This window comes from Bradyrhizobium sp. RDI18, assembly GCF_043203335.1.
GTDB lineage: Bacteria > Pseudomonadota > Alphaproteobacteria > Rhizobiales > Xanthobacteraceae > Bradyrhizobium > Bradyrhizobium retamae.
On sequence record NZ_JBICRN010000008.1, the window covers coordinates 5177085 to 5290143 of the forward strand.

Consider the following 113059-nt stretch of genomic DNA (forward strand, 5'->3'; position numbering starts at 1 on the left):
GCCAGCGTGTCCTTGAGGCTTTCGCCGCCAGGCGGCGGCACGTCATAGGAGCGGCGCCAGATCAAGACCTGCTCCTCACCCCATTTCTTGCGGGCGTCATCCTTGTTGAGTCCCGAGAGGTCGCCGTAGTCGCGTTCGTTGAGCGCCAGATCGCATTTGGTCGGCAATCCGGTCTGGCCGATCTCGGCCAACGCCAGGTCGAGCGTGCGCTGCGCCCGCTTCAGCACCGAGGTAAAGGCGACATCGAACGTCAGTCCCTGCGCCTTCAGCTTGCGGCCGGCCTCTTTCGCTTCCGATACACCGAGTTCGGAGAGGTCGGGATCCTTCCAGCCGGTGAACAGGTTCTTCAAATTCCAGTCGCTCTGGCCGTGCCGCACGAGCACGAGAAGACGATCGCTCATTCCAAGATTCCGTTTTTCGATGGTTAGAAGTCGGCGAGCCCCAGCACGTCGGTCATCGTATAGAAGCCGGGCGCCTTGCCGCGCGCCCACAGCGCCGCCTTGATCGCGCCCTGCGCAAACATGGTCCGGTCCTCGGCGCGGTGGGTCAGTTCGATCCGCTCCATCGGACCTGCGAAGATCACGGAGTGATCGCCGGTGACGGTGCCGCCGCGAAGCGAAGCGAAGCCGATATCGCCGGGTCGGCGGGCGCCGGTATGGCCGTCGCGGCCGCGCGCGGAGCGGGCGTGCAGGTCGACGCCGCGGCCGGCGGCAGCAGCTTCACCAAGCAGGAAGGCCGTGCCCGAGGGCGCGTCGATCTTGGCCTTGTGGTGCATCTCGACGATTTCGATGTCAAAACTTTCGTCGAGCGACTGCGCGACACGCTTGACCAGCGCGGCGAGCAGATTGACGCCAAGGCTCATATTGCCGGACTGCACCACCACCGCACGCGAGGTGACGCTCTTGATGACCGCCATGTCTGATACTGACAGGCCGGTGGTTCCGACGATGTGAATCAGGCCGCGTTCGGCGGCGATCGCGACATTGGCGATGGTGGCGGCGGGCACGGTGAAGTCCAGAATGCCGTCGGCATTGGCGGACAATGTCCAGAGGTCCGCCGACAATTCGACCCCATTGGCCGGCAGGCCGGCGAGCACGCCGGCATCCTTGCCCAGAAGTTCCGAGCCCGGCGCTTCCAGCGCGCCGGTCAGCACCGCACCCGGCGTTTCCGAAATGACGCGCACCAGCGCGCGGCCCATCCGGCCGCCGGCCCCCGCTACGATCAATCGCATATCGGCCATGGCTTTTACCTCTGCACGCCCTATAGCGGGATGAGGCTGTTCCGGCAACCAATCAGGCGCTTTTGCGGCTTCCGCCGGCGGCCAAGCGATCCGGCCGGGCGGAGGCAAGAGGGCAATCAGGGTGGCGATCCTGCCCTGCCCTGTTCGATCCTGCCATGATTGGGATCGGTCGGCGTCGTGTCCGCCGGCTCAAACCAGATGCCCCGAACACCGGTTGCTCTAGAGGGTAAGTTCCAGCTTCCTCTCCAGAACCATCCGGCCGTCGCGCTCCACGACATATGTGGCCTTGTAGGTGCCGCGCTCCCAGCCCGTCGCCGGACGCTTCCTGCCGGTGAACAGCATGAATTGCGCCTTGTTGCTCTCAAGTTGCGCGGCTCGATTTTCGGCGATGGCCTTTCCGGTCGGATCTTCGATGACGAGCCGTTGCGCGTCGCCCGCCTTCAGGCCAATGACGCGAACGAAGGCGACAATTGCCGCCGCGCTGGCCGACGGCTTTTTCCATGCCCGCGCTTCCATCCTCGACAAGCTCCATCGTCACCGGACCGTTCGCGAAGCCGGCATTCAGAATGGTTCGCTCCTGATAGGCAAGTTGCGCGTGAAGTGCCGGATGCCACAGCAGTTCGCCGCCCCCGCAGGAGCCGGAATTGGCACCATATGCGAAGGGATCTACGACCGCTCCCTTATGCCTGACCGTGAAATGCAGATGAGGATATTCGGTCAGCCCCGAGAGACCGACCCGGCCAAGCGGCTGCCCAACTTTGACTGCCTCTCCGGGCTTTACCAGGAGGCTGCCGTGAGCCATGTGACAATATTGGGTTTCCCAATGTTCCGGGTGTTCGATCACAACGCCGTTGCCACATTCGACGTCGCGAACAGCTTCGGGCGCAGACTTGCCAACGGCGCCGTCTGGCGCGCCGTCTCGCGTGCGAAGCACGCGGCCACTTGCGGAAGCCAACACTTCCACGCCGGCCTTTTGCGACGCCAGCGACGGCAAGCGAAAGTCCGTCCCGTTGTGGCGGTCATACGTCAGGGTGCCGCATTTATAGTCTCGGGCCGACCCCGACGGATCGACATCCGTGTAATTCTGGATGTAGCAGGTCCGGCCAGGTTCGCACGCGATTGGCATGCTCAATTGAATGCTCTCGGCGATCGCATTGGAAGAAACGCCCAGTGCCGCGGCGATGGCAAAGGCTCGATAAGAAGTCACACAGCGCATGAAGTCCTGGACCATCGCAAAAGCTGGCGCATCAGTTCGCAGGCCGCTTATCAGCCGCACAAAGCAACCGGCAATCCGGTGACATCGGCGCGACGGCCTTTTTCGCGCCTGCCGGCCCCGAATGGGGACTGCGTAAGATGATAGAGCAGAAAGAACTCGGCCTGTCGATTGATCCCCAACTTGAGCATGATGCGCTTGGTGTAGGTCCTTACAGTCGCCTCGGTCAATCGAAGGTCGGCGCCGATATCACGTGGACACTGGAATTGAAGAATCCGGGCGATGATCTCTCTCTTCGGCCCAGTTCAAGCCGAAGGCGGTTGCAATACGGTGTGCCCCCAGCACTTCATCGAATTGCGGCACGATGACCAATGCTTTCCCCACGTCGCAATGTGTTGGCGCGGCCCCGATCTTGGCGAAGGCAAACTGCTGACGCTCCGTAGAGAGAGGCACAGTTGTGTTCAGCCAAACCTGACCGAGCCTGGGAATCAACGCCTCGCGGACTGCCACCCTCAAACGCTCGGTTACCAATCTGCTGGACCCTGCGAGCCGGTCACCATCCACCCTGAGCAGTTCGCCCTTTGCAGATAGCGCTCGACCACAGCGATTGACCTCGTGAACATGCAGGCCTTCGTCCACGATGAACGCAGGGAATGCCAGGTTTTCCAGCCAGATTTCTGCGTCCGGATATCGATTGGGTGAACGCTGCACTAGGGAATGAGCCGTCCCCCAAACCGTACGCACGGCACGCGCGAGACACGGAATTTCGGCCCGAACGAGCGCAGCCTGCCGCCATCCCGCGACAAACACCACGGTCGATCTGTCGCGAGAGGCAAATCTGCCGATGATGGAATGACCGTTTGTTCCTGGCTCGGAGCCGATCAGTTTCCGCACAAACGAGGTGCGTGCGTTGACAGGTTCGAGAAGGGCGCAATCTGCTCCGGCGCCCTTGCGGGCAATTCGGGCGACGGTCATGGTGCATGAGGGATCGATTGCGGCGTGTCCGATCCGGACCTCTTTAAGCTCCGATCCGGTGTGAGACATGGCCGCGACGTAGCAACGGTTGCACTCGAAAAGTTCGGCAACAGCCTTGCCGAAATGCTCCATCGCACTCTGGTCTGGGCCTTGCTCCGCGGGGCCCCCTATCTGAGGATCTTCGGCGTACTGAAGAGGCTCGCCGCGCTCAGCGTCATTGAAGCGAAATCCACCCTGCCTGGAGGGTAGTGTTTTGCCATTCTCATGCACGGGCGCCTCCCGCAACAAGATGCCGTCGAACTCATGCCGACGGCTTAGTGCTCCTTAAACGCGCGGTTGATACGCAGTTCCATTGGCTGCAGTAAATATTCCGCAAAGGTTCTTTCTCCCGTCTCGATAAATATCTCAACGGGCATTCCCGGCAGTAGCGAAGAGAAATACGAGGCGGTCGGTGCGTTGATGTCAAGTTCCAGTTCCGCCATGTAAGACGTGACGCCACTCTTGGCGTCGGTCAGTGCGTCTGCCGCTACAGCGACAACCTTTCCGTCGAGCATGGGCCGACGACGGATATTCAATGCGTGAACCCGCACACGCGCGATCTGCCCGGCATAGACCTCTTCCCGATCCATTGGTTTCAATGCTGCCTCGATGACAAGCCGGTCCTCCGTCGGAACAATTTCGAGGAACGTTTCGCGGGGTGCAAGCACGGCTCTAAGGTCCCGGCTGTTGAGGCCCACGATCTTTCCGCTCTCGGGGGCACGCAATTCAGACCGGCCAAGTTGATCGCGCAGAGCGGCAATTCGATGTCGGAGGTCACCGATCTCCTCGCTCGCCGCATGACGCTGCTTCGCGATTTCCTGATTCTGGTTGAAGCCCAACTGTCGGCGCCTGTCCTCAAGTTCCGCCATTTTGCCTCGCTTCTCCGCAACCGACGCTGCGTTGCGGTCAATCTGTCCGCTCGACTCGGCCTCGGCTCGTTTCAAGGCTAACAGGCGTGGCTTTCGGGCGAGGCCCTTTGTAAGGAGGTAGCTTGTGTCAGCTATCTCCTCTCGTAACAGCGCAAGTTGCTGCTCGACACCCTTGGTGCTGCTTTCGAGGCCTCGGATAGAGTCCGTCAACTGCAGCATCTGCTGATCGATCATTTTGCGTTCATTCTCGATTGCGGCCAGTCGTGCAGCAAACTCGCCCTCCTGGGTTTGCATGGCACTGCGCGCGGACGGATGGCTCGCGCTTCTCTTCAGTTCGTCGGGAAAGCTGATCGCTTTCGCGCGGGCCTCTTCCGCCGCCAGCCGCGCCTCCATCGCCAGAACCGCAAAGTATTTTGTCTCAAGCGAGCCGAGGGCTGCTTCGATCTGGGTGGTATCGAGCCGGGCGATGAGTTGGCCGGCCTTGACCTGATCGTTCTCCCTGACGTGAACTGACTTTACTATTCCTCCCTCAAGATGCTGGACTGCCTTGCGCTTCGAATGAACCTTTATGACACCTTGTGCAACAACCGCGCCACGAAGCGGAACTGTCATGGCCCACACGCCGAAGCAGCAAAATTGCAGAACCAGCAGCACGCATCCCCATCCAATAATCCGCCGCATATCGGATCGTGGTCGTTCCTTGCGGGAAACGGCGACTGCACGATCTCGACCTCCTTCCGTCATCGAGCGGTCCTCCCCATGGCCAATTTCTGAGATTCCGTACCTTGCCGGACGACATGCGGCTTCGCGACGGGGGTGACAGGCAGGCGAAGGACTTCAGCAGGCGATCCGAAAGCGAGCTGCACTCCGTCCCTCAGAAAGAGCACCGCGTCTGCGATGGTCAATAGTCGGGGCCGATGGGTGACTATTACCAGTGTCGCGCCGCGCGCTTTCGCCCGCTCGATGGCGGAGCACAGCGCCTGCTCACCCTCCGGATCGAGATTGGCATTCGGCTCATCCAGCAGGATCAATTTGCGATCGCCAAAGAAGGCACGGGCAAGACCGATACGCTGGCGCTGACCGCCGGAAAGCTTGTTGCCGTCGCGTCCTATTTCGGTCTGGTAGCCGGCTGACAAAGACAGAATCATCTCATGCGCCTGCGCGAGCGTGGCCGCGGCAACGATGTCCTCGTCACGCGCATGCTCGTCAAAGCCGGCGATAGCTTCGGCCACCGTCCCGCCCAGAAGCTGCACGTCCTGAGGAAGATAGCCGACAAACTGCCCAAGCTGGTCGGGGTCCCAGTTCTGCAGGGCTGCGTCGTCCAGCCGGATGGTGCCGCCACTCGGTCGTTCCAACCCCGCCATCAGGCGCAGCAAGGTCGATTTTCCGGCGCCGGTCGGCCCGATCACGACGATGATCCCGGAAGGCGGGCATTCGAAATTTATGCCTGCGAGTATCGGGCGCGGCGTCGTAGGTATCCGATATGACACCCGCTCGACTGCAATTCTGCCGGACGGTGACGGAAGCAGCGTACGTTTCTCGCGAACAAGAACCGGCGCTGCGGCCGTCTGAACTTGCTTCCAGGCCTCGTGCGCGGAAGTAAGGGCGCGCCGCGCCGAGATCAGACCTTCCATCGGCTGCAGCGTACGGGCGATCAGGATCGAACTCGCAATCAGACTGCCCGCCAGCACCTCGCTCTGGAGCACGAGCCAGGCGCCTGCGCCGATCGCGGCAACCTGCAAAGTCGTTCTTACCATGCGCGCCGCGGCGCCGATCGCATAAACGCGCTCGCTGGCTCGAACCACGGGGGACAAGGCCTGGTTGTTGAGGTCCATGAATTCGCGGATGGCACCTCTGGTCCAGCCCATCGCACGCACCAGAGCGGAATGCCGGACAATTCCGTCAAGTGTAATCTGGGTCTTCTGCGCGGCCTGGGACGCCTGCGCGATTTCGCTGCGCGCGATCCAGCGGCTCACGATGCCCATGGTGAGGAGGATCGCCGTTCCGACCAGCGCAATCAGACCGTACCAGGGGTGCAGAAAGAACAGGATGAAAATAAACGCAGGAAGAAAGGGAGCATCGAGCAGCGATGCAATCGTTGCGCTGGATAGGAACGTCCTCAGCTCGCGCACCTTTGCAAGATCTTGCACCCTGCTGTCACCCCGATTGGTGGCATCAACGATCATGCTTTCAAGCACGATGGGAGCGAGGTAGCGCTCAAATCCAACCGCAAAGCGACTGAGCAGCCGGCTGCGCAGGGTGTCGAACGCGGCGCTGAAAACAAGAGCAATTGCGGCGATGATGGTGAGGCCGACAAGGGTTTCAACGCTACCGCTGCTGATGACCCGATCGAACACTTCAACGGCGTAGAAGGGAACGACAAGGAGAAGTATGTTCAAGGACACGCTAAAGGCCACGACCCACACGAATGCGGATCGTCCCGGAATCAATCCAAGCAGCGATCGTGCAACGGGCGCTGGGATCTCACGACGGATACGCGAATACATGACTGGCCGGCACTGCTACTGACTGACGTATTGCAGAGGCAGGAGCGGGGCGGCCCGGCGGCCGCCCCGCTGAAGTCGTGGAGTTAAACAACCTCGATGGCCTCGTAACCCGCGGCGTTGTTGATGTCTTCGATCGACTCGAATGGCGTCGCGCCACCCGAAACGTCGGTGAGCGTGATGGTGCCGAAGCCGAAATCGAGCACCGTGTTCGTGCCGTCGTCATCGACCGAGACCACGACGGTGGCCGGATCAAGCGCATCGACGTGAACTTGATCGCCATCAGCAAAGCTCAGATCGGTGACTTCATCGTCGCCGAATTCGGCCCCGGTGCCGTCACCGAAATTGTGGTCATCGGTGCCTGCACCGCCTGTCAGCATATCGTTGCCGGCGCCACCGTCGAGGACATCGCCGCCATTGCCGCCGTCCAACTCATCGTCGCCCGCGCCGCCGTTGAGGGTGTCGTCGCCGGCGTTACCGGAGAGTATATCGTCTCCCTCTCCGCCATTGAGCTCATCGACATCGGCACCGCCAACAAGCATGTCATCTCCGGCGTCGCCGTCCAACGTATCGTCGCCCGCTCCGCCGCTGAGCTCGTCCGCGCCTTCGCCGCCGGACATCGTGTCGTTGCCAGCACCACCGGTCATGGTGTCGTCGCCATCGTCGCCGGACATGGTATCGTCGCCGCCGCCGCCGGCCATGTCGTCCGCGTCGTCGCCGCCGCTCATCGTGTCGTTGCCGCCTTGGCCGCTGAGCGTATCGTTGCCGGCACCGCCGTTCAGCGTGTCGTCATCGGCCCCGCCATCCAGCGTGTCGTTCCCGAGACCGCCATTCAGCGTGTCCATGCCCGCATTGCCGTTCAGGGTATCGTCACCGACCCCGCCGTTGAGCGTGTCATCGCCCCCGTTGCCCGACAGGTCGTCATCGCCGGCGCCGCCGTTGATGGTGTCATTATCGGCACCGCCGGCGATCGTATCGTTGCCGGCATTGCCGTTCAACGTATCCATACCGGCTCCGCCATCGATATCGTCGTCGCCCGCGCCGCCATTGACGGTGTCATCGCCTTCACCGCCGAGGATCGTATCGATGCCGGCGTTGCCGTTCAAAATGTCGTTGCCGGCTCCGCCATCAATATCGTCATCGCCCGCACCGCCACTGACGGTGTCATCGCCTTCACCGCCGGCGATCGTATCGTTGCCGGCATTGCCGTTCAACGTATCCATACCGGCTCCGCCATCGATATCGTCATCGCCTGCGCCGCCAGTGACGAGGTCATCGCCTTCCAGTCCGGTGATCGTATCGTTGCCGGCCAAGCCGCTGATCTCATCGGGATCTGGCGTGCCAACCAATGTGTCGTCGCCTGGTGTTCCGGGGATAATTGCCATGCTTTCTACTCCTTGCGCCCGAGCGTTCGCGATGCGGGTCGGCTCGCGGCCCGTCATGCACTAGCGATTTTGTGTTGGCTCGATTTCCATCACGCGATGTGGATTTCGACGGCGGCAACTTGGACGAAGGCGGGGCGGCGTCACAATCCCCATATGGGGACAAAAGAAATGTCTGATAGCGGACGTTTGGCCCGCAGACCCCGCGTTCGCTGTTGGAATGACGATCAGCTATTTGCTATTTTCGACTTGGGCCGCTCGGCCAAGCACGATCGGAAACATTCGCACATATTTCTTGATGAGATGGGGTCCCGCGAAGCGGCGCGGAAACAGACGCTTCTACGGGACCTCGCACCTTTGCGGAGGCCCTGAGGGGCATAGATGTCGTGCGTAAGAATAGCGCTCAGGGCTGCGGGCCGTCATAGCCCTCGATGACGATGAGGTCCGCGATCGAGTGCGGCTGACGGACCTTGATGTTGGCCTGGTATTCCGGCGAATTGTAGCAGGCCAGCGCTTTCTCATAGCTGTCGAATTCGATCACCACGTTGCGCGAGCGGCATTGGCCTTCGACCGCGGTGAACTGGCCGCCGCGCACGATGAAGCGCCCGCCGAATTTCTGGAAGATGGCCGGATTGGCCGCCATATACGGCTTGTAGCCCTCGTCATTGTGAACGTCGACGCGTCCGATCCAGTACCCTTTGGCCATCTCAATCTATCTCCTTCTCGTTGTTACGTGATCGCCTGCTTGATTTCCGCCTGAATGGCATCCGCAGCAAGCCTGGGATCGGCGGCTTCCGTGATGGGACGTCCGACCACCAGATAGTCGGCCCCCGCGGCAATCGCCCGCGTCGGCGTCATGATGCGCTTCTGGTCGCCGGTCGCAGTGCCTGCGGGGCGGATACCCGGCGTCACCAGATGCATCTGGTGGCCGACGATCTTGCGCAACGCGGCCGCCTCTTCCGGCGAGCTGACGAGGCCGTCGACGCCGAGCACCTGCGCTTGCTGGGCGCGTGCTTCCACCAGGTCGGAGACGTTGAGACGATAGCCGGCGGCATGCAGGTCCCCATCGTCATAAGAAGTCAGCACGGTGACAGCGAGAATTTTCAGACCCGAGCCTTGGCGCGCCTCGACCGCGGCCTTCATGGTCTGCGGATAGGCGTGCACGGTGAGGAAGGTCGCACCGAGTTTGGCGACGCTCTCCACGCCGCGCGCCACCGTATTGCCGATGTCGTGCAGCTTGAGATCGATAAAAACCTTCTTGCCTGACTTCGCCAGTTGCTGCGCCAGCGGCAGGCCGCCGGCATATGCGAGCTGATAGCCGATCTTGTAGAAGCTCACGCTGTCGCCGAGCCGCGCGATCAACGCTTCCGCCTCGGTCACTCCGGGCAGGTCGAGCGCAACGATCAGCCGATCCTTCGGCGCGATACTGGCTGGCTGCATGTCACCTCACATCATGCGTTGGGAAACGTCGATCAACTGCCGCACCAGCGCTTTCAGCCCCTCGGCATCAGCGGCATTCTTCAGGCGATCCATCTCATCATAGGCATCGTCGGCGAACGCCAGCGCGAACTGGTTCGGTATCACGGTTGCATGACACGCCGTCAGGATCAGCCGCAGCGCGGCCAGCGCGCGGGCGCCACCGAGCCGGTTGCCGGAGGCTGACGCAATCGCAAACACCCGATCGCGAAACACCTGGCCGCGGGTCTCGTGCGCGTCCTGCACCCGGCTGACCCAGTCGATGGTGTTTTTCACCAGCGCCGGCACTGAGGAATTGTATTCCGGCGTCACGATCAGCACGCCATGATGGGCTGCCATCATCCGCTTCAGGTTGACCGCGTGTTTCGGCACGCCAGATTTAGCCTGCAGGTCGCCGTCATAGATCGGCAGCGGGAAATCAACCAGCGAGATGCGGGTGACTTCGGCGCCGGCTTGTGCCAGTTCGTGCACGGCCACCGCCGCCAGCCTCGCATTGAGCGAGCCGGTGCGGAGCGATCCCGGGATCACGAGGATTTTCAGCGCGGACATTTCTTAGAAATCGCATTCGGGGCTAACCGTCCGCGCGACAGCGGACGGCTCAGCCCTTGCGATACACCCAGACCCGCGCGGGCGGAAGGTTCATCCAGATCCGCTCGGAGGCCTCTGTGGACACGCCCGGCAGCGATTTCGGAATCGGCGGTGCCACCGAATAGGTGAACTGCACGAAGGGCGCGCCCGGCGCCAGCGCCAGGAAGGCGTCGCGGATCAGCTTCAGGCGGGTCAGCATCGGTTTTGTCACCAGCGGCAGGCCGGAGATCACGGCAGACGCCGGCGCATCCAGCGCATCTCCGAGCGAAGCGCGAAGCGTGTAGGCATCGCCCTGTACGACCTTGGCCTGAGGATAGCGATCGCGCAGCAGGGCGCAGAAGCCCGGATTATATTCGACCAGCACGAGCCGCTTCTGATCTACGCCATGTTCGATCAGCGCGTTGGTGATCGCGCCGGTCCCGGGCCCAAGTTCGACGACCGGCCCTTCGGAATCGACATCGACATATTGCGCCATGGTGCGGGCGAGCACCTTGCTCGACGGCATCACCGCGCCCATGTGCAGCGGCTTTTCAATCCATGAACGAAGGAAGCGCACCTCGTCGTCGAGACGAGGCTTCTTCAACGCACGCACGGACGATTGCAAAGGCATGTCGCTACCAGGCGGGACCCGCTGACGGGCGGGAATGTCAAAAAACAGTCATGAACACGTATAGGTCGACGGGGATATGGTCAAGCCAAACGGTAATGCGCCAGACGCGCCAAAGTGCCCGCGACCCGGCGATAACACCCTGTGCAAGCTGAATGAATCATGACTGCCGGGCGACAACGGCGCTCGCCCGGGCGACGTGCATGCGGTTCAGGAGCCCGCGCGGCTGCCGAAGAAGTCCTTGACCTTGGTGAAGAAGCCCAACGCCTCCGGCTGGGTTGCCCCGGAGGACAGCTTTTCGAACTCGGCGAGCAGTTCCTGCTGCTTCTTGGTCAGATTCTGCGGCGTTTCGACCATGACCTGGACATACATGTCGCCGGTCTGGCGCGAGCGGAGCACCGGCATGCCCTTTGATGCAATGCGGAAACGGCGGCCGGACTGCGTTCCAGCCGGCACCTTCACCTTGGTCTTGCCCTTGTCGATGGTGGGCACCTCGAATTCGCCGCCGAGCGCGGCCGCGACCATCGAGATCGGAACCCGGCAGTGCAAATCGGCGCCGTCGCGCTGGAAGAATTCGTGGGTGGCCAGCGACAAGAAAATGTAGAGGTCGCCGGGTGGGCCGCCGCGGACACCGGCCTCGCCTTCGCCGGCCAGCCGGATACGCGTGCCGTCTTCGACGCCCGGCGGAATGTTGACCGACAACGTCCGGTCGCGCGTCACCGTCCCGTGCCCGAGCAATTCGGGCAGGCGTCCTCGATCATCTGACCGCGGCCCTGACAGCCGGGGCAGGTCCGCTCCAGCGTGAAGAAGCCCTGAGCCTGACGGACGCGGCCGGCGCCGCCGCACATCGCGCAGGTCTTCGGCTTGGTGCCGGCCTTGGCGCCGGTGCCCGAACAGGGCTCGCAGGTGACCGAGACCGGAATTTCGATCTGCGCGGTCTTGCCGAGGTAGGCTTCCTCGAGCGTGATTTCCATGTTGTAGCGCAGATCGGCGCCGCGCTCTCGTCCGCCGCCGCGCCCGCGCTGCCCGGCCATGCCGAACAGGTCCTCGAAAATATCTGAAAACGACGAGGCGAAGCCGGCGCCGAAGCCAGGACCGCCGCCGCCCATGCCCTGCTCGAACGCGGCGTGGCCGTAGCGGTCATAGGCGGCGCGCTTGTCGCCGTCTTTCAGGACTTCGTAGGCCTCGTTGATTTCCTTGAATTTCATTTCGCTGGCGGCATCACCTGGATTCCTGTCCGGATGCCATTTCATCGCGAGCTTGCGGAAGGCCGACTTGAGCTTGGATTCGTCCGCGTTCCGCTCGACTTCCAGGGTTTCGTAATAGCAGCGCTTGGTGGACATCAGTCAAACCCGCCCGAAATTCGTCTTCATGCCGAAAGCACCTTCAATCGAAGATGCCGCGATCGGCTTAAAGAAAAATGACCCCCACCCATCGAACGCGAGCCGTGCGCTCTTTTGGATGAGGGTCATGATCGAAAGCCCGCTTATGCTGACTTCTTGTTGTTCTTGTCGTCGTCGACCTCGGTGAACTCCGCGTCGACCACGTCATCCTTGGCAGCATCCCGCTTGGCGTCCGCCTCGGCCTGCTGCTTGTACATGGCCTCGCCGAGCTTCATCGAAGCCTGCGCCAGCGTGTTGGTCTTGGCCTTGATGGCCTCGGCGTCGTCGCCCTTCAACGCTTCCTTCAAATCGCTGACGGCGTCCTCGATGGCGCGGCGCTCTGAGTCTTCCACCTTCGAACCGTGCTCGGCCAGCGCCTTCTCGGTGGAATGCACCAGCGCGTCGGCATGGTTCTTGGCGTCGACCGCCTCGCGTCGCTTCTTGTCCTCGGCCGCGTTGGCCTCGGCATCCTTGACCATCTTCTGGATGTCGGCTTCGGAGAGGCCGCCCGATGCCTGAATCCGGATCTGCTGCTCCTTGCCGGTCGCCTTGTCCCTGGCCGAGACATTGACGATGCCGTTGGCGTCGATATCGAAGGTGACCTCGATCTGCGGCATGCCGCGCGGCGCCGGCGGAATGCCCATCAGGTCGAACTGGCCGAGCACCTTGTTGTCGGCCGCCATTTCACGCTCGCCCTGGAAGACGCGGATGGTGACGGCATTCTGGTTGTCCTCGGCGGTCGAGAACACCTGGCTCTTCTTGGTCGGGATCGTGGTGTTGCGGTCGATGATGCGGGTGAACACGCCACCCAGCGTCTCGATGCCGAGCGACAGCGGCGTCACGTCGAGCAGCAGCACGTCCTTGACGTCGCCCTGCAGCACGCCCGCTTGAATGGCCGCACCGATGGCGACGACTTCGTCCGGGTTGACGCCCTTGTGCGGCTCCTTGCCGAACAACTGCTTCACGACCTCCTGGACCTTCGGCATGCGGGTCATGCCGCCGACCAGCACCACTTCGCCGATTTCGGCGGCGGTGAGCCCTGCGTCCTTCAGCGCCTTGCGGCAGGGCTCGATGGTCTTCTGAACGAGATCGTCGACGAGAGCCTCGAACTTGGCGCGCGTCAGCTTCATCGTCAGATGCTTCGGCCCGGTCTGGTCGGCCGTGATGAACGGCAGGTTGATTTCGGTCTGCGTCGTCGACGACAGCTCGATCTTGGCCTTTTCAGCCGCCTCCTTCAGGCGCTGCAGGGCGAGCTTGTCGTTGCGCAGGTTGATACCCTGCTCCTTCTGGAATTCGTCGGCGAGATAGCCGACCAGGCGCATGTCGAAATCTTCACCGCCGAGGAAGGTATCGCCGTTGGTCGACTTCACCTCGAACACGCCGTCGCCGATTTCGAGAATCGAGACGTCGAAGGTGCCGCCGCCGAGGTCGTACACCGCGATGGTGCCGGATTTCGATTTGTCGAGACCGTAGGCGAGCGCTGCGGCCGTCGGCTCGTTGATGATGCGCAGCACTTCTAGACCAGCGATCTTGCCGGCATCCTTGGTGGCCTGACGCTGCGCGTCGTTGAAGTAGGCGGGAACCGTGATGACGGCCTGCTCGACCTTCTGGCCGAGATGGGCTTCCGCGGTCTCCTTCATCTTCTGCAGGATGAAGGCGGAGACCTGCGAGGGCGAATAGGTCTTGCCGTCGGCCTCGACCCAGGCGTCGCCGTTCGATGCCTTGACGATCTTGTAGGGAACGAGCTTCTTGTCCTTCTCGACCATCGGGTCGTCATAGCGGCGGCCAATCAGGCGCTTCACCGCAAAGAACGTCCGCTCGGGATTGGTCACCGCCTGGCGCTTGGCAGGCTGGCCGACGAGGCGCTCGCCGTCATCGGTGACGGCAACGATCGAAGGCGTGGTGCGCATGCCCTCCGCGTTCTCGATGACTTTTGCAGTCTTGCCATCCATTACGGCGACACACGAATTCGTGGTGCCGAGATCGATCCCAATGACCTTTCCCATGGTCCTCATATCCTTCTTTTTGCGGCAGGTTGGCTGGGCCCTGGACGGCGCACCTAACCGAACCCCCAACGTTCAAATACTCGCGATATTGCGACGGTGAGCCTCATATAGGAGGGGGGGTTGTGCCTGCAAGGACCGAGCGCAAGCTTAGGGCCTGAAAAGGCTGGCGTTTGAAAGATTGTGCCGTCCAGGGCCGGGCCTCTGTGCCGCGATCGGTGTTAAGAAATCGGCAACTCCTTTATCGCTCACACCCCGAAGCGTTGCACAGCGATACGGCAGCATCCTCACGGCGTGGACCGGCCACCGGTTGAGGGGACGCGGTATTTGGCCGCTGGAAGCGCCCAAAAAAGAGCTCGGAGACCGGGCAGAATGCCGCGAAATAGGAGCGAGGCGGGGGAACGGACGCCCGCCCTGCCCTGTTGCAGGGACACCAAAACCGCTAAAAGCGGGCCGAACGGAACGACCCAGTCGCGCCCTGAGGCCCAGATTCCACCAGCTCCACCGTCCGATCTTTGAACGGCCTCCATGCAAACCCGGTAGACCCTCCATGAAGCTACTTAGATATTTTGCTGCGGTTGCCCTCCTCGTTGCCGCCACCTCCTCCGCGTTCGCCGCGGACCCAGTTTTCCCGCCGGGCGCCAGGGTCGGCATGACGCCGCTGGTCGGCCTCAACAAGGCCAGGGCGTTCACGGGATTCGAGACCGAAGACCAGGGCGTCAAGGTCCTGGTCGCCGACCTGCCCGCCGAGGCTTATGGCGAGGTCGCCAACGCCTTCAAAGCCAATCCCGGCGGCACTGGCGGCATCAAGCCGGAGAGCATCGAGACCAAGGCGGGGCTCGCCTACTACACCGCCGAAAACGCCAAGGACGGCGCCACCAACGTGCGCCGTTATTCCATGATCCTGCCCGGCCCTACCTTCTCCGGCTACGTCGCCGTGCAGGTGCCGGAGAACGCCTCGAAGATCTACACCGACGATGCCGTGCGCCAGATGTTCGCGTCTGCTGTGATCCGCGTTGAGGTTCCTGTCGAGGAACAGCTCGGGATGATGCCGTTCAAGATCGGCGAGCCTCGAGCTTCAAGAACGTCCGTACGCTGGCGCCAGGCGCCGCCCTCATTCTCTCCGACAGCGACGAAAAGAAAGGTTTCGAGGTCGCCCCCTTCATGATCATCGGCCTGATCGGCTCGACGGCCGCGTCGCCTGACGATCGCGGCCGCTTTGCCCAGCAGATCGCGACCACCATTCCCGGCGTACGCGACGGGCGTATCACGATGTCCGAGCCGGTCCGCATCGATGGCCAGCCCGGCTACGAGACGCGGATCGACGCCATCAGCGGCAAGGACAATACGCCGGTGACGATCGTGCAATGGCTGCGGTTCGGCTCCCAGACCTCGATGCGCATCATCGGCTCTTCGCCGCGCGATGATTGGACCAAGGCCTTTCCACGCTTCCGCGCCGTGCGCGACGGAATCCGGCCGCGAGCCTGATCGCGAACTCGAAAAAGCACGCGCCCTGATATTCAGGACGCGCTGAAATTTCGGGCTTTCGTTCGTACACCAGTGGAACTAGCCTTCCCCTGTCGGGGTTCACGACAGGGGAGACGCGCTATGCTTTCTCGTAGGCTGGTTCTGACGGGCTTTGGCGCGGCATCCGTCCTCGCCCTCGTTCCAACGACGCCATGGGCTGCACCAATGAAACCCGACGACGCCTCCGCGCTCCTCGTCATCGACGTACAAAATTGCTTCCTTCCCGGCGGCACCCTCGCGGTCAAGGATGGCGACCAGGTCGTTCCCGTCATCAACCGCATCGCCAAGGGCTTTGCCAACGTGGTGCTGACGCGGGACTGGCACACCGCAGGCCATGTTTCGTTCGCGACATCGCATTCCGGCAAGAAGCCGTTCGAGACGGTCGATCTTCCCTACGGCAAGCAGGTGCTGTGGCCGGATCACTGCGTGCAGGGGACCGAGGGCGCATCGCTGTCGAAGGACCTCGCAATCCCGCACGCCGGTCTCGTCATCCGCAAGGGTTTCAACAAGAACGTCGACAGCTATTCGGCATTCACCGAGGCCGACGGCAAGACCACGACGGGGCTGGCCGCCTACCTGAAGGCGCGCAAGGTGAAGCGGGTTTTCCTCGCCGGCCTCGCGACCGACTTCTGCGTGGCATGGAGCGCGCTGGATGCGCGCAAGGCAGGTTTCGAGACTTACGTGATCGAGGACGCCTGCCGCGGCATCGACACCCAGGGCTCGCTCGCAAAAGCCTGGGCCGACATGACCAAGGCCGGCGTCAAGCGCATTCAGTCGAGCGATATCGCAGCCTAGTGCGTTCGTCTTGCCCGGTTCAGGGGTTTGGGATGTCAGGTCCAGCGGCTCCACTCGCGTTCGAGATGATCCGTCGTGCGCCATCGCAGCGCATGACAGGCCTGATCGCCGGCATGACGGGCTATCGCGAAACCGCGCCCGGCCGGTTTTTCCAGCGCGAAGCCGCAGGTCTGGTAGTCCCGCTGATCATCAGCTTCGGCACACCGTTCCTGATCGCCCTCGGACGCGATCCTGACGCCGATGATCGGCAGCCGAGTTTCGGCGCCGGGCTTTATGCCGGTCCGGTTCATATCGAATCCGATGGCGGCGCCGAATGCGTGCAGGTGGATTTCACGCCGCTCGGCGCCTATCGCTTCTTTGGCGGGGCCGTCGCCGATCTCACCGCGCGCATGGTCGACATTGGCGACGTACTGGGGCCTGAGGGACCGCACCTGCGCGAGCGGCTTGGCGCGATATCCTGCTGGCAGGACCGCTTCGATCTGGTCGAGGATTTTGTTGCAGGGCGTGCCAGCCATCGGCCTTCGCCCGAGATCGCATTCGCCTATGGACGGCTCGCACGCAGCGCGGGCAGCGTGCGCATCACTGCGCTTGCAAGAGAGATCGGCTGGAGCCGCAAGCACTTGGTCGATCGCTTCCGAGCAGAAATTGGTCTGGCACCAAAGCCGGTCGCACGCATGATGCGCTTTCATGAAGCGTGTCGGCTGGCGCGGACGGGAGCGGGAAGCGGCTGGGCCTCCATTGCGGCTGAAAGCGGATATTCGGACCAGGCGCATCTTGGCCGCGAATTCGCCGATCTTGCCGGCGAGACACCGACGGCCTGGGCCCGGCGGCTGACGCTGATCGACAGCCGCCTGACGCGGCCGCTAGACGCAGTGGACGCCTAGGCGGTCAGGTAACAAATCTTCAAGCCGACGCACCGCGCCTTGCGATATTGGCGAGGTAACGCAATGCGAGGAGTTGCCCGTGACCAGTCCAAGCAAAAGCGAAGCGCCGCGCCTTTATCCGACGATGCGCTGCCGGGATGCCGAAGCGATGATCCGCTGGCTCAAGGAGGTCGTTGGTTTTACCGAACGCGCCGTCTACCGGAACGGCGGCACCATCCATCACGCCGAGCTTGCATTTGGGCCCTCGATCCTGATGCTCGGCCAGAGCAGGGAGGACGAATACGGCAAGCTCGTCGGCGATATCGGCGGCCGTCGCACGGATGCGCTGTATGTCGCGGTCGACGATCCCGACGCGCTGTATGCCAAAGTGAAGGCCGCCGGCGGCAAGATCGAAATGGAACTGCGCGACACCGACTATGGCAGCCGCGACTTCGCGTGCCGCGACCCGGAAGGCAATCTCTGGAGTTTTGGGACCTACAGGCCGAGGGCGGACGAGAGGCCGCTGTAAGCATAGGCCCGCGTCAACCGCCTTCGGTGATACTCCGTAGACCCTCATCCCTGCGCGAGCGCAATTGCGCTCGTCGCTGGAGGAACGGGCCTGCGCGCGTCTCGAAGGATGAAGGCCGCGCCTCCGCAGCGGGGCCTTCATGGTTCGAAACGGCGCTTGCGCGCCTATTTACGCCGCGCTGTTCGGCTCATTGTTGGCGGCCGGCGCGGCCTTGGCGCCGCCCTTCGACACGCCGACCAGCGCCGGGCGCAGTATGCGTTCGCCGATCATGAAGCCGGCCTGCACGACCTGAACCACCGTCCCTGCGGGAACGGACGGATCGGGCACTTCGTACATCGCCTGCTGGAAATTGGGATCGAATTTCTCGCCCGACGGATCGAACTTCTTGACGCCGTTCTTCTCCAGCGTGTTCAGCAGCGAGCGCTCGGTCAGCTCGACGCCTTCGATGAAAGCCTTCAGCGCCGGATCGGCGGTGGCCTTGGTCTCGGCCGGCATGGCATCGAGGGCGCGCTGCAGATTGTCGGCGATTTCGAGAATGTCGCGGGCGAAGCCGGTGATGCCATAGGCGCGCGCGTCGGCGACTTCCTTGGCGGTGCGCTTGCGCAAATTTTCCATCTCCGCCAGCGTGCGCAGCATCTTGTCGCGCGCTTCCGCCGCTTCCTTCGTCAACGCCTCGACCGATCCTTCCTCGGGATCGTCGGGCATGATGTAGGGTTTTGAGACCACGGGCTCGCCGGTCTGGTTGGCGGGTTGTGCCCCGTCGTCACTCGGCCGGTTGGGATCGGTCATAAGACTGCCTTCTCAAAAAACGGTTCTGGTTGGATGGGGATTTGCTGAGCGGGATATCGTGCTTTAGGGGCCGAAAATCAAGCGCAACCAGCCAGGATCGGGGTCGATTCGTGGCGGATCAGCCGCCCAGCATCCGGCTGACAATGCGGGCGGCGTAATCCACCGTCGGAATCACCCGTGCATAGTTCAGCCGTGTCGGCCCGATCACGCCGAGAACCCCGACGATGCGGCCCGAGGCGTCGCCATAGGGTGCGATGATGGTCGAGGAACCGGACAGCGAGAACAATTTGTTCTCCGATCCGATGAAGATCCGCACGCCTTCGGCGCGCTCGGCCCGGCCCAACAGGTCGATCACGCCGCGCTTGGTCTCGAGATCGTCGAACAGCGACTTGACGCGTTCGAGATCTTCCAGCGCGTGCAAATCTTCCAGCAGGTTAGCATGCCCGCGCACGATCAATTGCCGGTCTTCGTTTTCGCCGCCCGACCAGCTCGCAATGCCGGCCTCGATCACCTTCTGCGTCAGTTGGTCGAGCTCGATGCGGCTCTGCGCCATCGCGGTTTCGAGTTCGAGCCGCGCTTCGGCGAGCGTACGGCCGCGAATCCGCGCATTGAGAAAATTGCTCGCTTCGGTCAGTGCCGAGGAAGGCACGCCGGGCGGCAGCGTCAGCACGCGGTTTTCGACCTGGCCGTCTTCGCCGACCAGCACGACCAGCGCGCGCTCCGGCTCCAGCCGCACGAACTCGATGTGTTTGAGCCGCGAATTGGATTTGGCGGTCAGCACCACCGCAGCCGCACGGGTCAGGCCGGACAGCCGCGTCAGCGCCTCGCCGAGCGCCGCCTCGACCGACTGCGCCCGGCCGACGGAGGCAAGCTGGTTCTGGATCGATTCCCGTTCCGGCTCGGTGAGGTCACCGACCTGCATCAGGGCGTCGACAAAGAAGCGCAGGCCGAGTTCAGTGGGCAGGCGACCGGCCGAGGTATGCGGCGCGTAGATCAGGCCGAGCGCTTCGAGGTCCGACATCACGTTACGGACGGAAGCCGGCGACAGCGGCACCGCGATCAAGCGGGATATGTTGCGCGAACCGACGGGGTCGCCGGTCGCGAGATAACTCTCGACGATTTGACGAAAAATGTCGCGCGAGCGCTCGTTGAGCTGGGCGAGCCCCGCATGCGGCGCGATCAGGCCAATCGGATCGTGGTGGGCCACTGCTAACTCCCTGATACCCCTAATTTGTCGATCCGGCGGGCCGATGACAAGCGCCGCTTTCACCATGGCGTTTTCGAGCGAAGCATGCCCTCGGACTTGATCCGGGGGTAGATGCCGGCTCGCGTAAAGAAAGCGCGTCAAAACAAGAAGGTAGAGGTTCGGTTCTGATCGATTCAGAACCGAACTCTAGCCCGAAACAAGGCAAAAACCCTTGCCGCTGCCCGCTCCCCCTCCTACAAGCACCGCGAACGAACTTTCGCTCGATTTTTGGAAGGATTCCCCATGCGGCCGAGCCGCCGTGCGCCCGATCAGTTGCGCCCCGTGTCGCTGGAACGCGGCGTGGTCAAATATGCCGAAGGTTCCTGCATGGTGAAGTTCGGCGACACCCACGTGCTGGTCACGGCCACGCTGGAAGAGCGGCTGCCGCCCTGGTTGAAGGGCCAAGGCCGCGGCTGGGTCACCGCCGAATACGGCATGCTGCCGCGCGCCACATTGGAGCGTACCCGCCGCGAGGCCGCCGCCGGCAAGCAGGGCGGGCGCACCGTCGAGATCCAGCGGCTGATCGGCCGCTCCTTGCGCGCCGCCGTCGACCTCGAAGCGCTTGGCGAGCGCCAGATCACGGTCGATTGCGACGTGATCCAGGCCGATGGCGGCACCCGCACGGCCTCGATCACCGGCGCCTGGGTGGCGCTGGCCGACTGCATCGGTTGGATGAAGAACCGCAACATGCTGAAAGCCAACGTGCTGCGCGACAATGTCGCCGCAATCTCCTGCGGCATCTATCAGGGCACGCCGGTGCTCGACCTCGACTATGCCGAGGATTCCGAGGCCGAGACCGACGCCAATTTCGTCATGACCGGCGACGGCCGCATCATCGAGGTGCAGGGCACCGCCGAGAAGACACCGTTTTCGCAAGACGAGTTCCTGGCGCTGATGGAACTGGCGCGCAAGGGTGTCGCGCGTCTGGTGGACTTGCAGAAGCTGGCTGTGGCGTAGTCTGATCGCACATGCACCGTCAGATCACCGGCCGGCTCGTGATCGCGACCCACAATCCCGGCAAGCTCGCCGAGATGCAGGAATTGCTCGCGCCGCACGGCGTCGAGGCGGTTTCCGCAGGCGAGCTGGGTCTCGGTGAGCCCGAGGAAACCGGCCAGACGTTTCGGGCCAATGCCGCGATCAAGGCGATCGCGGCGGCGAAAGCCGCGCAATTGCCGGCCTTTGCCGATGATTCCGGTCTCGTCGTCGATGCGCTCGACGGCGCGCCCGGAATCTATTCGGCGCGCTGGGCCGGCAATGGCAAGGATTTCATGGCGGCGATGACTAGAGTCGAGCGCCTGTTGCAGGAGCGCGGCGCGACCACGCCCGACAAGCGAAGTGCGCATTTCGTCTCGGCCCTGTGCGTCGCTTGGCCCGATGGCCACCTCGAAGAGGTCGAGGCCCGCGCCGATGGAACCCTGGTCTGGCCGCCGCGCGGCACCGCCGGTTTTGGCTATGATCCGGTATTCCTGCCCGACGGGCACACGCGGACCTTTGGCGAGATGACTTCCATCGAAAAGCACGGCCTGCCGCCGCGCGGGCTTGGCCTGTCGCACCGGGCACGGGCCTTCGTCAAACTGGCGGAGATCTGCCTTGGCTAGTCGCGAGCGACCCCGCCCCAAAGATGCCTTCGGCGTCTACGTGCACTGGCCGTTCTGCCTGTCGAAATGCCCCTATTGCGATTTCAACAGCCACGTCCGCCACGCACCGATCGACGAGAAACGTTTTGCGCGCGCGTTTGCGCGTGAGATCGAAACCACGGCGGCGCGCGCGCCGGGGCGGACCGTCACATCGATCTTTCTCGGCGGCGGCACGCCTTCCTTGATGCAGCCGCAGACTGTCGGCGCGATTTTGGATGCGATCGGAAAGCACTGGGGGGTCGCCGGCAATGTCGAGGTCACGCTCGAAGCCAATCCGACCAGCGTAGAAGCGACGCGGTTTCGCGGCTATCGCGCAGCCGGCGTCAACCGCGTCTCGCTTGGCGTGCAGGCGCTCGACGACGCCTCGCTGAAAGCGCTCGGACGGCTGCATACCGCGCGCGAGGCGCTCGATGCGGTAGCGATCGCGCGCACCGCGTTCGATCGCTATTCATTCGACCTGATCTACGCCCGCCCCGACCAGACCCCGCGGATGTGGGCGGATGAACTGAAGCTCGCAATCTCCGAAGCCGCCGAGCATCTCTCGCTCTATCAGCTCACCATCGAGGAAGGCACGCCGTTCTTCGGCCTGCATGCGGCGGGCAAACTCAAGACGCCGGACGAGGCGGTGGCGCGTGCGCTGTACGACGTGACGCAGGAAGTCTGCGCGCATCATGGCTTGCCGGCCTACGAGATTTCCAATCACGCGCGCGAAGGCGCGGAGTGCCAGCACAACCTCGTCTACTGGCGCGGCGAGGAATATGCCGGCATCGGTCCCGGCGCGCATGGCCGTCTCGACATCGACGGCGCGCGACACGCGACCGCGACCGAGAAGCGCCCGGAGGCCTGGCTGATGCGCGTCGAAGCCAACGGCCACGGCGTCGTCACCGACGACCACCTCAATAGCGAAGAGCGCGCCGACGAATTTTTGCTGATGGGATTACGGCTCGCCGAAGGCATCGATCCCGAACGTTATGCGGCGCTATCCGGCCGCGCGCTCGATCCGAACCGGATCGCCATCTTGCGCAACGAAGGCGCGATATCCGTCGACTCCGACGGAAGATTGCGCGTGACGAAGGACGGTTTTCCGGTGCTGGACGCAGTGGTGGCGGATCTCGCCGCCTAGCCGTCGTTCCTGCGAACGCAGGAACCTATACACCGCGGCCCGCGCAAAGGGCACGAGAGGCGACGCCGTTTTTTCAGCATCAGCAATAGTGGCTATAGGCCCCTGCGCAGGGGCGACGAAAGATCACGCCCCAAAACTCTTCGGCGATCCGGCAACCGGCGCGCTGCCGCCGCTTGCGACCTTCATCACCGCAAGCCCGCGCTCGTTGGTGCCGTCGGAGCGGAATCGAAACAGCCCGTCGATGCCGGCAAAGCCCGACGGATTGGTCAGCGTCTCCGGCGCAAAGCGTTGGCCGCCCTGCTGTTTCGACAGCGCAGCAACCAGCGCGACGGCATCATAAGCGAGCGTTGCGGTGCGCACGGGGTCCGCGCCGTATTTGGTGCGGTAGCGGCCGGAGAAGGCGCGGAAGCCCGACGGATCCGGCGCAGCATAAAGCCCGCCCTGCAGCGTCGCGCTGGCATAGACGCGCGGATTGTCCCAGAGCCCGGTGCCGAGCAACTGGATATTGCGCAGATTGGCGCCCGCCGCGGTCAGGGCATCCGCCGCCGCCACGACGGATTCGCCGTCGTCGGCGATGAACAGCGCGTCAGCCGAGCCGAGCGATTGCGCCACCGTCCGCGCCGCCCCGGCGCGATCGGCGGTGTATTTTTCGAAGGCGACGATGCGCCCCTTGCGGCCAACCGCCTGCTTGAACGCCGCTTCCACCACATTGCCATAGGCATTGTCCGGCAACAGCGCCGCGAACGATCGCTTTCCGATGCCGGCCGAATAATCGACGATCCGGTTGACGTCCGATTCGGGCAGGAAGCTCAGCAGATAAACACCGCGTCCGGCGATGCTGGAATCGGTCGAGAACGCGATCACCGGAATGCTCCGCGCGCGTGTCAGTTGCGCGGTCGCCGGCACCGAGGCCGCAAACAGCGGGCCCAGAACGATTTCCACGCCTTCTCCGAGCGCCTCCTGGGTAACCTGCTGGGCGCCCTGCGGATTGCCGCCGTCGTCCTTGATCAGAAGCTGAATGTTCGGGTTCTGGAATTCCGCCAGCGCCATCTCGGCCGCGTTCTTCATCGATTGCGCGGCGACGCCGGCATTGCCGGCGGCCGAAAGCGGCAGGATCAGGCCGACCTTGACCTGCCCGGTGCCGACCGCGAGCGGCTGTTGCTGCGGGCCTGGCGGCCCGTCGGGCGCTGACGGGCCAAACGGGTTGGAAATCTGACCGCCGCCGGAGCAGGCACTGAGCAGCGGCGCTCCTAGAATAAGTCCGACCGCCGTCCGCCGGGTCGGGCCTGACGGCCGCAAATCCGGGGATCCAAGCTTGCGATTGAACGGGCCTTCCATTCTGTCTCTTCTCTTGACCGACCGCCGTCGGCCAGGATTCCGGCCTTCTGGGCCGAGGCACCTGAACCGCTACTGAACCCAATTGGGATTCTGCATATTGTCGAGGATTAGTTAACCAAAACAAAAGGATTAACACCCCGCCGCGCATTGTCTTCCCGCGGGGAACTCCACCCTTGCCGCCATCCCGCCAGATATGGCGCTTGCCCCAAGACCCCTCTAGATTGCCGTCATGTGCGCCAAACCCAGTTCAAACTACGGCTCCGATACCGAACCGGGTTCGGCCAACAGAACATTTTTGATTGGCGGCCACCTTCTAAATGCCCCGAAGCCGGTTCCCGGCCTCTATCTGGTGGCAACCCCGATCGGCAATCTCGGCGACATCACTTTGCGCGCGCTGGAGACCTTGGCCGGCGTCGACATCATCGCCTGCGAGGACACCCGCATCACCCGCCGCCTGATCGAGCGCTATGCGATCTCGGCGGAACTCAAGCCATATCATGAGCACAACGCAGCGACGGCGCGGCCGAAAATCCTGGAGCGGCTGGCGCAGGGCGCTTCCATTGCGCTGGTATCGGACGCCGGCACGCCCCTGATATCCGACCCCGGCTTCAAGCTGGTGCGCGAGGTCTCTGCCGCCGGCCATGCCGTAATCGCGGTGCCCGGCGCGTCCTCGGTGCTGACGGCGCTTTCGGTCGCAGCACTCCCGACCGACCGGTTTTACTTCGAGGGATTTTTGCCGTCCAGGCAAGTCTCGCGGAGGACGCGGCTGGCCGATTTGGCAAGGATCGATGCCACGCTGGTGATGTTCGAATCCGGCAACCGCGTGCAGGAAACGCTCGCCGACCTCGCCGAGATGATGGCCGGTCGCGACGCCGCGATCTGCCGCGAACTCACAAAGCTGCACGAGGACATCAAGCGCGCGCCCATCGCCGAACTGGCAAGGACGGCCGACACGCTGGAAACCCGCGGCGAGTTCGTGCTCGTGATCGGCCCGCCGCGCAAGGACGCCGATGTCATGACCCAGCATGACCTCGACGATTTGCTGCGATCGTCGCTGGCGCGCGAAAGCGTCAAGGACAGCGTCGCGCACGCCGTCGAGCTTTCGGGCCGCCCGCGCCGCGAAGTCTATGCCCGCGCGCTGGAGCTCGCCAAGGAAGTCAGGGGCGACGATGGCGAAGACTGACGGCACCACGCCGCCTGACGCGACCACGAAACTCGCTGCGCCCGAGCGGGTCGCGGCGTTTCGCACCGGGCTTTCCGGGGAAAGCCGCGCCGCAGCCTATCTGATGGCAAAGGGCTACCGCATTCTCGCAAAGCGCTTCCGCACCCCCTATGGCGAGATCGACCTGGTGGCGAGGAAGCGCAGCTTGATTGCCTTCATCGAGGTCAAGGCCCGGGCCAGCCTCGATGATGCCGCCTATGCCGTCACGCCGCGCCAGCAGGCCCGCATCATCGACGCCGCCCAAGCCTGGCTGATGGCGCATCCCGAGCATGCCGAATTCGAGCTCCGTTTTGACGCTGTCCTGATTGCGCCCCGGCGTCTGCCACGCCATCTGTTAGCGGCATTCGACGCCAGCGTTTAAGATCCCCTCCAGAGACCCGGACCTCACTCATGAAACTGAATGTCGCCGTCCAGATGGACCCCATCGCGCGTATCAACATCCGCGGCGATTCGACCTTTGCCCTGATGCTGGAAGCGCAAAAGCGCGGCCACAGCCTTTCCTATTTCACGCCGGACCAGCTTTCGCTGCGCGGCGAGGAGCTGGTGGCGCCGGTGCAGCACCTCACCGTGCGCGACGAGGTCGGCGATCACTTTACGTTGGGAGAGCCGAAGCGCGAGCCGCTCGAAGCCTTCGACGTCATCCTGTTGCGGCAGGAGCCGCCATTCGATATCGCCTACATCACCTCGACGCATTTGCTGGAACGAATCCATCCCAGGACGCTGGTCGTCAACGATCCCGCCAGCGTGCGCAACGCGCCGGAAAAGATGTTCGTGCTGAACTTTCCGCAGCTAATGCCGCCGACGCTGATCTCGCGCGACCTCGATGAAATCAATTCGTTCCGCGATGAGCATGGCGCGGTCGTCATGAAGCCGCTGCACGGCCATGGCGGTGCCGCCGTGTTTCGCGTCATGCCGCAGGACATGAATTTCGGCTCGCTGTTCGACATGTTTTCCGTCACCTTCAGGGAGCCCTGGGTGATCCAGCGCTTCCTCCCCGAGGTCAAACACGGCGACAAGCGCATCATCCTGGTCGACGGCAAGTTCGCCGGTGCCGTCAACCGCGTGCCGGCCCCCGACGACCTCCGCTCCAACATGGTGCGCGGCGGCGCAGCGCAGGCGACCGACCTTACCCCGCGCGAGCGCGAGATTTGCGACACGCTGGGCCCGGACTTGCGCGAACGCGGCCTGCTGTTCGTCGGCATCGATGTGATCGACGGCAACCTCACCGAGATCAACGTGACCTGCCCCACGGGCATCCGCGCGATCCAGCGTCTCAACGGCCCGGATGTCGCGGCAAAAATCTGGGATACCATCGAGAAGAAGCGCACCGGGAAATAATTTCCCCCTCGCGCGAGCAACATTCGCAGCGGATGAATTGCGCGCCTCCCGCCGGCGATTGGAACCGAGGAGGAGAGCCACGGCACCGTTCTGCTACGCCGCCGGGAGTGGCCCGCTGGATTGCAGGACGCTATCGCCATGTGATCCCATATTCTATTCTACCATCATGCGGCCATTCTTTGGGCAAGACTGCACGGAGCGCTGCCGGATGCTCGGCCGGCCAGCTTCGGATGACATTGGACGGAAAGGAAACGCCAATGAACTCCACACCGAAAGAAACTGAACCCCACGATGCCCTGAGCGCGCGCGCCGATGAGAGGCTCGCGCAGGCCCACGAACAGATGAAACGCGCGGATGAGCAACTCGCGCGTTTGACTGAACAGGTTGCAAAAATGGAGCGCGATACTGCGCATCCGCCATCGTCGCTACCTGCCCCGCAGTCACCGGAAAAAAGGCCGGCGCTCCGCACCCTAGCCGCCTTGCCCCTGGCAGCGTGCATCATTGTCGCTGCGCTGGTTTTGCAGTCGTCCTATAGTGGCGGAGCCAAGCAGGTTGTCGCTTGGTGGGCGCCGCAGCCCGTTTCAACGCCATCATTGCCACCGGAAGATCCGCCATCGCCCGCGCAGCCTGCTCCATCTACCGTTGAGGTGGCCGCGGCGGAGGCAGCATCACCACTGCAAGTATCGCCACCGCAAGTATCGCCACCGCAAGCACCGACCTTGGCTCAGGGCGCACCGCCGCAAGGCGCCTCGCCGCCAACGACCGCCGCGCCCCCCGAACAGACACAGTTGCTGCAAAGGATCGCGCGCGACCTCGCGAACCTGGAGCGAACCATCGAACAGCTCAAGGCGAACCAGCAACAAATGGCCAGCGACAATTCAAAAGCCATTACGGAGCTCAAGGCGAGCCAGGAAGAGATGAAACGCACGCTCGCGAAGGTTTCCGAGCAGAACCCGCCCAAGGCATCTCCGCCTCCGACGCGGCCGGATCCGACCTTCCGCAAGCCCGAACGGTCGCCGCCGCAAGCAAGATCGCGGCCTCGATACCCAAGGGAGTGGATGTACGACGACTACGATTGGTAGCCGTCGATGCTGATCTTTCGAAATCTGTCCTGCAACATTGCTGCGACGCGATGCGGTGCGCCATCGTCATTTTCGCATCTCTGTCGTGCCTCCTCATCCCACTTGCCAATGTCGGGAAGCGGGAGCAGCCTGCAGGCACGGATGACTTCGTCCGGGCACGTACTGCAATCAATAAAATTAGTGGAGGAAGACGCATGACCACGAATCTTTCGCGACGGTCTTTGCTTGCGCTCGGCGCCGGGTTCGGCGCGACAACGATGCTCGGCGGCAGCGCTCTGGCCAAGGCGCCAAAACTCGGCACGCAGACGCCCTACTGGCACCGCTTCATGCTCGGCGACGCCGAAGTCACCGTCGTCTCGGACGGCCCGCTGCCGCTCGGCGATCCCTCCGGCACGTTTACCGGCGTGCCGAAGGAGGAAGTGAAGAAGATGCTGTCCGACAACTTCCTCAATCCTGATAACGTCGTGCTCGAACAGAACTCGCCGATCGTGAACACCGGCGACAAGTTGATCCTGTTCGATACCGGCATGGGCACGTCAAAAGCGTTTGGTACGACCACCGGCCAGCAGCAGAAGAACATGATGGCGGCCGGCATCAAGCCTGGAGACATCGACGCCGTGGTGTGCTCGCATGCCCATATCGATCACATCGGCGGCCTGGTCGGCGCCGACGACAAGCCGCTATTCCCGAACGCGCAGGTCTACATCGCCCAGAGCGATTTCGATTTCTGGACCGATGAAGGCAAGCTCGGCAGTCCGTTGAAGGATTTTATCATCCACGCCCGCAAGAACCTGATCCCGGTGCGCGACCGCATCGTCTTCATCAAGGACAACCAGGAATTCCTGCCCGGCGTCACCGCGCTCGCAGCGCCCGGCCACACCGTCGGCCACACCATCTTCATGGTCAGTTCGAAGGGCAAATCCTTCTGCTTCCTCGGCGACCTCTCGCATCACGCGGTGCTGCTGTTGGAGAAGCCACGGATGGAATTCGCCTACGACAGCGACCCAAAGCAGGCGGCCGCCTCGCGGGTGAAGATGCTGGACATGCTCGCCGCCCAGAAGATCCCGGTTATGTCCTATCACTTCGCCTGGCCCGGCTACGGCCACGTCGCCAGGAACGGCGATGGTTTTAGGTATTATCCCGAGCCGATGAACATGCAGCTCTGAGTCGGGAAGCATTCTCCGGGGCGGCGGGTCCGCCCCGGAAAGTCGCCCAGCCAGCACGCGGCGGCGATTGCGGCGGGAAGCTGAATTGAGCTCCCCCGCGTACCTTAGGAACCATCGCGCTTCGCCGAAATTGGTCTTCTTCAGCGCTTGGCAGCCAGTTTGGAGGCCGGCAAATGACCAAGGATATGGTAGCTATCGGAGCCGGAATGCTCGTCGTCTGCCTCGCTGCGTGGAGCGTCCGGGGTAACCCCGAGAATGAGAGCCCTGCAAAGACAGAGGCGGTGCGCGTTCTCGCCGACGATCCGGCGCTGAGGCTTGTCTCTGAGCACAGCCCATACATGCGAACGGAGCGCTAGCGCGGGTCGAAACGTCGACAATCGGTTGAGCACCGGTATGTCGATGCAGGATGTGCGCTGACAGGCCCTAGGCGCACAATGTTCCCCAAATGTTCTTGACTTGCTCTTCGGTTCCCCGCTACCTTCGATTGCGTCGCGGGGGGCAGCATGGTTGCGCGGGTATCTACTGTAGCTTTTGAGGGGATCGAGGCCCGCGCGGTCGACGTGCAGGTGCAGGTCGCGCCTGGGCTGCCGGCGTTTGCGATTGTGGGGTTGCCCGACAAGGCGGTGTCGGAGGCGCGCGAGCGGGTGCGCTCGGCGCTGATCGCCTCGGGGCTGGCCCTGCCGGCGCGGCGGATCATCGTCAATCTCGCGCCGGCCGATCTGCCGAAGGAAGGCAGCCATTACGATCTGCCGATCGCGCTCGGCCTGATGGCGGCGATCGGCGCGATCCCGCCGGATGCGCTCAACGGCTTTACTGTGCTCGGCGAACTCGGGCTCGATGGCTCGATTGCGCCCGTTGCAGGCGTGCTGCCGGCCGCGATCGGCGCGAACGCGCGCGAGGAAGGACTGATCTGTCCTGCGGCGTGCGGCTCCGAAGCGGCCTGGGCGAGCCCGGACATCCAGATCATCGCGGCCAAATCGCTGATCCAGATCGCCAATCATTTTAAAGGCACGCAGGTGCTGTCGCGGCCGCAGCCGAAAGTGCACGAGCCGGAAGCGACGCATCTGGACTTACGCGATATCAAGGGCCAGGAGAGCGCCAAGCGTGCGCTGGAGATCGCGGCGGCCGGCGGACATCATTTGCTGATGATCGGCTCGCCCGGTGCGGGCAAGTCGATCCTGGCGGCGCGGCTGCCTTCGATCCTGCCGCCGCTGTCGCCATCCGAACTTTTGGAAGTGTCGATGATCGCCTCCGTCGCCGGCGAAATCCGCGACGGCGCACTGACGGCGCGGCGGCCGTTCCGCGCACCGCATCATTCCGCCAGCATGGCTGCGCTGACCGGCGGCGGCCTGCGCGCAAAACCTGGCGAGATTTCGCTGGCGCATCAGGGCGTGCTGTTCCTCGACGAACTGCCCGAGTTCGATCCGCGCGTGCTCGACTCGCTGCGCCAGCCGCTGGAGAACGGCGAGGTCTCGGTGTCCCGCGCCAACCACCGCGTCACCTACCCCGCGCGCTTCATGCTGGTTGCGGCGATGAATCCCTGCCGTTGTGGCCAGGCCTATGATCCCGGCTATTCCTGCAGGCGCGCACCGGTCGACCGCTGCACCGCGGATTACCAGATGCGCATCTCCGGCCCGCTGATGGATCGCATCGACCTGCGGATCGAGGTGCCGGCGGTCACCGCCGCCGACCTGATCCTGCCGCCGCCTTCCGAAGGCGCAGCCGAAGTCGCAGCCCGCGTCGCCGCGGCGCGCGACATCCAGCTCGCGCGCTATGCAGCGGCCGGCATGCCGCATATCCGCACCAATGCCGAAGCGCCGGCTTCGCTGCTGGAAACGATCGCGCAGCCGGATGCACAAGGCCAAAAACTTTTACGCGACGCCGCCGAAACCATGAAGCTGACTGCGCGCGGCTACCACCGCGTACTGCGCGTCGCGCGCACGCTCGCCGACCTCGATCGTGCGGAAAAGATCGGCCGGCTGCATCTGGCCGAAGCACTGTCCTATCGTGCGCTGGCGGAGGATTTGCGAAGGGCGGCGTAGTGCATCGCCCCGCATTTCTCGGGCCAGTTGTCCCGACTGCCACGTCCCGCACGACTGGACCGACAAGATCGCGCGCAAGATGCAGGCCTCGAAGGAGGTCTGGGGCAAGATCTTCGGCACTATCGACACCAGGCAGAAGTTTTTGGATCACCGGCTCGAGCCCGCCAAGCACGAATGGGCGAGACTGAAGGCGAGTGATTCCCTGGAATGTCGCAACTGCCATTTCGCCGTCGCGATGGATTTCACCAAGCAGACGCGGCGGGCTGCGGACATCCACGGCAAATTTCCCGTCACCGGCGAGAAGACCTGTATCGATTGCCATAAAGGCATCGCGCACGAATTGCCCGACATGACCGGCATCAAGCCGAGCTGGAGAGCACCGCCGGAGTTGAGGGACCGTCAGAGGTTTCGGGCAATCCGCGGGACGAACTTGCACGGTACCTCGCCGTCACCGTAGCCGAACAATAACGTGCGGCCGGGCACAGCCGACGTGATAATCTCGACATCGCTAAGTTGGCGCCGGTCGACTGATTTGCCGCGCGCGCAGGCAAAAGTTCAATGCGCGGCTGCGACCCATCGGCACGACGGGCAAATCACTTCTGATTTTCCGAAATCGTGTCAAGCCCGGCAATCAAAAATATTTCGCTTAACTTGTCACGCAAATCAGATGCATAACTCCGCCCGTCTCACCCGATGGAGGGGCGCTCGCGATCGTCACGAACGTGCGGTGAGATGCGATGGACGCTGATGGCGCGCGAGACGTACGCGCCGGAAGCGTACGGCGAAGTCGTGTGGTTCGGGCGCCGCGGTGCTGGCGTTAAGTTGGCGGGAAGTGTCCCGCCGGCGACGGAGGCAATAAAGCCGTTCTCCGGGAAGAGCACGAAGTAAGCCGTAAAGCCATTGCGCAGGGAAGGCCGGGATGCTCCCGCTGTACCTGTATGCTCGTGTGCATTTTCTTTATGCGCAAGCAGCACACGAGACCGCGGGTGCGGCGCGCACCCGGTCTTCCCTGCGCCCTCTATTTGGAGAGGGCGGAAGTGAATAGCAAACCTCGGGCGCAATGCGTCGCGAGATCGCCGACCCACACTCAATTGTCACCGCCCGGCTTGACCGGTTGAATCCGCCCAGTATTCCAGAGGCAGCAGTGATTGAACCGAGAAGCCGCGGCGTACTGGATCCCCCGCTGGAGCCTGTCATCGGGCTCGCCGAAGGCGAGACCCGGTGGCGGGGAACGACAGTGGTGTGTGCGGCGCACATCGTCATCGCTGGCGTACGAAATCCCCTCGCCTCACGGATGCTGCCGCCAGAAAGGACAACCCGCGTCAACACTGCGGTAACTAGTTTCCTTTACGCTCTGCCAACCATAAGTCCCATGTCGCGGACTTATGGTGAGCGAGTAGCGTGTCATGTTGCGTTTGAAGATTCTGGCCTCGGTGATTCCGCTGGCAATTATCGCCCTGTTCGCGCGCGACGAATTTTTGGCCGGTCCGCGGCCGTGCATCGAAATATCAGGCACCTCCGTCCAGATCGCCGCCCTCTCCTGGCAGGCGCACCGGCACGTCAGCTTCACCAGCGATCCTGGCCGCGCGACGGTGCGGGTCCAGATTACCGACAACGCGGAAGCTGCCGACTTCACCGTGATCGACGATATCGATACGGCCGAAGCCGGCGCCTGCGCGAGCAACACGCCACCGCTTCTGGTCGCGATCTCCCGCAATCCCTCAGGCTCCGATCCCGTGATCTATCTTTCCAGGGATGGACCGGCCGACCACCGCATCTTCGCGTCCTCGAAGAGCTTTTCGATGCTCGATGCCGCCGCCCTGATCGTCGGCGCCCGCGGCGAGCACCATCGGGTCCAGGCGGCCGCGCTTTAACACTTCATTCACCCTGTTCTCATCGCGGTGGCTACGCGCTGGGAGCCTCAAGCACTTTGCAACATCGGCGACGCATCGTCTTTCCGCGAGAGGCGGCGAAGCAGGCCGGTTCAATTCAAGCAGCAAGCTCAGGGTAATTGGCGATGGGACGGACTTTCCGGATCAAACTTCGCTTTCGCCGCTTCGGCCGCCGTCATCCCTGGCTTACCTTCGCGCTGCGCTCCTTCATGATCTTCTCGGTCGTGTTCGGCGGAGCCTTTGGCTTCATCACCGGAGCCAAGACGGAAAACTCCGGCTATGATCCGCACTCTTTTGCGATCGGCGCCGCCTTCCTGTTCGCCATAGCCTGCGTCGCGCTCGCCACCTTCAGCGTTCGGCTTCGCTTGCTGCGCAAGAAGATGCGCAAGGTCGCGCTGCATAATGAAGCGTTGGCCGACCGGAACTGGGAATTGCAGGAGGCCGAGCAGCGTACCCGCCGGCTGTTCGAATCGCAGGGCGATCTGATCGTTCTGCGCGACGGCGAGGGCCGCATCACCTACGCCAACGACGCCTATTGCGAGCTGGCGCAAATGCCGCGCGACGCACTGATCGGCAGCCGCTTCGCGCTTACCGTTCTCGAGCAGGGCGACACCGCGCTCGAACCGAGCGGCACCCGCGTTCACGACCAGCGGATCAAGGGACCGCTCGGCCCGCGCTGGATCGCATGGCGCGAAGGGTTCGTCCGCAACGACGCCGGAGAGCGAGCGGAGATGCAAAGCGTCGGCCGCGACGTTACCGATCGCACCGAGAGCGAACGCGCGCTGACCGAGGCCCGCGACCAGGCGGACGCGGCAAGCCGCGCCAAGTCGCGCTTCCTTGCGATGGCGAGCCACGAGATCCGCACGCCGCTCAACGGCATCATCGGCATGAGCGGCCTGTTGATGGATACGCCGCTGACGCCGGAACAGGCGACCTATGTCAAGGCGGTGAAGACCTCCGGCGACGCGCTGCTCTCGCTGATCGAGGAACTGCTGGATTATTCGAAGATCGAGGCCGGCAAGATCGACCTCGAACATCGTCCGTTCGCCTTGTCGGGCCTGATCGAGGACATCACCGAATTGCTCGCGCCGCGCGCGGAGGCCAAGAAGATCGAGGTGGCCGCCTATGTCGACGAGCGGCTGCCGACGCACGTGATCGGCGACGCAGCTCGCTTGAGGCAGGTGCTGCTCAATCTCGCCGGCAATGCGATAAAATTCACCTCCGCCGGCGGGGTCGCGCTGATCGTGGAGCCCGGCATCTGGCCCAATGAAATCAGTTTCCTGGTGCGCGATACCGGCATCGGCATCGCCCCCGACGCACGCGAGCGGATCTTTCGCGAGTTCGAGCAGGCCGACAACAAGATCGCCCGCAGCTACGGCGGCACTGGTCTCGGCTTGAGCATCTCCGACCGTATCGTCAAGCGCATGGGCGGCCGCATCGCGCTGGAAAGCACGCCGGGCACGGGTTCGACATTCGAAGTGTCGCTCCCCCTTGCCGCCGCGGGCGGCGAACAAATCTCCTTTGCGGCGCCGGATCTTTCCGGCCACTCGATCATGCTGGTCTCCCCCGCGAGCATCGAGGCCTCGCTGACCGCGCGACGGCTGCAGCGCTGGGGCGGGCAGACCTGCATGGTATCCGACGCCAACGTCGCAGAGGCCCTGTTGCCCGAGCGCGCCTGGCACGCCGTCCTGATCGATCACGCGCTGGGGGTTGCCGAAATCGAACGGCTCGGCGAAGCCGCGCGCCTTCATGCCACCCAGCGCATCGTGATGTTTACGCCGGCAACGCGGCACGAAATGCAACCATCGGCCACGTCCGCCCTCACCGGCTATCTGGTCAAACCGCTGCGCGCAGCCTCGCTCGCGGCGCGCATGACGGCCGCGCCGGAAGTGGCCGCGCCGAGCCTGGATCCGGCCATCGACCCGAGCGAGACGCCGGCTGCGCCGTCGGCCAAGGGCTTGTCGATCCTGGTCGCCGAGGACAACCAGATCAATGCGCTGTTGATCCGATCGCTGCTCGGCCGGCTCGGCCATCACGCCGTCATCAGCACCGACGGCCCCGAGGCGCTGGAGTCCTGGCTCTCGGCGAAATCCGCGGGCAGCCCCTACGATCTCGTCCTGATGGACATCCAGATGCCGCAGCTCAACGGCATCGAAACCACCAAGCGGATTCGTACCCTCGAATCCGGCGAGCCGGGTAGCCGGACGCCGATCCTCGCGCTCACCGCCAACACGCTGGTGGAAGATCGCTACGCCTGCTTCGAAGCCGGCATGGACGGATTCTTGATCAAGCCGCTCGACCGCGAAAAACTCGCCGAGGCGCTCGCTGGGCTGGTCGCGTCACAGCACATTGCGGCGTGAGATCGAAACGAACTCGACGTCGTCCCTGCGAACGCAGGGACCCATAACCACAGGACTTGGTGATAGCAAAAGTCGTCTACCCACCTGCCCAAAGAAAAGCCGCGGCGTATGGGTCCCTGCGTTCGCAGGGACGACAGCAATCACAACCGCCGCAGCGCCACCGTCTCCACGAGATGATCGGCGCGTTTTTTCAGGATCAGCGTCGCGCGCGGACGGGTCGGCAAAATATTGTCCTCGAGATTGGCGAGGTTGGTACGCTCCCAGATCGCGATCGCGGTCGCGGTCGCCTCCTCGTCGGAGAGCACCGCGTAGCGATGGAAGTACGATTTGGGATCGTGGAACGCGGTGTCCCTGAGCGCCAGGAAGCGCCGCACATACCATTCGCGCAGCACCGGCTCCTCGGCGTCGATATAGACGGAGAAGTCGAAGAAGTCCGACACCACGGGCACTGCCTTGCCGTCGCGCGGCAGTCGGCCGGTCTGCAGCACGTTGACGCCCTCGACGATCAGAATGTCCGGGCGATCGACCTCGATCCACTCGTTCGGCACGATGTCGTAGACCAGATGCGAGTAGACCGGCGCGCGCACCGGCCGGCGCCCGGCTTTGATGTCGGAAAGAAACGCCAGCAGCATCGGCAGATCATAGCTCTCGGGAAATCCCTTCTTCTGCATCAGCCCCTGCCGCTCGAGCACGGCATTGGGAAACAGGAAACCGTCGGTCGTCACCAGGTCGACCTTGGGCCGCGGCGACCAGCGCGCCAGCAGCGCCTGCAGCACGCGCGCAGTGGTCGATTTGCCGGCGGCGACCGAGCCGGCGACGCCGATGATGTAGGGGACCTTGCGGTCGCGGATAGCGAGAAACTGGCGCTGCGCCCGGAAGAGCCGATCGGTCGCATCGACATAGATCGACAACAGTCGCGACAGCGGCAGGTAGATGTCTTCGACTTCCTGCAGGTCGAGGCGGTCATGCATCGAGCGCAGCCGCTCGAATTCGCCCGGCTCCAGCGTCATCGGCGTGTCGTCGCGCAACCGCGCCCACTGTTCGCGCGTGAAGATCCGGTAGGGATTGTATTGCTGTTCCGGGGTGCGGATATCCATGAGCTGCCCTCTCGGTCAGTCGCGCTTGCGCGACGCCTTCTCCTCAAGCCCGGACATCGAGGTCCGCTGCGCCAGCGCGGCTTCGACGTCCTCCAGCTTCACGCCACGCGACTTCAACAACACCAGCAGATGAAACAGCAGGTCAGCGCTTTCGGCAATCAGGTGGCTGCGGTCGTTCTCGACCGCCGCGATCACGGTCTCGACCGCTTCCTCGCCCAGCTTCTTGGCGCAGTGCTCCGCCCCCTGTCGAGCAATTTGCGGGTGTAGGACGCCTCTCCTCCCGATGCGGCCCGTGCATCGATGGTGGCGGCCAGATCATGGATCGTGAAACGCGACATCAACCGAACTCAACACTCGCGCCCGCCCCAAGGCCGGGTCGCTGTCCCTATGCAGGGCTTAGCACTTTTGTGACAGGGAGTCGTCAGGGATCGAGCCGCATCGGCAGCCCGGCGCGCGCCATGTGCTCCTTGGCTTGGCGTATGGTAAATTCGCCGAAGTGGAATATCGAGGCCGCCAGCACTGCGGTGGCGTGACCCTGGCGGATGCCGTCGACGAGGTGGTCGAGATTACCGACGCCGCCGGAGGCGATGACCGGTACGGGGACACTGTCGGCGATGGCCTGCGTCAGCGGCAGGTCGAAGCCTTGGCGGGTGCCGTCGCGATCCATCGAGGTCAACAGGATCTCGCCGGCGCCCAGCGAGACCACTTCCTGCGCGTATTCGATGGCGTCGATCCCGGTGGAGTTGCGCCCGCCATGGGTAAAAATCTCCCAGCGGTCCGAGCCGCCGCCGCGCTTGACCCGCTTGGCGTCGATCGCCACCACGATACACTGCTCGCCGAATTTTTCCGCCGCCTGCTTGACGAACTCGCGGTTAGCGACGGCGGCCGAGTTGATCGAGACCTTGTCGGCGCCGAAGCGCAGCAGCGTTTTGATATCCTCGATGGTCCGGACCCCGCCGCCGACCGTCAGCGGCATGAAGCAGGCTTCCGCCGTGCGCCGCACGACATCGAGCATGATGCCACGGTTTTCGTGGGTGGCGGTGATGTCGAGGAAGCACAATTCGTCGGCGCCGGCCGCGTCATATGCAATCGCCGCCTCGACAGGATCGCCGGCGTCGCGCAGGTCGACGAAGTTGACGCCCTTGACCACGCGGCCGTCCTTGACGTCGAGACAGGGGATGACGCGGACCTTGAACATCACAAAACTCCCAAAGCGTTTTCACGCGAAGCGGGCACCGGTTCGCGTGAAGAAAACGCGTCAAAATAAAAAGGTAGAGCCATGGTCCTGACCATGGCTCTACGCCGCGGCGCGCGCGTTGCGGATCAGCGTCAAAGCGGCGGCGGGATCCAGCCGCCCATCGTAGAGCGCGCGGCCGACAATGGCGCCGGCGAGCTTTTTGGCGCGCGGCTCGAGCAGCGCCTTGACGTCCTCGATGGAAGCGAACCCGCCGGATGCGATCACGGGAATGGAAATACGTTCTCCGAGCGCAATCGTGGCATCGAGGTTGAGGCCCTTCAACAGGCCGTCGCGCGCGATGTCGGTGAAAATGATGGCAGCGACACCGGCATCCTCGAAACGTTGCGCGATTTCGAGCGCGGTCACCTGCGAGGTCTCGGCCCAGCCTTCCACCGCAACCTTGCCGTCGCGCGCGTCGAGTCCGACCGCGACGCGGCCGGGGAATTTTTTCGCCGCGCCCTTCACCAGTTCCGGATCGCGCACCGCCGCCGTGCCGATGATGACCCGCGCGATGCCCTTGTCGAGCCAGGCTTCCACGGTCTTGAGATCGCGGATGCCGCCGCCGAGCTGCACCGGCATGGTGACCGCTTTGAGCATCGCCTCGACCGCCAGCGCGTTCATCGGCTTGCCGGCAAAGGCACCGTCGAGATCGACGACGTGGAGATATTCAAACCCTTGCTCGGCAAAAGCGCGCGCCTGCGCCGCCGGATCGAGGTTGAACACGGTCGCGCGCGCCATGTCGCCCTGCTCGAGGCGCACGCATTGGCCGTTTTTCAGGTCGACGGCAGGAAAGAGGATCACGGCTTCCACTTCAAAAAGTTCGAGATCAGGGCCAGGCCGAAACGTTGGCTCTTCTCGGGGTGAAACTGCGTGCCGATGGCGGTGTCTCGGCCTACGATCGCGGTCACCGGCCCGCCGTAGTCGGCACGCGCCAGCACATCGGCCTCATTGGAGGCGTTGAGGTGATAGGAGTGCACGAAATAGGCATGGCGGCCCTTCGGCCCGAGCGGCAACCGCTCCAGCACCGGGTGCTCGCGGATAGGATCGAGCGTGTTCCAGCCCATGTGCGGAATTTTGAGATTTTCCTCGCGCGGGGAAATCTTCTCGACGTCGCCCTCGATCCAGTTGAAGCCGTCGGTCGTGACGTGCTCCTTGCCGCGCGTCGCCATCAACTGCATGCCGACGCAAATGCCGAAGAACGGCCGGGCCTTGGCGCGCACCGCTTCGGTCATCGCTTCCAGCATGCCGTCCACGGCGTCGAGACCACGGCGGCAGTCGGCGAAGGCGCCGACGCCGGGCAGCACGATGCGATCGGCGCGGTACACGGTATCGGGATCGCGCGTCACCATGACCTTCTGCGGATCTTCCATGCTCCGCGAGGCGCGCTCAAAGGCCTTTGCCGCCGAGTGAAGATTGCCCGAGCCGTAATCGATGATCGCGACGGTCATCGTGGCCCTCCCGGCTCCGGAAACAAGCCGATGATTCCGCCTTGCGGCAACGGCGGCGGCGGTTTGGAGAACGACTGGCCCGGAATGTTGCGGGTTGGCGGCGGTGCGCCGCGATCGACCGACCGTTGGTCGTTGATCAGCCCGCGCTGCCGGCCGGTCCAGCGTTCGAAGAAGCGGTGTTCGGCAGCTTCCTCGTCGTCAGCAACCACGATATCGAGCTGGCGCCATTTGCGCCGCGACAGCGTCCAGCGCCGCAGACTGGCCGCTTCGAGGCCCATCAGGATGGCGAGCAGGACATCAACAGCGAAGATCGTACCGCGGCTGGCGCCCAGCGCCGACATCCCGAACTGCACGGCTGTCATCAGAACAATCCAGCCGATCAGCGCCAGCCACAGCCGATGCCACAATAGCCAGATCACGCTCGCGACCGCAGCCCAGAAATGGAAGCCGTCACGGACAAACACGAACTTGTCGGTCGCCGGAAGATCGGCGCCATTGGCTATGGGAGCATGCACTGTGTAGACCGGCATCGAACCTCTCCGCCGCGAACGAAAACGAGAACAGGCAATCAGCCGCCGAGCTGACCCTTGGTGGAAGGCACCTCGCCCGCCGCGCGCGGATCGATCGCAACCGCGGCACGAAGCGCCCTCGCCAGACCCTTGAAACAGGATTCGGCGATATGATGGCTGTTCTCGCCATATAAGGTCTCGACGTGCAAAGTCACGCCGGCGTTGATGGTGAAGGCGTTGAACCATTCGCGCACCAGCTCGGTATCGAACTGACCGACCTTGTCGCGCGGAAAGTCGACCTTGAACACCAGCACCGGCCGGCCCGAAATGTCGATCACGACGCGCGACAGCGTTTCGTCCATCGGCATGTGGATCGAGGCATAGCGGGTGATGCCGGCCATGGTGCCGAGCGCCTGCTTGACGGCCTGGCCCAGCGCGATGCCGACGTCCTCGGTGGTGTGGTGGTGGTCGACATGCAGATCGCCATCCGCCTTGACCGTGATGTCGATCCGGGAATGCCGGGCCAAGAGATCGAGCATATGGTCGAAAAAGCCGATGCCGGTCGAAACCTTGGACACGCCCGTGCCATCGAGGTTCACCGCGACCTCGATGTCGGTTTCCTTGGTCTTGCGCTTGATGGACGCTGTGCGCATGAAAACTGCTTCCCTTGGGCCGCTTGGGGCCGAAAACGCGGCCCTTTTAACAGGCGGATACCACCTTCGCTACTGCGGGATGACGTTTGAAGGGCTGAACTTCGGCCCATGGTGACCGGATTCGGGGGTGAAACGGCGCGATTGTAACCCCTCCCCTCACCCCCTAAATCTGACTGGAAAGAGGGCGATCCATGCAAGCATCTGAAAACAACCTGCCGATCTGGCACGGCACCACGATTTTGACGGTCCGCAAGGGCGGCAAGGTGGTAATCGGCGGCGACGGTCAGGTCTCGATCGGCCAGACCGTCATCAAGGCCAACGCCAGAAAGGTCCGGAAAGTCGGCAAGGGCGACGTGATTGGCGGTTTTGCCGGGGCGACCGCCGATGCCTTCACCCTGTTCGAGCGGCTGGAGAGCAAACTTGAGCAATATCCGGGGCAATTGACCCGCGCGGCGGTCGAACTGGCCAAGGACTGGCGGACCGACCGCTATCTGCGCCGGCTGGAAGCGATGATGATCGTCGCCGACAAGGACGTCTCGCTAGTCCTGACCGGCACCGGCGACGTGCTGGAGCCGGAAGCCGGCGTGATGGCGATCGGCTCCGGCGGCAATTATGCCCTGGCGGCCGCCCGGGCGCTTGTCGATACCGACAAGGACGCCGAAACCATCGTGCGCCGGGCGCTCGATATCGCTGCCGACATCTGCGTTTACACCAACCGGAACGTCACGATCGAAACGCTCTGAGGGGAGCCGCCGGTCATGGCGCCGGAATATGTCTTCCGCCCGATGGCTGTGGCCGACCTGCCGTTGATCCGGCAGTGGCTCGCGCGACCGCATGTGCGCGAATGGTGGGGCAACCCCTCTGAACAATATGAACTGGTCAGCGGCGATCTCGATGAACCGGCGATGGATCAGTTCATCGTGTCGGCGGGAAGTAACGATTTCGGCTACCTGCAGTGCTACGACCTGACGGCGTGGAATTCAGGCTTTGGCGAACATCCGCGCGGCACCCGCGGTATCGACCTCTTCATCGGCGAGCCGGACCTGATCGGGCGCGGCCATGGTTCGGCGCTCATCAGGGCCTTCGTCGAGGACCGGTTGAAGCGCGGCGCGCCGCGCATTGTGACCGATCCAGATCCGGCCAATACGCGGGCCGTACGTGCCTACGAGAAGGCGGGCTTTGAAAAAGTCGGTATGGTCGATACACCTGATGGCCCCGCTCTATTGATGGTCCGCAACGCATGACTTCCACCAACAGTATCGAGAAAGCTCCAGTCACGCTTTCGGGCCGACACTGGATATTAATTGCAGCCGGCATCCTCGCGACGCAAGCTGCGATCCTGTATGGGATGGGACGCCTGCCGATCTGCGCCTGCGGTTACGTCAAGCTCTGGCACGGCGTCGTGCAGAGTTCGGAAAACTCCCAGCACATCGCCGACTGGTATTCGCTATCGCATATCCTGCACGGCTTCCTGTTCTACGGCGCGGCCTTCCTCGCGTTTCCGCGCCTGGCCTGGCAGGGCCGCCTGATACTCGCCATCCTGGTCGAAGGCGGTTGGGAACTGGTCGAGAATTCCGACTGGATCATCAATCGCTACCGCGCCGGCACGATCTCGCTGGATTATTTCGGCGATACCATCATCAATTCGATTTCCGATATGCTCTTCATGATCGGTGGCTTCCTGCTGGCGAGGAAACTTCCCGTGGCAGTCACCATCGCTCTTGCGATGTTGTTCGAGCTGGTGATGACGCTCCACATTCGCGACAATCTGACGCTCAACATTATCATGCTGATTCACCCCTTCGAGGCGATCAAGCTGTGGCAGGGTGGCCCGCCGATCATTTAGCGGCCTCGTGCACCGCTTGCTCTCGCAACACTGGACACCTACCTAGGACCCATGACCGACTTCTCTCCCCGTGAAATCGTCTCCGAACTCGACCGCTTCATCGTCGGCCAGGCCGACGCCAAGCGCGCGGTATCGATCGCGCTGCGCAATCGCTGGCGACGGCTGAAGCTCACCGGCTCGCTTCGCGAAGAAGTGCTGCCGAAAAACATCCTGATGATCGGGCCGACCGGCGTCGGCAAGACCGAGATCGCGCGGCGGCTGGCAAAGCTCGCCGGCGCCCCCTTCATCAAGGTCGAGGCCACGAAATTCACCGAGGTCGGCTATGTCGGGCGCGACGTCGAGCAGATCATCCGCGATCTCGTCGAGGTCGCGATCGTGCAGGTGCGCGAGCGCAAGCGCAAGGATGTGCAGGCCCGCGCGCAACTTGCCGCCGAGGAGCGCGTGCTGGACGCGCTGGTCGGACCGGCCTCCAGCCCGGCGACCCGCGATTCCTTCCGCAAGAAGCTGCGCGCCGGCGAGCTCAACGACAAGGAAATCGAGATCGAGACGCAATCCTCCGGCGGCATGCCGATGTTCGAGATTCCGGGGATGCCGGGCGCGCAGATGGGCGCAATCTCGATCGGCGACATTTTTGGCAAACTTGGAGGGCGAACCAAGACCCGCCGGCTCACGGTTGAAGGCTCGCACGAGATTCTCGTCAACGAAGAGTCCGACAAGCTGCTTGACAATGACCAGGTCGTGCTGGAAGCGATCGCGGCGGTCGAGAACAACGGCATCGTGTTCCTCGACGAGATCGACAAGATCTGCGTGCGCGAAAACCGCCTCGGCGGCGACGTCTCGCGGGAGGGCGTGCAGCGCGACCTGCTGCCGCTGATCGAAGGCACCACCGTCACGACCAAGCACGGCGCGGTCAAGACCGACCATATCCTGTTCATCGCCTCCGGCGCGTTTCATATTGCCAAGCCCTCGGATCTGCTGCCGGAATTGCAGGGCCGCCTGCCGATCCGCGTCGAGTTGGAGGCGTTGACCCGCGACGACATGCGCCGCATCCTGACCGAACCGGAAGCGTCGCTGATCAAGCAATATGTCGCGCTGATGCAGACAGAGGGCGTGACGCTCGATATCACCGACGGCGCCATCGACGCGCTGGCTGATATCGCCGTCGCCGTCAATTCGACGGTCGAGAACATCGGCGCGCGGCGGCTGCAGACGGTGATGGAGCGCGTGCTCGACGAGATTTCATTCGCCGCGCCGGACCGTCATGGCGAGACCATCAAGGTCGATGCCGAATACGTGCAGAACCACATCGGCGATCTCGCCAAGAACTCGGATCTGAGCCGGTTTATTTTGTAGCCGTCACGTCCACCGCCGTCGTCCCGCGACAAAGACATGCCACCGCTCCAAGCGAGATTAGAAGCGCGCACGTCGCACGCGCACGTACAGGGCACCCTCGCCGCCATGGGCGACATGGGCTTCCTCGAAGCCGACCACCAGCGCGCGGAATTCCGGTAGCCCGAGCCATTGCGGCACCTGACGGCGCAGCACGCCGCGCTCGGACTCGGTACCCACCTTGCCCTTGCCGGTGATGACGAGCACGAAGCTCAACCCGTCATGATGGGCGCGCCGCAGGAAACCGAGCAGCGCGCGATGCGCGCGCGTCTGCGTCATGCCATGCAGATCGAGCCTCGCATCGATCTCCTTGCGACCACGCGACAGATGCGACCGCTCGCGACGGCCGATCGGCGCCAGCGGCGGTGGTTCCGGCTTTGAAGGCGCAACCATTCGCGCCGGCGCGACGTGCCTCGGTGAAGCGGCGGCTTTCGGAGCGATCTTGTGCTCGGCTTCCGCCGGAGCAGCCGACGGCTTCGAGGCGCGGTACCGCTTGCGCAGCGGCTTGACCTGCTTGGCGACGCTCTCCCACAGCGCGCGCTCCTCTTCGCTCAGGCCGCGCTTTCGGCGCGGCGGCTCCGGCAGCTCGGGAATCGAACTCGACGACCGGCGTTTCATCGACGATAGCGATATCGGCGCATGTGACGCGGCTGCGGCTTGGCCGAAACCGCTTCAACGTTCGGCCGCGGTTCTGGAAGCGGTATTGGCTCTGCTACGGCGGCCTGGACGGCCGGGGCCGGCGAGGACCTGGTTGCAGACGATGTCGTCGCCTGCATCGCGGGCTTGGCGTTGGTCGCCGCCGTTACATCGGACGGCTTTCCGGCACTCTTCGGATCCTTGGACGGATCCTTCAACGGATCGGTTTGCGGGAACAGTCTTGCGATCGTCTCCGACGGTCGCTCGTCCGGCACCGGCATCTTGCGGCCACGCGCCACCGGATCAAGGCTCTTCGGCACCAGGATCACGAAGCGGGCATTGTGGCGGAGGCGGCCGGACACCTTGCCGGCATCGAGACCGGCGCCGAAGTAGAGATCGGCGCGCGCGGGGCCGACGATGGCGGAGCCGGTGTCCTGCGCAATCATCAGGCGGCGAAACGGTGTCTTCGATCGCTCCGATTCGATCGGCAGTTCGCCTTCGATGAAGAACGGCGTGCCATAGACATGCAGTGATTTGTCGACCGCGATCGACCGGCCCGGCGTCAACGGCACGCCCTGGGCGCCGACCGCCTCGTCCTTGTCGGAAAGCTGCACCTCGCGGAAAAAGACGTAGGACTTGTTCTGCCGCCGCAGCTCGTCGGCCTCGTTAGGATTCTGTTCCATCCATTCCCGGATCTTCTGCATCGACATCTGATCCTTGGGGATGATGTTGCGTTCGATGAGGATGCGGCCGACCGGCGTATACGGAAAACCATTATGCGCATCGTAGTTGATGCGAACGGTCGAGCCGTCGTCGAGGCTGACCCGCGCCGAGCCCTGGATCTGCGAGAACAGCAGGTCAGTCTGGTCCTTCAGCCAACAGATTTCGAGGCCGCGGCCGGCGATAGCACCATCCTCGATCTCGGCGCGATCGTAATAGGGCACCAGCTTGCGGCGGCCGATCTTGCGGAACACCTGGCCCTTGTTGGGCAAGCCGGCCGAGCTCTGCGTGGTGCCACGGACGAACAGATTCGAGGGCCGGCGATAGACCGGCACTTTGTAGACCTCGTTCTCCGTCCGTGAGCCGTCGACGATGGGTTCGTAGTAGCCGGTAACAAAACCCTCGCCTTCGCCAAGCCGCGAAATGCGCAAGGGAAGAAAGTGCTCCTCGAAGAAGGCCCTCGCCTTCACGCCATCTGATAGTTCGAGACCCCTGGCGATACGGCAGGGATCGCGGAGCGATGTGCCGAGTGCTTTTGGATCGGCGGGCGGCTTTTGCTGTGCCGCTATCGGCCTGCAGCTCGTGCGAAATGCCCTGTAGGCGGCGAGATGATCGTCCTCGCTCCAGCCCGCGATCCCGGACCAGGCGACCGGCGCATACTGACCGCCGCTTATCTGAAACGGGAATTCGACCGGTGGGTATGGCAGGTGGCGGACGGGCTGCGGATGCGAAGGCTTTTGCGCACGTGAATGGCGCACTGCTGCGGCATCCGATGGTGCGATCGAGCACGTCAAAGCGAGCACGCCCAACGCAAGCCCCGCAAGGCTTCGCGTCTTAGCCCGCGCTTCCGGTGCCAACCAGCTTCCAGTTCGGATCGCGAGAGCTCGTGTCGCGGGCGAAAGTCCAGACATCGGTGATATCGGCGACCTTATCGGGGTTGCCATCGACAATGGCGCCGGTCTTGTCGCGTGTGACCGAAATCATCTGCGACACGAAGCGAACCGTCAGTTGCGCCGCGCGGTCGCGGGCTTCCGCACTCACCAGCTCGGCCTTGTCGATCGAAACAAACCGCGTTTCGGTTTTCTGCTCGTGCTTCTCGCGATCCTTGATCACAGCCTCGAAGCTCTCATAGACTTCGCTCGACAGGAGATCCTTCAGCGCCCGGCGGTCGCCATTGGCGAAGGCCAGCACGATCATCTCGTAGGCGCTGCGGGCGCCGGAGAGAAAGTGCCGCGGATCGAATGAGGAATCCTGGGCAGTGATGGCGTCGAGGCCTGCGGCGAGCGGCGTGCCCGGCTCGGCAATGCCCTTCCAGCGGTCGGCCGGCGCAATATCGGCATTCGGCGCCAGCGGCGTCTGATCGATGACGGTACCCGGCATGGGAACGACGTTGTTGTCCTGCGTCCGCTGCACGACGTTGGGAGCGGCGCGATCATAGGGCGGGCGTTCGCTCCCGGTACGCTGTCCGAGGACGCTGCGCAGGCGCAGGAAGATAAAGACCGCCAGCGCCAGGAAGATGATGGTATAAATATCCACGTCGTATTCGCTTTCTGGTTCCAGCGCCGGCAACGGGCCCGGCGGTCGAGCGTTCCCTGGCGAGAAGCTCTCTTACGAGATTCCCTGAGAACGGCAGAGATTACATCGATCGAGACTGCAGCATGTAGGCATGAAACTGCGCCCGGCCAATGGCGCGTTTTGGCGCGGGCTAATTGTAGCGCGTTTTCGCGACGAGGGGAAACCCGATCATGGCCGGAAATCACGCACATTCAATTATTTAGGATACATTTTGCGCCGCCGGCGGGATGGTATTAGGCATATCCGCCACAATTGGCGGCCGGGCTGGTCTGTGGCCGAGCCGTCGTCCTTGTGGAATGAGCCGGGGCTATGATAGCCACTCGCCCGGAAAACGCATTCTCAGACGAACCCGGGCCGCGCTCGCGAGCGCTTCAGGAGAGATTTTCATGACCAACGGCAACGGCGCGCCTCCCGAACAGGCCCCTCCCCAACTCAACGTGCTGGCCCAGTACATCAAGGACCTGTCGTTCGAGAATCCGAACGCGCCCTCCTCGCTGGCGCCACAACAACAGCAGCCGGCGATCAACATCCAGATCAACGTTTCGGCGAACAATCTCGCGCAAAACGAGTTTGAAGTGACGCTCTCGATCGAGGGCAAGGCGGAAAATGCCGGCAAAGTGATGTTCAGCTTCGAACTCGCCTATGCGGGCGTGTTCCGCATCGTCAACGTGCCGCAGGAACAGCTTCATCCTCTCGTCATGATCGAATGCCCGCGGCTGTTGTTCCCGTTCGCGCGCGAGATCATCGCGACCGCGGTGCGCGACGGCGGCTTCCCGCCCTTGATGCTCGATCCCGTCGATTTTGTCGGCCTGTACCGCCAGAACATGGAACGGCAGGCCGCGGCACAGGCCGCCTCGGGCGCCAAGCCAAGCTAAGGCGAGCGGCGGCTGGTTTGCCGCTTAAGCCATTGCCGGAAGAAAATCGTTCCAGATCGGCTTGTCGCCCAAGGTGGCGATGAAGGCGCGATGGGCCTCGCGATCGGCTTCGGTGATTCGCGGCGCCAGCGGCATTTCGCGCTGCCGGCGTGGCGTATCACCGATGCCGCTGGTAACCGTGATGCGGGTTTCCGACGCCAGGATCAGTTGCGACTGCCGCGCGCCGATCAGATCGATATAGACTTCGGCCAAGAGCTCGGCGTCGAGCAGCGCGCCGTGCTTGGTGCGGCGGGAATTGTCGATCGCATAGCGGGAGCAGAGATCGTCCAGCCGGTTCGACACGCCGGGATGCTTGCGGCGGGCCAGTAGCAGCGTATCGACCAACCGGTCGCGCAGAATCGGCTGCCGCTTGATGCGGTCGAGCTCGGCATTGATGAAGCTGATGTCGAACGAGGCATTGTGGATGACGAGCGGCGCGTCGCCGATGAATTCCAGGAACTCCTCGACCACTTCGGTGAACAGCGGCTTGCTGGCGAGGAACTCGGTCGACAGGCCGTGCACGGCAAAGGCTTCCGCCGGCATGTCGCGCTCGGGATTGATGTAGCGGTGAAACGTCTGCCCCGTCGGCATGCGGTTGAAGATCTCGATGCAGCCGATTTCGACCAGCCGATCGCCGCGCAGCGGATCGAGGCCCGTGGTTTCGGTATCGAGAACGATTTCGCGCATGGATGTGAGAGACCGAAGTTTCGACGAATCAGATCCGCCGCTGCGGCATCTTAACAACCTCGGCCAGAATGTCGCGGATCCGCGCGCGCACCGGGTCCAGCCCATGCGAGGTATCCACCACGAAATCCGCGCGCTTGCGCTTTTCGGCATCGGGCAACTGCCGCGCCAGAATGGCGTCGAGGGCCTCTGATGTCATGGTGCCGCGTGCCAAAATTCGCTCGCGTTGGGTTTTCGGATCGGTCGTGACCACGACCACCGCATCGACGCGCTTCTCGCCGCCGGTTTCGAACAATAGCGGGATGTCCATCACGACAACCGGCGCGCCGGACCGCTCGGCCTCATCGAGAAATTTCTGGCGGGACGCGCCGAGCATTGGGTGAACGATCTGCTCGAGCCGCTTGATGGCAGCAGGGTCATGCACCACCTTGGCGGACAATTTGGCGCGATCGACTTTGCCATCCACCGTGGTGCCGGGAAACGCCGCTTCGATCGCGGGCGCCGCCTCGCCTTCATAGATTTTGTGAACGGCTGCGTCGGCGTCGTAAACCGGCACGCCCGCCTCGGTGAACAGTTTTGCGGTGGTGGATTTCCCCATCCCGATCGAGCCGGTCAGTCCGAGAATCCGCATAGGGTTCGTCACTCTCAAGAGGATATCAAATTCCCAACAGTCGTTCGCGGCGCAAGAATGCAAACAGCGGCAGCAACGGCAGGCCGAGAATCGTGAAGTGATCGCCTTCGAAGCGATCGAATAGATGTATGCCCAGTCCTTCGAGCTGATAGGCGCCAACACTGGATGTCACGGCTTCGCCGGCCTCGTCCAGATACGCTCTGATCTCCGCCCCGCTTAGAGCGCGCATGGTCAGGCGCGCGACCGAAACATCGGAAAACACTATCTTGCCATCGCGGGCAACCGCAACGGCGGAATGCAGCTCGTGCGTCTGGCCGGCAAGCAGACGCAGTTGATCTGCAGCCTGCGCGCGGCCCGCCGGCTTGCTGAACAGCCGGTTTCCCAAAGCCAGCGTCTGATCGGCGCCGACGACATAACGGCCGGGATTTTTCGACGATACGAAACATGCCTTCTCGCGCGCCAGGAGGCCTGCGATTTCACCGGGTGCGGAAAGGCCTGAGTTCTTCTGCACGGATCGTTCGTCGATATCGGCAGGAACGGCCTCGAAGGAAATGCCGGCATTGGCAAGCAGCATTTGCCGCGCGCGGCTCTGCGAAGCGAGAATCAGCGGATGTTGTCCACGCCAAATGGTCATCTTGGCTGCGTCATTCCGGAAGCCGCTGCCGCTGGCGATCGGTGAACAGTTTTAGCACCGCCGCCGCGGTTTCCTCGATCGAACGCCGTGTCACGTCGAGCTGTGCCCAACTGAACCTGGCGCTCAGTTTTCGGGCATAGGCTACTTCATCAGCCACCGCCTGACGATCGATGTAATCATCATTGGGGGTATCGGCGCCCATGCTCAGCAAGCGATTTTGCCGGACCTGGATCAGCCGCTCCGGCGTCGCATGAAGGCTGACGACCAATGGCTTTTTCAGTGTCTCCAGTTGGTGCGGCAGCGGAATGCCCGGAACCAGCGGCACGTTCGCGGTACGGACGCCGCGGTTGGCGAGATAGATCGAAGTCGGCGTCTTCGAGGTGCGGGATACGCCGACGAGAACGACATCCGCCTCTTCCAGGCCTTCGACGTGTTGCCCGTCATCATGCATCATGGTGTAGTTCAGCGCGTCGATGCGCTTGAAATATTCCGCGTTCAAAACGTGCTGGGCACCTACCCTGCCCGTCGTCGCCGCGCCCAGATAGGCCTCGAACAACTGCATCACGGGACCAATGATGGAGAGACTCGGTATGTTGATGTTCCTGCACTTGGCTTCCAGCCGGGCAACCAGATCCTTTTCCAGCAATGTGAAGAGCACGATGCCCGGTGCTTCCTCGATCTCGTCAAGCACGCGGTCGAGCTGCTTCTGGCTGCGCACCAGCGGATAGACATGTTCGACCGCCGTCACGTTGGCGTATTGCGCGGCGACCGCGCGCGCCACCGTGATCAGCGTCTCGCCGGTCGAGTCCGAGACCAGATGAAGATGAAAATAGTTGCCGGTCGTGGGCACCAGAACCCCTGTGTATTCCTGTGAATCCTGTGGAGCATAACCGAGATGTTCGGCCCTGGATCGTCGCCTTCGGGAAAACCCTTGGTTTCTTCACAGGGCCTCACGCGAGGACAAGTCCAACGCCTCGCGGCAATGATAGTGAGAAGCTGTGGACTTGTCTCTTCATAAGCTGACCACAAAACATCGCAAGCGATTGATGCACGTTGTGTTATCAGGACGATCCGGTGTTTGGCCCGAATTGGTGATGGATGTGAACAAGCCTCGCAAAGAGACTGGACGGTTTTGTATGAGTCCAAATCACCGTCACTAAGACTCAAACCTAAGATTCTAAAATTATTAGTTTAGAGAAGCGGTGCCTTGCGGATATGTCTTGCGTCTCACGCTGGCGAAGCTTCTTCGCAACGCTTGAGAAGATCGGAACGTTCCGGAGATCAGGGCGGCTGCAATGTACGAGTGGATCACGATCACGGCCTACCCGTGGATCAAGGCGCTGCATGTGATTGCCGTCATCTCGTGGATGGCCGGCATGCTCTATCTGCCGCGGCTGTTCGTCTACCATTGCGAAGCCGAGGTCGGATCGAAGCAGTCCGAAACCTTCAAAGTGATGGAGTGGCGCTTGCTGAAGGTGATCATCAATCCCGCGATGATCGTCACGTGGCTAGCCGGGCTCTATATGGCCTGGAGCGGACATTGGTACATGTCCGGCTGGTTTCACGCCAAACTGACGCTGGTGATCATCCTGTCGGGCGTCCACGGCTTTTTTCCCGCTGGGTTAAGGATTTCGCCGCCGACCGGAATACCAGAAGCCAGAAATTCTATCGTATTATCAATGAGGTACCAACCGTCCTGATGATCTTTATCGTCATCCTGGTGATCGTGAAGCCGTTCTAGGGCGCCCTTTTCGTGGGTCGGTCGGTTTCTCACCTGCTTGCGAAGCGGCGGCCGATTTTCTATATTGTCGAAATCCCACCCCACGCAGGCGGATGTGGCTGCGTTCCGGCTCCTTCATTGGACCGGCCGCCGCATCAGGTTTGAAGCCTCACCGGCGCTTTCCTTGCTTAGACCTGCGGACCTTCCATTTTTCGTGTCCGGCTTTCACCAGCTTCGCACCCTTCTTAAAAGACACTCCACAGGACCACCCCAATGCGGGAAATGAAACTCCAAGACCTCAAATCGAAAACGCCGGCCGAGCTCGTTACGTTCGCCGAAGAGAGCGGGGTCGAAAATGCCAGCACCATGCGCAAGCAGGAGCTGATGTTCGCCATTCTCAAGCAGCTCGCGATCCAGGAAATCGACATTATCGGCGAAGGCGTCGTCGAGGTTCTCTCCGACGGCTTCGGCTTCCTGCGCTCGCCCGACGCCAACTACCTGCCCGGCCCCGACGATATCTACGTCTCGCCCTCGCAGATCCGCCGCTTCGGACTCCGCACTGGCGACACCATCGAAGGCCACATCCGCAGCCCGAAAGAAGGCGAACGCTATTTCGCGCTGCTGAAAGTCAACACGCTCAATTTCGAAGATCCGGAAAAGTCCAAGCACAAGGTCAATTTCGATAATTTGACGCCGCTGTTTCCGGATCAGCGCTTCCGTCTCGAGCTCGAAGACCCGACGCGAAAAAGACCTTTCTGCACGGGTGATCGATATCGTCGCACCGATCGGCAAGGGCCAGCGCGCGCTGATCGTGGCGCCGCCGCGCACCGGCAAAACCGTGCTGATGCAGAACATCGCGCACTCCATCACGGCCAATCATCCGGAGTGCTATCTGATCGTGCTTCTGATCGACGAGCGTCCGGAAGAAGTCACGGACATGCAGCGCTCGGTGAAGGGCGAGGTGGTGTCGTCGACGTTCGACGAGCCGGCGGTGCGTCACGTTCAGGTCGCCGAAATGGTGATCGAGAAAGCCAAGCGCCTGGTCGAGCACGGCCGCGACGTCGTGATCCTGCTCGACTCGATCACGCGTCTCGGCCGCGCCTACAACACCGTGGTGCCGTCATCGGGCAAGGTGCTGACCGGCGGTGTCGACGCCAACGCGCTGCAACGGCCGAAACGATTCTTTGGCGCCGCGCGCAACATCGAGGAGGGCGGTTCGCTCACGATCATTGCCACCGCGCTGGTCGATACCGGCAGCCGCATGGACGAAGTCATCTTCGAAGAATTCAAGGGCACCGGTAACTCCGAACTGATCCTCGACCGCAAGGTCTCGGACAAGCGGACCTTCCCGGCGATCGACATCTCGCGCTCCGGCACGCGCAAGGAAGAGCTGATCACTGATCCGCAGCTTCTGAAGAAGATGTACGTGTTGCGCCGGATTCTCAATCCAATGGGCACCATGGACGCGATCGACTTCTTGCTCGACAAGCTCCGCAACACCAAGAACAATTCCGAGTTCTTCGACTCCATGAATACCTGAGCCGCCAAGCCAGGCTTAGGGGAGGGCGCCTCGCACCGCGGGGCGCCCTTTTTCATGCTGCGGTCATCGCTGCGGCACCAAAGCAGCGTCGGAAAATTGGCGTTATTGATTGGTTAACCAAATAAGCTATTGAATTTTATATTGTTTATTCGACCTGGAGATCAGGGCAGGGCGCCTCTCCCGATTTTGCAGCATCGCTGCTGCACCTTTGGCGCAATGAGGTTAGCGGATGTTGGCCTGCGTTCTCAGACCCCGAATCGAAACTGCGTTGCCTTTTCAGGACCTCCCGCACAAATAGGCTATGCATCCGCGGGACCAGACCATTTTTGCACTGTCGTCGGGCCGTCCACCGAGCGCGATTGCCTTGGTGCGCGTCTCGGGTCCGCAGGCCGGGAAGCTCGTGACGGCGCTGGCTGGCAAATTGCCGTCGCCGCGAATGGCCACGCGGGCGCTCCTCCATGATGTCGGCCAGCGGCCGATCGATGATGCCGTGGTGTTGTGGTTTCCGGGTCCGGCCAGCGCGACCGGGGAAGACGTCGCGGAATTTCACGTCCATGGCGGGCGCGCGGTGTTGGACGCGTTGTTCGCGGCGCTTTCTGCGTTCGAAAATGTGCGTCCGGCCGAGCCCGGCGAATTTACCCGGCGCGCCTTCGAGAACGGCAAGCTCGACCTCACCGAAGCCGAAGGACTCGACGATCTCATCCACGCCGATACCGATCGGCAGCGGCGTCAGGCGCTGCGCCAATTGAAGGGGCTGCTTGGCGACCGAGCTCGCGACTGGCGTGCGCGGATCATCGAAGCGTCCGCCCTGATCGAGGCTGGGATCGACTTCTCGGACGAGGGCGACGTGCCGGCAGAATTGATCGCGCCGGCGTTGGCGAAAGTTGAAGTGCTGTCGGCTGAGATCGAGGAAGTCCTGGCGGAGCAGGGGCGGAGTGAGCGGCTTCGCGATGGCCTCGTCGTCGCGATCGCCGGGCCGCCGAATGTCGGCAAGTCGACGCTGATGAATCAGCTCGCGCGCCGGGAGGTCGCGATCGTCTCGCCGCACGCCGGCACCACGCGTGATATCATTGAGGTGCAGCTCGATCTCGACGGCTATCCGGTGACCGTAATCGATACCGCTGGGATCCGTGAGACGGACGATCCGGTCGAGCAGGAGGGGGTTCGTCGCGCCAGGGCCCGGGCCGCGGATGCGGATCTCGTGTTGTGGATCTCCGACTCGCCGGGGGCAGTGATCGACCACGATTGGGATGCGCCAGTTTGGAGCGTGCGAAACAAGATCGATCTCGAACAGATAGGTCGGCCATTGGCCGATGCGTCAGGGCAGGGCGATTTTCAGATCTCGGCGAGCCGAGGCGATGGTTTGCCCGAGCTGATCGCGGCCCTGATTGGTTTCGCTCAAAATTACTTTGGCGGAAGCGAGGCTGGCCTGATCGGCCGAACCCGGCAGCGCTTGCTTTTGCAGGAGACCGCGGCCTCGTTACGGCGCTGCGTTCAGGTAGTCGGGCGGGGCGAGGAACTAGCGGCGGAGGAATTGCGCATGGCAGCCCATTCGCTGGGGCGGCTCTTGGGGCGCGTGGATGTCGAGGACATTCTGGACGTTATCTTCCGGGAGTTCTGTGTAGGTAAGTGAGCCTTCCCTACCATCTTGTTTCACGTGAAACAGTTCCGTGCGCTTGGATGTTTCACGTGAAACACCAAGCCTCAATTTCCCATCGAGCAATTCCTTCTTCCGCGTTTTCCAACTCCGCGATAGAAGTCGCGACATGATTTTCCAGGCAGACTCCTTCGACGTCATTGTTATCGGCGGCGGCCACGCCGGCTGCGAGGCCGCGAGCGCAGCCGCGCGGATGGGTGCCAAGACCGCCTTGGTGACCCATCGTTTTGCGACCATCGGGGCGATGTCCTGCAATCCCGCGATCGGCGGTCTCGGCAAGGGCCATCTGGTGCGCGAAGTCGATGCGCTTGATGGCCTGATGGGCCGGGTGGCGGATGCCGGCGGGATCCAGTTTCGGATGTTGAACCGCCGCAAGGGTCCGGCCGTCCGCGGACCGCGCGCCCAGGCAGATCGCAAGCTGTATGCTGCGGCCATGCAGACGGCGATCCGGGAGACCGCCAATCTCAGCGTGATCGAAGGTGAGGCGGACGAGCTGATTGTCTCGAACGGTCGGGTCGCTGGAATTCGCTTGGTCGAGGGAAGGCAGCTTTCGGCGGGCGCGGTGGTCATCACGACGGGGACGTTTTTGCGCGGGCTGATCCATCTCGGCGAGAAGAACTGGCCGGCGGGCAGGGTCGGGGAGGCGCCTGCGATCGGACTATCGGCCTCATTCGAGCGCGCCGGCTTTACGCTTGGACGGCTGAAGACCGGCACGCCGCCACGGCTCGATGGCACGACCATCGACTGGGCCGCCGTTGAGATGCAGCCCGGCGACGATCCGCCTGAGCCATTCTCGGTCATGACCGATCGGATCACGACGCCGCAGATACGATGCGGGATCACTCGGACGACTCCGGCCACCCACGAGGTGATCAGGACCAATGTGCATCGCTCGCCGATGTATTCCGGGCAGATCAAGAGCAGCGGCCCACGCTATTGTCCCTCGATCGAGGACAAGATTGTCCGATTCGGCGATCGTGATGGCCACCAGATCTTCCTAGAGCCGGAGGGGCTCGACGACTCCACCGTCTACCCCAACGGCATCTCGACCTCGCTACCGGAGGAAGTCCAGCTCGCGATCCTCGGGACCATCCCCGGGCTCGAACGGGTGAAGATGGTTCGGCCGGGCTATGCCATCGAATATGATCACGTCGATCCGCGCGAACTGGAGCCGACCCTGCAGACCAAGCGTCTGCCGGGCCTTTTCCTGGCCGGACAGATCAACGGGACGACGGGATATGAAGAGGCGGCGGCCCAGGGAATCGTTGCCGGTCTGAACGCTGCGTTGATGGCGGGTGGGGCCGATCCGATCGTGTTCGATCGCGCTGACGGTTATCTCGGGGTGATGATCGACGACCTCGTGACCCGCGGGATCACCGAGCCATATCGGATGTTCACCTCGCGGGCCGAGTACCGCTTGACACTCCGAGCCGACAACGCCGACCAGCGTCTGACCGACAAGGGCATTGCCTTGGGCTGCGTAGGACAGGCGCGATCGCAGCGGCATCGCGGCAAGATGGCAGCGTTGGATGCCGCCAAGGCTTTGGCCAAGTCGCTGACGATCACTCCAAACGAAGCGGCCAGGCATGGCCTTGCGCTCAACCGGGACGGCCATCGGCGGTCGGCGTTTGAGTTGCTGGCCTACCCGGAGATCGAGTGGACTGTCCTGCGCGGCATATGGCCGGAGCTCTCGGCCATCGATCCATCGATCGCCGTGCATCTCGAGATCGACGCCAAGTACGATGTCTATCTCAAGCGCCAGACTGCCGACGTCGATGCCTTCCGGCGCGACGAGGGTTTGGTCCTGACCGATATCGACTATGCCGACGTGCCCGGACTTTCCAACGAAGCGCGCGCCAAGCTCGAAGCGGCGCGGCCGCGGACAGTGGGGCAGGCGGGCCGGCTCGACGGGCTGACGCCCGCGGCGCTGGGTATCCTGGCGGCGTATCTGCGTCGCGAGGCGCGGCGGAAGACCGCGAAGGTGAGCGCGTAAAAATCTGTTTCACGTGAAACAGGAATGTAGGATGGGTAGCGCTCTTCGCTCCCACCCATCCTACGATTGCTTCGCTCAGCGAGACCAATATGGCGAAGGCCGCCGCCCCCAGCCTCTCCCCAGTCCTGCCCTCAGACAAGGCCGCCGCTTTGGCTCTCACTCCCGTTTCACGTGAAACGGAGGCGCGGCTGAACCGCTATGTCGATCTTCTCATCGAATGGCAGACCAAAACGAATCTCGTGGCGCCATCGACGCTTCCGAACCTGTGGACCCGTCACATCTCCGATTCGCTGCAACTCCTCGACCTGGCGCCGTCCGCGAAGACCTGGGTCGATCTCGGCAGCGGTGGAGGCTTCCCCGGCGTAGTGCTCGCTTGCGCATTGGCGGAGACGCCGGGCGCCAACGTCCATTTGGTCGAGCGCAACGCCAAAAAGGCAGCCTTTTTGCGCGAGGCGGCCCGCGTAACTTCTGCGGCCGCTACCGTGCATTTGGCGGGAATCGGGGATATTGTGGATAGAATCGGTAGCCACGTCGATTGCGTCACTGCGCGGGCGCTGGCTCCGTTACATCAGCTTGTCGGTTTCGCGGAACCGTTTGTGAGCAGTGGCGCGAAAGCGCTGTTTCTCAAGGGTCAAGATGTAGAGGCTGAATTGACCGAAGCCACCAAATATTGGAATATTGAACCGCGACTCCATTCCAGCCGAACGGGCGGGCACGGCTGGATCGTCGAACTCGATCGGATCGAGCGGCGCAACCCCTCCGCGATCACACATGGCGATCGGGCATGACCGAATTAGATGAATTATATCAAGAGGATAGGGAGCCAACTCCGCCACCTCATCCACGCATCCTGTCGCTCGCCAACCAGAAGGGTGGCGTCGGCAAGACCACCACAGCGATCAATCTTGGCACCGCGCTCGCGGCGATTGGCGAGCGCGTGCTGATCGTCGATCTCGATCCGCAAGGCAACGCTTCCACCGGCCTTGGCATCGATCGCCGCAACCGCAACTGCTCGACTTACGACGTGCTGATCGGTGAAGCGCCGCTGCGCGACGCCGTGGTTGCCACCGCGGTGCCGCGGCTGCACATCGCGTCCTCGACGATGGATCTGTCGGGCCTCGAGCTCGAACTCGGCACGACGCCTGGCCGTGCGTTCCGCCTGCGCGATGCGATCGCGGCGTTGAACAAAAACGCGGCGCCCGACACCGACTACACCTATGTGCTGATCGATTGTCCGCCGTCGCTCAATCTGCTCACCGTCAACGCGATGGCAGCGTCGGACGCGATCCTGGTGCCGTTGCAGTGCGAGTTCTTCGCGCTCGAGGGTCTGTCGCAATTGCTGCAGACGGTGGAGCAGGTGCGCTCGACGCTCAATCCGAACCTGTCGATCCACGGCATCGTGCTGACGATGTTCGACTCGCGCAACAACCTGTCGAACCAGGTGGTCGCCGACGTCAGGCAATTCATGGGCTCCAAGGTCTACGACACCATGATCCCGCGCAACGTCCGCATCTCCGAGGCGCCGTCCTACGGCAAGCCGGTGCTGGTCTACGATCTCAAATGCGTCGGCAGCGAAGCGTATCTGAAGCTTGCGACGGAAGTGATCCAGCGCGAGCGCGAGCTGAGGACGCATTAGAGGGAATGTAGGATGGGTTGAGCGCAGCGATACCCATCAAAGCGCGCGATGAAGGTGATGGGTTTCGCTTCGCTCTACCCATCCTACGCGCGCCGTCGCGAAAGCTGGTGGGCACGCTTCGCTTTGCCCACCCTACGAGCAATAGAATTCTGTAGTGGAGTAGCCAAGTGAATCCTAGGGAGTTGGCGGCGATGGCCGACGAAACGCGTTCGCGACTGGGTCGTGGTCTCGCAAGTCTGATCGGGGACGTCGGCGGCGAGGCCGCGCATGTCGAACGGCCGCGCAACCAGCGCAAGGTACCGATCGAATTTCTAAAACCAAATCCGCGCAACCCACGCCGGACATTTTCCGATGCCGAACTGGGCGAGCTCGCCTCCTCCGTCAAGCAGCACGGCGTGATCCAGCCGATCGTGGTGCGGCCGGTGAAGGGCGCGCAGGACCGCTATGAGATCATCGCTGGCGAACGGCGCTGGCGCGCGGCGCAGCTCGCCAGCTTGCACGAGGTGCCGATCGTTCCCATCGATGTCAGCGACAGCGACGCACTCGAGATCATGATCATCGAGAACGTGCAGCGCGAAGACCTCAACGCGATGGAAGAGGCGCAGGGTTATCACGCGCTGGCCGACGAATTCAAACGGAGCCAGGAAGACATCGCCAAGGAAGTCGGCAAGAGCCGCAGCCACGTCGCCAACATGATGCGGCTGACAAAGCTGCCGGCGGAGGTGCAGGCCCTTATCGCGAGCGGCGAATTGTCGGCGGGACACGCCCGCGCACTGATCAGCGTGCCCGATCCGCTGGCGGCCGCCAAGCGCATCGTCGCCGAAGGCCTCAACGTGCGTCAGACCGAGGCGCTTGCCCACGAAGAGGGCGTGCCAGAGCGCAAGCCGCAGAAGGCGCGCAGCGGCGGTGGCAAGACAAAGGATCCCGACACCATCGCGCTGGAGAAGCGCGTCAGCGACGCGCTCGGCCTCAAAGTGACCGTCAATCACCGCGATCCCGGCGGCACAGTGCAGATCAGCTATCGCAACCTCGAACAACTCGACGAAGTGATGCGAAGGCTGGAGAAGGGGAGTTGAGATCTCTCCGTCGTCCCGGGCAAGCCAACGGGTCGCGCGAATGCGCGCCCGATGACAGGCTCCGCGCGACCCGGGACCCATACGCCGCGGCGGAATTTATTGGGCGAACTGCTCGACGGCCTTCCTAGTCAACACGATCCTGTGGGGTATGGGTCCCTGGTTGGCAGGGACGACGCCGAGATTCTGGCCTGATAGCTCACCCCCGCCGCTTGGCATTCGCCGCAATCGACAGCAGTGTCCGCAGCGCGATGGCTGACGCCAGTGAGGCCTGCTTGCGCATGTCGAGCGCGGCGGTTCCGAGCTGGTCAATGATCCCGGCAAGCCGCGCCGCGCTGAAATTGCGCAGCGCGATTTCGACGGCGCCCTTTCGCGAAAAATGCAGGCGCGGATAGCCGCCCTCGAGCAAGGTGGAGACGGGCGTTCCGTCAGCCACCGCAAGCGCCGATTTGTGCAGCCACGCGGCTTGACGCTGCGCGGCCGAGATGATCACGCCGGGATAGGTGCCGGCGACCATCGCCTTGGCGAATTCGCTTTCGACCAAATCCGGCTTGCCGGCAAACGCGCCATCGACGATCGGGTCGAGCTTCAGCTCGGACGCATCGGAGACGACGGTCATGACATCGTCGAGCGCAATCTCGCCCTTGCCATGGGCATAGAGAGCGAGCTTGCGGAGCTCGTTGCGCGAGGCCTGGCGGTCGCCGCCAAGCAACGACATCAGCGCGGCGCGGGCATCCGCGGCGATGCGCAAATTGGAAGTCCGTAGTTCCTCGTCGATCAATCGAGCAAGGTCGCGCTCGGTGTCGGGATAGCAGGCGATGGCGACTGCGCTCTTGGCGCGCTCGCAGGCCTTGCGCAGGGGCGATTCGGGCCGCAACTCGCCGGCCTCGATCACGATGCGGCAATCCTTGATTGGCGAATCAGCCAGCGTATCGACGCCGCTGGCGAAACTGCGGGAGCCGGCGCGCACACGAATGGCACGCCGGCCGCCGAACATCGGGATCGTCATCGCCTCATCGACCAGTCGCGATGGCTCGGCGGCCAGCTCGTCGCCGTCGAGCCGCACCAGCGAAAAGGGATCATTGGGATCGTCGACCGCCGACGCAATCAGCGCATCGGCGCGCTCGCGCACGAGACCGGCGTCGGGACCGTACAGCAGGATGATAGGGCGGCCGGCATCAGGCCGGGCGAGAAAAGCGTCGATGTCTTTTCCGCGGAGCGCGACCACGATGGAACATCAGGTGCCGGCGTAGAAGTAGGACGCGAGCCGAGTCTGGATGTTTTCCGCGATCTCGTTGGCGGCGCGGTCCTCGGCGTCGCGGAAGGCGCGGGCGCGGGCGAAGCGCTGCAACTGGCCGGGGACGTCATAGGACACGCGGGAGAACGTCGTGCCCGTCATGACCGACTTGTTGGTGGCGAGGTCGATGAGATTGTATTGCGCGTCGATGCCGTAGTTTTCGCTCGACGGCAGGGCGGTGGCCGGATCGAGAATCAGCGAAGAGCGGGTGGTGTTGAACCGCAGCACCAGCCGATGGGTCGGCGGCATGCCGGTGGCGTTGCCGTAGAGCTTGAACGCCAGCGCGTTGCGGATCTCGACCTGAATTCGGGCTTCTCGCGAGGCGTTGTTCTTGTCAACCGGCGGGATTTCCACGCCCATCAGCTTTTCGCGCAAGCCGGGCTTGCCGTCGTTACGTTCGGCATACATCGGCTGGAAACAGCCGGCCGTGAGCGCCGCCAGAGCGGCGACGGCGATCAGCCGAAGGGCGATCCGGGTCCTAGCCAACGACATTCACGATCCTCATGGGAACTACGATTACCTTGCGGACGGCCTTGCCGCCGAGGGCGAGTTTTACCGCATCGAGCGCCAAAACGGCAGCCTCAATTTCCGGATTTTGGGCGACCCGTGGCACGGTAACATCACCCCGCTTCTTGCCGTTGACCTGGACCACCAGCGTCACATTGTCTTCAACCAGCAGATCGCGTTCGATTTGGGGCCAGTTGGCCTCCGAAATCAGCCCGGGCTGCCCTAGAACCTGCCAGCACTCCTCGGCCAGATGCGGCATCATCGGCGCGAACAATTGAGCCAGGATGATTGCGGCCTCCCGGACGGACCAGGCCAGATCCGGCGCCGGCTTGCCCTCACGGCCCAGCACCTCGGCCAGCGCATTGGTGAATTCCCGGATATGAGCAAGGCAGACATTGAAATGCAGCCGCTCGATCCCGGACGACACCTTGTCCAGCGCGCCATGGGTTGCCTTGCGCAAGGCAAGCGCATCCGCGCCGAACGAGGCCGGACGGTCGGCAGGGGCCACCTTGGCGATTTCGGCGGATTCATTAACCAGTCGCCACAGCCGCTGCACGAAGCGTGAGGCACCCTGCACGCGCTCGTCGCTCCAAATCACGTCGCGATCCGGGGGAGAGTCCGACAGCATGAACCAGCGGGCGACGTCGGCGCCATAGGTCGCGATGATATCGTCGGGGTCGACCGTGTTCTTCTTCGACTTCGACATCTTTTCGATCGCGCCGATCGCGACCTCTTCGCCGCTGTCGAGCAGCGTGGCCCGGCGGCCATTGCCGCCGGTCTCGACCTTCACCTCGGCCGGCGTCACATAGGAGCCGTCGGCTTTTTGGTAGGTCTCGTGCACCACCATGCCTTGCGTGAACATGCCGGCGAACGGCTCGTCCATGCCGATGTGGCCGGTCGCCTTCATCGCGCGGGTGAAGAAGCGGCTATAGAGTAGATGCAGGATCGCGTGCTCGACGCCGCCGATATACTGGTCAACCGGCATCATCCGGTTGGCGACATTGGGCGTGGTCGGCGCCTTCTCGTTCCAGGGATCGGTGAAGCGCGCAAAATACCAGGACGAATCCACGAAGGTGTCCATGGTGTCGGTTTCACGCTGCGCCTTGCCGCCGCATTTGGGGCAGATGACGTGCTTCCAGGTCGGATGATGGTCGAGCGCATTGCCGGGTTTGTCGAAGGTTGCGTCCTCCGGCAGCGTCACCGGTAGATCGGCGTCGGGCACCGGCACCACGTCGCATTTCGGGCAATGGATCACCGGGATCGGACAGCCCCAGTAGCGCTGGCGTGAAATGCCCCAGTCACGCAGGCGGAAATTCACTTGCCGCTCGCCGACGGCCGCGTTGCCGCGTAGTTCAGCCTCCAGGCGCTTCGCAATCTCTTCCTTGGCCTGCTCAATGGTCATGCCATCGAGAAAGCGGGAATTGATCATGCGGCCGTCGCCGTCATAGGCGGTGTCGGTGATGACGAAACTTTTCGGGTCCTGGCCTTCCGGGCAGACGACCGGCGTATTGCCGAGATTGTACTTGTTGACGAAATCGAGGTCGCGCTGGTCGTGCGCGGGGCAGCCGAAGATGGCGCCGGTGCCGTATTCCATCAGCACGAAGTTCGCGACATAGACCGGCAGCTTCCAATTCGGATCGAACGGGTGGATGGCCTTGATGCCGGTATCAAAGCCCTGCTTCTCGGCGGTGTCGATGATCTCCTGCGCGGTGCCGATCTTTTTAACGTCCGCAATGAACTCGGCGAGCTTTGGATTCTTCGCGGCCGCGGCCTGCGCCAGCGGATGATCCGCCGAGATCGCCATGAATTTTGCGCCGAACAACGTGTCCGGCCGCGTCGTGAAGATCTTTAGTTCAGATTCGCCCGCCGGCGTCGTCGCGGGATCGAGCGCGAAGCGGATCAGCAAGCCCTCGGAGCGGCCGATCCAATTGCGCTGCATCAGCCGGACCTTGTCCGGCCAGCGGTCCAGGCTATCAAGCGCGTCCAGCAGCTCCTGCGAGTACTTCGTGATCTTGAAGACCCACTGGTTCATCTCGCGCTGCTCGACGACGGCGCCGGAGCGCCAGCCGCGGCCGTCGATCACCTGCTCGTTGGCGAGCACGGTCATGTCGACCGGATCCCAGTTGATCTTGCGCTTCTCGCGCTCGGCCAGTCCCGCGCGCAGAAAGTCCAAGAACATCTTCTGCTGATGCTTGTAATAGGCGGGATCGCAGGTCGCGAACTCGCGCGACCAGTCGAGCGACAGCCCGATCGACCGCAACTGCTTCTTCATCGCGGCGATATTGTCGTAGGTCCATGCCTTGGGCGCGACCTTGCGCTCGATCGCGGCATTCTCGGCCGGTAGCCCGAAGGCGTCCCAGCCCATCGGGTGCAGCACGTTGAAACCCTTGGCGCGCATGAAGCGGGCCAGCACGTCACCCAGCGTGTAGTTCCGGACATGCCCGATATGAATGCGCCCGGACGGGTAGGGGAACATCTCGAGCACGTAGTATTTCGGCCGCGGATCGTCGTTTTTCGAGGCGAAGATCGCCTTTTCGTCCCATTGGCGTTGCCAGCGCGGCTCGGAATCACGGGCGTTGTAACGTTCGGAGGTCATGGAATCGCAGGGCTTTTTGTGGATTCGGGTCCCGTCCAGAGGACGGCGGACTAGGCCACAAAAGCGGCTGCGGGGTCAACGGGTTGGGACAGTGGGATGGGGCGTTTTAGCCGATGGCGTGGAGCGTCCGCTCACCCGGCCATCGCGATCCCCGCCTCGTCCACCAACTTTGCAAAGCCGTGCTCGACCACGGTATTTCGCCCGCGGTGTTTGGCGGCGTAAAGGGCGGCATCCGCCGCCTCGATCAACTCGCCCGCCGTTTGAGCGTCGTTCGGAAGCGCCGCGGCGACGCCGACGCTGACAGTGACGGTGCGGTGGCTGGAGGTGATGTGCGGCAGGCCGAGGCCTTGAACGGTGGCGCGCACGGTTTCGCCGATCTCGAGTGCTTTCTGCGGGCTGGTGTTCGGCAGCAGCAGGCAGAACTCCTCGCCGCCATAGCGGCCGGCAAAGCCCAGATTGTCGGCGGCGATGCTGGCCAGCGCTTCGCCGATCCGGGTGAGGCAGGCGTCGCCTTCCGGGTGGCCATAGGTGTCGTTGTAGAGCTTGAAGTGATCGACATCGATCATCAGCAGCGACAGCTCGCGACGATACTGCTGCGCCTTCATCCACTCGAAATCGAGCCGGCTCTGGAAGCCGCGCCGGTTGGCGAGGCCGGAGAGCATGTCGATCGAGGCCATCACGGTGAGCCGGTCGTTGGTGGCAACGAGCTCACGCTCGCGCTGGCTGAGTTGCGCCGCCATCGCGTTGAAGGCGCGGGCCAGCGGCATGAATTCCGACGGCAGGCGGCTGTGCGAGACGCGGGCTGACCAGTCGCCTTCGCCGAATCGCCTGGCCATGCCGGTCATGACTTCGATCGGGTTAATGATGAGCTTTTCCGCGCCGATCAGCGCGCCGAGCAGCACGAACAGGCAGACTAGTCCGAGCTGCAGATAGGCGGTGCGGATATCGCGGTTGATCGCCGCCGTGATTTTGGCCTCGTCGATGCTGACGATCAGGCGGGACTGCGTGCCAGGAATGCGCGCGAAACTGATCGCGCGTTGCGACCCGTCGGCTGCGGTGAAGGAAAGCGAACCCGTCGGGGTGTCGGAAACGAGTGCCTTGTGAGCGATGGCCGTCAGCAGTGGCACGTTGTTGAGTGGCTTGCCAATCATGCTGGCCTCCTCCGCCGGCGCGGCCAGCACGACGCCGGCGCCGTCGACCAGCAGCGCCGAAATGCCCGGCCGTCCGCCGAGCTTGGCCATGATCTTCGACATCCAGTCCAGATTGATGCCGGCGACCACCACGGCGTCTTCTTCCGGATTGATTGCGGCTACCGGATAGGCCGCCATCAGGATCGGTCTGTTGCTTACCCTGGCGAACAGGTAGTCGCTGAAAACGAAGTCGCGGGTTTGCTGCGCCTTCCTGAAATAGTCACGGTCGCCGATGTTGAGGCCCACCAGCATGTTCAGCGTCGAGCACTGTACCACGCCTTCCTTGCTGACGATCATGATGCTGCGGATCCAAGGCAGGTTGGTCGGCAGGCTGGCGCGGAGGATTTCACAACTGCGTCCGATACCGCTGGAGGCGCGGATATAGGCGGCCGATTTCAGCATGGTTTCGACTGACGAGACGACCTCGCGCTGGGTCTCCGCAGTGTGCAGCGTAATGTTGGCGTATTCCTCCGAAGCCATCGCGATCTGCTTGGCGCGCGCGTCTTCGAGCGAACGGACCCGTTCCAGCATCAAGGGCGCCACCAGCATCACGGCGAGCAACGCAAGCCGCGCTCGGATTCCGAGAAGCTTCTTGAGTTTGACGCGATTGCGGTTGAAACTAACGCCAAACATCATGCCCCCTACACGGCACGGTAGTGTGAAGGGTTCAAAAAGGCTTTCTCGAACTTGGTAAAATTCGAGGAAATGCCGTAAACATCCGAACGAAATCAGGACATCACGCGAGAGAGATGGCGACACCGCTAACCAAGTCTTTACCAAATGGCCTGGCTCAGGTGGAGCAAGACATCGCGCGCGCCTGCAAGGAGGCGCGCCGCGAGCGCGCATCGGTCACGCTGATCGCTGTGTCGAAGACATTTGATGCAACGGCGATTGCGCCGGTTATCGATGCCGGGCAGCGCGTGTTCGGCGAAAACCGCGTGCAGGAGGCCAAGGCGAAATGGCCGGCGCTGGTGTCGGCCTATCCCGGAACTGCGTTGCACCTGATCGGGCCGCTGCAATCCAACAAGGCGAAGGAGGCCGTCGCGCTGTTCGATGCCATTCACTCGGTCGACCGTCCCAGCATCTGCGAAGCGCTCGCCAAGGAAATCAGTTCGCAGAACAAGCGTCCGGAATTGTTCGTTCAGATCAACACCGGCGAGGAACCGCAGAAGGCCGGCATCGCGCCCGGCGAGGCAGATGCCTTTATCGCGAGCTGCCGCGACAAATACGGCCTGGTCATTTCCGGTTTGATGTGCATTCCGCCGGTCAACGAGGCGCCGGCGCCGCATTTCGCGTTGACGGCCAAGATCGCCGCGCGCAACGGGCTGAAAAATCTGTCGATGGGCATGAGCGCCGATTTTGCAGTCGCGATTCAGATGGGTGCGACGCATGTGCGCATCGGCTCGGCGATTTTTGGCGCGCGATAAGATTGTCGTCCCTGCGAACGCAGGGACCCATACTCCGCGGCGGCACTGAATGGCACGCGGCCAGAAGTCCTCAGTCAACGAGCATTGGTGGTTATGGGTCCCTGCGTTCGCAGGGACGACATCGATTGTGAGCAACGCTTACTCAAACCCCACCGACACTTTTCCGAGGGCGCCGAAATCGACAGCGCAAAAATCGCCTGACTGAATCGGCAGCGGTGGGTGACAGGTGCCGGTGGTGACGACGCGGCCGGCTTTCAGCGTCACGCCAAGCTGGCGCAGTTCGTTGGCGAGCCAGGTCAGCGCAATGCGCGGATCGCCCAACACGTTCTTGCCGTGGCCAATGAATTTCTCGCCGTGCATCGTGATGACGGGCCGTTGCTCGACGAGATCGCGCGTGCGCCAGTCTGCGCTTGCCGCCGGGCCGAGGACAAACAGATGCGCGCAAGCATTGTCGGCGATGATCTGCGCTGCGCCGGCGGTGACGAAATTCTCAAACCGCGAATCCGGAATTTCGATGGCCGGATGCAGCGTGTCGACCGCATCGAGGACCTGCTGCATTGTATAAGGCGTGGAGCGCGCCGGCAGATCCACGCGCATGCGAAAGGCGAACTCGGGTTCGGCGACGCGCATTTCGTTGCCAGCCATCGAAGCTGTTCCGCCGTCGGGTATGACGGTTTCGGCAAGAATGCGCCCGGCCATCGGGCCGTCGACGTTGATGTGCTTTTGTCCGGCCTCGCTGGTGGCCGCGATCTTCCAGCCGAACAAGCTATCGGACGAGTATTTTTCGATTCCCGCCTGGATCGCGTAGGCCTCAATGCGGTCGCGCGGCCGCAGCGATTCGTCGAGGCCGGAAAATTTGGTGCCGGCGCGCCAATGGTCGTGCAGGATCTTTGACGCGGCCGTTATTGCGTTGCTGTCGAGCATTGTTTTTCGCTTCCCCATCAGCCGATCATGATTTTAGTCTGCGGTCCCATCCGCCGCAGCAGCCGCAGCATGGCGGATTTCGTCATCGAGACGCATCCCGCTGTGGGCGAGAAATTGGTCCGCGCCAGATGCAGGAACACGGCGCTGCCACGGCCAGCAATTCGCGGCGCGCTGTTGTGATCGATTTCGACGATGAAGTCGTAGAGGTGATCCTCGCGCGCCAGCCGGTCACCAGCCTGATCCCGGACCAGACGGATTGGCTGGTTATAACGGCGGTCCTGCGGATCCTCGCACCAGGCATCTTCGGGCCGGATCGGCCGCACCGGCAGATAGGTCCGCGGCCTGGGATGGCGGTCGGCGCGCCACCACAATTGCAGCGGATGATAGATTCCTCGCGGCGTGCCGCCGTCGCCCTCCCGTTTGTTGGCGAGGATGCCGCCGCGGCCAAGAGCCACCGGCACGGTCCAGCCGTCCGCCGTCAGCCAGCCCCGGCAGGGGTCGCCGGCAGCCCTGTGGACCCGGATTGCCGCCAGCGGCCGATCACGCGCATCTGTCTTATAAGTGATTGAAATGGCGTTACTTTCCATGCCAATGCCCGAATCCTGGGGTTGCTTGCCCTGCCTCAACTGCTCTATTTGGCGGCATTACAGGACATTCATCCAAACGCGCCTCAAATTTGGGATAGACTGCGGTTCGGCTTGTGAAATTGTAACAATCTCCTACCTCAATGCGAATCAGTGCCTGATAACCCGGCTTGCTTGTGAAGTTTGCCCGCGAATCAGGTTGTTATCGACCAAGACCCGGCTTGAGACGCTTTCGCTTGTGTCCGCCGCCTGCCTCAAGAGGATCGTATCCTATGCCCAATGCCCGCAAGATCCTGATCGTGGATGACGACACCGATCTGCGCGATACGTTGGTGGAGCAATTGTCGCTGCATGAGGAATTCGAAGCCTCCGCAGTCGATACCGGCGCCAAGGGCGCCAGCGCCGCCAAAGCCAATTCCCCCGATCTGGTGCTGATGGATGTCGGCTTGCCCGATACCGATGGAAGGGAGGTCGTGCGCAGCCTTCGCAAGGGTGGCTTCAAGGCGCCAATCATCATGCTGACGGGCCACGACACCGACTCCGACACCATTTTGGGGCTCGAATCGGGTGCCAACGACTACGTCGCCAAGCCGTTCAGGTTCGCCGTCCTGCTCGCCCGAATCAGGGCGCAGCTCCGCCAGCACGAGGCCAGCGAGGACGCGGTATTCTCCGTCGGCCCTTACAGTTTCCGGCCCGGCTCCAAGATGCTGACCGCCGCCAATGCCCGAAAGGTGCGGCTGACCGAGAAGGAAACCGCGATCCTGCGCTTCCTGTATCGCGCCGGCCAATTGCCGGTGTCGCGCGAGACGCTGCTGCAGGAAGTCTGGGGCTATAATTCGGGCGTCACCACGCACACGCTGGAAACCCACATCTACCGTCTCAGGCAGAAGATCGAGAAAGATGCGGCCAACCCGGAAATCCTGGTGACGGAAGCCGGTGGTTACAAACTGGTGCCGTGATACGATTCGCAGCCACGATTCGTAATTTTCGCGCATCCCGGTCAACGGTCCATGTCGATCGACGATGATGTAGCCCTGCTTGAGCGGGTCCCGACATTACGCCTGTTGGGAACGGCGGCGCTTCGCATGCTGGCGATCGGCTCGGAGCAGCGCGATTTCTCTCCCGGTGATTATCTGTTCAACGCGGGCGACGACGCGGATGCAGGCTACATCGTTCAGCGCGGTTCGTTCCGCGTCGAAGACGGCGGCGCAGAAGTCGTTGCGGGCCCCGGGGCCCTGATCGGCGAATTGGCGCTGATCGTGGCCATGAAACGGCCGTCCAGCGCGGTCGCGCTTGATCATTCCTCGGTCATCCGGGTGTCACGCAGCCTGTTTCAGCGCGTGCTCGAAAGTGACCCCGCCGCGGCGCGCCGCCTGCGCGACGAACTCGCCACCCGCACCAGCCAGCTCGCCAGCGATATCCTGATGGCGGGCGCCAAGCTGAGTATTTGAGCCCCGTCGTCCCGGACAAGCGAGAGCGAGCGCGATCCCGGACCCATACGCCGCGGCTTCTGTTTTGGGCAATTTGGTAGATGGTTTTCGTAACAACGAAGGCTTGTGGTTATAGGCGCTCGCGTTCGCAGGGCGACGAAGAACCTACACCTCCAGCGTCACCGTGACAGGCACGTGGTCCGATGGACGCTCCCAGCCGCGGGCGTCGCGGGTGATCCTGAAATCGCTGACTGCGTCCTTCAGCGCGCGCGAGACCCAGATGTGGTCGAGCCGACGGCCACGGTCGCCCACCGTCCAGTCGGCGGCGCGGTAGCTCCACCACGTATAGACCTTTTCCGAAAGCGGGATCCGCTCGCGCGCGACGTCGAACCATTCGCCATGGGCCTGCGCAGCCAGGAGCTTTTCGCATTCGATCGGCGTGTGCGAGACGACCTTCAGAAGCTGCTTGTGCGACCACACGTCGTTTTCATGTGGTGCAACATTGAGGTCGCCGACCAGGATATGCCGGTCGTCACCACGCGGATGCAGCGGTTCGCAGGCTTTCATCTCGTCGAGAAATTTCAGCTTGTGATCAAACTTCGGATTGAGCGCGGGATCGGGAATGTCGCCGCCGGCCGGAACGTAGAAATTGTGCAGCACCAGTGGCTTTGCAAGCTGGGCCTTCTCGCCGAAAGCCACCGAAATATGCCGCGAGTCGATCTTTTCGCAGAAGGTTCTGATATCGGTGGTGTCGAAGGGCAGTTTCGAGACGATGGCGACGCCGTGATAGCCCTTCTGCCCGTTCAGCGCGACATGCTCATAGCCGAGACGCTTGAACCGCTTCAGCGGAAAAGCGTCGTCGATACATTTGGTTTCCTGCAGGCACAGTACATCCGGTCGCGCCGATTTGAGGAATTTGGCGACGATATCGATGCGCAGGCGCACCGAATTGATATTCCACGTTGTCAGGGAAAAACGCATGGGAGCCGTGTCTTACCACGGTTCCTGACGACGTCGCGCGCTTTGTCCACAGGTGGAAATTCGCAAGGCAAAAGCGCTCCGCGCCGTGCCCACCATGCATTCCAATCTCGGTGAGAATGGTGGGCACGCGGAGCCTGTCATCACTCCGCGAGCGCCCTTGCGCTCGTCGCGCATTCGCGCGACCCGGTGGCTTTGCCCACCCCACGGCTCCGCAGAAGGAAAACGAACGCCGTCGCTCAGTTTGCCGGAGTGAAGTAGTTGGTGAAGTCGATTTTGAACAGGCCGGGGTCGACCTTCTTGGACGAGTCGAGATTGTAAACCGCAACCGTGGTGTCGTAACCCTGCGGGTCGGTCACCGTCCATTGCTTGAGCTGGCCATCCTTCACGCCAACCATCAGCATCAGCCGGCTGGTGCCGATCAGGGCCTGCTTCTCCTCGATGGTAACGCTGATGTAGACGTCATCGGCGGTGACGCTGACGACATTGGTGTCCTTCAACAGATCGATACGGTCCGACAGCAGGAAACGCAGCGGCGTTTGCGACAGAGGATAGATGTCCTGGGTCGCGAGCTTGCGATCGCGCACGGCCAGCGATGAACCGTCGGCGATAATGGCGATCGGACTCGGGTCGTCATATTCGAAACGTACCTTGCCCGGCTTCTGGATGTAGAAATCGCCCTTGGTCCTGCTGCCGTCAGGACCGACTTGCACGAAATTCCCGACCAGCGTCTGCAGCGACGATAGATATGAACTCACCCGCGCAGCCTGCGCCTTCTGGTTGGCATCGAACGTTGCAAAAACATTGGCCGGGACATTGCGGCGCGGATCCGGAAGCACCGGATTCGGCGGCGCCTGGGTGGCGCCGGTGGTCATCGGCGCTTTTTCCTGTGCGCTCATCTGCACGCTGCCGTCGCGGGCCTTGGGCGCGGGCTTCGGAACCGGCACGGTCTGTGAGAGAGCCGATGTCGCGAAGCCGGCGATGGATGTGGCGATCAAAAGGGCCATTCCGGAGCGCAGCCCGCGATGGGTAGGTTGTTGTGTCATCAGATGTTTCGGATCTCTATTCGACGAGGCATCCCGCTGCCGGCCAGTTTATCGCGCTTCGACCAAAGGAGATATCGTTTTTCCGTGAAATCGTTGCGCCGAATCCAGGTTCGGCGCTTTAGAATCCGCCCTCTTCCTCCTCGACCAGGATCTCGCGCTTGCCGGCGTGATTCGCCTGCCCAACGATGCCTTCCTGTTCCATTCGTTCCATCAGCGAAGCGGCGCGGTTGTAGCCGATTTGCAGCCGGCGCTGAATATAGGACGTCGAAGCCTTGCGGTCGCGCTTGACGATCGCAACCGCCTGCGAGAACAGGTCGCCGCCACCGTCGCCGCCCATGCCGGTGGAATCGAATACCGCGCCGTCTTCTTCGCTCGGTTCCTCCGCAGTGACCGCTTCCAGATATTCGGGTGCGCCTTGCGTCTTGAGGTGGCGCACCACCTTCTCGACTTCTTCGTCTGAAGCGAATGGTCCATGCACACGGCTGATGCGACCGCCGCCGGCCATATAGAGCATGTCGCCCTGGCCGAGCAGTTGCTCGGCGCCCATCTCGCCGAGAATGGTGCGGCTGTCGATTTTCGACGTGACCTGGAAGGCGATGCGGGTCGGGAAGTTAGCCTTGATGGTACCGGTGATGACGTCGACCGACGGACGCTGCGTCGCGAGAATGACGTGCAGGCCGGCGGCGCGCGCCATCTGCGCCAGGCGCTGCACCGCGCCTTCGATGTCCTTGCCGGCCACCATCATCAGGTCGGCCATTTCGTCGACGATGATGACGATATAAGGCAGCGGCTCGAGCTCGAGCTTTTTCTTCCTCGTAGATCGCCTTCCCGGTTTCCTTGTCGAAGCCGGTGTGCACCGTGCGCGTCAGCTCCTCGCCCTTGGCCTTGGCTTCGACGAGGCGCTGGTTATAGCCGTCGATGTTGCGCACACCGAGCTTGGCCATCTTCTTGTAGCGCTCCTCCATCTCGCGCACAGCCCATTTCAGCGCCACCACCGCCTTCTTCGGATCGGTCACGACCGGCGTCAGCAAATGCGGGATGCCATCATAGACGGAGAGCTCGAGCATCTTCGGATCGACCATGATCAGGCGGCACTGATCCGGCCTCAGGCGATAGACCAGGCTGAGGATCATGGTGTTGATGGCGACTGATTTGCCGGAGCCGGTGGTGCCCGCGATCAGCATATGCGGTGTACGCGCCAGATCGATGATAATGGATTCGCCGCCGATGTTTTTTCCGAGGCAGAGCGGCAACTTCACCGTCGACTCGTTGCTGTCCTTTGTGGTCAGCAATTCACGCAGGTAAACTTTCTCACGATGTGCATTCGGCAGCTCGATGCCGATGGCATTGCGGCCGGCAACAACGGCGACGCGCGCCGAAAGCGCACTCATCGAGCGGGCGATGTCGTCGGCAAGGCCGATGACGCGCGAGGATTTGATGCCGGGCGCCGGTTCGAGTTCGTACAGCGTCACGACCGGGCCGGGATTGGCCTTGACGATCTCGCCGCGGACGCCGAAATCGCCGAGCACGCCTTCCAGCGCGCGCGAATTGGCCTCCAGTTCAGCCTTGCTGAGCGGCTGCCGGTCCGACGCTTTCGGCGCCGTCAGCATCGAGACCGAAGGGAGTTCGAACTTGTCGGATTTCTTCGCCGCTGCGCGCGGTGCAGGCTTCTTGCGCGGAGCGCGGGCGGCCGGGACTTCCTCGTCCTCCTCTTCCTCTTCTTCCTCGTCCTCGAACTCCCCTTGCTGCGGGGCCAATGCCGGTGCGGCGCGGCCGCCGAGGCTCGGTTCCTGACGTTCGAACGAGGACTTGCGAGGCGGCGGCGAACTCGACACCAGCGATCGGTAGGCCACGCCCATCAGCCACCCGAGCCGAGCCTTTGCGCTCATCAGGGCATGGTACACCCATCCGAGCGACACCGAGCTGCGATCCCCTTCTTCAACGAAGGGTGCATCATCGTCCTCGATCGGCGTCAGCTCTTCCTCTTTCGGGCGCGAGCCCCAGCCGCTGGCAAACAAAAAGGCCGCAGTCATCGCCGCAAACAGGATGATGCCGAGCACGAGACGATAGGTGAAGCCGGCCGGGCCAAACACGACGGCGGGCGCACGCACCAGCGCGTCGCCGACGACGCCGCCAAGCCCGGTCGGCAGTGCCCACGCGCCGCCATGCGGCCAGCAGCTTGCAAAGCCTGCCGCGATCACTGTGGATAGAATCCAGCACCCAAGGCGTAGCGCTTCGCGGTCGAAGGCGCGATGGGTCAGCATGCGCCAACCCCACACCGCGACGGGGAGGATCAGCATGATCGCGCCGAGGCCGAGAATCTGCATCAACAGATCGGCGCCGATTGCGCCGGGGTAGCCGAGAACGTTGCGGATCGGGCGCGACGTCGCGTGGCTCAAGCTTGGGTCCTGCACCGACCACGTCATCAGCGCCGCCGCCGCCACGCCGGACAGCGCGATCAGGCTGAGGCCGGCAAGCTCGCGCAGCCGCCGCGCCAGGGCCTCGCGGATCGAGACCGGCAGATGACCGACCAGGGGAATGACACGTTCGATCGCTGGCATGCTCATTGGGGCCCTGCGATTAATCCAGAATTTCGACCAGCCGGTGCAATGCCTCGGCCGTTGATTCACTGTCTGAGACCAGCGCGAGACGGATGTAGCCCGCGCCGGGATTGAAGCCGTCGGGCTGCAGCCGCGACAGATAGCTGCCGGGGATCACGCGGACGCCAGCATCCCGATAAAGCTTCACCGCCGCCGCCTCGTCGCCGCCGCGTTCAGATACGTCAAGCCAAACGCAAAAGCCGCCGGCGGGCCGCACATAACCGTAGCGGCTGCCCAGGATCTGATCGGCAAGATCGAACTTGATGCGATAAAGCCTGCGGTTCTCCTCGACATGCGTCTCGTCGCTATAAGCGGCGACTGCGACGTGCTGCAGCGGCACCGGCACCTGCGGCGCCGCGACATTGCGAAATTCGTGGAAGGTGGCGAGGAACTTCCCATCGCCGGCGGCAAAGCCTACGCGCATGCCGGGTAGATTGGAGCGCTTCGACAGCGACTGGAACGCAACGACGTTGGTGAAATCAGGCCCGGCGCATTCCAAGGCGCTGCCGGGCGCCTGCCTGGTGTAGATTTCCGAATAGCACTCGTCGCTCAGGATCGTGAAGCCGTAGCGGTCGGCGAGGGCCTTCAGCCGCGTGAAGTAATCGCGCGAGGCGACGGCGCCTTGCGGATTGGCGGGCGAGGCAATGAACATCGCCACGGTTCGGGCCAGCGTAGCCTCGTCGAGCGTATCGAGATCCGGCAGGAATCCGTTGGCGCGCGTGGTCGGCAGATAGATCAGTTCGCAACCAGCGGCCCGGGCGCCCGCGCCATAGGCCGGATAGAACGGGTTGGGCATCAGGATCGCGGGCCTACCCTTGCGCGGGCCAACATAACGGGCGGCGGTGATCGCCGCGAAAAACAGCCCTTCGCGGCTGCCGTTCAGCACCAGGATTTCGCTCTCGGGGTCGATCGGGCGGGGGAGCTGGAACCGGTTCGAAAGCCAGTTGGCGGCGGCGCGTCGGAACGGCTCGATGCCCTTGGCAAGCGGATAGCGGCCGAACTCAGCAATGTGTTTCGCCAGGATCGGCCCGACGAAGTGGGGCACCGGGTGCTGCGGTTCTCCGAGAGACAGCGTAATCAATGGCTTGGCCGGCTGGTAGGGCGCCAGCAGCTCGGTCGTGCGCAAGAACGGCGAGCGTTCGGCCTGACCGGCAGGGTTGCACTGCCGGCGCCTTGCGCCACGCCGGAAGAGGCGATCATTGCCATGTCTGAAACGCCAGCACTTTCAAAAGCGGTCAAAGGGCTTAAGCGAGCCCCGCAAACCCATCAAACCACCATAGATACGGCGAGGTTAAGACGCGATTAACCATCGCGTCGGTCTGGACAATTTGCAGAGTATTACCATATTTTGAACGGGTATTACTTCCGGGAGTCCTGCGATGGCGACGACAGTTACGAGCAAGGGCCAAGTGACAATTCCGAAACGTGTCCGCGACTATTTGGGGATTCAACCTGGCAGCCAGGTGGATTTCCGCCGCAGCGCCGATGGCGGTGTGGTGATCGAAAAAGCCGATGGGCCTCGGCCGCCGAGCAGGTTTGCCAAAGCGCGAGGTTCGGCTGGGCCGGGCATGACGACCGATGAGCTGATGGCTCTGTTGCGTGGCGAACCGGAATGACGCTCGTCGATTCGAACGTCCTCCTGGATGTCGTCACCGACGGCGAAACATGGGCGGATTGGTCGCAACAACGGCTCGAACAAGCGGCCTCGTCCGGGCCGCTTATCATCAATGATGTCATCTACGCCGAGATATCGACGCGCTACGCCACGGCCGAAGGCGTGGACGCGATGCTCCGCAATTTGGACATCGAACTGGCGGCGATCCCGCGCACCGCGCTCTTTCTCGCGGGCAAGGCTTACCTGCGGTATCGCGGCGCCGGGGGCCTTCGCACTGGCGTGCTGGCGGATTTCTTCATTGGCGCTCACGCCGCTGTCGAACAGCTACCTCTGCTGACACGCGATGCAAGGCGTTATCGAACCTATTTCCCGACGATCGAACTGATCGCGCCGGAACGGGAACAATAGCGGAGCACAAAAGAAAGGGGCTCCAGCTTGCGCTGGAGCCCCTCAACGGTCAGGGCATTGCCGGGTATGTGCCCGAACCGGAGTTGTGGATGCGATCCCTTCTAAGAGATCGCACCCGGGAGAGCTTACATGTTGTAGGCGCGCTCGGTGTGCTCGGTGACGTCGAGGCCTTCACGCTCGGTTTCGACGTTGACACGCAGCCCGACGATCACATCGACGACCTTGAACAGGATCGCCGAGCCGATGCCGGACCACACCAGCGTGGTGCAGACACCCCAGAGCTGCGAGGTCATCTGCGCGACAAAGTCGTAGTCTGCGATCTTGCCCGCGACGTAATCCATGACGCCAGTGCCGCCGAGCGCGGGATTCACCAGGATGCCGGTGCCGATCGCGCCGACGATGCCGCCTACGCAGTGAACACCGAACACGTCGAGCGAGTCGTCATAGCCGAGCGAGTTCTTCACCACGGTGCAGAAGAACAGGCAGACGACGCCGACCACGAGACCGAGCACGATCGCTCCCATCGGACCGGCGAAGCCGGCCGCGGGCGTAACTGCGACAAGGCCTGCCACTGCGCCCGACAACGCACCGAGCACCGAGGGGTGGCCCTTGACGATCCATTCCGCGAACATCCAGGCCATCGCCGCCGCTGCCGTCGCAACGAAGGAGTTGGTCATGGCGAGCGCGGCGCCGCCGGAGGCTTCCAGGTTCGATCCGGCGTTGAAGCCGAACCAGCCGACCCAGAGCAGCGAAGCGCCGATCATGGTCATGGTGAGCGAATGCGGAGCCATCAGCTCTTTGCCGTAGCCGACGCGCTTGCCGATCAGGAGCGCACCGACCAGACCGGCGATGCCGGCATTGATGTGCACCACGGTGCCGCCGGCGAAGTCGATCGCGCCCTTCTTGAAGATCCAGCCGGCGTCGGCGTTGATCTCGTCGAGCTTGGCCTGGGCCGCGGTCTTCGCTGCGCCGTCAGCCGCGGCGGCAAGCGCCTTGGCAGCGTCCGTGATCAAGTCCGGACCCGGCCAATACCAAACCATGTGCGCGATCGGGAGGTAGATCAGCGTGACCCAGAGCGGGACGAACAAGGCGATCGCCGAGAACTTCATGCGTTCGGCGAACGCGCCGACGATGAGGGCGGGGGTGATCGCCGCGAAGGTCATCTGGAAGCAGATATAGATGAGCTCCGAGATGTTGGCATCGACGCTGAAAGTTGCGGCCTTCGAATCGGTCGTCACGCCCATCAGGAACGCCTTGGAGAAGCCGCCGATGAAGTCGGAACCGCCGGTGAAGGCAAGGCTGTAGCCGTAGAGCGCCCAGAGCAGGGTCACGATACAGACGGTGTAGAAAACCTGCATCAGCACCGAGAGCATGTTCTTGGAGCGGACGAGACCGCCATAGAACAGCGCCAGACCCGGAATCGTCATCAACAGCACCAGCACTGTCGACGTCAGCATCCAGGCGTTGTCTCCCTTGTTCACCGTTGGTTCGGCGTAGGCAGCGGTCGCGGCGAACAGGCCGACTGCGAGGGCCGCCAATCCCGCGCTATAGGGACGTTTAAACGTCATTTGATTTTACTCCTGAGTGGTAAGGTTTGTGCGCGAAATCAGAGGGCCGCGGCATCTGCCTCGCCGGTGCGGATGCGTACCGCATGGTCGAGGTTGATGACGAAGATCTTGCCGTCGCCGATCTGTCCGGTCTTGGCAGCCGATGTGATGGCGTCGATGGTCTTGTCGACCTGGTCCGAGGCGACCGCGACCTCGATCTTGATCTTGGGCAAGAAGCTCACGGCGTATTCGGCGCCACGATAGATTTCCGTATGGCCCTTCTGGCGGCCATAACCTTTGACTTCCGTCACCGTGAGACCGTGAACGCCTATGGCGGTCAGGGCGTCCCGGACTTCTTCGAGTTTGAATGGCTTGATGATCGCCATAACAATTTTCATGGGTATTGGTCCCCGCTTGGGCCCGGGTCAGGCGGACCGGGCGTTCTCGACTGAGGTTCACCACGCGGAGATGTTCACTACGCGGGCACAGCCAGGACCCTTAGAATCAAATGCCGTGCCAGATCGGGATCGTTCCCTAACAGACTATGAATCCGGACCTTTTCGCCCTCTGCGAGAATTGCATCTTCTTGCGCCATTCCGCCGCGCCCAAAGCGTAGTCAGGCGTGCCCAAAACGTGGGCATGGCCTGACAGCCAACGCAATCGTGCTCAGCAGCAGGGCAAGAAAACGGTAATACGGTGGGTGCCTATTGCAGGGCTTCGCCGTGCTGCGAGATGTCGAGGCCTTCCAGCTCCTGGTGCAACGATACCCGCAAGGGCGCGAACACGCCCACCAGCTTGAGCAGGATAAAGGTAATGCCGCCCGACCAGACGAGGGTAACCGCGACGCCATAGAGCTGCGTCAGTACCTGCTGCGCATTGCCCTCGATCAGGCCGGCAGTACCCCCGATCGCGTTCACCGCGAAGACGCCGGCGAGCAATGTGCCGGTCAATCCCCCGATGCCGTGAACGCCGAACACGTCGAGCGAGTCATCATATTTGAGGCGCTGCTTGAGCCAGGTGCAGGCCCAGAAGCAGAGCGTTCCCGCGACAATGCCAATGACGATGCCATGCCACGGCGCGACGAATCCTGACGCCGGCGTGATCGTGCCGAGGCCCGCGATCGCGCCTGAGATCATGCCGAGTACCGACGGTTTGCGCCGGGTCGCCCATTCGATCGCGGCCCAGGTCAGCGCGCCGGCGCAGGCGGCCAGATGCGTCGCGGTGATCGCCATGATGGCGCGCGAGTTCGCGGCCAGCGCCGATCCGCCGTTGAAGCCGAACCAGCCGACCCACAACAATCCGGTGCCGATCACGGCGAGCGAGAGGTCGAACGGCGCGAGGTTCTCGCTGCCGTAGCCGTGACGCCGTCCGATTACCATCGCGGCAACCAGTCCGCCGACGCCGGCGGAAAGATGCACGACGAGGCCGCCGGCGAAATCCAGCACGCCCATGGTGGCAAGGAATCCGCCGCCCCACACCCAGTGCGCGAGCGGCACATAGACGAACATGAACCAGCCGACGGAGAACAGGAGATAGGCCGAGAACCGCATCCGGTCGGCCACCGCGCCCGCCACCAGCGCCACCGTGATGATCGCAAACGTCATCTGGTACAGCATGAAAAGCGCTTCCGGAATCGTCTTCGCCGCCGGATTGACGCTCTCCATCGTCATGCCGATCAGAAACCAGCGATCGAGCGTGCCGATCCAAGCGCCATCACCGACAAACGCCAGCGAATAGCCGAAGGCCACCCAGAGAATCGAGATGATCGCGACGGCGGCGAGGCTTTGCGCCATGGTCGCCAGCACGTTCTTCTTGCGCACCATGCCGGAATAGAACAGCGCCAGGCCCGGTATCGTCATCATCAACACCAGCGCGGTGGCGACGATCATCCACGCGGTGTCGGCGGCACTGATGGTGGACGTCTCGGCATGCGCCGGCGTGATGACTGCAAAGCTCGCCGCAAGAGTGATGAGCGCAGCATTGCCTACTGCACGATACGATGGTGCCCCCATAAAATTCCCCCGGGCTGTTGTCGTTTCGCTGCCGTTTCTTGGCTTCGCGCGTTCAGCGTCGTTGCCGCCGCGCCTTGTTCCGTGATGTCTCAGAGCGCGTCGCTGTCGGTCTCGCCGGTGCGGATTCTCAGCGCATGGTCGATCGGCGTGACGAAGATCTTGCCGTCGCCGATCTGCCCGGTACGCGCGTTCGCGGTAATGACCTCGACCGCTTTATCCGCAACGTCGGAGGCGACCGCGATTTCGATTCGGAGCTTGGGCAGGAAGTTCACGACATACTCGGCGCCCCGATAGATTTCGGTGTGGCCCTTCTGGCGGCCGTAGCCCTTGACCTCCGTCACCGTCATGCCGTGGACGCCGATGGCCGTCAGCGCCTGGCGTACCTCGTCAAGCTTGAAAGGTTTGATGATCGCGACGACGAGCTTCATGGTCAGGCCTTCATTTCCCTGGGGTGTTTTTGAGCACGCGAAAAGTTGGCTGCCCCGACGGCGGACCGCCGATGCAAATCTGTCATCTTTCTGGGCAAATGGCACAAAAAAGTTGCAGGTAGAAGGGGAAAACATTTCGAGCTGGTGACATCGATCACTGTACAGGCACCTGTAACGTCCGCCAAAATGCGGTTTCACCCCCAGCCGCCCGCCGGCTACCTCCATTTCCACGGCTCAAGGAAATAAAATGTCGAACCGATCGTGGTTTTATGCAGCCAACGGCCAGCAACAGGGCCCTTATCCGGAGCCCCAGCTTCGCGACCTCATCACCCGCGGCATGGTCGGGGCGGATACTCTGGTCTGGACCGAGGGAATGTCGGGCTGGCAGCGGGCAGGAGAAATCCCGGGGATGATACCCGGCGGATCGGGCCCGCCCGCCTTCACGCAACCTGGTGGCCCGCCTACGGCTGCAGTCGGAGGGTACGGCGGCGGTGCGTTGTCGATCGATGTGGGCCTGTGGGAGCTTCTCGGGCGCAGCCTGTTGTTCGTCATCGGCATGGTGCTGGTGATTCCCGCGCCCTGGGTTGCGACCTGGTTCTATCGCTGGATCTTTTCCCGGCTCTACGTGCCGGGCCGGCCGAACCTTGCTTTCACCGGCCAGCCCCTCGACATCTGGTACGTCTTCATCGCCATCGGCATTTTGACCTATGCGGGCTCGGCCGACCTTTATTACCTGCAATACCTCTCGATCCCGATTCAGGCCGTGCTGGCCTGGATGGTCATTCGCTGGATTGCTTCCAACCTGAGTTCCAACGACCAGCCGCTTCCGATCGCCTTCAACGGCAGCGCGTTGGGTTATGTCGGCTGGCATGTACTGTTGTATGTATCCTTCATTACCATCGTCGGCTGGGCCTGGGTGGTCACGGCCTGGATGCGCTGGATCTGCCGCAACATCGACGGCACGCAGCGCGAGGTCATCTTCACCGCGTCCGGACTGGAAGTGTTGTGGCGGACCATCGTGTTCGTGATCGCCTGCATCTTCATCATTCCGATCCCGTGGATGCTGGCCTGGTACGCACGCTGGTACGCGTCGCAATTCGCGCTGGCCGAACGCGGAACGCTCGCGAACGCCTAACGCGCCGGCGCTCTTACTTGCGCTGGCGAACCGAGCCTTCCTGGGCGACCGACGCCACCAGTGTGCCGTCAGGCTTGAAGATCAGGCCGCGGGTCAATCCGCGGCCGTCCTGCGCGCTCGGCGAATCCTGCGCGTAGAGTAGCCATTCGTCGGCGCGAAACGGCCGGTGAAACCACATCGCGTGGTCGAGGCTCGCCGGCATCATGCGCTTGTCAAACAGCGTGCGGCCGTAGCGCGCCATCACCGCGTCGAGCAGCGAGAAATCCGATGCATAGGCCAGCGCGCACATGTGCAGCGCCGGATCGTCGGGCAGCTTGGCCGCTGTGCGGATCCAGACATGGATGCGCCCGTCCTCGATCTTCTGGCCGAAATAGCGGCCGAGCTCGACCGGGCGCAGTTCGATCGGCCGGTCGGATTCGTAATAGCGGCGGATGAATTCCGGCATCTCGCGGAACATCGGCTGTTTTGCCACTTCCTCGGCGGTGAGTTTCTCCGGAGGCGGCACGTCAGGCATCTTGTCCTGATGGTCGAAGGCGCCTTCCTCCTCGGCATGGAATGAGACCATGATCGAGAAGATCGCATTGCCGTGCTGGATCGCGGTGACGCGCCTCGTCGAATAGCTTTTGCCGTCGCGCAGCCGCTCGACCTCGTAGATGATCGGAATCTGCGGATCGCCGGGCAGGATGAAATAACAATGGATTGAATGCGGCAGGCGGCCTTCGACGGTACGGCATGCCGCGACCATGGCCTGCCCGATCACCTGTCCGCCGAACACCCGCTGCCAGCTCGTCTTCGGGCTGTTGCCGCGGAACAGGTTCACCTCGAGCGGCTCCAGATCGAGGATGGAAATCAGGTCAATCAGGCCTTTGGACATGGTGGTGCTTTCGGTTGGATTCCAGCGTCATTCCGGGATGGTCCGAAGGACCAGACCCGGAATCTCGAGATTCTCAGGGGCGCAAGGGCGCCCCATAGTTCGATACCGCGTATCGCCCCGGAATGACGGCTTAACCTTGTTCTCGGCCCTGTTTCGCCCAGCTATTATCAGGTAGCAAGTCTGGTCTGAGGGCATAACTGGGTACGGATCGCATGGCGGCACAGCGAAGTATTGTCATCTGCGGCGGCGCCTTCGCCGGGCTGGCGTTAGCGCTGGCGCTCCGCCAGGGCCTTGGCGCAGAGATTCCGTTATCGTCGCCGATCCCGCGCTGGGGGTGCGGCCGAGCCGCGACCCACGCGCGACCGCCATTGTGGCCGCCTGCCGGCGGCTTTTCGAGACGCTCGGCGTCTGGGATCAGGTATCGGATCCGCAAGCCATCCTCGACATGGTCGTTACCGATTCCAGGCTGGATGACGCGACACGCCCGGTATTCCTCACGTTTGCGGGAGATGTCGAACCCGGCGAGCCGTTTGCCCACATGGTCGAGAATCGCCGCCTGATCGACGCGCTGGTCGAGCGCGCCGAAGCCGAAGGCATCGATCTCCGGGCCACGGCGGTTTCGACCTACGAATCACGTTCCGATGGCGTCACCGTGACGCTCGCCGACGGCGGTGTCATCGAGGCAAGCCTGCTGGTCGCCGCCGACGGCGCGCGCTCGAAACTGCGCGAGCGCGCCGGCATTGCCACCCATGGCTGGGACTACGATCAATCCGGCATCGTCGTCACCGTCGGCCATGAGCGGGATCATCACGGTCGTGCCGAAGAGCATTTTCTCCCGGCGGGTCCGTTCGCGATCCTGCCGCTGAGTGGAAAGCGCTCGTCGCTGGTGTGGACCGAGAGCCGCACCGAGGCCGCACGCATCACTGCGCTTGGCGAGGCCGAATTCCACGATGAGCTCGAGAAGCGCTTCGGGCTGCATCTCGGGGAGATCAAGGCGCTCGACAAGCCGCGCGCGTTTCCGCTCGGCTATTTCGTTGCGCGCTCGTTCATCGCCGAGCGGCTGGCGCTGGTCGGCGACGCCGCGCATGTGATTCATCCGATCGCGGGGCAGGGGCTCAATATGGGCCTGAAGGACGTCGCGGCGCTGGCCGAAGTCGTGGTCGATGCGGCTCGGCTCGGCATCGATCCCGGGCAGGCCGATGTGCTCGACCGCTACCAGCGCTGGCGGCGGTTCGACACCATGGCGATGGGCGTTGCGACCAACTCGCTGAATTTTCTGTTCTCGAACGAATCGACGCTGCTGCGCACCGTGCGGGATATCGGGCTCGGCCTTGTCGATCGCGCGCCGCCGCTGAAGAACTTGTTCATCCGCCAGGCAGCCGGATTGTCGGGCGAGGTGCCGCGACTGTTGAAGGGCGAGGCGCTGTAGAAGGCGAATGGCGAATAGGGAGTGGCGAATGAATGGACCATTCGCTATTCACCACTGACCATTCGCCGGCTTCGTCACTCGATCTTCCGCGCCTCTTCCGGCAGCATGATCGGGATGCCATCGCGGATCGGATAGGCGAGCTTGGCGGAACGCGAAATCAATTCCTGCCGGTTCGAATCGAATTCGAGCGGACCCTTGGTCACCGGACAGACCAGGATCTCCAGCAACTTTCGATCGACGGTGCCGTCGAGGCGTTCGGGTGGGGCTGTCATTTACTCTCTCCAGATATGCGTAGTCCCTTAGCATACCAAATCGCGGGGTGTCATGACGCTGACATCCGTACCAATTCGTCGACCACGGCCTCTTGGCGTGCTTTCGACAACGGCTGGTCCGATAGCGCAAAGCCGAGAAATGCCCAATACAGGATTTGCGCCCGGGCCCGGGCCACATCCGTCGACAATCCGGATTGCGTCAAAAGACCTTCGACATAGCCGAGCCGGCGCCGGTCGATCGCCTGCACGGCGGCGCGGGCGGCGGGATCGACGCTCGCCCAGGTGCGGACCGCCCGTTCCAGCATCAGCCGTTCGCCGAACACGCGGCGCAGCAGCAGCGCGAGCGGGTTCTCGTCCTTCGAGGCCGCCTCGACATTGGCGATGATCTGCTCGGCCGCGACCTCATGCCAGCGCGCGAGTATAGCGGCATGGAACGCGCCGATATCGGCGAAATGCCAATAGAAGCTGCCGCGCGACACTCCCATCGTCTTCGCCAAAGGCTCCGCCTTCAGTGCGGTGAAGCCACGGATCGCCAACGTCTTCAGGCCCTGATCGAGCCAGTCCTTTGCCGCTAGTTGATTGCCCATCTGGGTTCCGCGATCTTACCACCATACACCACTGTATTGACAGGCGCCAGAACGCAGCGCATAACCATACACTAGTGTATGGAGGACGTTATCGATGCGCGATCTCATTTTGCAATGCGCCGGCGTCGCCGGCATAGCGGTGGCCGTGATCCATGGCGTGCTCGGGGAAACCAAAGTGTTCGCCAAGGCGACCATCCAGCCCGAAAGCCTGCGCACCCTCATTCGCCTGGTATGGCAGGCGGGTACGGTGGCCTGGATCGGCGGCGGAGTACTGCTGATTGCCGCGCCCTCGTTTGGATCGGAGAGCGCGCGGCACTGGATCGTCGCAACGATCGTCGCGGTCTACGCCTTTGCCGCCGCCGCCAATGCGTGGTGGTCGCGCGGCCGCGGCTTCGGCTGGAAAGCCCTTGGCGCCGTCGTAGTACTGGCAATTGCGGGATACTAGCCCACGCTCCTGGCAACCAGTGCCACGTCGCTCGACCTGTTGCGCAATCAATACGGTATTAAGGTAACAAGCCTCCAGTGGTTTTACGGGGATTCGGCGGTCATTGCGCCGATTGCATTTACGGCCCAATAAGCATGGAACCCGGTATTGCACGAAATTAACGGGACAATGCCTATTCCGCGCTTTCATCGGCAGTATTGACGATGGGGCCCGCAATATGTTCCGCGTTTTCAATTGCCTTATTGCCGAGCACGATTGGCGGCTTGTTCTGCTCGCTGGTTTGGTTTGCCTCGTTTCCAGCACTGTTGCCATCAACATCTTTCATCGCGCAATTGCTTCACAGGCCCGAACGCGGCTGATCTGGATTGCAATTGCCGGCGCTGCGATCGGATACGGAATCTGGGCGACGCATTTCGTCGCAATGCTCGCTTACGAGCCTGGCGTATCAACCGACTACGGCCTCGTCCTGACGGCGCTGTCGCTTGCCGCAGCGATGATACTGACATCCAGTGGCTTTGGACTGGCTGTCAGGAATTCCGGACGGTGGCGCGCGGCAGCCGGCGGTGCCGTCATAGGCGCAGGCATTGCGAGCATGCACTATCTCGGCATGTGGGCGCTCGAAGTGCCGGGCCACGTAACCTGGTCGCTCGACCTCGTGCTTGTCTCGATCGGCCTCGGCATATTCTTCAGTTCTGCCGCGCTGGCGATTGCGCTTGGCTATAAGGAAAAATGGGGCACGCTGGCAGCGGCGCTCATGCTGACGCTTGCAATTGTCTCGCATCATTTCACCGCCATGGGCGCGGTGCAGATCGTTCCCGACCCGACGCAGACATCCCACACGCTGTCGCTCTCTCCCGGCTTCCTTGCCCTGGCGATCGCCGGCGTGGCTTTATCGGTGCTCGGAATGAGCCTGATTGGCGTGTTGGCGGATCGCCGCCTCGCCAGCCGCACCAGCAAATTCGAGGAAATAATCAGCCAGCTTTCGGTCGCCCGGCAGCAGGTCGAACGCTCTCAGCGAGAACTGCAAGAACAGAAGCTCAGGCTGGACACAGCCATTAATCACATGGGTGAGGGCCTCTGCATGTTCGATGCAGAAAAAGCGGCTCGTCGTCTGCAATGCCCGCTATGCCGAAATGTACAGGCTGCCGCCGGAACTGCTGGGAGCGGGGACACCGCACCGCGAGATCATCCAGCATCGCATCGCCACCGGGATCCTCAAGGGCGAGGCTGCGCAGCAATTAGTCTCGACCATCAACGCGCTGCCGGTGAACGCAACCGCAAGCCGCATCGACGAGTTTGCCGATGGCCGGCTGATCTGCGTGACCCGACAGCCAATGGCAGGCGGCGGGTGGGTGGCGACGCACCTTGACGTCACCGAGCAGCGGCGCTCCGAAGCCCGGATCATCCATATGGCCCAGCATGACGCGCTGACCGACCTGCCAAATCGCGTACGGCTGAGAGTGCGCATGGAGCACGCTCTTGCAATCATCCGCGAGGGCGGATCCGGTCTTGCCGTCTTGATGCTCGATCTCGATCGCTTCAAGGAAGTCAACGACACGCTCGGTCATCCGACAGGTGACAAGCTGCTGCAAGCCGTCGGCGCGCGGCTGCTCGAATGCATCCGCGATACGGCCCTGATTGCACGGCTGGGCGGCGACGAGTTCGCCGTTATCGACTACGTGACCAATCCCGTCGTCGAAGCCACGGCCCTCGCCGAGAAAATCAGCCACGCGCTCTGCGAACCTTTCGATCTCGGCGACCATCGGGTGACCATCGGCACCAGCATCGGCATTGCGATCGCGCCGCGCGACGGAACCAGCCCTGACGAGATCCTGAAGAGCGCAGATCTCGCGCTCTATTCCGCCAAGAGCGGCGGACGCGGCGCATTCCGCTTCTTCGAGCCCGAGCTGGACCAACTCATGCGTGCCCGGCGCAACCTGGAGCGCGATATGCGTGATGCGCTTGCCAAGGGTGAATTCGAGCTCCACTACCAGCCGATTGTCAATGTTGCGAGCGGAGAAACCAGCGGCTTTGAGGCGCTGTTGCGCTGGCATCATCCTCAGCGCGGCCTGGTCATGCCTGCCGACTTTATCCCGCTTGCGGAAGAAACCGGCTTGATCGTGCCTCTCGGAGAATGGGTGCTGAAGGCCGCCTGTGCGGAGGCGGCCAAATGGCCCACCGATCTGCGGATCGCAGTAAACCTGTCACCCGCTCAATTCAGAAGCAAAGAGCTGGTTTCGATCATCGTGGCGGCGCTCGCGAATTCGGGAATTGCGCCACAAAGACTTGAGCTCGAGGTCACCGAGACGGTCACCATGCATGACAGCGAGACTGTGTTCGCTGCGCTCGATCAGTTGCACAAAATGGGTGTGCGAATCGCCCTGGACGATTTTGGGACCGGCTATTCATCGCTAAGCCTCGTTCAGAGGTTTCCATTCGACAAGATCAAGATCGATCGCAGCTTCGTCAACGCATTGACGGACGCAAAGGAGGAATCGCGCCTGATTGCTCGCGCGGTGGTTCGATTTGCGGTCAATCTCGGCAGGACGACGACGGCCGAAGGAGTCGAAACCGAAGGACAGCTCGAAATCCTCCATGCAGAGGCATGCACTGAAATGCAGGGTTACTATCTTGGCCGACCAATGAGTGGCGCCAGCGTTCTGTCAATGGTGCGGCCCCAGGCTCAGCCGGCGCGACGGCGCAAAAGTGCCGGGAGCATGGCGCACTGAACGGGGGTCAAGCAGAGCATATGCGGATTAGCGGCGCGCAGGCCTCGCAACGCGGCTGACCCGCTTGGCAAGTGGCTTGCATCTACTGCAGCCCGGTGTCGCCGCTGGTGCGCTTCTTGGCGAGGTCCATTTCGGTCACCGCAATCAGGATCTCGGCGCGGGTTTTCAGGTCCGGCGCCTCCAGCATCGCCTGCTTCTCCGCCGGACCATACGGCGACATCATCGCGAGCGCGTTGACCAGCGCCTCGTTCGGTGCGCTCTCGATACCTTCCCAATCCACCTTCAGATTGTTGGCTTTTAGAAAGTCGTTCAGCACGTCGAGCAACGCCGTGCGGTCGACTTCCTCCTCGCCTTTGCGCGCGACGAAATCGTCGGCATAGGGGAAGAAGTCCACCTTGCATTGCCTGTACGTCGTCAGTGCTGCGATTTCCTCGACCACCTTGAAGCGCGCGACCCCGGTCAATTCGAGGATGTAGCGGCCGTCGCCGGATTCGGCGAGCTGGGTGATGCGGCCGACGCAGCCAACCTGGAACAGCACCGGCCTTGTCTCGTCCCTGGAGTGGGAAATGTCCGGCTGGATCATCCCGATCAGCCGGTGGCCGTCGCGCAGCGCGTCGTCCACCATCGCCAGATAGCGCGGCTCGAAAATATTGAGCGGCATCTGGCCGCGGGGCAGCAACAGCGCGCCCGGCAACGGAAATACCGGAATGATTTCGGGAAGCTCGCCGGGTCCGCGGTATTCGGCATTGATCGGCATCTGCAGTCCCGGTCAGTTCGTTGGTTCGGTGGGTGTTCTCTTCACAAAACCATGTTCCACGCGCGGAATACGTCCTACGAGAATAGGATCGTCGACAGCCGCTTGCGTCCCTCGACGGTTGCCTCGTCGGTGCCGCCCCACGCCTCGAAGAACTGCACGAGCTGCTTGCGCGCGCCGTCGTCGTTCCACTTCCGATCGCGCTTGACGATTTCCAGCAATTGGTTGGTCGCCTCCGCGCGCTTGCCGAGCGCATTGAGCGCCGTCGCCAAGTCGAATCGCGCCTGATGGTCGAGCGGGTTTGCGGCGACCTTTTGTTCGAGCTCGGTCACCGGGCCGACCGACTGGGCCTGCTCGGCAAGGTCGATCGAGGCCTGCACCGCCTTGACGGCGGCATCGTTGCGCTTCGATTCCGGCACCATCGCTAGCGTCTGCTTGGCTTGTTCGACGGCACCCGTCGTCACGTAGCACTTCGCCAGTCCCGCCAGCGCGGCGATATTGGTGGCATCGAAACCGAGTATCTCGGCATAAATCTGTGCTGCGGCGGCCGGATCGCCTTCCGCCAGCACGGCCTCGGCCTCTTTCAGGATTTCTGCAATGTTCGGCTCACCCGGCGCCGTCATGCCCTTGGTGAGCTTGTCGATGAAGGCGTTGACCTGGCTCTCCGGCACCGCGCCCATGAAACCGTCGGCGGGTTGGCCACCCACGAACGCGATCACCGCCGGGATCGACTGAATGCCCATCTGGCCCGGAATGGCTGGATGCTCGTCGATATTCATCTTGACCAGTTTGACCTTACCCTTGGCGGCCCGAACCGCCTTTTCCAGCACCGGCGTGAGCTGACGGCAGGGACCGCACCAGGGCGCCCAGAAGTCGATCAGCACCGGCTGGCGCTTCGATTCCTCGATGACATCCTTCACGAAGGTCTGGGTGGTCGTCTCCTTGATCAGATCGGGTACTGCCTGCGGTGCCGGGCCGCCGCCCTGCTCAACTATCGTCACGGTATCCTCGCCTGATGTCTCGAAAAGGAACGCAGAATATCGGCTGCGGGTCCGCTGCTTCTAGCACGGTCCGGAACCAAGTTCTCGTTCGCTAGATGGCGGCTTGGCCGCAAAAATCAATCGCTCCGGGCGCCGCCGCCTTCTGCAAGCTGTGCTGACCGTGGGACATTCGGCGAATGAAGGGTGCAACCGCCGCTCCGGCCGGCGTTCCGAACCGTCCGGGACCCAGGGGCCCCGCGAATCGGGCTATCGCGCTGGGGGCTAATTCTGGGTTCCCGGCGATGGCACGAGGCCCGATAAATTCCATTTTGCCGTTGTTTCGGACGGATTCGAGCCTATTTGGCTAAAGAAGTCGGATTATCCGGAAAAGCGTCGGACCGTGCGCGGACTGTTGCATTCGCAGCCCGCATTTGGCATAGGTCTGCCGTTGACGGCGAGCGATCGCCGCCATCTCGGATGCGGGTGTAGCTCAGTGGTAGAGCACGACCTTGCCAAGGTCGGGGTCGAGGGTTCGAGCCCCTTCGCCCGCTCCAATTTCTAAAATCGGCAAACACTGGATCCAACGACAGGCCGCCATTTGGCGGCCTTTCGTTTGCCCGACTACGGGTGCGCCTCCGGCGGCGGCATCCTTACTCCCAACGGTCGCTCACCTCGGGACGCGATAGACCCAGATCCTGGCCTTGCCTGAGTTCACGCCGCCAAACAGACTGGGAAAGACGCCGCTGACCGGCTGGTTCAGGTAGACGAACAACTGCCCGTCGCGGGTCGCTCTGAATTTCTCTTCGAGACGGCCGTTCGTCGGCTCGCCATCGATGAAGTTCTCCTCATTGCCGGTCTCGCCGTAGCGAAGGATAACGTGGCCAAAGGGCCGGTCGAGCGTTCGCTTGAGCGGGTAAGCTGCCGCCAGCAAAGCGAATCGGCCCAGTGGAACGGTCGGATCGGTTGTTACACCGTTCTTCTTCCAGTTGGGCAGGAACGCACGGAGCGGCATTCCACCCGGGCCCGAAGGCGTGCCGAGAAATGACCAGTCGCCATCCTTCTCCAGGATGAACTGATAATGTCCGCGCCTCTCGAGCATGACGCCAACAGGCGTACAAAGGTCGGCGGTGTTGAATGCGGCCAAGTTGACCCCGCGGCACGCCGCCGACGTGCAGGTGCCAGGGAAGCTGCCGTCGGGCGCGCGCTTGCACAGCTTCATATCATCGGGGTCGCACACCTCCAGCGTGATTGGCTTTTCCGCTGGCTGGCAGAAGTGGCCAAGGCTGTCGCGAATGTTGAAAAAATAGTGGCTGGCGAAAGCGACGCCGCCGACCAGGAAGAAAACCGCAAAGAATGCAGGCGCGACCTTGAGTTTGATGTTGGTGAGCAATCGCCGGTAGGCGTCCTTCAGTCTGAAGCGCGCGATAGTCCTGTCGGGGAGCAACATGGTGACCAGGACGGCAAAGGCGAAGAACTGGAAATAGGGGTGCGTGATCCGGTCGATGAAGGTCTGCGGCGAGGCCGACAGCTTTGGCAAGCTGTAGCCGGTCCAGCCCGGTAGCGGATAGAGCGCGACAAAGAGCAGGCCAGCCAGCACCACCATTTGCGATGTGCTCAGGCCGACCCTCGGTTTGGATTCGCCCCGGTGCAAGTCGACCTTTGCAAGGCTCACCCGCCACGCGCGGCGCATCTGATCGGTGATCCGGTCCTTAAGGCTGGCGCTCAACCATAGCAGCACCGCGACAAGGCTGGCGCAAAGCACAAACCAGAGCGGCTCCCTAGCATAGGCATTGATCCAGCGTGAGGCCGCGCCCGGCAAGGCGAGTCCGACCATCCGAATGAGGTCGGAAAGCGGCCGCAGGGGCGTGGTGAATTCGGCGGCTGCCGGCGCTGTGGATGTAAGCGGGTAGGTCAGCAAATAGAGCGACGCGATGACGGTCAGGAAATAGATGATGCGTCGCCGCCAGATCGAACTTCCGACGACGTGTTCCTGGGTGAGCTCGCGCTGACGGGCGGAGGCCAGGCTCTCATATTTCGGTCTGCCCGACCGGACCGTCAGCTTGTCCGGCGTGACGATCCTCTCGTCGTAGGTCAATATTTCGTAGACCGGTGGCAGTGCGACCGGCGCATAGAGATGCGCATCGACGGAGATCCGGTCGAATACGCTTTCGTGGATTTTCGGCATTGCGATCTTCACGCAATCGCGCTTGTCGTCGGAAAATTTCGTATCCGACAGCGCGGCCACGCTCCGTGGCCCATAGCGGTAGTAGCCGCCGAGCCCGTTGCGGGAATCGTAGATGCGGCCGTCCTTGTCCTGGGTCGACCTCACCCGCGTAAATGCGTCAGGATCGGCTCCCGGCGCCGCCTTCAAGGTAAGGCCGCGGCTGCGCGCCTCTGACAACATCCAGGTCAGCGACACATGGGCGAGCGAGTCGTCCGGATATCCGCCGCCGACATTGGAATGCACGCCGGCGAACCAGACCTGCGTGATCCGTTCCGAACTGGTCTTCCGGGTACCGGTGACAACGGTCTCCGGACTCTCGTCCCACAGCAGTGGATGAAACGTGGTGCGCTCATCGTCGAGCGAGAGCGCATGGCAGGCCTTGCGCACCAGTGGATGGAGCTGCCGGTCCGGCAGTTCGAGCGGCCAGAGATACCGGCTGACGCCACGGGTCATTTCGTCGATGGGCAGGCCGTAGGCGGCGACGGTATCCCAAAGGCCGAGGAAGGCGATGTGATCGACCGGGCGCTCGTTCTTGTCGTGCTTGGCTGATACGAACAGGTTGCGCAGCTTTCGAAAAGCCCATTCGACTTGAAACTGCGACTTGAACGTCTCTGCCCGGTGCGCCCGGTAGGCCGCCGCGACCTTTCGATCGAGTTCTTCTTCGGTCTGGTACTTCACCAGGCCCTGTTCGCAGATCAGACCGTTCACCACACGGATGGTGAAGGCCCCCCGGCTGAACCCGAATGCAAAGATGTCGTCGCTCTGCCAGGGACCGTATCTCTCCTCGCGACCCTCGGCCTTTGCAGCGGCAGCCTCGAGCGCCAGATAGTCCAGATGCGAGCGATAGTTGCGGCAGGCAAACTTGTAGATATCGAGCACGTTCCGCTTCAGGCCGAAGCCGAAGGCGCCGCCCAGGATCGCGAACGGCTTGAAGGACGAGGTGCCGACCCCGTCGTCGTAGAACGCAATCTGTTGCGAACTCGTCAGATCCAGTGATTCAAACACACGCCAGACGTTCGTCCGCCAGACCTTGCCGGCGGAATTGCCGGTGCCGTCCGAGAGCAGAATGATCCGCTTGTTGGCCATACGGACGCTCGCTCAAACCCGGGCGAGGGGAGACGGACGTTGAAGGATATGCCGAATGGTTTTCTCAGGGTTTGATCCGCTCCTGTATGAAATGGACCACAATTGCGCTGTTCGTTTATCAAATGGGGTGACAGCGCAAGCGGTCCACTTGATGTGGAACGCCGCCCACTCGCGCGTTAGCTCGACGCAGATATTGCGATGCAGCGGTGCAAGAGCGGATCAAACGTGCGTTTGGCAATCCGTCTCACAATTTATCTTGGTCGTACTGAGCCGCGCGGCGCGCGCTTCTCTCCGGCAGCGGATGTGCTACCATTTTTTGGTCTGTCCTACTTCACCAGACCAAATTCGCCTCTCGAACGTTCAAATAATAACAGGCGCAGCCGCCAGGCTGCACTAGGGGAGTGACGCGATGAAATCGGCTTTCAATCGATCTATTCTTGCGCTCGCAGCCATCTTCGTTGTCGCGGGGGTCAGCCAGGCCAGCGCGCAACAGAAGGCCCTGAAGAAATACGAGTCCGGCACCAAGGACTTCTGGAATAATCCACCGCCGGACTGGTTCCTCGGCGATGAGACCGAACAACAAAAGGGTCTCGCTCCGCCGTCAGGGCCGCCGACCGGCGCCTCGGACGCAGAACTGGCGGCGATGATGAAGAAGATCAAGCTGCCCGACGGCTTCAAGATCGAAGTTTATGCGTCTGGCGTGTTGTCCGCGCGGCAGATGGCATGGGGCGACAAGGGCACGCTGTTCGTCGGCTCGTTCGACCTCGGCAATGTCTATGCGATCAAGGACAATGGCGGCAAGAAAGAGGTCAAGACCATTCTCAAGGGCCTCAAGATGCCGACCGGCCTCGCCTTTCTCGACGGCGCGCTCTACGTCATCGCGGTCGACAAGCTGATCAAATACGAAAACGCCGAGGCCAATCTCGACAACCTCGGCGCCGGCAAGGTGGTGTATGACGACATGCCGTCCTACATCGCCCATGGTTGGAAATACATCACCGTCGACAAGGATGGCTGGTTCTACCTGCCGTTCGGTCCTCCCTTCAACATCGGCATTCCGCCGACCAGCGTTTCGCAAATACGCCGCGTCGATCCCAAGACCGGCAATGCCGAAATCTGGGCGCTCGGCGTCCGCAACAGCGTCGGCGGCGACATCGATCCACGCAGCGGGCGATACTGGTTTACCGAGAACGCCCGTGACTGGATCAGTGACGACATGCCGAGCGACAAGCTCAACATGATCTCCAGAATCGGCGAGCATTTCGGCTATCCCTACTGCCACCAGGGCGACATGCCGGACCCGAAATTCGCGATGGGCCACAAGTGTTCGGAGTTCACGCCGCCCGTCGTCAATCTGGGCGCGCACGTCGCGCCGCTGGGCATGAAGTTCTATACCGGCGATCAATTCCCGGCCGAGTACAAGAACAACATCCTGATCGCCGAACATGGCTCCTGGAATAGGCACAAATACCAGGGCGCCCGGATCAAGCGCGTCATCGTCGATGCCGACGGCAAGAACGCCAAATCGGAGATCTTTGCCTCCGGCTGGCTCGAAGGCGACCAGGGCTATCTCGGCCGGCCGAACGATATCTTGCTGGACAAGGACGGTTCGATCCTCGTGGCCGACGACTGGGCCGGTGCGATCTACCGCATCAGCTACACCAAGAAGTAGCGCCCAAGTAAATGAGAGGCTGCGGTTGCCCGGGAACGAGTAGCCGCGGCCCTTATTGTTTGATGCACGGGCGGAGAGTAGTCGAAATGCGAAGTGCATTAATGGGGTCGCTGCTGGCGATCATGATTTGCGTACCGCTCGCCCGCGCCGCCGACATCGCGGCCGGCAAGGCGAAAGCCGAGATGTGCGTCGGTTGTCATGGCGAGGGCGGCATTTCGCAGATCGAGAACACTCCCTCGCTTGCGGCGCAGCCTGATCAATTCATCCAGTGGCAGCTCGTGTTCTTTCGTGCAGGCACCCGCAAGAACGAACAGATGCAGCCGATCGTCGAACAGCTCAATAATGAGGATATTCGCAACCTCGGTGCCTACTACGCTTCGCTCGAACCGCCGAAAGCGCCCAAGCCTGACGAAAACCCCGATCTCTCCAGAAAGGGCGCGCAGGCGGCCGCTGGTCGGCGCTGCGCGTCATGCCACACCGATAGCTACGCCGGCACCAAGGGGGTCGCCCGCGTCGCCGGCCAGCGCGAGGAATACCTGGTCAAAGCGCTGCGCGAGTACAAATCGGGAGTGCGATCCGGCGGCGCGATGGCTGCGATGACGGACGTCGCCTATTCCCTCAGCGAGGAAGAGATCGAGGCGCTCGCGCATTATCTCGCGCATCTCTGAGTGGCTCGTCGTCCCTGCGAACGCAGGGACGACGGAGATAGAGTCGGATGATTACGCGGCCCGCTGCTTTTCATACGCTTTGAGATGCGTATAGGCGATGCGCAGCTTCGGCACCGGAATCTTCGCCGCGTCGGCGCGTGCGACGAGATCGCCGATCACATGATCGGCTTCCACCGGCAGTCCCGCTTTGATGTCGCGGAACATCGAGGCGGTCATCGGCGAGCCCTCGGTGGTCAACAAGCCGCTGGTACGCTGGAAGAACGGTCCCGTCGGCTCGTAGCCTGAGGCCTTTGCAATCGCGCTGCATTCATCGAGCATGCCGAGCAGAAAATCCTTGCCGCCGGCCACTGCCAGGATGTTGCCGACTGAGGTGCGCATCAGGCAGGTGGAGGCTGCGAGCGAAGCAAGGAAAACCCACTTCTCCCACATGTCCTGCATGATGTGTTCGCTGGCCGCGGCGCCGAACTTGCCGCTGTCGAACACCTTTGCAATGGCACGCACCCGCTCCGACATCGAGCCGTCGCGCTCGCCAATATTTAGCGATTGCATCGGCGCGAGCTGGACCACCTCGCGGGCCTCGTTGAGCGTCACCGCGATCGCGCAGAGACCGCCGAGCACGCGGTCGGCCCCGAATTTCTTGTCCAGCACGTTGAGGTGCAGCATGCCGTTGAGCAGCGGGATGATTGCGGTTTGCGGCCCGACCGCAGGAGCAAAAGATTGGATCGCATCCTCCAGGTCGAACGCCTTGCAGCTCAATAGCACGACGTCGAATGTCTCGGTGAGCTTGTCGGCCTGCACGGTCGGCGGGTTCTCGAGCGTCACGTCGCCGGCGGGGCTCCTGATGACGAGACCTGCGCCTGCGAGTTCGGATGCGCGCTTCGGCCGGACCAGGAACGTCACGTCGTTTCCTGCCTGAAGCAGCCTGCCGCCGAAATAGCCGCCGATGGCGCCGGCCCCGACCACGAGAATACGCATCGATCAACTTCCTTTATTGTTGGTTTTGGAAGGGGCGAATAGCGGATGGCGAGTAGTAAGATGCCGGCTGCAATCTACTCTCAACTATTCGCTATTCGCCACTCACAATTCACTTGCCTACCATGTGGTCTGATCTGAGCAGCTATTTGCCCGAAATCATTTCCTCGACTTCGCGAAGTTGTTCCTTGCCGAAGAACATTTCCTTGCCCACGAAGAACGTCGGCGAGCCGAACGCGCCGCGATCGACCGCGTTTTGCGTATTCTCGATCAGCCTGGCCTTTACATCCGCATCCTGCGATCGCGCCAGCAGCTTGGCAGCATCCAGGCCGGACGAGGTCAGCGCCTTGGCAGCGACTTCGGGATCATCCATCTTCTTTGGCTCGACCCACATGTGGTGGAAGGCAGCATCGACATATTTCTCGAACACGCCTTCGTGCTGGGCCGCCACCGCCGCACGCATCAGGTTCAGCGTGTTGACCGGGAAGAACGGGTTCCAGACATAGGGCTTGACCCCAAAGCGTTTCACGAAGCGCTCGGTCTCCAGCGCGTAGAATTCGCGCTTGTTCTTGATGCCGGCGAGCGTTTCCGCAGGCGACCTGTTGTTGGTGGCCTTGAAGATGCCGCCGAGCAGGATCGGCACATATTCGAACTTCACGCCGGTGCGCTTTTCGATCGCCGGAATCGCTTCATGGCTGAGGAAGGCGTTGGGGCTGCCGAAATCGAACAGGAATTGCGGATTTGAGCTCACGGCAGTCTCCTTATGTTTTGGCGCATTGTGACCGCGCCTATGGCTCGGCGCGATCGCTGAAGGCGAGCTTGACGACGTGGTCGCGGATATCGTCGGGCCAGCCGGCGACGAGAGCGACGAAGCGCCGCCGGTCATCGGCGAACAACGCCCGCGAGGCTTCCTCGAAGCCGGCGAGGTTGCCGGCCATCACCGACATGAAGCGATAGGCGGCATCCCTTGCCGCGCGGGCACGATCCGCATCGCCATTGGCACGACGCGCCTCGTCGACGAGCTTGCGCAACGCCACCGACGCGCCGCCGGGCTGCGCCCCGAGCCATTCCCAATGGCGCGGCAACAGCGTCACCTCGCGCGCGACCACGCCGAGCCTGGGCCGCCCCCGTCCGCGCGGCTCAATCGCCGCAGCCTCATCGGCTTCGACATCAGGAGGCGAGGCCGGTTGCGGCAGACGCGCAATTACGTCGCTCTCGGCCCCGCGAAGGTCGAGATCGATCGGTTGGCCGGTCGCGTCGGCGAATATGATGACCGGCAGCACGGCAGGCCGGCGGGACGCCTGCATCACCGCCAGCGCGACCTCGGCGAGTGGGCCGGCCGCCAGGCGTTGCGGGCCGATGAAAGCTGTGAACAGGGGGCGAGACGGGTCAGCCATTGGAGATACTCTGGATTTTCGTGCGTTATATTTACCCGGATAAATTTCAGATGTCAATATCACCCGGGTAAAATATGGCGTGGCCCCAAGGCCGTCTCGACTTTCCATCCTCCGGCTGGCACCAACGCCACGCCAACTCCAGGGGGACGCCATGCTGACGGTTCATCATCTCAACAATTCGCGCTCCCAGCGCGTGCTCTGGCTTCTCGAAGAGCTCGGCGTCGCTTACGAGATCGTCCGCTATCAGCGCCAGCCGGACATGCGGGCGCCCAAGGAACTGCGCACCATTCACCCGCTCGGCAAATCGCCCGTCATCACCGACAACGGCAATACGATCGCCGAGTCCGGCGCGATCTGCGAATACATCATCGGCACTTATGGCAATGGCCGCCTGATCCCGCCGCCGAACACGCCGGAGCGGCTGCGCTACACTTATTGGCTGCACTATGCGGAAGGCTCCGCGATGTCGCCACTGCTTTTGAAGCTGCTGTTCACGCTGATGCCGAAGCGTGCGCCTGCGCTGCTGCGGCCGCTGGTGCGCAAGGTCTCCAACACGGCGCTGACCACCCTGGTCAATCCGCAGCTCAAGCAGCACATGGATTATTGGGAGAGCGAGCTCGGCAAGAGCGAATGGTTCGCCGGCAATGAATTCAGCGCCGCCGATATCCAGATGAGCTTTCCGCTGGAAGCCGCCGCGGCGCGCGGCGGGCTGGAGCAGGGCCATCCCAAAGCGATGGCGTTTCTCGAACGCATCCACGCGCGGCCGGCCTATGCGCGCGCGCTGGAGAAGGGCGGGCCGTATGTGGTCGGGCGGTAACATCTCCTCGGTCATTGCGAGCCAATGGGTCGCGCGAACGCGCCCGATGATAGGTTCCGCGAAGCAACCATAGCCTCTAGCGCGACGTCTGCGCGGCGCCGCCTGAGGGCAGCGCCTGCACGGTGACGCCGGGCGGCGGCACGTCGTCGTCGGGGACGAAGAAATCCGACATCAACGGCACGGACCGATCGACGCGGTAGTGCTCGAAATCCCTGACGCCGGAGGCGTACAGCACCTTGTCGTCGATGCAGAACTGTCCGGTGAATTCCCGCGCCGGCCTGGTCAGGATCGCGTGCGCGGCGTCGCCCATGATCTCGGGCGTGCGACTGGCGCGCATCATCGCCTCGCCGCCGAGCAGGTTGCCGACCGCGGCGGTGGCGATGGTGGTGCGCGGCCATAGCGCGTTGACGGCGACGCCGACGGATTTTAACTCACCCGACAAGCCCAGCACGCACATGCTCATGCCGAACTTGGCCATCGTATAGGCGGTGGAATGCTCGAACCATTTCGTCTTCATGTCGAGCGGCGGCGACAGCATCAGTATGTGCGGGTTTTCCGCCTTCTTCAGATGCGGAATGCAGTATTTCGACACCATGAACGTGCCACGGGTGTTGATTCCCATCATCAGGTCGAACCGCCTCATGTCGGTTGCTTGCGAGTTGGTCAGGCTGATGGCGCTGGCGTTGTTGACGCAGATATCGATGCCGCCGAATTCGGCGACGGTCTGCTCGATCGCCGCCATCACCTGCGCCTCGTCGCGGATGTCGCACAGCACCGGCAGCGCCTTGCCGCCGGCGGCGCGAATTTCTTCCGCCGCGGTGTAGATCGTGCCCTTGAGTTTCGGATGCGGCTCGGCGGTCTTCGCCGCAATCGCGACATTGGCGCCGTCACGCGCGGCGCGAAGCGCAATCGCCAGCCCAATGCCGCGACTGGCGCCGGAGATGAACAACGTCTTGCCTTTGAGGGATGTCATCTGAAAATCTCCTGCGAAGGAACCATACTACGTAAGGGAGGCACCGTTCTCTAATGTCCCACCGCCGCCGCCCCTCTCGTCCGCGGATCGGGGGCGCCGAGCAGGCCGCCGGGCGTGACGGCGATCGAATTGGCCGAGGTCTGGCCAAGCGGCTCGATCACATGATGGCCCTTCTCCTTTAGCGCATCCAGCGTTTCCTGAGGGAAGCCGCGCTCCACGCGCACCACATCCGGCATCCATTGATGGTGCAGCCGGGGTGCGGCTACGGCGGTGGCGACGTCCATCTTGTAATCGAGCACGTTGACCACGACCTGCAGCACGGCTGAAATGATGCGGCTGCCGCCCGGCGAACCCGTCACCAGCACCGGCTTGCCATCCTTCAGCACGATGGTGGGCGACATCGACGACAGCGGCCTTTTGCCTGGGCCTGGCAAATTGGCTTCGAAGCCGATCAGGCCGAACGCGTTCGCCGCGCCGGGTGCTGCGGTGAAGTCGTCGAGTTCGTTGTTAAGAAGCACGCCGGTGCCATCGGCGACGAGGCCGACGCCATAGGAAAAATTCAGCGTATAGGTGTTGCTGACGGCATTGCCGGCGGCGTCGACGACGGAATAATGCGTGGTATTGCTGCCCTCGCGCGGCAGGCTCACGGATAGCGCGTCGGCCGGCGTAGCGCGCGCAAGATCGATGCTGGCGCGCTGCTTTGCTGCGTAATCCTTCGCGATCAGGATGTTCGCCGGCGCATTGACGAAGGCGGGATCGCCGAGATAGCGCGCCCGGTCGGCGTAAGCGCGCTTCATGGCCTCGATCATGACATGCAACGAGGGCGCCGAGCCCTGCTTCATGTCCGCCATGGGAAACCCTTCGAGAATGTTTAGCGTCTCCAGTAGCACCGTGCCGCCGGACGAGGGCAGCGGCATCGACACGATCTCGTAGCCGCGATAGCTGCCGCGCACGGGACTGCGGATCACCGCTTCATAGGATTTGAGATCGTCCGCCGTCATGATGCCGCCGGCATCGCGGACGGCTTTTGCCAGCCGTTCGGCAACCGGCCCCTGGTAAAATCCGCGCAGACCCTGCTCGGCAATCGCCGACAGCGTTGCCGCGAGATCCGCCTGAACCAGACGGTCGCCCTCTCGCAGCGCCGTGCCGTCGTCACGGGAGAACGCCTTGGCCGAGTTCGGCCAGCGTGCCATCCGGCGATACATGTCCGGCAGGGTGTCGGCGGTGTCGTCGGCGATCACGAAACCGTCTCGTGCGAGCTCGATGGCAGGCTTGAGGATTTGCGCGAGCGTGAAGCGGCCGGAGCCGTATTTCTCTAGCGCGAGTGCCAATCCGGCCACCGTGCCGGGCACGCCGATACCAAGCGCGGAATTGCGCGACTTATCGGTATCGGGCTTGCCGTCTGGTCCCAGAAAGATGTCGCGCGTGGTCGCGGCCGGTGCGGTCTCGCGATAGTCGATGGCGACGTCTTCATTGCGCTCGGCCGAATGGATCACCATGAAGCCGCCGCCGCCGATGTTCCCGGCGCGCGGGTAGGTGACGGCAAGCGCAAAGCCGGTGGCGACCGCGGCATCAACCGCGTTGCCGCCTTGCCGGAGAATGTCGGCGCCAACTTCCGCCGCGATCCTTTCCTGGGCGACCACCATGCCGTGCTCGGCTGGAATGGAGCGAACGGCGGAGGGGTCGAGGGACGAATGGAAGCCTCGCCGATCCTGCGCAAAGGCGGTCGTGCCGCAGGCGAATGCCAGCACGATTGCGGCAATCGCCTTGCGCCGGCTGATTTGAAAGATTGTCATCGAAAATCCGCCGCAGTTTGAGACTGTGTGGCGCGTGGGCAACAGCGCCAGCGTTGGTGACGCATGCTATATGGGTTCGGTTTCGGCACGCAAAACGCTTCGCGCGACTTTTGAAGGAAATATCCGGCATGGCGGTGATCGCTTCCGAGGCAGTTGGCGCCGAGATTCCGCGGGTTTATCCGCGCCGCGCCGCCGTCGTGAGCTGGATATTCTTCGATTGGGCCGCGCAGCCTTATTTCACGCTGATCACCACGTTTGTATTTGCGCCCTATTTCGCGAGCTTCGTCGCGCCGGATCCGGCGAGGGGGCAGGCGCTGTGGGGATTCGCCACCGCCGCCGCCGGCCTGGTGATCGCGCTGCTGTCGCCGGTGCTGGGTGCCATCGCCGACGCCAGCGGCCGCCGCAAGCCGTGGATCGCCGGCTTCGGGTCGCTTTTGGTGATCGGCTCCTGCCTGATGTGGTTCGGAAAGCCGGGCGACCCGAGCGTCATTCCGCCACTGCTGTTGGCCTATGCGATTGCGAGCATCGGGGTCGAATTCGCCACCGTGTTCAACAATGCGATGATGCCGACGCTGGTGCCGCCTGACAGAATCGGGCGGTTGTCCGGCACCGGATGGGCGACCGGCTATATCGGCGGTATCCTCAGCCTCATCCTCGTGCTCGGCTTTCTGGCGGCCAGTCCCGAGACCGGGCGTACATTGTTCGGCCTCGCGCCATTGTTTGGTCTCGATCCGGACACGCATCAGGGCGATCGCATCACCGGTCCCTTGACCGGCCTCTGGTTCGTCATTTTCGTGACGCCGATGTTCCTGCTCACGCCGGATTATCCGGCCAAGCGTCCAATCCGCGAGGCGTTGCGCGAAGGATTGAGCGGGCTCAAGCGAACGCTCGGCGAATTGCCGAAGCAAAAGTCGATCGCGACGTTCCTGCTCGCCAACATGATCTATACCGACGGGCTGGTGTCGCTGTTTGCCTTCGGCGGCATCTACGCCGCCGGCACGTTCGGCTGGCATACGATTCAGATCGGGACGTTTGGAATTCTGCTGGCGATCGCGGGCACCTTCGGAGCCTGGCTTGGCGGCAAGCTCGACGACAGGCTCGGACCCAAGCGCGTCATCGCCGGCAGCCTCACGATCCTGCTGCTTGCGCTCGCCGCGATCTTGCTGGTCGACAAGGATTCGATCCTGTTCGTGAAGGTCGCGCCACCGGCTCCGGGCGGCGCGTTGTTTTCCGGCGCCGCCGAGCGCGCCTATCTCGTGCTCGGGTGCCTGATCGGCGCGGCCGGCGGCCCGCTGCAGGCGGCTTCGCGCACGCTGCTGATCCGCCTCGCGCCGAAGGATCGCATCGCGCAATACTTCGGATTGTTCGCGCTGACCGGAAAGGTGACGTCGTTCATCGGTCCGCTCCTGATCGGCGCGATCACGGCCGTGACCGCAAGCCAGAAGGCCGGCATGGCGCTGCTGGTGGTGTTCTTCGTCGCGGGCCTGGCGCTGCTGTCGCGCGTGCGGGAGTGAGGGTAGACGACTGTAGCTACGCATGCGCTATATCCGGTGCGTGTCGACCTATCCGCGTCATTGCGAGCGCAGCGAAGCAATCCATGCCTCGGGGATAGATGGATTGCTTCGCTGCGCTCGCAATGACGCGGATATAGCTTCGCGATCTCGCGGCGTGTTTCGCCCGAGGTTTGCATCTTCTTTGTCCCTCTTGCAGATCAGAGAGGGCGCAGGGAAGACCGGGTGCTGGCTGCACCCGCGGTCTCGTGTGCCATTGCGCATCAAGAACACGCACACGAGCATACAGGTACAGCGGGAGCATCCCGGCCTTCCCTGCGCAATGGCTTTACGGCTTACTTCGTGCTCTTCCCGGAGAACGGCTCTTTTGCCTCCGTCGCCGATGGGATAATTCCCGCCGACTTAACGCCAGCACCGCGGCGCCCGAACCACACGACTTCGCCGTACGCTTCCGGCGCGTACGTCTAGCGCGCCATCCGCGTCCATCGCATCTCACCGCACGTTCGTGACGATCGCGAGCGCCCCTCAATGGGTGAGACGGGCGGAGTTATGCGACTGATTTGCTCTCGAAGTTAAGTGGAATATTTTTGATTCCCGGGCTTGACACGATTTCTGAAAATCAGAAGTGATTTGCCCGTCGTGCCATCGTGTCGCAGGCCGCTGCACGAATTACGCTTGCGTGCGCGGCAAATCAGTTCGTCGTCCTGGGTTTGCTCACCCTACGAACTTCGTCGTCCTGGGCAAGCGAGCAACGCGAGCGCGACCCGGGACCCGTACGCCGCGGCATAGATTATTTCGCGCGCGGGTAGACGGCTTTCTTCAATAACGCAAACTGGTGGTTATGGGTCCCTGCGTTCGCAGGGACAACGAACTAATGCCGGAAATGCCTGACGCCCGTGAACACCATGGCGATGCCGTGGTCGTCGGCGGCCTTGATGACTTCTTCATCGCGCATCGAACCGCCGGGCTGGATCACCGCCGTCGCGCCGGCTTCGATGCAGGCCAGCATGCCGTCGGCGAAGGGGAAGAACGCATCGGATGCGACGACAGAGCCTTTGGTCAGCGGTTCAGCGAGCTTCATCTCGGCCGCAGCATCCTGTGCTTTGCGAGCGGCAATACGCGCCGAATCGACCCGGCTCATCTGGCCGGCGCCGATGCCCACAGTGGCGAGATCCTTGGCGTAGATGATGGTGTTCGACTTGACGTGCTTGGCGACGCGGAAGGCGAATTTGAGATCGCGCAGTTCGGCGTCTGTCGGCGCGCGCTTGGTCGCAACCTTGATGTCCATGTCCTCAACCGCCGCATTGTCGCGGCTCTGCACCAGCAAGCCGCCGGCAACCGTCTTGGCGGTCAGGCCGACCGTGCGCGGGTCGGGCAGGCCGCCTGCGAGCAACAGGCGCAAATTGCGCCGGCTGCCGATGATCGAGATCGCCTCTTCGGTAGCGTCGGGGGCGATGATCACTTCGGTGAAAATGCCGATGATGGCGCGCGCGGCCTCCGCATCCAGCGTGCGGTTGACTGCGATGATGCCGCCATAGGCCGACGTCGAGTCGCAGGCGAGCGCGCGGCGATAGGCGGTGACGAGATCAGGTCCCTCCGCAACGCCGCAGGGGTTTGCATGTTTCACGATGACGCAGGCCGCGGTGCGCTTCGGATCGAACTCGCCGACGCATTCGTAAGCCGCATCGGTATCGTTGATGTTGTTGTAGGAAAGCTCCTTGCCCTGCAATTGCCGCGCGGTGGAGACGCCGGGCCGCTTGTCGGCCGTCGCATAAAACGCCGCGGTCTGGTGCGGGTTCTCGCCATAGCGCAAGGACTGAATCAGGCGGCCGCCGAAGGCGCGGAAATCCGGCGCATTGTCCTTGAGCTCTGTAGCAAACCAGTTCGAGATCGCGGCGTCATAGGCGGCAGTACGCGCATAGGCTTTTGCGGCGAGGCGGCGGCGCAGCCCGAGCGTCGTTGCGCCCTTGTTGGCCGCGAGTTCGTCGAGCACGGCCTGATAGTCCTGCGCCTCGACGACGACGGCGACATCGTCGTGGTTCTTGGCAGCCGCCCGGATCATCGCGGGTCCGCCGATATCGATATTCTCGATGCAGTCTTCGTAAGCAGCGCCTTTGTCGACGGTCGCCTCGAACGGGTAGAGGTTGACGACGAGCAGATCGATCGGCGCGATGCCGTGCGCCTTCATGGCGTCGGCGTGCTCCTTGTTGTCGCGGATTGCGAGCAGGCCGCCATGCACCTTCGGATGCAGCGTCTTGACCCGGCCGTCCATCATTTCGGGGAAGCCTGTGAGTTCGGAAACGTCCTTGACCTTCAACCCCGCGGCGGCGATCGCCTTCGCCGTGCCGCCGGTCGAGACCAGTTCGACGCCATGTCCTGCCAACGCCTGGGCAAGTTCGATCAGGCCGGTCTTGTCGGAAACGGACAATAGAGCGCGGGTTACGCGGCGCGGATGGTCGGTCATGGCTGGATTCCTGGCTATTAAGGCCAGCCCGGTAGCATGGATTCACCGGTCATGAAACCGCCAGAAGGCGTCAAATCCAGGTGTGGAAATCTGGCCGGGAAGGGCTCAGAGCGGCAATTCCGGCTCGCGCCGCGCAGTGCGCCGCGTGTTGGTGGCGCCCGCCGACGTGCTTGAGCGGACAAAGCTCCAGCGGATCGAGGAGGCGTGGCGGGAATCCTGGCGGATCACGATCTGGGCGGTGCGGCGCGGGCCGTCATTGCCGGCCAGAAACACGCTGTCCTCGAGATCGACCTTGTCGTCGAGCGCCTCGAAGGTCCAGACGTCGCGGTTGGGCAATACCAGCATGACGCCGCGCGCATCGCTGAGGCGGCTGGCCTTCACCGCGGGATGAAGATGAAACCGCAGCGCATAATCGGTCTCGGCGCCCTTGATGCGCGTCCCCGGCGCCGGCGCCACGGTGTCCTCGCCGTCGAGCCTTGCGCCGTCATGGGAGATCATCAGCACCCGGCGATGCACGACGCCGAAGCGTGCGAGGTAGCCGTCATGCGAGGTGGTCAGGAGATCGCCGTCGGCCACCGCCTCGCGGTAGCTTTCCACGTTGGCCGGACCGCTGACGACCGGCGCGCCCTGCAGCAGGCGCTTCATCGCAGACAATTCGACGAACTGGCACGAGGACGCCTCGTGATAGGTCAGGGTCGAATGCGCTGCGGTGCTGCGGGCAAAGGTGCGCCAATTATCCCTGCCGGTCGAGGGCATTCCGCAATTGACCACGATCCGGCTGGGACCCGAAGACAGTTCGAACGAGAGACACCCGGCGTGCGCTTCCTGGCTGACATTCGGCGGCGGCGGCGGGCCGCTATCGATGATGACGGTCGTGGTGCCGGCGTCGAGGCGCTGGAAGCCGGTATGCGGCATGTTCGCCATCGGCACGCCGTGCGTGTCGTCATAGGCGAGCAGCGTCGCCACCAAGTCCGAGGGCGCGTTGCTCATGCCGTTGAACAGCGCAAAGCTGCCGTCGCCATGACGGAAGAAGCGCAGCATCGGCATCATGCGGTCGATCGCATTCAACAGCGCGGGCGGCGGCGCGATGTTGCGGGCGGCAAAGGTCTGGCGCAGGGGCAGGAGGTCGCTGAGCAGTTCGACCAGCGCGCCGGGGTTGCGCGAGATGTGCCCGCCGTCGGGCTGGATCTGGCGCTGCAATTCGTCGGAAAGCCGTCGCGTGGCGGAGCGGATGTGCCGCGCCTGATTGGCCAGGCACAGCGAGGCGTAGCACAGCGCGATCAGGACCTGCAGCCGCGGCACACCGTCGGCGATGTCGAGCATCGTGTAGCGAAGATATCGAATTTCGCGGGTCAGCCCGCGCAGATATTTGCGATAGAATTTTCCGTCGGTGTCGCCGAGCACCAGCGGCGCCTGCGACAACAGCGAGATCACGCGGCGCGCCAGCACGTCGGGGCGGCGTTCGAGCGGCCGCTTGCGCGCCGGATTCGAGATCCAGTCGTCGACCAGCGAGCGGGCATTGGCGCGGGTCAGCGCGGTGTCGGCGGCGCGCAGGTGTCGCAGCCAGCCGAAGCCGAGCAGCGCGACTTCCCAATCTTCCGACGGCGGCTCGAGATCGAAGATCGAGCGGCCATGGCAGGTGACGATTTTGCCGGCGAACACGAAGCGGCCGGCATAGATTTCCGCGGCGCGGGTGGCGTCGGCGGTGCGCAGATCGTGCGGGGCGATGATCAGCCGGTCAGCGCGCCCCGGCCACAGCCGCGATACCGCCACCGTGGCGCCGGTCGCGCGCGCGATCACGGTCCGCGCCGAGCGGCTCATGATAAGCGTCGAGATGCGTCTGCGTTGAGCGACCGACACGCCGTGCCTTGGCTTAAGGAGAGGGAGGGGTATTCTGGCGAATCCTTTTAATCCGGAAACGCCGGTAAGACACCATCTTGAAAATCGACGAATCACCCGAAGGCAGGGTGATTCCGGTCTAAAATCAGGTTTTAACCAGCCGCGCTGCGTAAAATCCATCTAACCCGCCGAGCCGGGGGTCGTCATGGGGCAAATGGCAGGGAAGGGTGCGTAAATCGCCGCTTGCGGTCACGATTTCGCTGAGGCCTGCGACCTCGTCCACCTCGACCGGGACACGGCGCATGCCCGGTTCGGTAGCGAGCAGGGACGCGACGGCCTGCTCGCCTTCCTCGGGCTCCAGCGAACACGTACAATAGACCAGCGTTCCGCCCGGCTTGAGCAGGGCTACCGCCTTTTGCAGCAACCGTTTCTGTAGCGCGGACAGCGCCGCAATGTCGGCTTCCTGACGCAGCCAGGCGACATCGGGGTGTCGGCGGATGGTGCCGGTGGAGGTGCAGGGCGCATCCACCAGCACGCCGTCGTAACCGCCATTGCCGCTGCCTTGCCATTCGGCCGCATCGGTCACCACGTCATCGGCCTGCAGCGAAAGCCGGGCCAGATTGTCGCGCAGCCGTGCCATGCGCGCCGGCGAGCGATCGACCGCGGTGACGCGCGCGCCGGCGTGCGCGAGCTGCGCGGTCTTGCCGCCGGGCGCGGCGCAGAGGTCGACGATGCTCTTGCCGGCGACATCGCCGAACAATCGCGCCGGCAGCGCGGCGGCGGCGTCCTGCACCCACCACTGTCCCTCGGAGAAACCGGGCAGCATGGTCACCGAACCCTGCAGCAGCGTGCGCACGGTTCCGGTCGGCAAGGTTTCGCCGTGCAGGCGGCTCGCCCATTGCGCCGCGTCCGCCTTCACGGTGATGTCGAGCGACGGCTCGTGGCCGATGGCGCGCGCCATCTCGCGCGCGGTGGTCTCGCCATAGGCGCCGATCCAGCGCGTGAGCAGCCACGGCGGAATATCCAGCGTTTGCGATTTGACTTCCTCGATCAGCGGCTGTCCTTCGCGGGCGCAGCGGCGCAGCACGGCGTTGACGAGGCCGGCATACTTTGCGGCGCGCCGGTCCGATTGCACCAGCCGCACCGAAAGATCGACGGCGGCGTGATCCGGCACGTCCATCCAGAGAATCTGCGCCGCGCCGATCAGCAGCGCGCTCTGTGCCCGCGGCGCATCCGTCGGAATGCCGCGATCGAGCAGACGCGACAGCAAATGGCCGAGCGTGCCGAGCCGCCGCAGGATCGTCGCCACCAGCCGCCGCATCAACGCGCGGTCGCGATCGGCGAGCGCCTTCAGTCCGGGATGGGCGCCTGCGCCGTCGAGTTGGTCGTCGAGGGTACGATGCTTGTGCAGCACGCCGTCGAGAATATCAGCCGCGATCCGCCGCGCCGCGAGGCCGGGCACTTCTGAAGGTACTGCGAGATCTTGAAGGGGGCATGAAGCAGGAATGTCTCGGAAGGCGGAAAGGTTTCGGCTCATGCCAATGAAATGAAACGCTCATTTGGCATGCGAATATGCCAAATGTAAGAATCGCCACAGACAATTTCTCGATTGTGATGTCATCTGTGCGCTCATCCCGTGCTATGGGAGAGTTGCGATGACCGACAATTCTTCATCCTCCGCGCCGGTTGCGGAACGCAGGAAGCTGACGCCCGCAGCCGAGCGCGCGCTTGCCGAGGCCGAAGCGCGCCGCAAGGCCACTGACGCCAGCGCCATGCCGCAGCAGAAGGAATTCCAGGGCCCGAAGGGCCCGGAACCGACCCGCTACGGCGATTGGGAGCGCAGAGGGATCGCTTCGGATTTTTGACGGCACCGGCTCTTGCCGGACGGCTCGACTCAGCTCTTAGTCGGGAATATGCCTCCATACGAGAAGATAAGTGCTTACCGGACCACGCGCCGGGGTCCGCGGCGCCGCTGGTTTGCGGCGGCCTTGCCGTGGATGTTCGTGCTTTGCGTGGCGGCGGCGACGACGCTGCCGGTGCGGGATTGGGTACGCCGGTGGTTGCCTGACTTTGCCGACAGCCAGGCGGCGCGCGATGCCGAGATGGTCTGGAAGCACTCTGGAAGTCCTGACATGCGCCATCCCGTCGACGTCATCCGGACCATCGATGGCGACACGTTTGAGGCGCGGGTGCATTTGTCGCCCGGCGTTGAGCCAACCACGCGCATACGCCTGCGCGGCATCGACGCGCCCGAATTGAAGGCATCGTGCCCTGGGGAATTGCAGATGGCGGAGGCCGCGACCGGTGCCCTGCGCGCGCTGCTCGGCGAAGGCGGCGTCACGATCTTCAATATCGGACCGGACAAATATAGCGGCCGGGTCGTGGCCGAGGCCGCGACGCGACGCACCGGAAATGTTTCGTCGGCCATGCTCGGGGCAGGTCATGCGCGCAGCTATGGCGGCGGTCACCGCAACGGATGGTGCGCGACCGCGGGCCAGGCACTGCCGAAATAAAAAGGCCGCGCGATCGCGCGGCCTTTGCATTCAATTCAATCCGAAGATCAGTGCATGACGGTCACGGTGGTTCCGACCGGCACGCGTTGATAGAGATCGGAGATGTCGTCGTTGAGCATGCGGATACAACCGTAGGACACGAAGCCGCCGACCGAGCCCGGCACGTTGGTGCCGTGAATGGCATACTCCCCGCCGGCCAGCGTCATCGCCGCGACGCCCATCGGGTTGCGCGGCGAGCCGCCGGGAATCACGTTGGGCATATACGGCTTGTCGCGCCTGACTTCGCTCGGCGGCGACCAGGCCGGGTTGAGATACTTGCCGTCGATCTTTGTGGTGCCGGACCATTGCTTGCCCGCCTTGCCGACGCCGACCGGATAGCGCATGGCGCGGCCGGATTCGAGAATGAGATAGAGACGTCGCTCGCCGGTCTTCACCACGATCGTGCCCGGCGCGTATTCGCCGCTGACATCGACCAGCTCCGGCCTCGCTTGTGCCTGCGAAGAGATCATAGTGCACGCAGCCAAGGTGGCGGCCAACGCCACCGCAATCCTCTTTGACATTCCCCAGCTCCACTTTGCCCGCCCCTCTCGGGGGTTCTCAAATGTCCTTTCAAGCCTGACGGCCCGCTGTCTTGTCCACGCGTTTTCAGTTTAGTCGCGCGAATTGACTGGTTGGTTTCACGCCAGTTTTCGAGACTAGTTTCGATGGGCGGAACAAAGAAAATGTTCGAAATAAAGTAAATGACCCGAAAACAGCACCCAGCGGCGCAAAGCCCGCTGAAGCGGGCTCGCCACCGACAACCGCGTGAGCGCGGCAGGATTGCTGAAAAATTCGGCCTTCGCCTCGTCCCGGGGGTCCCGGGACGAGAGGCTTGCTATAGCGGCGTCCTACGCCGGTGCGCCCTTCTTGTTCTGCCGGTTCTTCACGAGGTCGTCGACCACGGCGGGGTCGGCGAGCGTCGAGGTGTCGCCGAGGCTCGAGGGCTCATCCTCGGCGATCTTGCGCAGGATGCGGCGCATGATCTTGCCGGAGCGGGTTTTCGGCAGGCCCGGCGCGAACTGGATCTGGTCGGGGGACGCGATCGGGCCGATGTCCTTGCGCACCCAGGCGACCAGCTCTTTCCGCAGCTCCTCGGTCGGCTCGGTACCGGCCATCAACGTCACATAGGCGTAGATGCCCTGGCCCTTGATGTCGTGGGGATAGCCGACCACGGCCGCTTCCGACACCTTGGCATGCGCCACCAGCGAGCTCTCGACTTCGGCGGTACCCATGCGGTGGCCGGAAACGTTGATGACGTCGTCGACGCGGCCGGTGATCCAGTAATAGCCGTCGGCATCGCGCCGGCAGCCGTCGCCGGTGAAATACTTGCCCTTGTAGGTCGTGAAATAGGTCTGTTCGAACCGCGCATGGTCGCCATAGACCGTGCGCATCTGCCCTGGCCAGGATTTGGCGAGGCAGAGATTGCCCGTGGCTTCGCCTTCCAGCACCTTGCCATCGGCATCGACGATCTCAGGCACCACGCCGAAGAACGGCCGCGTCGCCGAACCCGGCTTGAGTTTTGTGGCGCCCGGCAGCGGCGTGATCAGGATGCCGCCGGTCTCGGTCTGCCACCAGGTGTCGACGATCGGACAGCGGCCGTCGCCGACCACGCGGTAATACCATTCCCAGGCCTCCGGATTGATCGGCTCGCCGACGGTGCCGAGCAGGCGCAGACTCTTGCGCGAGGTCTTCTGCACGGGGCCATCGCCCGCCTGCATCAGCGCGCGAATCGCGGTCGGTGCGGTGTAGAAGATGTTGACCTTGTGCTTGTCGATGACGTTCCAGAAGCGCGAATTGTCCGGATAGTTCGGTACGCCCTCGAACATCAGCGTGGTGGCGCCGTTCGCCAGCGGCCCATAGAGAATGTAGCTGTGGCCGGTAACCCAGCCGACGTCGGCGGTGCACCAGTAGATGTCGCCGTCGTGATAATCGAACACGTATTGGTGCGTCATCGCCGCGAACACGAGATAGCCGCCGGTGGTGTGCAGCACGCCCTTGGGCTGGCCGGTGGAGCCCGACGTATAGAGTATGAACAGCGGGTCTTCCGCGTGCATGTGCTCGACCGGGCATTCCGTCGTCACCATCGCGGCCGCTTCGTGATACCAGAAATCGCGCGAGGGATTCATGTCGACGGCTGCACCGGTGCGCTTGACCACGACGACCCAATCGACGCCGCCGGCTTTCGCAATCGCGGCATCGACATTGGCCTTCAGCGGCACCTTCTTGCCGCCGCGCAGTCCCTCATCGGCGGTGATGATGAACTTGGATTGGCAATCGGTGATGCGCTGGGCGAGGCTGTCGGGCGAGAAGCCGGCGAACACCACCGAATGAATCGCGCCGATCCGCGCGCAGGCCAGCATCGCATAGGCCGCTTCCGGGATCATCGGCAGATAGATGGTGACGCGGTCGCCCTTCTTGACGTTCCGCGTGCGCAGGATGTTGGCCATCTTGCAGACTTCGTCGTGCAACTGGCGATAGGTGATGTGCTTGGACTGCGAGGGATCGTCGCCCTCCCAGATGATGGCGGTCTGGTTGCCGCGCTTGTCGAGATGCCGATCGATGCAGTTCCAGGCGGCGTTCAGGACGCCATCCTCGAACCATTTGATCGAGATGTTGCCGGGGGCGTAGGAGACGTTTTCGACCTTGTGGAACGGCTTGATCCAGTCGATGCGCTTGGCCTGTTCGGCCCAGAAACCATTGGGGTCCGAGACCGAGCGGGCGTACATTTCGCGGTACTTGGCGTCATCGACGTAGGCACGTTTGGCCCAATCGGCGGATACGTCGTAAATCTTCTCGGACATCTTTATCCTCCCACTCATTGCGGCCGGATGCTCGGCGGCCACAAATCGTCCCTGATTGTTGCAGCGATTATGCGTCGCGGGACGATGCCCGGACAAGGCGGAACGTCTGCGACCTTGGTCGGCCAGCCGGTTCCCGGCCTTGTCGCGGATCAAAGTCAGGCTATTTCGCGGGTCCCGCTCAGGACGAAATCAACGTTATCGGCGGAATGGCTCCCATTAACTGGTATCTAATAACCGCCAATGACGGAATCGGGACTCGCAAACTGGTTCGTTACCCCCTAAATGGCCTCCCCGGGGCCGGAGGCCTCCCGGAACAAGCCATAACAAGCGGCATTACCGGCGAAACAGGCGGAGCAAGGCGACAACGGACATGATGGATCAGCAGAATTTCGAGGCTACGCGGCCCGTTTCCGCCGATCCTGCCGTCGCATTGGCCGAAGCGCTCGGGCAGCTTCCGAAGGAATCTCCCAAATCGTCCGCGGCAAAGCCGCACATCATCACCGTCGAAGCGCTGGCACAGGAACTTGGCCTCAAACTCGGCGATCAAAACGGCCTGACCATCCGCCGCATCAAGCGCGGAAAAAGCTATTCATTCATTCGCGCCAATGGCACGCAGATCCGTCACGCCGGAACGATCCGGCGCCTGCATTCGATGGCGGTGCCGCCGGCCTATCGCGACGTTCGCTATTCGGCCGATCCGAACTCGCATCTGCAGGCGGTCGGCTTCGATGCCGCTGGCCGGCTGCAATACCGCTACCACGCCGATTGGGAAAAGGTTCGCGAGCACCGCAAGGCGCATCGCCTGGCCAAACTGGTCGCGGCACTGCCCAAGATCCGGCGGAAGGTCTCTGCGTATCTGTCGGGCGAGGAGCCGACGCGGGAGTTTGCGCTCTCGGCCGTGATCGAGTTGATCGCGCGTACCGCGATCCGTCCCGGCAACGAGTCATATGCTCGTCTCAACGGCACCCGCGGCGCCACCACGCTGTTGAAATCGAACGTCACGCTGGAAGACGATTGCCTCGTCCTGACCTTCAAGGCCAAGGGCGGCAAGGCCGTGCGCAAGGAATGCGACGCCGCCAAGCTGGTGCGCGCCATCGGCATCCTGCGCACCGTGCCGGGCAAGCGCATGTTCCAGTATCGCGACAGGTCTGGCGTCGTGCGCGCAGCCTCGACCACGGCCGTGAACGGGTTCCTGCGCGAGATCGCCGGCATCAAGATTTCGCTGAAGGATTTCCGCACGCTGATGGCATCGGCCGTGGTGCTGGAATCATTGTCGCGGATTTCACCGGCGGCGAGCGCCCGCGGCCGCAAGAAGCAGGTGCTTGAAGCCGTGCGCGCGGCGGCCGACGAACTCTCGAACACGCCGGCGATCTGCCGCAAGAGCTACGTCCACGACACCATCGTCACCGCGTTCGAAGACGGCATCCTCGAGCGCTTTGCCGCGACGATGAAGGGCTACCGCACGCAAGCCAAACGCGAGGCGCTGCTGGCGCAGGTGGTGACCGCGGCGGCTGCGGCGTAAATTCGCCGCCGTGGGGTGGGCAAAGCGCAGCGTGCCCACCATCTATCGACATCGGGATACTGAATGGTGGGCACGCTGCGCTTTGCCCACCCCACAGATCTGCGCGATGTGACGCCTTACATCCCGCCCATCTTGCAGACCAGCTTCCACTC

At 63.0% G+C, this 113059-nt stretch carries 100 protein-coding genes, 1 tRNA gene and 12 pseudogenes (2 of these 113 only partly in view); 48 read left to right on the forward strand and 65 right to left on the reverse strand.

Going from position 1 to position 113059, the window contains the following annotated elements:
• From ACFXS9_RS34085 to dnaK, 17 genes and pseudogenes are all read right to left on the reverse strand, one after another.
• On the reverse strand, positions 1 to 401 hold the 5' portion of the coding sequence (locus tag ACFXS9_RS34085) for a 2,3-bisphosphoglycerate-dependent phosphoglycerate mutase (protein ID WP_065746367.1). 223 nt of this gene lie to the left of the window's left edge; only the first 401 of its 624 coding nucleotides appear in the window; its start codon is at positions 399 to 401; its stop codon lies off the left edge, out of view.
• A gap of 23 nt (positions 402 to 424) precedes the next feature.
• Positions 425 to 1240, reverse strand: coding sequence for a 4-hydroxy-tetrahydrodipicolinate reductase (gene dapB / locus ACFXS9_RS34090; protein ID WP_392696871.1), 816 nt, complete (start codon positions 1238 to 1240; stop codon positions 425 to 427).
• 219 nt (positions 1241 to 1459) lie between these two features.
• Positions 1460 to 1756, reverse strand: a complete 297-nt coding sequence (locus tag ACFXS9_RS34095) for a hypothetical protein (RefSeq protein WP_392700366.1) — start codon at positions 1754 to 1756, stop codon at positions 1460 to 1462.
• 205 nt (positions 1757 to 1961) lie between these two features.
• Positions 1962 to 2471, reverse strand: a pseudogene (locus ACFXS9_RS34100) (M23 family metallopeptidase); the annotation flags it as partial.
• A 35-nt stretch (positions 2472 to 2506) separates the two neighbouring features.
• Positions 2507 to 2683: a hypothetical protein gene (locus tag ACFXS9_RS34105; protein WP_392696874.1), complete on the reverse strand. Its 177-nt coding sequence runs from the start codon at positions 2681 to 2683 to the stop codon at positions 2507 to 2509.
• 19 nt (positions 2684 to 2702) lie between these two features.
• On the reverse strand, positions 2703 to 3560 hold the full coding sequence (locus tag ACFXS9_RS34110; RefSeq protein ID WP_392696877.1) for a hypothetical protein: 858 nt from the start codon (positions 3558 to 3560) through the stop codon (positions 2703 to 2705).
• A 182-nt stretch (positions 3561 to 3742) separates the two neighbouring features.
• Positions 3743 to 4990 (reverse strand): HlyD family type I secretion periplasmic adaptor subunit, encoded by a 1248-nt coding sequence (locus ACFXS9_RS34115; protein ID WP_392696880.1) that lies wholly within the window; start codon positions 4988 to 4990, stop codon positions 3743 to 3745.
• Positions 4991 to 5076: 86 nt separating this feature from the next.
• Entirely contained in the window at positions 5077 to 6843 is a 1767-nt protein-coding gene (locus ACFXS9_RS34120) for a type I secretion system permease/ATPase (protein WP_392696882.1), read from the reverse strand.
• An 83-nt stretch (positions 6844 to 6926) separates the two neighbouring features.
• Positions 6927 to 7568 carry a calcium-binding protein gene (locus ACFXS9_RS34125; protein ID WP_392700163.1) on the reverse strand — a complete coding sequence of 214 codons (642 nt, stop codon included), beginning with the start codon at positions 7566 to 7568 and terminating at the stop codon, positions 6927 to 6929.
• Between the two features lie 21 nt (positions 7569 to 7589).
• A pseudogene (locus ACFXS9_RS34130) lies at positions 7590 to 8282 on the reverse strand (calcium-binding protein); the annotation flags it as partial.
• A 343-nt stretch (positions 8283 to 8625) separates the two neighbouring features.
• A complete protein-coding gene (locus tag ACFXS9_RS34135; RefSeq protein WP_057844815.1) occupies positions 8626 to 8928 on the reverse strand; it encodes a DUF1330 domain-containing protein in 303 nt (100 codons plus the stop codon).
• A gap of 23 nt (positions 8929 to 8951) precedes the next feature.
• Positions 8952 to 9662, reverse strand: a complete 711-nt coding sequence (pyrF, locus tag ACFXS9_RS34140) for an orotidine-5'-phosphate decarboxylase (protein ID WP_392696886.1) — start codon at positions 9660 to 9662, stop codon at positions 8952 to 8954.
• A gap of 6 nt (positions 9663 to 9668) precedes the next feature.
• Positions 9669 to 10247 carry an NADPH-dependent FMN reductase gene (locus ACFXS9_RS34145; protein ID WP_392696889.1) on the reverse strand — a complete coding sequence of 193 codons (579 nt, stop codon included), beginning with the start codon at positions 10245 to 10247 and terminating at the stop codon, positions 9669 to 9671.
• A 49-nt stretch (positions 10248 to 10296) separates the two neighbouring features.
• Positions 10297 to 10896, reverse strand: a complete 600-nt coding sequence (locus ACFXS9_RS34150; protein ID WP_334365815.1) for an rRNA adenine N-6-methyltransferase family protein — start codon at positions 10894 to 10896, stop codon at positions 10297 to 10299.
• 207 nt (positions 10897 to 11103) lie between these two features.
• Positions 11104 to 11739 (reverse strand): DnaJ C-terminal domain-containing protein, encoded by a 636-nt coding sequence (locus tag ACFXS9_RS34155; protein WP_392696892.1) that lies wholly within the window; start codon positions 11737 to 11739, stop codon positions 11104 to 11106.
• Positions 11676 to 12236 (reverse strand): annotated as a pseudogene (locus ACFXS9_RS34160) (DnaJ domain-containing protein); the annotation flags it as partial. The gene ACFXS9_RS34155 and the pseudogene ACFXS9_RS34160, both read right to left, overlap by 64 nt.
• A 143-nt stretch (positions 12237 to 12379) precedes the next feature.
• On the reverse strand, positions 12380 to 14281 hold the full coding sequence (dnaK, locus tag ACFXS9_RS34165; RefSeq protein ID WP_392696895.1) for a molecular chaperone DnaK: 1902 nt from the start codon (positions 14279 to 14281) through the stop codon (positions 12380 to 12382).
• Positions 14282 to 14828: 547 nt separating this feature from the next.
• Here dnaK and ACFXS9_RS34170 point away from each other — a divergent pair.
• The 4 genes and pseudogenes from ACFXS9_RS34170 to ACFXS9_RS34185 all read left to right on the forward strand — a co-directional run bounded on the left by ACFXS9_RS34170 (position 14829) and on the right by ACFXS9_RS34185 (position 17992).
• Positions 14829 to 15766, forward strand: a pseudogene (locus ACFXS9_RS34170) (hypothetical protein).
• 120 nt (positions 15767 to 15886) lie between these two features.
• Positions 15887 to 16600, forward strand: coding sequence for a bifunctional nicotinamidase/pyrazinamidase (gene pncA / locus ACFXS9_RS34175; RefSeq protein WP_392696898.1), 714 nt, complete (start codon positions 15887 to 15889; stop codon positions 16598 to 16600).
• A 32-nt stretch (positions 16601 to 16632) separates the two neighbouring features.
• Positions 16633 to 17484 carry a helix-turn-helix domain-containing protein gene (locus ACFXS9_RS34180; protein ID WP_392696901.1) on the forward strand — a complete coding sequence of 284 codons (852 nt, stop codon included), beginning with the start codon at positions 16633 to 16635 and terminating at the stop codon, positions 17482 to 17484.
• Between the two features lie 79 nt (positions 17485 to 17563).
• Positions 17564 to 17992, forward strand: coding sequence for a VOC family protein (locus ACFXS9_RS34185; RefSeq protein WP_392696904.1), 429 nt, complete (start codon positions 17564 to 17566; stop codon positions 17990 to 17992).
• A gap of 168 nt (positions 17993 to 18160) precedes the next feature.
• Here ACFXS9_RS34185 and grpE read toward each other — a convergent pair whose 3' ends face one another.
• Together grpE and hrcA are read right to left on the reverse strand one after the other, a co-directional pair.
• Entirely contained in the window at positions 18161 to 18781 is a 621-nt protein-coding gene (gene grpE, locus ACFXS9_RS34190; RefSeq protein WP_392696907.1) for a nucleotide exchange factor GrpE, read from the reverse strand.
• A gap of 118 nt (positions 18782 to 18899) precedes the next feature.
• Positions 18900 to 19988, reverse strand: coding sequence for a heat-inducible transcriptional repressor HrcA (gene hrcA, locus ACFXS9_RS34195; protein ID WP_334371624.1), 1089 nt, complete (start codon positions 19986 to 19988; stop codon positions 18900 to 18902).
• Between the two features lie 282 nt (positions 19989 to 20270).
• On the opposite strand from hrcA, the gene rph reads away from it, so the two are divergent.
• The 3 genes from rph to hemW are packed head-to-tail and all read left to right on the forward strand — an operon-like array spanning position 20271 to position 22787.
• Positions 20271 to 20984 carry a ribonuclease PH gene (gene rph, locus ACFXS9_RS34200; RefSeq protein WP_065726161.1) on the forward strand — a complete coding sequence of 238 codons (714 nt, stop codon included), beginning with the start codon at positions 20271 to 20273 and terminating at the stop codon, positions 20982 to 20984.
• Positions 20985 to 20995: 11 nt separating this feature from the next.
• On the forward strand, positions 20996 to 21625 hold the full coding sequence (rdgB, locus tag ACFXS9_RS34205; protein WP_392696911.1) for an RdgB/HAM1 family non-canonical purine NTP pyrophosphatase: 630 nt from the start codon (positions 20996 to 20998) through the stop codon (positions 21623 to 21625).
• Entirely contained in the window at positions 21618 to 22787 is a 1170-nt protein-coding gene (gene hemW, locus ACFXS9_RS34210; protein WP_392696914.1) for a radical SAM family heme chaperone HemW, read from the forward strand. The genes rdgB and hemW overlap by 8 nt, the downstream gene beginning before the upstream one ends.
• Before the next feature lie 123 nt (positions 22788 to 22910).
• On the opposite strand, the gene ACFXS9_RS34215 is transcribed toward hemW, so the two are convergent.
• Positions 22911 to 24125 carry a penicillin-binding protein activator gene (locus ACFXS9_RS34215; RefSeq protein WP_392696917.1) on the reverse strand — a complete coding sequence of 405 codons (1215 nt, stop codon included), beginning with the start codon at positions 24123 to 24125 and terminating at the stop codon, positions 22911 to 22913.
• Positions 24126 to 24354: 229 nt separating this feature from the next.
• Between ACFXS9_RS34215 and rsmI the strand changes: the two genes are divergently transcribed.
• From rsmI to ACFXS9_RS34265, 10 genes and pseudogenes are all read left to right on the forward strand, one after another.
• Entirely contained in the window at positions 24355 to 25308 is a 954-nt protein-coding gene (gene rsmI, locus ACFXS9_RS34220; protein WP_392696920.1) for a 16S rRNA (cytidine(1402)-2'-O)-methyltransferase, read from the forward strand.
• The gene (locus tag ACFXS9_RS34225; RefSeq protein ID WP_392696923.1) at positions 25295 to 25708 is read left to right on the forward strand and encodes a YraN family protein; all 414 of its coding nucleotides are present in this window, start codon (positions 25295 to 25297) and stop codon (positions 25706 to 25708) included. Before rsmI ends, ACFXS9_RS34225 begins: the two co-directional genes overlap by 14 nt.
• Before the next feature lie 29 nt (positions 25709 to 25737).
• Positions 25738 to 26685: a glutathione synthase gene (gshB, locus tag ACFXS9_RS34230; protein WP_392696926.1), complete on the forward strand. Its 948-nt coding sequence runs from the start codon at positions 25738 to 25740 to the stop codon at positions 26683 to 26685.
• Between the two features lie 257 nt (positions 26686 to 26942).
• Positions 26943 to 27767: a hypothetical protein gene (locus ACFXS9_RS34235; RefSeq protein WP_392696927.1), complete on the forward strand. Its 825-nt coding sequence runs from the start codon at positions 26943 to 26945 to the stop codon at positions 27765 to 27767.
• 194 nt (positions 27768 to 27961) lie between these two features.
• A complete protein-coding gene (locus ACFXS9_RS34240; RefSeq protein ID WP_392696930.1) occupies positions 27962 to 28933 on the forward strand; it encodes an MBL fold metallo-hydrolase in 972 nt (323 codons plus the stop codon).
• Positions 28934 to 29106: 173 nt separating this feature from the next.
• Positions 29107 to 29289 (forward strand): hypothetical protein, encoded by a 183-nt coding sequence (locus tag ACFXS9_RS34245; RefSeq protein WP_392696933.1) that lies wholly within the window; start codon positions 29107 to 29109, stop codon positions 29287 to 29289.
• Positions 29290 to 29436: 147 nt separating this feature from the next.
• Positions 29437 to 30975, forward strand: a complete 1539-nt coding sequence (locus tag ACFXS9_RS34250; RefSeq protein ID WP_392696935.1) for a YifB family Mg chelatase-like AAA ATPase — start codon at positions 29437 to 29439, stop codon at positions 30973 to 30975.
• Positions 30976 to 30994: 19 nt separating this feature from the next.
• Positions 30995 to 31432: pseudogene (locus tag ACFXS9_RS34255) on the forward strand (NapC/NirT family cytochrome c); the annotation flags it as partial.
• 949 nt (positions 31433 to 32381) lie between these two features.
• Positions 32382 to 32849 carry a hypothetical protein gene (locus ACFXS9_RS34260; protein WP_392696938.1) on the forward strand — a complete coding sequence of 156 codons (468 nt, stop codon included), beginning with the start codon at positions 32382 to 32384 and terminating at the stop codon, positions 32847 to 32849.
• Between the two features lie 143 nt (positions 32850 to 32992).
• Entirely contained in the window at positions 32993 to 35227 is a 2235-nt protein-coding gene (locus ACFXS9_RS34265) for an ATP-binding protein (protein WP_392696940.1), read from the forward strand.
• Between the two features lie 140 nt (positions 35228 to 35367).
• Here ACFXS9_RS34265 and coaA read toward each other — a convergent pair whose 3' ends face one another.
• From coaA to hisB, 7 genes and pseudogenes are all read right to left on the reverse strand, one after another.
• A complete protein-coding gene (gene coaA / locus ACFXS9_RS34270) occupies positions 35368 to 36324 on the reverse strand; it encodes a type I pantothenate kinase (RefSeq protein ID WP_392696943.1) in 957 nt (318 codons plus the stop codon).
• A gap of 15 nt (positions 36325 to 36339) precedes the next feature.
• Positions 36340 to 36662, reverse strand: a pseudogene (locus ACFXS9_RS34275) (phosphoribosyl-ATP diphosphatase).
• A gap of 83 nt (positions 36663 to 36745) precedes the next feature.
• Entirely contained in the window at positions 36746 to 37522 is a 777-nt protein-coding gene (gene hisF, locus ACFXS9_RS34280) for an imidazole glycerol phosphate synthase subunit HisF (RefSeq protein WP_392696946.1), read from the reverse strand.
• Positions 37523 to 37621: 99 nt separating this feature from the next.
• Positions 37622 to 38362, reverse strand: coding sequence for a 1-(5-phosphoribosyl)-5-[(5-phosphoribosylamino)methylideneamino]imidazole-4-carboxamide isomerase (gene hisA / locus ACFXS9_RS34285; RefSeq protein WP_392696949.1), 741 nt, complete (start codon positions 38360 to 38362; stop codon positions 37622 to 37624).
• Positions 38359 to 39009 carry an imidazole glycerol phosphate synthase subunit HisH gene (hisH, locus tag ACFXS9_RS34290; protein ID WP_392696952.1) on the reverse strand — a complete coding sequence of 217 codons (651 nt, stop codon included), beginning with the start codon at positions 39007 to 39009 and terminating at the stop codon, positions 38359 to 38361. The genes hisA and hisH overlap by 4 nt, the downstream gene beginning before the upstream one ends.
• Positions 39006 to 39539: a DUF2628 domain-containing protein gene (locus ACFXS9_RS34295; protein WP_392696955.1), complete on the reverse strand. Its 534-nt coding sequence runs from the start codon at positions 39537 to 39539 to the stop codon at positions 39006 to 39008. Before ACFXS9_RS34295 ends, hisH begins: the two co-directional genes overlap by 4 nt.
• A gap of 38 nt (positions 39540 to 39577) precedes the next feature.
• On the reverse strand, positions 39578 to 40171 hold the full coding sequence (gene hisB / locus ACFXS9_RS34300) for an imidazoleglycerol-phosphate dehydratase HisB (protein ID WP_028348312.1): 594 nt from the start codon (positions 40169 to 40171) through the stop codon (positions 39578 to 39580).
• Positions 40172 to 40362: 191 nt separating this feature from the next.
• Between hisB and hslV the strand changes: the two genes are divergently transcribed.
• Genes hslV through hslU form a run of 4 tightly spaced genes read left to right on the forward strand, consistent with a single transcriptional unit; the run spans position 40363 to position 43370 of the window.
• Positions 40363 to 40914, forward strand: a complete 552-nt coding sequence (gene hslV, locus ACFXS9_RS34305; protein WP_334371662.1) for an ATP-dependent protease subunit HslV — start codon at positions 40363 to 40365, stop codon at positions 40912 to 40914.
• Between the two features lie 15 nt (positions 40915 to 40929).
• The gene (locus ACFXS9_RS34310; protein WP_392696960.1) at positions 40930 to 41415 is read left to right on the forward strand and encodes a GNAT family N-acetyltransferase; all 486 of its coding nucleotides are present in this window, start codon (positions 40930 to 40932) and stop codon (positions 41413 to 41415) included.
• Positions 41412 to 42017: a DUF2585 domain-containing protein gene (locus ACFXS9_RS34315; protein WP_392696963.1), complete on the forward strand. Its 606-nt coding sequence runs from the start codon at positions 41412 to 41414 to the stop codon at positions 42015 to 42017. The genes ACFXS9_RS34310 and ACFXS9_RS34315 overlap by 4 nt, the downstream gene beginning before the upstream one ends.
• A gap of 51 nt (positions 42018 to 42068) precedes the next feature.
• The gene (gene hslU, locus ACFXS9_RS34320; RefSeq protein ID WP_392696966.1) at positions 42069 to 43370 is read left to right on the forward strand and encodes an ATP-dependent protease ATPase subunit HslU; all 1302 of its coding nucleotides are present in this window, start codon (positions 42069 to 42071) and stop codon (positions 43368 to 43370) included.
• A 57-nt stretch (positions 43371 to 43427) separates the two neighbouring features.
• Here hslU and ACFXS9_RS34325 read toward each other — a convergent pair whose 3' ends face one another.
• Genes ACFXS9_RS34325 through ACFXS9_RS34335 form a run of 3 tightly spaced genes read right to left on the reverse strand, consistent with a single transcriptional unit; the run spans position 43428 to position 46298 of the window.
• Positions 43428 to 44024 (reverse strand): Smr/MutS family protein, encoded by a 597-nt coding sequence (locus ACFXS9_RS34325; protein WP_392696969.1) that lies wholly within the window; start codon positions 44022 to 44024, stop codon positions 43428 to 43430.
• On the reverse strand, positions 44021 to 45673 hold the full coding sequence (locus tag ACFXS9_RS34330) for a murein transglycosylase A (RefSeq protein WP_392696972.1): 1653 nt from the start codon (positions 45671 to 45673) through the stop codon (positions 44021 to 44023). Before ACFXS9_RS34330 ends, ACFXS9_RS34325 begins: the two co-directional genes overlap by 4 nt.
• Positions 45597 to 46298, reverse strand: coding sequence for a Tim44/TimA family putative adaptor protein (locus tag ACFXS9_RS34335; RefSeq protein ID WP_392696975.1), 702 nt, complete (start codon positions 46296 to 46298; stop codon positions 45597 to 45599). Before ACFXS9_RS34335 ends, ACFXS9_RS34330 begins: the two co-directional genes overlap by 77 nt.
• Positions 46299 to 46723: 425 nt before the next feature.
• Between ACFXS9_RS34335 and secB the strand changes: the two genes are divergently transcribed.
• Entirely contained in the window at positions 46724 to 47212 is a 489-nt protein-coding gene (gene secB / locus ACFXS9_RS34340; RefSeq protein WP_057844928.1) for a protein-export chaperone SecB, read from the forward strand.
• Positions 47213 to 47236: 24 nt separating this feature from the next.
• Here the strand turns inward: secB and dnaQ are convergent, their stop codons facing one another.
• From dnaQ to ACFXS9_RS34360, 4 genes are read right to left on the reverse strand one after another with little or no spacing between them, the layout of a single operon-like run.
• Positions 47237 to 48043: a DNA polymerase III subunit epsilon gene (gene dnaQ / locus ACFXS9_RS34345; RefSeq protein ID WP_392696978.1), complete on the reverse strand. Its 807-nt coding sequence runs from the start codon at positions 48041 to 48043 to the stop codon at positions 47237 to 47239.
• Positions 47967 to 48566, reverse strand: coding sequence for a dephospho-CoA kinase (gene coaE / locus ACFXS9_RS34350; RefSeq protein WP_392696981.1), 600 nt, complete (start codon positions 48564 to 48566; stop codon positions 47967 to 47969). The genes dnaQ and coaE overlap by 77 nt, the downstream gene beginning before the upstream one ends.
• 25 nt (positions 48567 to 48591) lie before the next feature.
• Positions 48592 to 49200: a Maf family protein gene (locus ACFXS9_RS34355; protein WP_392696983.1), complete on the reverse strand. Its 609-nt coding sequence runs from the start codon at positions 49198 to 49200 to the stop codon at positions 48592 to 48594.
• Between the two features lie 10 nt (positions 49201 to 49210).
• Positions 49211 to 50050: a pyruvate, water dikinase regulatory protein gene (locus tag ACFXS9_RS34360; RefSeq protein WP_065746322.1), complete on the reverse strand. Its 840-nt coding sequence runs from the start codon at positions 50048 to 50050 to the stop codon at positions 49211 to 49213.
• A gap of 445 nt (positions 50051 to 50495) precedes the next feature.
• Here ACFXS9_RS34360 and hemJ point away from each other — a divergent pair.
• The 7 genes and pseudogenes from hemJ (at position 50496) to ACFXS9_RS34395 (ending at position 58822) form a co-directional block, all read left to right on the forward strand.
• Positions 50496 to 50941 (forward strand): annotated as a pseudogene (gene hemJ / locus ACFXS9_RS34365) (protoporphyrinogen oxidase HemJ).
• A gap of 252 nt (positions 50942 to 51193) precedes the next feature.
• Positions 51194 to 52460, forward strand: a pseudogene (rho, locus tag ACFXS9_RS34370) (transcription termination factor Rho).
• A 301-nt stretch (positions 52461 to 52761) separates the two neighbouring features.
• Complete coding sequence (gene mnmE / locus ACFXS9_RS34375; protein ID WP_392696987.1) at positions 52762 to 54093, forward strand: tRNA uridine-5-carboxymethylaminomethyl(34) synthesis GTPase MnmE; 1332 nt, start codon at positions 52762 to 52764, stop codon at positions 54091 to 54093.
• 133 nt (positions 54094 to 54226) lie between these two features.
• The gene (mnmG, locus tag ACFXS9_RS34380) at positions 54227 to 56110 is read left to right on the forward strand and encodes a tRNA uridine-5-carboxymethylaminomethyl(34) synthesis enzyme MnmG (protein WP_392696990.1); all 1884 of its coding nucleotides are present in this window, start codon (positions 54227 to 54229) and stop codon (positions 56108 to 56110) included.
• Positions 56111 to 56199: 89 nt separating this feature from the next.
• Positions 56200 to 56898, forward strand: a complete 699-nt coding sequence (gene rsmG, locus ACFXS9_RS34385; RefSeq protein WP_392696993.1) for a 16S rRNA (guanine(527)-N(7))-methyltransferase RsmG — start codon at positions 56200 to 56202, stop codon at positions 56896 to 56898.
• Positions 56895 to 57746 carry a ParA family protein gene (locus tag ACFXS9_RS34390; RefSeq protein ID WP_334408401.1) on the forward strand — a complete coding sequence of 284 codons (852 nt, stop codon included), beginning with the start codon at positions 56895 to 56897 and terminating at the stop codon, positions 57744 to 57746. Before rsmG ends, ACFXS9_RS34390 begins: the two co-directional genes overlap by 4 nt.
• Positions 57747 to 57937: 191 nt before the next feature.
• Positions 57938 to 58822 (forward strand): ParB/RepB/Spo0J family partition protein, encoded by an 885-nt coding sequence (locus tag ACFXS9_RS34395; RefSeq protein WP_334365772.1) that lies wholly within the window; start codon positions 57938 to 57940, stop codon positions 58820 to 58822.
• Between the two features lie 196 nt (positions 58823 to 59018).
• Here ACFXS9_RS34395 and holA read toward each other — a convergent pair whose 3' ends face one another.
• The 4 genes from holA to ACFXS9_RS34415 all read right to left on the reverse strand — a co-directional run bounded on the left by holA (position 59019) and on the right by ACFXS9_RS34415 (position 65042).
• Positions 59019 to 60047: a DNA polymerase III subunit delta gene (holA, locus tag ACFXS9_RS34400; protein ID WP_392696998.1), complete on the reverse strand. Its 1029-nt coding sequence runs from the start codon at positions 60045 to 60047 to the stop codon at positions 59019 to 59021.
• 9 nt (positions 60048 to 60056) lie between these two features.
• Positions 60057 to 60608, reverse strand: a complete 552-nt coding sequence (gene lptE, locus ACFXS9_RS34405; protein ID WP_392697001.1) for an LPS assembly lipoprotein LptE — start codon at positions 60606 to 60608, stop codon at positions 60057 to 60059.
• On the reverse strand, positions 60595 to 63219 hold the full coding sequence (gene leuS, locus ACFXS9_RS34410) for a leucine--tRNA ligase (RefSeq protein ID WP_392697004.1): 2625 nt from the start codon (positions 63217 to 63219) through the stop codon (positions 60595 to 60597). The genes lptE and leuS overlap by 14 nt, the downstream gene beginning before the upstream one ends.
• A 131-nt stretch (positions 63220 to 63350) precedes the next feature.
• Positions 63351 to 65042 carry a diguanylate cyclase domain-containing protein gene (locus ACFXS9_RS34415; protein ID WP_392700165.1) on the reverse strand — a complete coding sequence of 564 codons (1692 nt, stop codon included), beginning with the start codon at positions 65040 to 65042 and terminating at the stop codon, positions 63351 to 63353.
• 116 nt (positions 65043 to 65158) lie between these two features.
• On the opposite strand from ACFXS9_RS34415, the gene ACFXS9_RS34420 reads away from it, so the two are divergent.
• Positions 65159 to 65836, forward strand: coding sequence for a YggS family pyridoxal phosphate-dependent enzyme (locus ACFXS9_RS34420; RefSeq protein ID WP_392697007.1), 678 nt, complete (start codon positions 65159 to 65161; stop codon positions 65834 to 65836).
• 138 nt (positions 65837 to 65974) lie between these two features.
• Here the strand turns inward: ACFXS9_RS34420 and ACFXS9_RS34425 are convergent, their stop codons facing one another.
• Together ACFXS9_RS34425 and ACFXS9_RS34430 are read right to left on the reverse strand one after the other, a co-directional pair.
• The gene (locus tag ACFXS9_RS34425; RefSeq protein ID WP_392697009.1) at positions 65975 to 66760 is read right to left on the reverse strand and encodes a 2-keto-4-pentenoate hydratase; all 786 of its coding nucleotides are present in this window, start codon (positions 66758 to 66760) and stop codon (positions 65975 to 65977) included.
• Positions 66761 to 66777: 17 nt separating this feature from the next.
• Complete coding sequence (locus ACFXS9_RS34430) at positions 66778 to 67347, reverse strand: L,D-transpeptidase (RefSeq protein WP_392697011.1); 570 nt, start codon at positions 67345 to 67347, stop codon at positions 66778 to 66780.
• A 269-nt stretch (positions 67348 to 67616) separates the two neighbouring features.
• On the opposite strand from ACFXS9_RS34430, the gene ACFXS9_RS34435 reads away from it, so the two are divergent.
• Both ACFXS9_RS34435 and ACFXS9_RS34440 read left to right on the forward strand, forming a co-directional pair.
• Positions 67617 to 68303 (forward strand): response regulator transcription factor, encoded by a 687-nt coding sequence (locus tag ACFXS9_RS34435; protein ID WP_028348340.1) that lies wholly within the window; start codon positions 67617 to 67619, stop codon positions 68301 to 68303.
• Positions 68304 to 68354: 51 nt separating this feature from the next.
• Positions 68355 to 68795: a cyclic nucleotide-binding domain-containing protein gene (locus ACFXS9_RS34440; protein ID WP_028348341.1), complete on the forward strand. Its 441-nt coding sequence runs from the start codon at positions 68355 to 68357 to the stop codon at positions 68793 to 68795.
• A 144-nt stretch (positions 68796 to 68939) separates the two neighbouring features.
• Here ACFXS9_RS34440 and ACFXS9_RS34445 read toward each other — a convergent pair whose 3' ends face one another.
• The 4 genes and pseudogenes from ACFXS9_RS34445 to ACFXS9_RS34460 form a co-directional block, all read right to left on the reverse strand.
• A complete protein-coding gene (locus ACFXS9_RS34445; RefSeq protein WP_028348342.1) occupies positions 68940 to 69755 on the reverse strand; it encodes an exodeoxyribonuclease III in 816 nt (271 codons plus the stop codon).
• 236 nt (positions 69756 to 69991) lie between these two features.
• Positions 69992 to 70759: an outer membrane lipoprotein carrier protein LolA gene (locus tag ACFXS9_RS34450; RefSeq protein WP_392700167.1), complete on the reverse strand. Its 768-nt coding sequence runs from the start codon at positions 70757 to 70759 to the stop codon at positions 69992 to 69994.
• A gap of 157 nt (positions 70760 to 70916) precedes the next feature.
• Positions 70917 to 73365: pseudogene (locus ACFXS9_RS34455) on the reverse strand (DNA translocase FtsK).
• Between the two features lie 13 nt (positions 73366 to 73378).
• Entirely contained in the window at positions 73379 to 74524 is a 1146-nt protein-coding gene (locus ACFXS9_RS34460) for an aminotransferase class I/II-fold pyridoxal phosphate-dependent enzyme (RefSeq protein WP_392697016.1), read from the reverse strand.
• Positions 74525 to 74777: 253 nt separating this feature from the next.
• Here ACFXS9_RS34460 and ACFXS9_RS34465 point away from each other — a divergent pair, with 253 nt between their 5' ends.
• A complete protein-coding gene (locus ACFXS9_RS34465) occupies positions 74778 to 75014 on the forward strand; it encodes an AbrB/MazE/SpoVT family DNA-binding domain-containing protein (RefSeq protein ID WP_057844908.1) in 237 nt (78 codons plus the stop codon).
• Entirely contained in the window at positions 75011 to 75421 is a 411-nt protein-coding gene (locus ACFXS9_RS34470) for a type II toxin-antitoxin system VapC family toxin (protein WP_392697019.1), read from the forward strand. The genes ACFXS9_RS34465 and ACFXS9_RS34470 overlap by 4 nt, the downstream gene beginning before the upstream one ends.
• A gap of 125 nt (positions 75422 to 75546) precedes the next feature.
• Here the strand turns inward: ACFXS9_RS34470 and ACFXS9_RS34475 are convergent, their stop codons facing one another.
• The 4 genes from ACFXS9_RS34475 to ACFXS9_RS34490 form a co-directional block, all read right to left on the reverse strand.
• Positions 75547 to 76989 (reverse strand): ammonium transporter, encoded by a 1443-nt coding sequence (locus ACFXS9_RS34475; RefSeq protein WP_392697022.1) that lies wholly within the window; start codon positions 76987 to 76989, stop codon positions 75547 to 75549.
• Between the two features lie 38 nt (positions 76990 to 77027).
• On the reverse strand, positions 77028 to 77366 hold the full coding sequence (locus ACFXS9_RS34480; protein ID WP_008142813.1) for a P-II family nitrogen regulator: 339 nt from the start codon (positions 77364 to 77366) through the stop codon (positions 77028 to 77030).
• Between the two features lie 306 nt (positions 77367 to 77672).
• On the reverse strand, positions 77673 to 78980 hold the full coding sequence (locus ACFXS9_RS34485) for an ammonium transporter (RefSeq protein WP_392697029.1): 1308 nt from the start codon (positions 78978 to 78980) through the stop codon (positions 77673 to 77675).
• 89 nt (positions 78981 to 79069) lie between these two features.
• Entirely contained in the window at positions 79070 to 79408 is a 339-nt protein-coding gene (locus ACFXS9_RS34490; RefSeq protein WP_028348351.1) for a P-II family nitrogen regulator, read from the reverse strand.
• A 247-nt stretch (positions 79409 to 79655) separates the two neighbouring features.
• Between ACFXS9_RS34490 and ACFXS9_RS34495 the strand changes: the two genes are divergently transcribed.
• Positions 79656 to 80543 (forward strand): DUF4339 domain-containing protein, encoded by an 888-nt coding sequence (locus tag ACFXS9_RS34495; protein ID WP_392697032.1) that lies wholly within the window; start codon positions 79656 to 79658, stop codon positions 80541 to 80543.
• A gap of 13 nt (positions 80544 to 80556) precedes the next feature.
• On the opposite strand, the gene tesB is transcribed toward ACFXS9_RS34495, so the two are convergent.
• Complete coding sequence (gene tesB / locus ACFXS9_RS34500) at positions 80557 to 81417, reverse strand: acyl-CoA thioesterase II (RefSeq protein WP_028348353.1); 861 nt, start codon at positions 81415 to 81417, stop codon at positions 80557 to 80559.
• Positions 81418 to 81629: 212 nt separating this feature from the next.
• Here tesB and ACFXS9_RS34505 point away from each other — a divergent pair.
• A pseudogene (locus ACFXS9_RS34505) lies at positions 81630 to 82846 on the forward strand (ubiquinone biosynthesis hydroxylase).
• Positions 82847 to 82920: 74 nt separating this feature from the next.
• On the opposite strand, the gene ACFXS9_RS34510 reads toward ACFXS9_RS34505, so the two are convergent.
• The gene (locus ACFXS9_RS34510) at positions 82921 to 83118 is read right to left on the reverse strand and encodes a Trm112 family protein (RefSeq protein WP_028348355.1); all 198 of its coding nucleotides are present in this window, start codon (positions 83116 to 83118) and stop codon (positions 82921 to 82923) included.
• Positions 83119 to 83168: 50 nt separating this feature from the next.
• Positions 83169 to 83705, reverse strand: a complete 537-nt coding sequence (locus tag ACFXS9_RS34515) for a TetR/AcrR family transcriptional regulator (RefSeq protein ID WP_392697036.1) — start codon at positions 83703 to 83705, stop codon at positions 83169 to 83171.
• A gap of 94 nt (positions 83706 to 83799) precedes the next feature.
• Here ACFXS9_RS34515 and ACFXS9_RS34520 point away from each other — a divergent pair, with 94 nt between their 5' ends.
• The 4 genes and pseudogenes from ACFXS9_RS34520 to ACFXS9_RS34535 all read left to right on the forward strand — a co-directional run bounded on the left by ACFXS9_RS34520 (position 83800) and on the right by ACFXS9_RS34535 (position 86879).
• Positions 83800 to 84150, forward strand: a complete 351-nt coding sequence (locus ACFXS9_RS34520) for a hypothetical protein (protein ID WP_392697039.1) — start codon at positions 83800 to 83802, stop codon at positions 84148 to 84150.
• A 421-nt stretch (positions 84151 to 84571) separates the two neighbouring features.
• A pseudogene (locus tag ACFXS9_RS34525) lies at positions 84572 to 84838 on the forward strand (MHYT domain-containing protein); the annotation flags it as partial.
• Positions 84839 to 85283: 445 nt separating this feature from the next.
• A pseudogene (locus ACFXS9_RS34530) lies at positions 85284 to 85982 on the forward strand (diguanylate cyclase domain-containing protein); the annotation flags it as partial.
• Positions 85983 to 86099: 117 nt separating this feature from the next.
• Positions 86100 to 86879: a putative bifunctional diguanylate cyclase/phosphodiesterase gene (locus ACFXS9_RS34535; RefSeq protein WP_392700169.1), complete on the forward strand. Its 780-nt coding sequence runs from the start codon at positions 86100 to 86102 to the stop codon at positions 86877 to 86879.
• An 82-nt stretch (positions 86880 to 86961) separates the two neighbouring features.
• On the opposite strand, the gene ACFXS9_RS34540 is transcribed toward ACFXS9_RS34535, so the two are convergent.
• Positions 86962 to 87636: an LON peptidase substrate-binding domain-containing protein gene (locus ACFXS9_RS34540; protein WP_334365752.1), complete on the reverse strand. Its 675-nt coding sequence runs from the start codon at positions 87634 to 87636 to the stop codon at positions 86962 to 86964.
• 74 nt (positions 87637 to 87710) lie between these two features.
• The gene (gene trxA / locus ACFXS9_RS34545) at positions 87711 to 88634 is read right to left on the reverse strand and encodes a thioredoxin (RefSeq protein ID WP_334365751.1); all 924 of its coding nucleotides are present in this window, start codon (positions 88632 to 88634) and stop codon (positions 87711 to 87713) included.
• Between the two features lie 458 nt (positions 88635 to 89092).
• Here trxA and ACFXS9_RS34550 point away from each other — a divergent pair.
• Positions 89093 to 89167: transfer RNA gene (locus ACFXS9_RS34550), tRNA-Gly, on the forward strand.
• 113 nt (positions 89168 to 89280) lie between these two features.
• Here ACFXS9_RS34550 and ACFXS9_RS34555 read toward each other — a convergent pair.
• A complete protein-coding gene (locus tag ACFXS9_RS34555; protein ID WP_392697043.1) occupies positions 89281 to 91923 on the reverse strand; it encodes a DUF2235 domain-containing protein in 2643 nt (880 codons plus the stop codon).
• 409 nt (positions 91924 to 92332) lie between these two features.
• Here ACFXS9_RS34555 and ACFXS9_RS34560 point away from each other — a divergent pair, with 409 nt between their 5' ends.
• Both ACFXS9_RS34560 and ACFXS9_RS34565 read left to right on the forward strand, forming a co-directional pair.
• The gene (locus tag ACFXS9_RS34560; protein ID WP_392697046.1) at positions 92333 to 93595 is read left to right on the forward strand and encodes a PQQ-dependent sugar dehydrogenase; all 1263 of its coding nucleotides are present in this window, start codon (positions 92333 to 92335) and stop codon (positions 93593 to 93595) included.
• Positions 93596 to 93681: 86 nt separating this feature from the next.
• Complete coding sequence (locus ACFXS9_RS34565) at positions 93682 to 94263, forward strand: c-type cytochrome (protein ID WP_392697049.1); 582 nt, start codon at positions 93682 to 93684, stop codon at positions 94261 to 94263.
• Between the two features lie 51 nt (positions 94264 to 94314).
• Here ACFXS9_RS34565 and panE read toward each other — a convergent pair whose 3' ends face one another.
• From panE to ACFXS9_RS34580, 3 genes are all read right to left on the reverse strand, one after another.
• Positions 94315 to 95238, reverse strand: coding sequence for a 2-dehydropantoate 2-reductase (gene panE / locus ACFXS9_RS34570; protein ID WP_392697052.1), 924 nt, complete (start codon positions 95236 to 95238; stop codon positions 94315 to 94317).
• A gap of 142 nt (positions 95239 to 95380) precedes the next feature.
• Positions 95381 to 95986, reverse strand: coding sequence for a 2-hydroxychromene-2-carboxylate isomerase (locus ACFXS9_RS34575; protein WP_392697055.1), 606 nt, complete (start codon positions 95984 to 95986; stop codon positions 95381 to 95383).
• Positions 95987 to 96023: 37 nt separating this feature from the next.
• Complete coding sequence (locus ACFXS9_RS34580; protein WP_392697058.1) at positions 96024 to 96632, reverse strand: DUF2239 family protein; 609 nt, start codon at positions 96630 to 96632, stop codon at positions 96024 to 96026.
• Between the two features lie 151 nt (positions 96633 to 96783).
• On the opposite strand from ACFXS9_RS34580, the gene ACFXS9_RS34585 reads away from it, so the two are divergent.
• Positions 96784 to 97449, forward strand: coding sequence for a glutathione S-transferase family protein (locus ACFXS9_RS34585; protein WP_392697061.1), 666 nt, complete (start codon positions 96784 to 96786; stop codon positions 97447 to 97449).
• A 76-nt stretch (positions 97450 to 97525) separates the two neighbouring features.
• Here ACFXS9_RS34585 and ACFXS9_RS34590 read toward each other — a convergent pair whose 3' ends face one another.
• Both ACFXS9_RS34590 and ggt read right to left on the reverse strand, forming a co-directional pair.
• Positions 97526 to 98422 carry an SDR family oxidoreductase gene (locus tag ACFXS9_RS34590; RefSeq protein ID WP_392697064.1) on the reverse strand — a complete coding sequence of 299 codons (897 nt, stop codon included), beginning with the start codon at positions 98420 to 98422 and terminating at the stop codon, positions 97526 to 97528.
• Between the two features lie 50 nt (positions 98423 to 98472).
• Positions 98473 to 100218 (reverse strand): gamma-glutamyltransferase, encoded by a 1746-nt coding sequence (gene ggt, locus ACFXS9_RS34595; protein WP_392697067.1) that lies wholly within the window; start codon positions 100216 to 100218, stop codon positions 98473 to 98475.
• Positions 100219 to 100346: 128 nt separating this feature from the next.
• Between ggt and ACFXS9_RS34600 the strand changes: the two genes are divergently transcribed.
• Positions 100347 to 101732 carry an MFS transporter gene (locus tag ACFXS9_RS34600; RefSeq protein WP_392697070.1) on the forward strand — a complete coding sequence of 462 codons (1386 nt, stop codon included), beginning with the start codon at positions 100347 to 100349 and terminating at the stop codon, positions 101730 to 101732.
• A gap of 868 nt (positions 101733 to 102600) precedes the next feature.
• On the opposite strand, the gene purH is transcribed toward ACFXS9_RS34600, so the two are convergent.
• From purH to ACFXS9_RS34615, 3 genes are all read right to left on the reverse strand, one after another.
• Entirely contained in the window at positions 102601 to 104193 is a 1593-nt protein-coding gene (gene purH, locus ACFXS9_RS34605) for a bifunctional phosphoribosylaminoimidazolecarboxamide formyltransferase/IMP cyclohydrolase (RefSeq protein WP_392697073.1), read from the reverse strand.
• Between the two features lie 105 nt (positions 104194 to 104298).
• Positions 104299 to 106014 carry a heparinase II/III family protein gene (locus ACFXS9_RS34610; RefSeq protein ID WP_392697075.1) on the reverse strand — a complete coding sequence of 572 codons (1716 nt, stop codon included), beginning with the start codon at positions 106012 to 106014 and terminating at the stop codon, positions 104299 to 104301.
• A 163-nt stretch (positions 106015 to 106177) separates the two neighbouring features.
• On the reverse strand, positions 106178 to 107569 hold the full coding sequence (locus ACFXS9_RS34615) for an RsmB/NOP family class I SAM-dependent RNA methyltransferase (protein WP_392697078.1): 1392 nt from the start codon (positions 107567 to 107569) through the stop codon (positions 106178 to 106180).
• Between the two features lie 118 nt (positions 107570 to 107687).
• Here ACFXS9_RS34615 and ACFXS9_RS34620 point away from each other — a divergent pair, with 118 nt between their 5' ends.
• On the forward strand, positions 107688 to 107897 hold the full coding sequence (locus tag ACFXS9_RS34620) for a DUF1674 domain-containing protein (protein WP_392697081.1): 210 nt from the start codon (positions 107688 to 107690) through the stop codon (positions 107895 to 107897).
• A gap of 132 nt (positions 107898 to 108029) precedes the next feature.
• On the forward strand, positions 108030 to 108545 hold the full coding sequence (locus ACFXS9_RS34625; protein WP_392697084.1) for a thermonuclease family protein: 516 nt from the start codon (positions 108030 to 108032) through the stop codon (positions 108543 to 108545).
• A 47-nt stretch (positions 108546 to 108592) separates the two neighbouring features.
• Here the strand turns inward: ACFXS9_RS34625 and ACFXS9_RS34630 are convergent, their stop codons facing one another.
• Both ACFXS9_RS34630 and acs read right to left on the reverse strand, forming a co-directional pair.
• A complete protein-coding gene (locus ACFXS9_RS34630) occupies positions 108593 to 109105 on the reverse strand; it encodes a L,D-transpeptidase (RefSeq protein ID WP_392697087.1) in 513 nt (170 codons plus the stop codon).
• A gap of 327 nt (positions 109106 to 109432) precedes the next feature.
• Entirely contained in the window at positions 109433 to 111385 is a 1953-nt protein-coding gene (gene acs / locus ACFXS9_RS34635; protein WP_392697090.1) for an acetate--CoA ligase, read from the reverse strand.
• Positions 111386 to 111755: 370 nt separating this feature from the next.
• On the opposite strand from acs, the gene ACFXS9_RS34640 reads away from it, so the two are divergent.
• On the forward strand, positions 111756 to 112907 hold the full coding sequence (locus ACFXS9_RS34640) for a DNA topoisomerase IB (RefSeq protein WP_392697093.1): 1152 nt from the start codon (positions 111756 to 111758) through the stop codon (positions 112905 to 112907).
• 116 nt (positions 112908 to 113023) lie between these two features.
• Here ACFXS9_RS34640 and ACFXS9_RS34645 read toward each other — a convergent pair whose 3' ends face one another.
• Positions 113024 to 113059: the final stretch of an EVE domain-containing protein gene (locus ACFXS9_RS34645; RefSeq protein ID WP_028348379.1), read on the reverse strand. 378 nt of this gene lie beyond the right edge of the window; 36 of the gene's 414 nt are visible here — the last part of the coding sequence; its start codon lies off the right edge, out of view; its stop codon occupies positions 113024 to 113026.

What these genes read in the sequence shown, in the direction of transcription:
- dapB (WP_392696871.1), bottom strand. Translation starts at nt 1,240, where the DNA reads ATGGCCGATATGCGATTGATCGTAGCGGGGGCCGGCGGCCGGATGGGC.
- ACFXS9_RS34095 (WP_392700366.1), bottom strand. Translation starts at nt 1,756, where the DNA reads ATGGAAGCGCGGGCATGGAAAAAGCCGTCGGCCAGCGCGGCGGCAATT.
- ACFXS9_RS34110 (WP_392696877.1), bottom strand. Translation starts at nt 3,560, where the DNA reads ATGGAGCATTTCGGCAAGGCTGTTGCCGAACTTTTCGAGTGCAACCGT.
- ACFXS9_RS34120 (WP_392696882.1), bottom strand. Translation starts at nt 6,843, where the DNA reads ATGTATTCGCGTATCCGTCGTGAGATCCCAGCGCCCGTTGCACGATCG.
- ACFXS9_RS34125 (WP_392700163.1), bottom strand. Translation starts at nt 7,568, where the DNA reads ATGAGCGGCGGCGACGACGCGGACGACATGGCCGGCGGCGGCGGCGAC.
- ACFXS9_RS34135 (WP_057844815.1), bottom strand. Translation starts at nt 8,928, where the DNA reads ATGGCCAAAGGGTACTGGATCGGACGCGTCGACGTTCACAATGACGAG.
- pyrF (WP_392696886.1), bottom strand. Translation starts at nt 9,662, where the DNA reads ATGCAGCCAGCCAGTATCGCGCCGAAGGATCGGCTGATCGTTGCGCTC.
- ACFXS9_RS34145 (WP_392696889.1), bottom strand. Translation starts at nt 10,247, where the DNA reads ATGTCCGCGCTGAAAATCCTCGTGATCCCGGGATCGCTCCGCACCGGC.
- ACFXS9_RS34150 (WP_334365815.1), bottom strand. Translation starts at nt 10,896, where the DNA reads ATGCCTTTGCAATCGTCCGTGCGTGCGTTGAAGAAGCCTCGTCTCGAC.
- dnaK (WP_392696895.1), bottom strand. Translation starts at nt 14,281, where the DNA reads ATGGGAAAGGTCATTGGGATCGATCTCGGCACCACGAATTCGTGTGTC.
- pncA (WP_392696898.1), top strand. Translation starts at nt 15,887, where the DNA reads ATGCTTTCTCGTAGGCTGGTTCTGACGGGCTTTGGCGCGGCATCCGTC.
- ACFXS9_RS34180 (WP_392696901.1), top strand. Translation starts at nt 16,633, where the DNA reads ATGTCAGGTCCAGCGGCTCCACTCGCGTTCGAGATGATCCGTCGTGCG.
- grpE (WP_392696907.1), bottom strand. Translation starts at nt 18,781, where the DNA reads ATGACCGATCCCAACCGGCCGAGTGACGACGGGGCACAACCCGCCAAC.
- rph (WP_065726161.1), top strand. Translation starts at nt 20,271, where the DNA reads ATGCGGCCGAGCCGCCGTGCGCCCGATCAGTTGCGCCCCGTGTCGCTG.
- rdgB (WP_392696911.1), top strand. Translation starts at nt 20,996, where the DNA reads ATGCACCGTCAGATCACCGGCCGGCTCGTGATCGCGACCCACAATCCC.
- ACFXS9_RS34215 (WP_392696917.1), bottom strand. Translation starts at nt 24,125, where the DNA reads ATGGAAGGCCCGTTCAATCGCAAGCTTGGATCCCCGGATTTGCGGCCG.
- rsmI (WP_392696920.1), top strand. Translation starts at nt 24,355, where the DNA reads ATGTGCGCCAAACCCAGTTCAAACTACGGCTCCGATACCGAACCGGGT.
- ACFXS9_RS34225 (WP_392696923.1), top strand. Translation starts at nt 25,295, where the DNA reads ATGGCGAAGACTGACGGCACCACGCCGCCTGACGCGACCACGAAACTC.
- gshB (WP_392696926.1), top strand. Translation starts at nt 25,738, where the DNA reads ATGAAACTGAATGTCGCCGTCCAGATGGACCCCATCGCGCGTATCAAC.
- ACFXS9_RS34235 (WP_392696927.1), top strand. Translation starts at nt 26,943, where the DNA reads ATGAACTCCACACCGAAAGAAACTGAACCCCACGATGCCCTGAGCGCG.
- ACFXS9_RS34240 (WP_392696930.1), top strand. Translation starts at nt 27,962, where the DNA reads ATGACCACGAATCTTTCGCGACGGTCTTTGCTTGCGCTCGGCGCCGGG.
- ACFXS9_RS34245 (WP_392696933.1), top strand. Translation starts at nt 29,107, where the DNA reads ATGACCAAGGATATGGTAGCTATCGGAGCCGGAATGCTCGTCGTCTGC.
- ACFXS9_RS34250 (WP_392696935.1), top strand. Translation starts at nt 29,437, where the DNA reads ATGGTTGCGCGGGTATCTACTGTAGCTTTTGAGGGGATCGAGGCCCGC.
- ACFXS9_RS34260 (WP_392696938.1), top strand. Translation starts at nt 32,382, where the DNA reads ATGTTGCGTTTGAAGATTCTGGCCTCGGTGATTCCGCTGGCAATTATC.
- ACFXS9_RS34265 (WP_392696940.1), top strand. Translation starts at nt 32,993, where the DNA reads ATGGGACGGACTTTCCGGATCAAACTTCGCTTTCGCCGCTTCGGCCGC.
- coaA (WP_392696943.1), bottom strand. Translation starts at nt 36,324, where the DNA reads ATGGATATCCGCACCCCGGAACAGCAATACAATCCCTACCGGATCTTC.
- hisF (WP_392696946.1), bottom strand. Translation starts at nt 37,522, where the DNA reads ATGTTCAAGGTCCGCGTCATCCCCTGTCTCGACGTCAAGGACGGCCGC.
- hisH (WP_392696952.1), bottom strand. Translation starts at nt 39,009, where the DNA reads ATGACCGTCGCGATCATCGATTACGGCTCGGGCAATCTTCACTCGGCG.
- ACFXS9_RS34295 (WP_392696955.1), bottom strand. Translation starts at nt 39,539, where the DNA reads ATGCCGGTCTACACAGTGCATGCTCCCATAGCCAATGGCGCCGATCTT.
- hisB (WP_028348312.1), bottom strand. Translation starts at nt 40,171, where the DNA reads ATGCGCACAGCGTCCATCAAGCGCAAGACCAAGGAAACCGACATCGAG.
- hslV (WP_334371662.1), top strand. Translation starts at nt 40,363, where the DNA reads ATGCAAGCATCTGAAAACAACCTGCCGATCTGGCACGGCACCACGATT.
- ACFXS9_RS34310 (WP_392696960.1), top strand. Translation starts at nt 40,930, where the DNA reads ATGGCGCCGGAATATGTCTTCCGCCCGATGGCTGTGGCCGACCTGCCG.
- ACFXS9_RS34315 (WP_392696963.1), top strand. Translation starts at nt 41,412, where the DNA reads ATGACTTCCACCAACAGTATCGAGAAAGCTCCAGTCACGCTTTCGGGC.
- hslU (WP_392696966.1), top strand. Translation starts at nt 42,069, where the DNA reads ATGACCGACTTCTCTCCCCGTGAAATCGTCTCCGAACTCGACCGCTTC.
- ACFXS9_RS34325 (WP_392696969.1), bottom strand. Translation starts at nt 44,024, where the DNA reads ATGAAACGCCGGTCGTCGAGTTCGATTCCCGAGCTGCCGGAGCCGCCG.
- ACFXS9_RS34330 (WP_392696972.1), bottom strand. Translation starts at nt 45,673, where the DNA reads ATGTCTGGACTTTCGCCCGCGACACGAGCTCTCGCGATCCGAACTGGA.
- secB (WP_057844928.1), top strand. Translation starts at nt 46,724, where the DNA reads ATGACCAACGGCAACGGCGCGCCTCCCGAACAGGCCCCTCCCCAACTC.
- dnaQ (WP_392696978.1), bottom strand. Translation starts at nt 48,043, where the DNA reads ATGGGCTGGACCCGGTGCGCGCGCGGATCCGCGACATTCTGGCCGAGG.
- coaE (WP_392696981.1), bottom strand. Translation starts at nt 48,566, where the DNA reads ATGCGGATTCTCGGACTGACCGGCTCGATCGGGATGGGGAAATCCACC.
- ACFXS9_RS34355 (WP_392696983.1), bottom strand. Translation starts at nt 49,200, where the DNA reads ATGACCATTTGGCGTGGACAACATCCGCTGATTCTCGCTTCGCAGAGC.
- mnmE (WP_392696987.1), top strand. Translation starts at nt 52,762, where the DNA reads ATGCATCCGCGGGACCAGACCATTTTTGCACTGTCGTCGGGCCGTCCA.
- mnmG (WP_392696990.1), top strand. Translation starts at nt 54,227, where the DNA reads ATGATTTTCCAGGCAGACTCCTTCGACGTCATTGTTATCGGCGGCGGC.
- rsmG (WP_392696993.1), top strand. Translation starts at nt 56,200, where the DNA reads ATGGCGAAGGCCGCCGCCCCCAGCCTCTCCCCAGTCCTGCCCTCAGAC.
- ACFXS9_RS34390 (WP_334408401.1), top strand. Translation starts at nt 56,895, where the DNA reads ATGACCGAATTAGATGAATTATATCAAGAGGATAGGGAGCCAACTCCG.
- ACFXS9_RS34395 (WP_334365772.1), top strand. Translation starts at nt 57,938, where the DNA reads ATGGCCGACGAAACGCGTTCGCGACTGGGTCGTGGTCTCGCAAGTCTG.
- lptE (WP_392697001.1), bottom strand. Translation starts at nt 60,608, where the DNA reads ATGTCGTTGGCTAGGACCCGGATCGCCCTTCGGCTGATCGCCGTCGCC.
- leuS (WP_392697004.1), bottom strand. Translation starts at nt 63,219, where the DNA reads ATGACCTCCGAACGTTACAACGCCCGTGATTCCGAGCCGCGCTGGCAA.
- ACFXS9_RS34415 (WP_392700165.1), bottom strand. Translation starts at nt 65,042, where the DNA reads ATGTTTGGCGTTAGTTTCAACCGCAATCGCGTCAAACTCAAGAAGCTT.
- ACFXS9_RS34420 (WP_392697007.1), top strand. Translation starts at nt 65,159, where the DNA reads ATGGCGACACCGCTAACCAAGTCTTTACCAAATGGCCTGGCTCAGGTG.
- ACFXS9_RS34425 (WP_392697009.1), bottom strand. Translation starts at nt 66,760, where the DNA reads ATGCTCGACAGCAACGCAATAACGGCCGCGTCAAAGATCCTGCACGAC.
- ACFXS9_RS34430 (WP_392697011.1), bottom strand. Translation starts at nt 67,347, where the DNA reads ATGGAAAGTAACGCCATTTCAATCACTTATAAGACAGATGCGCGTGAT.
- ACFXS9_RS34435 (WP_028348340.1), top strand. Translation starts at nt 67,617, where the DNA reads ATGCCCAATGCCCGCAAGATCCTGATCGTGGATGACGACACCGATCTG.
- ACFXS9_RS34440 (WP_028348341.1), top strand. Translation starts at nt 68,355, where the DNA reads ATGTCGATCGACGATGATGTAGCCCTGCTTGAGCGGGTCCCGACATTA.
- ACFXS9_RS34445 (WP_028348342.1), bottom strand. Translation starts at nt 69,755, where the DNA reads ATGCGTTTTTCCCTGACAACGTGGAATATCAATTCGGTGCGCCTGCGC.
- ACFXS9_RS34450 (WP_392700167.1), bottom strand. Translation starts at nt 70,759, where the DNA reads ATGGCCCTTTTGATCGCCACATCCATCGCCGGCTTCGCGACATCGGCT.
- ACFXS9_RS34465 (WP_057844908.1), top strand. Translation starts at nt 74,778, where the DNA reads ATGGCGACGACAGTTACGAGCAAGGGCCAAGTGACAATTCCGAAACGT.
- ACFXS9_RS34470 (WP_392697019.1), top strand. Translation starts at nt 75,011, where the DNA reads ATGACGCTCGTCGATTCGAACGTCCTCCTGGATGTCGTCACCGACGGC.
- ACFXS9_RS34475 (WP_392697022.1), bottom strand. Translation starts at nt 76,989, where the DNA reads ATGACGTTTAAACGTCCCTATAGCGCGGGATTGGCGGCCCTCGCAGTC.
- ACFXS9_RS34480 (WP_008142813.1), bottom strand. Translation starts at nt 77,366, where the DNA reads ATGAAAATTGTTATGGCGATCATCAAGCCATTCAAACTCGAAGAAGTC.
- ACFXS9_RS34485 (WP_392697029.1), bottom strand. Translation starts at nt 78,980, where the DNA reads ATGGGGGCACCATCGTATCGTGCAGTAGGCAATGCTGCGCTCATCACT.
- ACFXS9_RS34490 (WP_028348351.1), bottom strand. Translation starts at nt 79,408, where the DNA reads ATGAAGCTCGTCGTCGCGATCATCAAACCTTTCAAGCTTGACGAGGTA.
- ACFXS9_RS34495 (WP_392697032.1), top strand. Translation starts at nt 79,656, where the DNA reads ATGTCGAACCGATCGTGGTTTTATGCAGCCAACGGCCAGCAACAGGGC.
- tesB (WP_028348353.1), bottom strand. Translation starts at nt 81,417, where the DNA reads ATGTCCAAAGGCCTGATTGACCTGATTTCCATCCTCGATCTGGAGCCG.
- ACFXS9_RS34510 (WP_028348355.1), bottom strand. Translation starts at nt 83,118, where the DNA reads ATGACAGCCCCACCCGAACGCCTCGACGGCACCGTCGATCGAAAGTTG.
- ACFXS9_RS34515 (WP_392697036.1), bottom strand. Translation starts at nt 83,705, where the DNA reads ATGGGCAATCAACTAGCGGCAAAGGACTGGCTCGATCAGGGCCTGAAG.
- ACFXS9_RS34520 (WP_392697039.1), top strand. Translation starts at nt 83,800, where the DNA reads ATGCGCGATCTCATTTTGCAATGCGCCGGCGTCGCCGGCATAGCGGTG.
- ACFXS9_RS34535 (WP_392700169.1), top strand. Translation starts at nt 86,100, where the DNA reads ATGCGTGATGCGCTTGCCAAGGGTGAATTCGAGCTCCACTACCAGCCG.
- ACFXS9_RS34540 (WP_334365752.1), bottom strand. Translation starts at nt 87,636, where the DNA reads ATGCCGATCAATGCCGAATACCGCGGACCCGGCGAGCTTCCCGAAATC.
- ACFXS9_RS34555 (WP_392697043.1), bottom strand. Translation starts at nt 91,923, where the DNA reads ATGGCCAACAAGCGGATCATTCTGCTCTCGGACGGCACCGGCAATTCC.
- ACFXS9_RS34560 (WP_392697046.1), top strand. Translation starts at nt 92,333, where the DNA reads ATGAAATCGGCTTTCAATCGATCTATTCTTGCGCTCGCAGCCATCTTC.
- ACFXS9_RS34565 (WP_392697049.1), top strand. Translation starts at nt 93,682, where the DNA reads ATGCGAAGTGCATTAATGGGGTCGCTGCTGGCGATCATGATTTGCGTA.
- panE (WP_392697052.1), bottom strand. Translation starts at nt 95,238, where the DNA reads ATGCGTATTCTCGTGGTCGGGGCCGGCGCCATCGGCGGCTATTTCGGC.
- ACFXS9_RS34580 (WP_392697058.1), bottom strand. Translation starts at nt 96,632, where the DNA reads ATGGCTGACCCGTCTCGCCCCCTGTTCACAGCTTTCATCGGCCCGCAA.
- ACFXS9_RS34585 (WP_392697061.1), top strand. Translation starts at nt 96,784, where the DNA reads ATGCTGACGGTTCATCATCTCAACAATTCGCGCTCCCAGCGCGTGCTC.
- ACFXS9_RS34590 (WP_392697064.1), bottom strand. Translation starts at nt 98,422, where the DNA reads ATGACATCCCTCAAAGGCAAGACGTTGTTCATCTCCGGCGCCAGTCGC.
- ggt (WP_392697067.1), bottom strand. Translation starts at nt 100,218, where the DNA reads ATGACAATCTTTCAAATCAGCCGGCGCAAGGCGATTGCCGCAATCGTG.
- ACFXS9_RS34600 (WP_392697070.1), top strand. Translation starts at nt 100,347, where the DNA reads ATGGCGGTGATCGCTTCCGAGGCAGTTGGCGCCGAGATTCCGCGGGTT.
- purH (WP_392697073.1), bottom strand. Translation starts at nt 104,193, where the DNA reads ATGACCGACCATCCGCGCCGCGTAACCCGCGCTCTATTGTCCGTTTCC.
- ACFXS9_RS34610 (WP_392697075.1), bottom strand. Translation starts at nt 106,014, where the DNA reads ATGAGCCGCTCGGCGCGGACCGTGATCGCGCGCGCGACCGGCGCCACG.
- ACFXS9_RS34615 (WP_392697078.1), bottom strand. Translation starts at nt 107,569, where the DNA reads ATGAGCCGAAACCTTTCCGCCTTCCGAGACATTCCTGCTTCATGCCCC.
- ACFXS9_RS34620 (WP_392697081.1), top strand. Translation starts at nt 107,688, where the DNA reads ATGACCGACAATTCTTCATCCTCCGCGCCGGTTGCGGAACGCAGGAAG.
- ACFXS9_RS34625 (WP_392697084.1), top strand. Translation starts at nt 108,030, where the DNA reads ATGTTCGTGCTTTGCGTGGCGGCGGCGACGACGCTGCCGGTGCGGGAT.
- ACFXS9_RS34630 (WP_392697087.1), bottom strand. Translation starts at nt 109,105, where the DNA reads ATGTCAAAGAGGATTGCGGTGGCGTTGGCCGCCACCTTGGCTGCGTGC.
- acs (WP_392697090.1), bottom strand. Translation starts at nt 111,385, where the DNA reads ATGTCCGAGAAGATTTACGACGTATCCGCCGATTGGGCCAAACGTGCC.
- ACFXS9_RS34640 (WP_392697093.1), top strand. Translation starts at nt 111,756, where the DNA reads ATGATGGATCAGCAGAATTTCGAGGCTACGCGGCCCGTTTCCGCCGAT.